Raw genomic sequence first — 115,343 nt, 5'->3', positions numbered from 1 at the left:
AGAAGCCACCGATACCGCCAGCCATGCCAACCATCCCGGTCATGACACCGATTTCCTTGCGAAAGCGCTGCGGCACCAACTGGAAGACCGCGCCGTTACCCATTCCCAGTGCCAGCATCGCACCCACGAAGGCGAGCAGCGCCATCCATGCAGCAGGTAGGCCGATACTGACGATGCCGAGAAAGATCGCTGCCAGCACATACATCACCGACAGGCTCTTGATGCCACCGATGCGGTCGGCGACGTTACCACCGATCGGTCGCACCAGCGAACCGGCGAAAACGCAGGCGGCAGTGAAGAAACCGGCAGTCTTGGCGTCGAGGCCGTACTGGATGTTGAAGTAGATCGTCAGCGACGAGGCGAGGCCGACGAAACCGCCGAAGGTCACCGAGTAAAAGAACATGAACCACCAGGCGTCGGTGTCCTTGAGCACTTTCAGGTATTCAGCCAGCGATTTGGGGGGCGGGCATTCCGGCGCGTCCTTGGCGGCGAACAGGTAGAAGACGAAGACCAGGAGCAGCGGGATCAGCGCCAGGCCGAAGACGTTGCTCCAGCCGAAGGCGATCGCCAGGCTCGGTGCGATCAGCGCTGCCAGCGCCGTACCCGAGTTGCCGGCTCCGGCAATCCCCAGCGCCGTTCCCTGATGTTCCGGCGGATACCAGCGCGAGGCGAGCGGCAAGGCGACCGCGAACGACGCGCCGGCAACGCCGAGGAAGCCGCCGAGGATCAGCGTCTGCTCGTAGCTGTGGATACCGAAGTACCAGGCGACGAACAGCGAGACGATGACGATCACCTGTCCGATGGCGCCAGCCAGTTTGGGTTTCAGGTGGTCAACCAGCACGCCCATGACGATGCGCAGGATGGCGCCGGCAAGCACCGGCGTGGCGACCATCATCCCTTTCTGTGCGTGCGTCAGGCCGAGATCCTTGGCGATCTGCACGCCCAGGGGCCCCAGCATCACCCAGACCATGAAAGCCAGGTCGAAGTAGAGAAATGCCGCGTACAGCGTCGGCCGGTGTCCGGCTTTCCAGAATGACTTGTCCATTGTCGTAGTCCTTTCGAATCAGATTTCAAGAAATACCGTGCCGCTTTCCACGCGGATCGGGTAGCTGCGCGAGCAGCCCTGGTCGGGAGCGACTGCCTCGCCGGAATCCAGACGCAGTTTCCAGCCGTGCAGGGGACAGGTCACCTGATTGCCGTGCACCAGCCCCTGCGACAGGGGCCCACCCTTGTGCGGGCACTGGTCTCGCAGCGCAAACACTTCTCCGCCCGAGGTGCGGAAAACGGCGATGTTGCCGCTGGTCGAGCGCACGACGCGGCTGCCCAGGCGCGGAATTTCTTCAAGCTTGCAGATCGATTTCCATTCAGCCATTTCTGTTCTCCAGTCCTTCATACCGAAAGCAATTCATACTCGTTGTGCTCTACGCCGGCGATGCGCTCGGCCCAGGGATCCTTGGTGTCCTGCAGTTCGGCCAGCAGGCGTCCATACAGCGCCTTGCGGCTCTCCTCGTCCTCGACGACCCGCTGCTTGGCATGGTCAAGACCGACACGTTCGAGGTAGTGGCAGGTTCGTTCGAGGTAGAAGCCCTCTTCGCGGTAGAGCTGCAGGAAAGCGCCGGCGTACTCCATCACCTCTTCGTCGTTCTTCACTTTGACGAAAAACTGCGCGACTTCGGTCTTGATGCCGCCATTGCCACCAACGTACAGTTCGTAACCCGAATCGACGCCGATCACGCCGACGTCCTTGATGCCGGCCTCGGCGCAGTTGCGCGGACATCCCGAAACGGCGAGCTTGACCTTGTGCGGCGAGTACATGTCGAACAGCATCTTCTCGAGCTTGACGCCCATGGCCATTGCCAGTTGCGTTCCGAAGCGGCAGTGTTCCATGCCGACGCAGGTCTTGACGGTGCGGATCGACTTGCCGTAGGCGTGACCCGAGGGCATGTCGAGATCCTTCCAGACACTGATCAGGTCTTCCTTTCTGATCCCGAGCAGGTCGATGCGCTGGCCGCCGGTGACCTTGATCGTCGGCACCTGATACTTGTCGGCGACATCGGCGATTCGGCGCAGCTCGGCTGCTGTGGTCAAACCACCCCACATGCGCGGTACCACCGAAAAGGTGCCGTCCTTCTGGATATTGGCGTGCGCGCGTTCGTTGACCAGGCGCGAGCGCGGATCGTCCTTTGCCTCTTTCGGCCAGGTCGAAATCAGGTAGTAGTTCAGCGCCGGGCGGCACTTGTCGCAGCCGTCTGGCGTCTGCCATTCGAGGAAGCGCATGACCGCGTCGGTACTCAGCAGGTGCTGCGCGCGAATCGCGTCGCGCACCTCCTGGTGCGAGTAATCGGTACAGCCGCAGACCGCCTTGCGGTTCGAAGCTGCCGGCGTGTAGGCACCACCGATCGTCGCCGAGAGGATCTGCTCGCAAAGGCCAGCGCAGGAGCCACAGGACGACGCTGCCTTGGTGTGCTTTTTGATGTCGTCGAGCGTGAACAGCCCTTTTTCCTTGATCGCCTTGACGATGCTACCCTTGCTGACACCGTTGCAGCCGCACACTTCCGCGCTGTCGGCCATGGAAGCTGCCTTGCTGTGGCCCTGATGGCCGACGTCGCCGACGTGTGACTGTCCGAACAGCAGATGATCGCGAATTTCGTGGATGTCCTGGCCGTCGCGCAGCAACTGGAAATACCAGGGACCATCGGCGGTATCGCCATAAAGGACGCCACCGACCAGCTTGTTGTCCTTGATCACCAGTTTCTTGTATACGCCTCCGGCCGCATCGTTGAGGACAATTTCCTCGCTATCGTGGCTGCCAAAAAAATCACCGGCCGAGAACAGGTCGATTCCGGTCACTTTAAGCTTGGTCGAGGTGACCGATCCGGTATAGCGGCTGATACCGTAGTTGCCGAGATGGTTGGCCGCGACCTTGCCCTGTTCGAAGAGCGGCGCGACCAGTCCGTACGCGGTGCCGCGGTGCGCGACGCATTCGCCGACGGCGTAGATTTTCGGGTCGTAGGTCTGCATGGTGTCGTTGACCACGATGCCCCGGTTGCAGTAGATGCCTGCCGATTCGGCCAGCGCCGTGTTCGGGCGGATGCCGACGGCCATCACTACCAGATCGGCAGGAATCTGCAGACCATCCTTGAGGCGGATCGCCGAGACCCGTCCACTCTCGCCGGCGATCAACATTTCGGTCTGTTTGCCAAGCAGGAACTTGAGGCCGCGGTCTTCGAGCGATTTTTGCAGCATCCGGCCGGCAGTCTGGTCGAGCTGGCGTTCGAGCAGCCAGTCGGCAAGATGTACCACGGTCACGTCCATCCCGCGCAGCTTCAGTCCGTTGGCGGCTTCGAGGCCGAGCAGGCCGCCACCGATCACCACCGCATGCCGGTAGCGGCGCGCGGCGTCGATCATCGCATCGGTGTCGGCGATGTCGCGGTAGGAGATGACGCCCGGCAGGTCATTGCCGGGGATCGGCAGGATGAACGGGTTGGAGCCGGTCGACAGCAGCAGCCGGTCATAGGGTGCTTCGGTACCGTCCTCGGCGATCACCCGGCGTTGCACGCGGTCGATCCTGCTGACTTTCTTGCCCAGGTGCAGCTTGATGCCGTGCTCCGCATACCAATGATGATCGTTGAGAATGATGTCCTGAATCGTCATCTCGCCGGCCAGTACCGGCGAGAGCAGGATGCGGTTGTAGTTGGGGTGCGGCTCGGCGCCGAAAACGGTGATCTCGTACTGATCGGGAGCGATCTTCAACAACTCTTCAAGCGTGCGCACGCCAGCCATGCCGTTGCCCACCATTACCAGTTTCTTCTTGCTCATTTTCACGACTCCCTTTGCTGTGTCTTGATGGGAGGATTAAAGCAATAATTGGGCCATATTCTGGATGCGCTGATTTTTCAGGATTTCTGCCACGCCTTGTGTCCTCACTGATGATGCGGCGCACAATCTCGGGGCGTTTTTGCTGCATTTTGGTGCGGTGATGCGGTCACCGGGGGGTTGGGACGGCAGATGGGATCGACTGGCATTCCGGTCGGGAGGGTGGCAGCTACTTCGTAGCATTCGTAGCATTCGCTGATCGCTTCGGATCTGATGAATCGATCGCTGCGGAAGGGCAACTTTTTCGCGTCTGCCAGGCAAATATCCGGTTAAAATGCCCTCGGGTTGAAGCAGATCCTATTGCCAGACATGCCGTTCAGCCTGCCGATGCAGATGGCGGCCATTGGGACAAACCGGGAGAGAATCGATGTATCGAGGGTATATCGCGGCAGTGTTGACATTGCTGGTGACGCTGTTGACCGGCTGCGCCACCAATCCGATGCGCCAATATGACTCGGAGCTCAAGGAAACGGTGAACCTGGTGAAGACCGGTGCGGTCAAACAGGCAATCGAGCAGGTCGAGAAAAATAATACCGCCGGCGCTCTGTCGCAGGACAAAGACATCCTCTATTACTTCGAGAAGGGCGAGCTCCTCAGTCTTGACAAGGACTATGCCGGAAGTCGCGACACCTGGCTGAAAGCCGACGCCATCATTCAGCAATGGGAAGACGAGTACCGTACCAATCCGCAGAAGCTGATCGGCGACATTGGTAGCTACCTGATCAATGACAAGACGCGGCGCTATGACGGTCAGGACTACGAGAAGGTCATGTTGTCGGCGCAACTCACCCTTGATCATATCCTCCTCGGCAGTGCCGATCTGGCGCGCATCGAGATGAAGAAGACCTACGAGCGCGAGCAGTTGATCAAGTCTTTCCGCGAGAAGGAATACGACAAGCTCAAGGAAGAGGGCGACAAGCTCAAGGTCGATAACGATCCGAAGCATCTCAAGGACTATCCTCTCGCCGAACTCGACACACCGGAAGTCCGCGATTTGAAGAACGGCTACCAGAATGCTTTCGCACACTACCTTGCCGGCTACTTCTTCGAGGTCACCGGCGAACCTTCGCTCGCCGAACCCGGCTACCGCAATGCCTTGCAGCTTTCGCCAAACAAGCTGCTCATCCAGGGCAGCCTGAAAAACGTCGGCCGGCGCAAGCCCGGGCCGCGCGAGTCGGACGTGCTCTTCGTCGTAGAATCGGGATTCGCGCCGTCGTGGAAGTCGATCACCATCCCGATCCCGGTGCCGCGCAAGAATGGCCTGGTGGTCACGGCACTCTCGTTTCCGGTACTCAAGGCCGAGAACCGCGGCTTCGTTCCTCCGGTTTTGACGGTCGCCGGCCGCCAGTTGCCGGTCGAGACGCTGAGCAACATCGACACCATGGCGCGTCGGCTGCTCAAGGATCAGATGCCGTCGATCATTCTGCGCACGGTGATCCGCGCTGCACTGAAAGCCGTCGCCGAGGAGCAGGCGAACCAAGCGTCGCCGATCCTCGGTATCGCGGTCGGCGTGGCTTCCGTGGCCACCGAGCAGGCCGACGATCGCAGCTGGCGCACGCTGCCCGAGCGCATTTCGGTGGCGCGCGCGATCCTGCCACATGGTCGGCAAACGGTCGAGTTCCAGACCGGCGCCGGCGCTTACCGCACCGAGGTCAACATCGGTAGCCGCTTCACCATCGTTCCCATCCGACTTACCGGCGGTGCCGTCTATGTTGGCCAGCCGAACGTCGCCATCGACGGCGCTCAGTCGACCAGTACCAAGTCCGATGCCCGTCCCCCGACACGTGGCGTTCGCGGCAAGCCGGCAAATGCGGCGGCAACCCAGTAATCCTGCAGGAGATTCTCATGACACGCATCTTCCTTATCGCGGTCAGCCTGATTTTTGCTCTCGCTGCCGCCGGCAACGCGCTGGCCGCGGCCGAACGGCGCGTCGCGCTGGTGATCGGCAACAACGACTATCAGAACGTCACCAAGCTGGAGAAGGCGGTCAACGATGCCAATGCCGTGGCCCGCGAACTCAAGAAGATCGGCTTCGAAGTGATGGCCTACAACAACGTGGGGCAGAAGAAGATGAACCTGGCGGTCAACGAGTTCGTGCAGAAGATCTCCGGCGGCGGGGTCGGCGTCTTCTTCTTCGCCGGACATGGCTTGCAGGTCAACAATCAGAACTTTCTGGTGCCGGTCGACATGGATTCTCCGCGCAGCGAAAACGACCTCGCCGACCAGGCGGTGAGCGTGCTGGCGATCCAGGACAAGATCGCCGATGCCAAGGCCAAGTTCACCCTGCTCGTTCTCGACGCCTGCCGCGACAATCCCCTGCCGAAGAAGTCCGGCACGCGCTCGATCGGCGCCACGCGTGGTCTGGCGCCACCACAGGCGCCCAACGGTCAGGTCGTTCTCTATTCGGCGGGCGCCAATCAGCAGGCGCTCGACAAGCTGGGCGACAACGACAACAACCCGAACGGCCTGTTTACCCGCGAGTTCCTGCCATCGATCACGCAGCCGGGAATCAGCGCCACCGACGCGATGCGCAGGGTGCGCAGCACGGTTACCCAGAAGGCGAAGTCGGTCGGCCACGACCAGCAGCCGGCACTCTACGAACAGACCGATGGCGACTTCTATTTCGTCGCCGGCCAGGCACCGGCCGGCGCCAGTACTGCAACGACGGTGGTGCAGACGGTCGACCCGAAGGCGGTCGAACTGGCGTTCTGGGACAGCATCAAGAACAGCAACACGCCGGATGATTTTAGCGATTACCTCAGCAAGTATCCGGACGGGCAATTTTCCGCACTGGCCAAGCGGCGCTTGACCGCCACCAGCCAGACAGTAACCCGCGGCGGCGACTCTGCTGCTGCGCCGGCGCCGGCACAACTGGCGCTCAGCAGCCAGCCGCGACCGGCGGCAGAAACAGCGCCGAGCATCGCCAGCAAGATCGAGGAATTGGGCAAGATGGCTTCCCTCAAGGTGAGTGACATGCGCGCCACCAAGCGCGACAACCTGCTGCGCATCCAGGTCGAGATCACCAATACCAGTTCCAGCAACCAGCAGCTGTACTATCGCTTCAAGTGGCTCGACCGCGATGGCTTTTCCGTCTGGGACGATGAGCCGTGGAAACCGCTACTGGTTTATGGACTGCAGAAGCAATTGATCAACGTCGTCGGACCGACCTTCAAGGCGACCGATTTCCGGCTAATCCTGCAAAGCCCGAACAACATCAGCAACTGAGTCGTGGCAGCCGGCAGCGGTGAGCGCTCGCCTGGCCCGAGGCGACTTTCACCTCAAACCGGCGGCGCCACCAGCCCATTTCGCAACACGACCGCTCGCCGGTCGCCAACATCGCCATCAGGAGGTAATGCAATGCAAGGTCAGTCCAATTACGAAATCCGCTTCACCCTGCTCGCCAGCACATTGGTACTGGCACTTGCCGGCTGTGCGACGACTTCGTCGCCGACGGTTGGTGGCGGCAATGTCAGCTACGGCGATTCCAAGGCCGTCGAAACGGTGACCACCGACCTCGGCTCGACCGACATCCAGATGATTTCGGAAAAAATGACGCAATCGCTGATTCAGCACCCGTTGATCCAGGATCTGATCCGCAAGCGCCAGTTGCTGATGGCCTCGCCAGTGAAGAACAAGACCAGCGAATATTTCGACACACGCCTGATCACCGACACCATCCTGACGCAGTTACAGAAAAGTGGGGTCCGCTACGCCATCGAGGGCGAGGATATGCAGAACCAGGTCGATGAACTGCGTCGGCAGAATCAGAGCGGTCTCTATGACAAAGGCAAGTCGGTCAAAATGGGGAGAATGCAGGGTGCCAAATATCGTATCGATGGCAGCATCTCGTCGATTGTGAAGAAGAACGTCGACATCAAGGACGTCTACTACAAGATGAACCTGCGTCTGGTTGAGATCGAGACCGGCATTGTCGAATGGTCTGACGAAAAGGACATCCGCAAATCGGCCAGACGTTAGTCGCCAGCCCTGTCAAGGCACCAGGAGATCTTGAGATGAACGCCATCAACCTTGTCCGTGCGGGCGTTTTCGCACTTCTCGCCGCCACCAGTCTCGCAGTCGCAGCGCCGCCGCCCAAGGTCGCAGTGACCGATCTCGCTTATGAGGAACGTGTCAGTGAGTATTTTCGCGTGGTTGCGGCCAACGAAAAATCGTCGCTGCGCGCTTCCGGTCGCGAAAGTGAGCGTGAATCCGACTATGGTTATGCGCGGCGCAGCAGCGGTTCGCTGAACGCCAAGTCGGAGAGCAGCTACTACGAGGCGGAAGGCACCTACAGCTACATCGAGCGCGGCGAGTTACGCAAGTTTACCGCCGACATCAAGGGCGAGATGCTGAAGTCGGGCCGTTTCCAGTTGGTACAGGGCAAACCCTTCACCGACAGTAAGCACGTCGAGAGGTTGTATGACGTCATCGCACGTGTCAGGCAGGGCATGTATCCTGGCGCCGACTATGTACTCTTCGGATCGATCAATAGTATGGAATTCCGCCAGGAAGCCAACCCGATCGACCACACCAACACCGTCTCGCATACGCTCAGCCTTGAACTGGTCGCTGAATTCAGTCTGATCAGCACGCGCGACTACAAGATCAAGGCTGCTTTCAGTGCGATGGGCACCGGCCAGGATGTCAAGCTGATGACCAGCCGTGGCGGCCGTGTCGTTCTCAACCGAGGAAAGGTCGTTTCTGAGGTCTCGAAAAGCCTTGGTGAAGATGTCGCCCGCCAGTTCGACGAGCAATTGGGAGGTATCCGCGGCGACGATTCGCGCGGTGACAGCAGCTATCGCACGCGTGAGGAACCCAATCGTGAGGAAGTGATCATTTTCCGCTGAGAGGCAAAATAGAACTGCTTGTTCCTGGTTGGCCAGCTTGAGCACATGCTGACAGCGATCATGAACGAAGATCCAGCCCCACAGCCGGAGCTTCCGTCCAGTCGCGTGGCGCCAGCATGTCGTAGAGTGCGGCCTCGGCGCTGCCGGCTTCCGGGTGCCAGTCGTAGCGCCATTTGACGAGCGGTGGGAGCGACATCAGGATCGATTCGGTGCGCCCGCCCGACTGCAGGCCGAAGAGCGTGCCGCGATCCCAGACCAGGTTGAACTCGACATACCGTCCGCGCCGGTATGCCTGGAAGTCACGTTCGCGTTCGCCATAGGGCAAGGTCTGCCGCCTTGCAATGATCGGCAGGTAGGCTTCCGTAAACGCGTCACCGACCGCCCGGGTGAGCGCGAAGCAGCGCTCGAAGCCACCCTCGTTGAGATCATCGAAGAAGACGCCACCGACTCCGCGTGGCTCGTTGCGGTGCTTGAGGAAAAAGTACTCGTCGCACCATTGCTTGTAGCGTGCGTGCGTGCCTTCCCCGAAAGGCCGCAGCGCCTGTTTGCAGGTCGTGTGGAAATGCCGGATGTCTTCCGCAAAAGGGTAGTAGGGCGTCAGGTCCATGCCGCCGCCAAACCACCAGGCGGGCTCGGAATCGGCACGGGTCGCGATCAGCGCGCGCACGTTCATGTGCGCGGTCGGGCAGTAGGGATTTTCCGGATGCAGTACCAGCGAAACGCCCATCGCGGCGAAAGCGCGCCCCGCCAGTTCGGGGCGTTTGGCAGTTGCCGAGGCCGGCAGCGCGGCGCCGCTGACCTGCGAGAAAGCGACGCCGCCGCGTTCAAAAATACGGCCACCCTCAAGAATGCAGGTGCAGCCACTGCCCGCGAGTGGCGAGTCAGCTTCCTTTTCCCAGGGGTCGGCGCGGAAGCTCGCGCCAGTACTGCCCTCGAGCGTTTCGAGCGCCGTGACGATATGCGTCTGCAGGTCGGTAAAGTACGCCTTGAGGCGGGCCGGGTCGATCATCCCTGGCCTGCGACTGCCGGTGCCTGCCTGGTTTCGCTCACCGGCTGATGGCGCGGTGGCCGATGTCCCGGCGATACTGCATGCCGTCGAAGTGAATGCCGACAATCAGGTCATAGGCGCGTCTCTGTGCCTGTTTGACGTTGTCGGAAAGTGTCGTGACGCACAGCACACGACCACCGGCGGTGACGATTCGGCCATCGCTTTCGCTGCTGCCGGCATGGAAGACATGGCAGTCCTCGCTGTTCTGCGGTAGACCGCTGATCAGATCGCCGGTGCGTGGGGTGCCGGGGTAATTGGCTGCAGCCAGTACGACGCCCAGTGCAACGCGACGGTCCCAGCTCGCTTCAACCAGGTTGAGCCGGCCGGCCAGGGCATGGTCGAAGAGAGTCAGCAGGTCGGATTTCAAGCGCATCATGATCGGTTGTGTTTCCGGATCGCCAAGCCGGCAATTGAACTCGACGGTCTTGACCGATCCGTCCTTGCCAATCATCAGGCCGGCGTAGAGGAAGCCGGTGTAGGGGATGCCGTCAGCGGCCATTCCCCGGACTGTCGGCAGGATGATCTCGCGCATGGCGCGGGCGTGGACTTCAGGAGTGACCACGGGTGCCGGTGAGTAAGCGCCCATGCCACCGGTGTTGGGGCCGGTATCGCCGTCGCCGATGCGCTTGTGATCCTGACTCGATGCCAGCGGCAGGGCATTCTTGCCGTCGACCATGACGATGAAGCTGGCTTCTTCGCCTTCAAGAAATTCTTCGATCAGCACGCGTGCCGGGGCCGAGTCTTTCGCTGTGCTGTCACCGCTTGCGGGGAGCATGTGGTTGATCGCATCATGGGCATCGGCCAGGTTCATGGCTACCACCACCCCTTTGCCGGCGGCCAGTCCATCGGCCTTGATGACAATCGGTGCGCCCTGCTGGTCGACGTAGGCATGTGCCGCGCTGCTGTCGGAGAAGGTCGCGAAGCGGGCGGTGGGAATGTTGTGCCTGGCCATGAAGCGCTTGGCGAAGTCCTTCGAACTTTCGAGTTGGGCGGCTTCCCTGGTCGGACCGAAGATCTTCAGGCCACGGTCGCGAAAAAGGTTGACAATACCGGCGGCGAGCGGTGCTTCGGGGCCGACTACCGTGAGATGGACCTTGTGCTTTGCGGCGAAGTCGGCGAGCGCCTCGGGGTCGGTGATGTTGACATTCTCGAGTTCACGCTCGCGCGCAGTGCCGGCGTTGCCCGGTGCGACGAAGACCTTCTGCAGGCCCGGGGTCTTCGCCAGACGCCAGGCGAGTGCATGCTCACGACCGCCGGAGCCGATGACCAGTATCTTCATGACCATCCTTTCACCACCAGAACTGCTGTGTGTGCCCGTTGGTGCGCACCCGTCAAACTGCGCCGTACCCAGGCACTGATAAGCCTGTTCACAATCTTCTGCACCACATCTTCCCCCGCTGTCGCTCGCTCGAGAATCAGTGCCGGAAGTGCCGGGCACCGGTGAACACCATTGTCAGGCCATGCTCGTCGGCGGCAGCGATCACCTCCTCGTCACGCATCGAGCCACCTGGCTGGATGACTGCCTTGGCGCCTGCAGCCGCCAGAACGTCAAGCCCGTCGCGGAAGGGGAAGAAAGCATCGGAGGCGACACAGGAACCTGCCAGGTCGAGGCCGGCATTCTGCGCTTTGTTGGCGGCGATGCGAGCCGAATCGACGCGGCTCATCTGGCCGGCGCCAACACCGAGGGTCATGCCGCGTCCGCAGAATACGATGGCATTGGACTTGACGAACTTGGCAACGCGATAGGCGAAAAGAAGATCCTCGATCTGCGCATCGGTCGGTGCGAGTTTGCTCACTACCCTCAGGTCGGAGGCCTGGACGTTGAAGCGGTCGGGCGTCTGCAGCAGCAACCCGCCACCGACACGCTTCATTTCGAAAGTATGCTGGCCCCTGGCCAGCGGCAGTTCGAGGACGCGCAGATTCTGTTTGGTGGCCAGCAGCGCGCGGGCGGCGTCGCTGAAAGCCGGTGCCAGCAGGACTTCGACGAAATGTTTGCGAGCATTCATGGCGGCCACGACATCGGCGTCTACCGTGCCGTTGAAAGCGATGATGCCGCCAAAGGCGGAAGTCGAGTCGGTCTGGAAGGCTTTTTCGTAGGCAGACAGGAGGCTGAGATCGATCGCCACGCCGCAGGGATTGGCGTGTTTGATGATCACGCAGGCGGGAGTGTCGAAAGTCTTGACACATTCCCAGGCGGCGTCGGCATCGGCGATGTTGTTGTATGAGAGTTCTTTGCCCTGCAACTGCCGGTAGTTGGCGATCGAACCCGCCAATGGTGTGGGATCGCGGTAGAAGGCTGCCTGCTGGTGCGGATTCTCGCCGTAACGCAGCGTCTCGACGCGATCGAAAGCAAGTTGCAGAGAATCGGGAAACGGCCCGGCCTGGTTCGATGCGTCGAGCGAAGTCAGCCAGTTGGCGATCGCCGCGTCGTAGCGCGCAGTGTGCGCAAAGGCCTTTTTGGCCAGCGCGAAGCGTGTGCCGAGACTCAGTGCACCATCGCTGGCCGCCATCTCGGCGAGCAGAGTAGAGTAGTCCTCTGGATCGGTGACCACGGCCACGCCGGGGTAGTTCTTGGCGGACGAACGCAGCATGGCCGGACCGCCGATGTCGATGTTCTCGATTGCCTCGGCGAGGGTGACGCCGGCCTGGGCGATGGTTTCACGAAAGGGGTAGAGATTCACACACACCAGATCGATGGTCGGGATGCCGTGCCGTTCAAGCGTAGCCATGTGCTCGGGCAGATCGCGACGCGCCAGGATGCCAGCATGTACCTTCGGATGCAGGGTCTTGACGCGGCCGTCGAGCATTTCCGGGAAACCCGTGTAATCGCTCACCTCGGTGACTGGTAGGCCGGCGTCGCGGAGCATCCGAGCGGTGCCACCGGTCGATAACAGTTTGACATCGTGGGCGATCAGGCCCTGCGCGAATTCGAGGGCGCCATTCTTGTTGGAGAGGCTGATCAGGGCTTGGCGGATTTTCATGGTGGGCAGGTGGCAGCTCTTAGAAAAGGGTAAAAGGAATGTTCAGTCGATCAGCTTGTGGTCGAGCAGTTTCTTGCGCAGTGTGTTGCGATTGATCCCGAGGATCTCGGCCGCCAAGGTCTGGTTGCCGCCGGCCTGTTTGAGAACGACTTCAAGCATTGGGCGCTCGACGCTCTTGATCACCATCGCGTAAACTGCAGCCGGCTTCTCGCCTTCAAGCTGTTGAAAATAGTTTTCCAGCGCCTTGCCGACGCAAGTTGCGATATGGTCATCATCGTTGCGCTTCATGCTGCGAGATCCTCGAAGTTGGCATGCGGTGAAGGGGCAGAGCTGACGTAGCTCAGATGCTCGTGGTGTTCAGCGAGGGCGGAGAAAAAATCATGGACTGCCTGTCTTTGCAGTTCGATGGTCGGCAACTGGTTCATCCTGTGACGGAAAGCCGCCGAGCCGACCAGACCCCTGGTATACCAGGAAATATGCTTGCGTGCGATACCGACACCGGTGTCGACGCCGTAAAAGAGATATAGATCCTCAAGGTGTTCGAGCAGCACCTCGTGAATTTCACTGACCAGGGGTGGCGGCAGGTGCGTCCCGGTGTTCAGGAAATGCTCGATCTCGCGGAACAGCCATGGGCGCCCCTGCGCGGCGCGGCCGATCATCAGCGCGTCGGCATGGGTAGTATCAAGAACATGCTTTGCCTGTTCCGGAGAGCCGATGTCGCCGTTGGCGATGATGGGAATTGTCGCTACGGCTTTCGCTGCCCGGATCGTCTCATATTCGGCCTGGCCGCTGTAGCCGCAGGCGCGCGTGCGGCCGTGCATCGCCAGAGCTCTGATACCTGACTGCTCGGCGATCTCGAGGATACTCAGGGCGTTGCGACTGTTCTTGTCCCAGCCGGTACGGATCTTCAGCGTCACCGGTGTGCCCGGTACGGCATTGACGACGGCTTCAAGAATCTGCCGGACCAGCGGTTCGTCCCTGAGCAGGGCGGAACCGGCCATGACGTTGCAGATTTTCTTCGCCGGGCAGCCCATGTTGATGTCGATGATCTGGGCACCTCGTTCAACATTGTAGCGTGCCGCAGCGGCCATCATCGAGGGACTGGCGCCGGCGATCTGTACCGAGATCGGGGCAAGCTCGCCCGCATGGTTGGCACGGCGTTGGGTCTTCATGCTGCCATACAGCAGGGAGTTTGAAGTGACCATCTCGGACACGGCCAAACCCGCACCCATGCGCTTGCAGAGTTGCCTGAAGGGGCGATCGGTGACGCCCGCCATCGGCGCGACGAACAACTGATTGCGAAGCGAAAAACCGAGAAATTCCATGCTGGTGAGGTGCCGGAGGGCAAGGCAAGACCCGGATTCTACCGCGATTGCTGCCGCGAAAACAGACACTTCTTGCCTCCGGGTGAGGCGCGAAGGGGCATTTTCGCCTGTTCACCGGCCGGATCGCCGATCCTCGCTAGCGGTTTTCTTTATGCCAGTTGTCAACCGCCACCAGAAGAGAGCGTTATCCCAGCATGGATGGCAGGAAAATATACTTCGACAGGAGAATACAATGGGTAGCCTAAGCAGCGAGTCTTTTGACCAGTTTCTCGATTCACTCAAGCAGGCGGGTGTGGAAATCAGCAATGAAGGTGAGTTGCGCGAGCGCTTGGCCGAAGCTCAGCGTTGGCGCTTTGCTTTCGCTACGCTGGCAGCCAATGGCCGTCCTTTGGGGATTCGTTTTCAAGATAGTAGTAGTGGCGTGAACGAGGCGGATATTCACCGCGCCTTTGCGCGCTTCCAGTTTCCTGAAATTTGGCAGACCACCTTTGCTGCCAGCCTGCGGGCTGAGCACTGACCAGTCCCGAAAGTGGCTGTGCCGCCGGTTCGTTGCCTCAACAGACCGGTCTCTTCCAACAGTTTCGACCCCTCCGACGTTTGCACAACGTTGATGCTTGTTGAACGACGGTGGCGAGGTGAGTCATAATGTCGGTATGAACGACTCACCTCCCCAGGACCCGCGTCGGCGGCTCCGTGAACTTCTCGCCATCCCTGAGCGCGATCGCACCGACGAGCAATGGGATGAACTGATCGAGATCGAGATCACCCTTGCTCCGGGAAACCGCGAGTCCGAGCGTCCTTCGGACCGCCAACCGGAGAAGCGCCAAGGAACTCCCGGTCAGGTCCGTCGCCCGGACCAGCGCAAGACCGGGGCCCGGCCTGCCACCCAGAGGCCGGACCCGCGCCCGCCTGCTGCCAGAACCGAACCCGCAGCGGAGGCGCAGCCTGACCTACGATCGCCCGACGCGCGACCGCCAAAGCGACATGTTCGGCGGCCAAGGCGTCCACCCGAGACCCCAAGCGAAGGCTGACTCGGTTGCGTGCTCAGCACCGCCACCGAGTAAATGGCGCTGTGACCGCATGCCGACAGCCAGCGCTTGCCAAAAGTGGTGTCAAATCAGCCAGTGCTCCCGGTTCGTAGCCACAGGCACTTGCCTTTGCTGGCTTGTTCAATGGCTGCTAATAGCTGCTCGTGCACAGCAAGTTCTTCCTGGCTGGCGCGCCGGACCTGCTGTGCCCGACGCTGCCTGCCGGGGCTGAAGGTTCCGGCAGCGTCGATCCCGTTCGTTTTGTCGTCGCCAAGATCCATGATCAGGCTTTCCTGACCGCGGGTCATTGCCAGATAGACCTCGGCAAGAATCTCGGCATCGAGCAAGGCACCGTGCAGCGTGCGGTGCGAGTTGTCTACTCCGTAGCGGTCGCAAAGCGCGTTGAGGTTGTTCTTCTTTCCGGGGTGTAGATCCTTGGCCATGCGCAGGGTGTCGCACACACCGTGGCAGACCGTGTTCACCGGCGCCATGTCGAGCAGCGCCAGTTCGGCGTTCAGGAAACCGACGTCGAAAGCGGCGTTGTGAATGACGAGTTCAGCATCGCGCACAAAGTCGAGGAACTCCGCCGCAATATCGGCAAAGCGCGGTTTGTCGAGCAGAAACTCGCGACTGATCCCGTGCACCGAGAGGGCGCCAGAATCGATATCCCTCTCCGGATTCAGATAGCTGTGGAAGTGTCGGTTGGTCAGGCGCCGATTGCGCATCTCGACGCCGGCGATTTCGATGATGCGGTGTCCGAGCTTGTGCTCCAGGCCGGTCGTTTCAGTGTCCAGGAAAATCTGGCGCATGTTCGTCTTCCTTGAGGTCTATTGCGGCTTGCGGGTAATTGACAGCTCGTCCATGGCGCGATTGGCCAGAGCGTCGGCGCGTTCATTGCCGCTGTGCCCGGCATGCCCCTTGACCCAGGACCATTTGATCCGGTGCTGGCCAGTCAGCTCATCAAGACGCTGCCAGAGGTCGGCGTTCTTGACCGGCTTCTTGTCGGCAGTGCGCCAGCCATTGCGCTTCCAGTTGTGAATCCACTCGCTGATGCCTTTTTGCACATACTGCGAATCGGTATGCAGATTGACTGTCGCCGGTCTCTTCAGCGCTTCGAGGGCACGTATCGCGGCAGTCAGTTCCATCCTGTTGTTGGTGGTGGCCACTTCACCACCCCAGAGTTCCTTCTCCCGATCGCCAGCCCGCAGGAGAACGCCCCAGCCGCCGGGTCCAGGGTTGCCGCGACAGCCACCGTCGGCGTAGATGGTGACGACTTCTTCATCGCTCATGGGATTTCCTTTTTGCTGACTATGGACAATGCCTTACGAGGGGACCGCTGTTGCTTCCAGCTCGGCAGGATCAGACGCATGCCATGCACGCGCTTGATCGCACGCAGCAGATAGACGCCGCCGGCAAAAGCCCACCAGCGATCGCCGGCGGCTTCCATGAAGTGCCAACGCTTCAGCCAGTGCTCATGTGTGCATGGCGGTGAATAACAGCCAAAAGTACCCCGTTCGACCTCGAAGCCGAGCAGTTGCAGCCAGTCCTTGAGACGCCGTACCGACAGGTAGTGGCCGTTCCACGGAAAATGGCCGGGGCAGTTCGGCAGAGCACGGCGCAGACCCCAGATGGAAATCGGGTTGAAACCGGTAATCAGCACTTCGCCTTCCGGGATCAGGACGCGCTCAACTTCGCGCAGAATCTGGTGTGGGTCCGCACGGAACTCAAGGACATGCGGCATGACCACCAGATCGATGCTGTGTGCCGCGAAGGGAAGTTGCCGAAAATCGCAGAAGACATCGACCTGGCCCGAATCGTCTGCCACCTGTCGGAGGGGGATACGGTTCTGGGCAAGCAGATCGCACTGTGGGAGACCCAGCTGGACGGCATTGTAGCCAAAAAGGTCGGCGACGACCGCGTCGATCCTGGCTTGCTCCCAAGCCATGACGTAGCGCCCTTGCGGGCTTTCCAGCCAGGTGTCGAAGCCAGGGATTGACATTTTCCGCAGTTCTTCCAAAATCGACCAATGTTCAAAGTTACCCGGATTCCAGCCTTCAAGGATAACTACATCTGGTTGTTGCGCAAGGGCGCGACAGCAACTGTGGTTGATCCTGGCGATGCGCGCCCCGTTCTCGACGTGCTCGAGCGAGAGGGTTTGTCGTTGAGCGCCATTCTCATCACCCATCACCACGCCGATCATCAGGGCGGGGTTGCCGGATTGCTGGCACAGCATTCCGCCGAGGTCTTTGGTCCAGCAGCGGAGTCGATTGCCGGTATCAGCAAACCCTTGCGTGGTGGCGACACGGTGAGCATTGCGCCTTGCGACATCGAATTTCAGGTGATCGCAGTGCCCGGACACACGCTTGGACACATTGCGTATTATGGCTCAGGCTGCCTGTTCTGTGGCGACACCTTGTTCGCCGGTGGCTGTGGCCGTCTGTTCGAGGGGACCGCCGCACAGATGGCTGATTCGCTGGCTCGTCTGGCCGCGCTGCCGGATGACACAGCGGTGTATTGCGCCCATGAGTACACGCAGGCGAATCTGCGCTTTGCGCTGGCGGTCGAGCCCGGGAATCGGCGGCTGCAAAGCCGTTTCGAGGAAGTTGCTGCGACTCTTGCCAGGGGGGGGGGCTACGCTGCCATCGACGATTGCCATCGAGAAGGCGAGCAATCCCTTTCTGCGTTGTGGCGAACCGGAAGTGGTGGCTTCAGCCCGCAGCAGAGTGCCTGCGGCGCGCGATGAAGTGGCGGTATTTGCTGCACTGCGCGAGTGGAAGAACCACTTCTGAACGTTCGTTCAGCCGCTTTCGTCGGGCGTAGTGAGTCGCCTGGCTGACTGCCACGCCCGGCTGACCGTGTTGAGCACCTTGCCGGCGTTGAACGGCTTGATGATGAAGCCACTGGCGCCGCCCTGAATCGCTTCCCGGACGTTGTCCACGCTGGGGCTGCCGGTGATCATCACGACGACGATCTCCGGGTGCGTGGCCCTGATCGTCTGCAGGGCCTCGAGGCCACCGATCTCGGGCATCAGGATATCCAGGCAGATGATATCGGGCCGCAGGCGCTCTACGAGTTCGAGTGCGGCGACACCATTCCTCGCTTCGCCAATGACCTCGTATCGCTTGCTGCGCAGAATGGTGCGCAGCAGCGTCCGCATCAGATCGTTGTCATCGACGATGAGGACTCGCTGAAGCGACGATGAGTTCATCCTGCGTGCCTGTGAAAACTTGTCGGAATCCGTGGCCGGAAGCGTCCAGCCGCAAGCCGGTGGCTACGCTGCGGCTCGGCGCTTGTCGCAAGGCGAGTGCGGGAAAAGCCTCGTCGTGCTAAATTGGTGTTTTCCCCAGCCTGCCTGCGGCCAGCTGTCATGACCGAAAAAAACCGTACCGCCACTGCCACCGCCTCCATGAGCCTCAGAAAATACGGGTTGCGCGTTATACTTTGCGTGCTGGTCATCGGTGCTTTGGGCTATTTTGCACTGCCTCCGCTCGTGCAATCGACGCTTGTCGAGAAACTCTCCGAGGCCTTGCACCGACCGGTAACCGTTGACAGCATCAGCATAAACCCCTATGCGCTGTCCTTGCAAGTTGTCGGACTTGCGATTCAGGAAAAAGGGGGAGGAGAGAAGGTTCTGGGATTTGACCGCCTGTATGTCAACGTCGAATCGACTTCGCTGTGGCGTGGTGGCCCGGTAATCAGTGAGCTGAAACTGGAGGGGCCGGCCTTGAAGGTCGTGCGTCTGCCTGACGGACGCTTCAACTTCTCTGATCTGATCGACGAGTGGATGGGCAAGCCGGAGTCCAATGATCCTGTCTCGCTTTTTTCACTCAACAACATCCAGATCACTGGCGGCAGGCTCGAATTCGACGATCAGGCCAACGGGGGAAAGCACCTCATTGACGAGATTAACATTGCGCTGCCGTTTATCTCGAGCTTGCCCCAGGCCACCGAGATCTATGTCGAGCCAGCTTTTTCGGCGTCGATCGATGGCTCGCCACTACTCGTCCAGGGCAGGAGCAAACCTTTCGCAAAATCGATCGACAGCGAGTTGGCGTTTGATTTTCGTGATGTGCAACTGGGCAGATATATTGCTTATGTGCCGATTCGCTTGCCGATTCAGGTCGTCTCCGGTGCCCTCGACAGTGACTTGAAGCTGGTTTTTTCGCCGACAGGACGACCAGCATTCGACCGTTGGTCTCGCAGGCAATGTCGCCATTCGGGATCTGAACGTCCAGGATTCTTCAGGTTCACCACTGCTGTCCCTGAAGCGCATCGACGTTCAGCTTGGGTCTCTGGATCCGATCAATCGAAACTTCGTGATCGATAGGGTAGCCGTCGATTCGCCCGAGATCCATGCGCGGGTCAGTCGGCAGGGCACGATCAACTGGATCGATTTCTTCAGCAGGGAACTCTCAGAACTCGCAGCCCACGAGGGGGCTGCGCCGGATGTGCAGCCTGCACCGCTCGCGTGGTCGCTGGGCGAAGCGAAGCTCACCGGCGGTGCGCTGCGCTGGCTCGACGAGTCGCATGGCAAGCCATTCCATGCGAGCGTCGAAGGAATCGATCTTGCCTTGCAGAAACTGGATTCCAAGGGTGGCGCTGCGGCCGAGTTCGCTGCCGCCTGGCGCCTGCAGGCTGCCCAGTGGATCAAGGTCGATGCTTTCTCGGTCAAGGGAGGTCGGCTGGATCTGGCCAAGCGTGAAGTGGTGATCGATGAGGTCGCGGCACGCGGCGCCAGCTTGCTGATTCGGCGCGCTGCCGACGGCAGCATCGAGTTTGTCGAGCCTCCTTCCTTGCGTGTGGTCAAGGCTTCGCAGAAGGATTCCTTGCGCCCATGGCAGGTGAGCGTCGCCAAGTACCGCGGTGAAGACCTCGGGCTGCGTTTCGAGGATGCGGCTGTCTCGCCGGTGGCGACGCACACCATTGAAGGCATGAGCATTGATGCCGAAAACCTGTCCACCGAACCCGGCAGGACCGCCAGGGTGTCGACGCGTTTGCGGCTCAATCGCAAGGGAGAGGTCGAGGCTGCTGGCAGCGTGAAGGTCTTCCCGCTCGATCTGGACCTCAAGGTGGCCGTCAAGACGCTGGAACTCTTGCCACTGCAACCCTACTTTACCGAGCGGCTGAACATCGATGTCACCCGCGGCCAGGTGACGCTGAACGGAGTCGTGCAGTTGCGCCAGGTCGGGACCGGCGCCGTCGACGCGGCCACGCTGGCTGGGGGAGTCTCCGGGCAGGTGACGGTAGGCGATTTCTACGCGGTGGACAAGATCAATTCCGCCGATTTCCTCAAGTGGAAGTCCCTCTACCTCGGCAAGATCGATGTGCGCCTGAATCCGGATTCGCTGTCGATTGGCGATGTGGCGCTCGCTGATTTTTTTGCGCGCGTGATCATCAGCCGTCAGGGCCAGCTGAACCTGTTGCAGATCGTTCGCCAGACCGACGCAGCACCATCTGCCGTGGCAGCCAAGTTGTCGGCGCAAGCGGAGGGGCTTGCCGGTGCAGGTACGGCGGTGGCGCCGCTGGTCGCCAGCGGCAAGCCATCGCTGCCGATCAAGATTGGCAAGATCACGCTGCAGAACGGCGATATCCGGTTCAGCGACAATTTCATCAAGCCGAACTACTCGGCCAATCTCAGGAAAATTGGTGGAAGCATCAGCGGGCTGTCCTCGGTGAATGACAGCGTCGCGAGCCTCGACCTGCGCGGAAGTTACGACAATATCGCGCCTATCAACGTATCGGGGCAGATCAACCCGCTGTCGGCCAAACCCTATCTTGATCTTCAGGCCGATATCAAGGGGATCGAGATGAGCTCACTGTCGCCGTACTCGGGCAAGTATGCCGGGTACGCGATTGAAAAAGGCAAGTTGTCGCTGTTCGTCAAGTACAAGATCCAGAATGACCAGCTGACTGCCGAGAATCGGGTCTTTCTCGATCAGCTGACCTTTGGCAACGCGGTAGATAGTCCGGATGCGACCAAGCTGCCGGTGACTCTCGCCCTTGCCCTGCTCAAGAACCGCAACGGAGAGATCGACATCAATCTGCCGATCGCCGGTTCTCTCAATGATCCCGAATTCAGTGTCGGTGGTCTGGTCGTCAAGGTGATCGTGAACCTGCTGGTCAAGGCGGTGACTTCGCCCTTTGCCTTACTGGGATCGATATTTGGCGGTGGTGAGGAGTTGTCGAACGTCGAATTCGCTTTCGGACAGGCATTGATCACGCCTCCGGCACAGCAGCGGCTGGAAAATCTGGCCAAGGCCCTGATCGACCGGCCCGCGCTCAGGCTCGAAATCGAAGGGCGTGCAGACCCGGAGAACGATCCCGAGGGATTGAAACGAGATCGCCTGGATCGCAAGCTGCGGGCGCTGAAGCGGGATGATTTGACCAGGAAGGGTGTCGAGAGTGGTTCGACGGATGCCATCGAGATCGCTGCCAACGAGTATCCCGTGCTGCTTGAGCGTGTCTATCGTGCCGAGAAGTTTCCCAAACCGCGTAATCTGGTGGGTCTGGTGAAGGGGCTTCCGGTCGAGGAAATGGAGAAACTGATTCTCGCCAATGCCGTCGTGGATGAGGAAGATTTGCGAGATCTTGCCGATCGCAGGGCAAAAACGGTACTGGACTGGCTGGCGGCCCATGAGGTTCCCGCAGAGCGCCTATTCCTGCTGCCGGTGAAGCTGGTGACGACGGATGGCAAATCGGAAGCAGCAAACAGGGAAAGCCGAGTTGCCCTGTCCTTGAAATAGAACTGCCTTGCGAATCTGGACAGTCCTAACGGTCATGACTTTTCCAGGCACCACCGATCATGAAGGTCATGACCGTTTCCCTCTCCCCCAACCCCTCCCCCGCGAGTGGGGAGGGGAGGTTCGTGAGTCGCTGACGCGACTTTCATGGTAATCGGAAAGAAGCTGCGGATGAGTGAGTATGTGGCAAATACTCCAAGTAAAGGGGCTACAGCAGAAGAGAAATGAGCAAAACCGAACTCGAAGCAGCGTTTTGTGCGACGACGTATCGGGTGACGACCCCCGAGGGCTTTTTTTCCTTGCGAATTGGCGTACCTGCCCCCGCTTTCGACGCTTTCCTGCTTGGCCTGGCCGCCGCTCAGCATCTGGCCTGCGATGACGAGCCTGGGAAGGCCTCCGAGATGTGCTGGGGGATAGTTACGGCATACAATCCGGCAGCGCTGTTCCCTGAAGAGAAGAACCGGCTTGCTCAGGAGCGATTGCTCGAAAGAATCCAGGCCTTGGGCTGGTGTTTTCTTGCCGCCAGCAACCTTGCCGACGACGGTATCTGGCCCGAGGAACCGAGTTATCTGGTATTGCAAGCGGACGAGCAACAAATGCGCATGCTGGCGAGCGAGTTCAGTCAACTCGCCGTGGTTTGTGGACGAACGGGCTCGGTACCGAAACTGCTCTGGCTTTGAGGCTTGCCGGGGATAGTGACTATGGTTGCCTGACCGGTGGCAGGCGCGCCTGGATACGCCTGGAATATTTTTTCTGTGAGGTGATGGAGCACTGTGAGCAAGCACGTTGGGCGTTTCGAGATCATTCGTGAACTGGGTCGAGGTGCCCAGAGCATTGTCTATCTCGCTCGTGATCCACATTTGCAAAGACAAGTGGCGATCAAGACGCTCCACTTTGCACGTTCTGATCCGCAGCAGAATCGCCAGTTGCTGGATGAGGCAAGGATGGTCAGCCAGTTACGCCACCCGAACATCGTTCCGATCTTCGAGGCTGCCGAGGAACGGGGTGATCTTTATCTCGTTTTCCAGTACGTCCCGGGCAAAAACCTGGCCGAGCACCTGGCGCAGAGCGGCGCGCCGAAGCCAGCCAGAGCGATTGCGATCATGCAGGCGATCCTCGATGCAATTGCGCATGCGCATGCGGCGGGAATCATCCATCGTGACCTCAAGCCGAGCAACATTCTGATTGACGACGATGAACTGCCGCGCGTGATGGATTTCGGCATCGCCGCTCGTACCGGGGCGCTGTCGGGCGACGGCGGACAACTGACTGGCACACCGGCCTACATGGCACCAGAGTACATTTTGCAGCGCACGAGCAGCGAACGGTCCGACATTTTTTCGGCGGGCATGGTTTTCTATGAGTTGCTGACCGGCAAGCGGGCGATTCCCGGGAACGACATTCTGCTGGTGATGAAACAGATCGCCAGCGAGGACATCCGGCTGCCGCAAGACAGCAGCGGCCTACTGGAAGAGCGATTGGCGCATCTTCTCTACCGGGCGCTGGCGCGCGATCCACAGAGTCGCTACGAATCAGCCAGGCAGATGCGCGAGGCGCTGGACGACTACCTGGCACCGGAGACCCTGCAGCCGTCGGCCGATCCGAGGCAGAGTACGATCGATTTCCTGTTGCGGCGCATGCGACACAAGAGCGATTTTCCGGCCCTCTCGGAGTCGGTCGGGGCGATCAACCGGATCACGGCCTCGGAGAATCAGAGTATTTCCGAAGTCTCGAACACCATCCTCAAGGATTTCTCGCTGACCAACAAGCTTCTGCGCATGGTCAATTCGGTGTATTACCAGCAGGCGGGTGGCGGCAACATCAGCACGGTTTCCCGCGCGGTGGTGGTCCTTGGTCTCGATGCGGTGCGCAGCATTGCCATCACGGTGTTGCTTCTCGATCACCTGCAAAACAAGGACAATGCCAATCAACTCAAGGATGAGTTCCTGCGTGCCAACCTGGCCGGGGTACTGGCCAGGGACCTTGCCGGCAAGAGCGCTGCGCGCCTGGACATCGAGCAGGCCTTTATCTGCTCGATGTTCCACAATCTGGGTCGTTTGCTGAGCCAGTATTACTTCCCGGAAGAAAGCGCCGAGATGAAGCGCATGCTGCTGCAGAAAAACTGTTCCGAGGAGGCGGCAGCACTGCAGGTGCTGGGGATCTCGCTCGAGGATCTCGGCATTGGCATTGCCCAGACCTGGGGATTTCCAAGATTGATCGTCAATAGCATGCGTCGGCTTCCGGCGGGCAGCATTCGCCGCTCGCTCAATCCCGAAGATCGCTTGCGGGTGTTCTCGGCGCTGTCGAACGAGCTATGCACGGTGATTTCGGAAACCGCAAGCGAACAGCAGGCGAGAGAACTGCGCAAGATCGCGGCGCGTTTCGGCGAGGCCGTCGCACTCGACGAACAGGAACTGCGTAGTGCCCTGGAAAAATCGCTGGAGCAGGTGACGCAGTTTGCCGCCACCATTCATCTGAATCTGCAGCAGACGCGTTTCGGCAGGCAGATCACGGCCTGGGGAGGTGCGCCGACCAGTCCGCCAACGCTCGAATTGATGCCAGGTACCGACGATGGCCTGGCAGGTACAGTTCTCTCGGATGTCATTGCAGAGGGGGTAGCCGCAGATCCTGTGGTCGATTGCGGCGAATTCGCTGCCGGGACTGAGACGGTGGCCAGCGAAGCCATCCTGCTGGCCGGAATTCAGGATTTGAGCAACGTGTTGGTCAACAGCTTCAAGCTCAATGATGTGCTGCGCATCACGCTCGAAACCATCTACCGTGCGAAGGGCTTCAAGCGCGTCATCCTGTGTATTCGTGAAGCGCGCAGCAATTCGATGCTCGGTCGTTTCGGCTTTGGTCCCGATGCACTGGATATCGCCAAGAGCTTCCGATTTTCACTCGTGTTTACCCCGGATATCTTTCATGCGGCACTTGCCAAAGGCGTTGATATTCTGATCAGCGACACCAATGATCCGAAAATTGCAGCGCGCATCCCGGGGTGGTTTCGCAAGGCGGTGGCTGCCGAAACCTTTGTCGTTTTTCCGCTCTGCGTCAACGGCAATGGGGTGGCCATGATCTATGCCGACCGCGCACATGCAGGCGAGATCGTAATTTCCGAGAAAGAACTGGCCTTGATGAGAACCTTGCGCAATATGGCTGTGCTAGCCATCAAGCAGTCGATCTGAGGTGATCGGCAGAGCGGTGCCCATCAGGCAGAGTCTGCCCGGGTCGACGTTTTTCCATGGCTTGACGGCCGCGCCGATCTACCAGAGTTTCCACCATGGTTCCTGACGATCCAGACCGCGGACGTAGTATTCGCTGTTTGGAAAGTTCTTGCGCATGACACGTTCGGCGTCGTCGCGCAGATCGGTGAGTCCGAGCGCGTCATAGGCCTTGACCATGATGAAAAGTGCTTCCTCGGTGGCCGGCGTATCGGGATAGTTCAACACCGCGTACTGGGCACGGTTCGCAGCTGCCAGATAGGCTCCTCGTTTCATGTAGTAGCGAGCGACGTGCAGTTCAAGCGAGGCCAGGGCATTGACCAGGTACTTCATGCGCAAGATCGCATCGGGCGTGTACTTGCTGTCCGGAAAGCGAGTGACCAGTTCGCGGAATGCGTCAAACGACTCGCGTGCGCTCTTCGGGTCGCGCTCGGTCATGTCCTGGTTGCCGATTGCGCCCATGATGCCGAGGTTTTCGTTGAAGTTGATCAGCCCACGCAGGTAATACACGTAATCAACATTCGGGTGATTCGGATGCAGCTTGATGAAGCGATCGCAGGCGGCAATCGCCGCCGCGGGCTCCAGATCTTTCCAGTAAGCGTAGGCGATGTCGATTTGCGCTTGTTGCGCGTAGCGACCGTAGGGATAGCGTGATTCGAGCTTTTCGAAGTACTTGATCGACTTGGCATAGGAGCCGTCATTGAGCGCATCCTTGGCTTCGGCATAGAGCTTGTTTGCCGACCAGCCAATGGTTTCATCCTTTTCTTCGGGAAAAAGCCCACAGCCCGAGAGCAGAGAAACGACAATGAGCGCTGCGATAACCGCTACACTACGCATGATGGAAAACCCGAAGAAAAGAAAGGCATCGGCCGATGCGAGCAAGCAGGACATCGGGTACGCCGATTATAGCTCAAACCCCGGCATTGCCCTGATCGTGCCTGGCGAGTGCAGCGGCCAACGCCTGGACCAGATTCTTGCGCGCCTGCTGGCGCAGCATTCGCGTAGCCGCTTGCAGGGCTGGATACGCGAGGGCAGGGTGGTGGTGAACCACGCGCCGATCGTCGAGCCTCGATACAAGCTGTGGGGTGGCGAAACCATCGAAGTTGCCGAAGCACCTGACGAACGTGCCGAATCGTCCACTCCGGAGGACATTCCCTTGCAGGTGGTCCACGAGGATGAGCAGATGATGGTCATCGACAAGCCGGCTGGCCTGGTTGTTCATCCGGGCAGTGGGAACTGGAGCGGCACCTTGCTGAATGCCTTGTTGCATTATGCTCCACAACTCGACAAGGTGCCGCGGGCCGGCATTGTGCATCGACTCGACAAGGATACCAGTGGTCTGATGGTCGTCGCCAAGACACTCGAGGCGCAGACCGATCTGATACGGCAGCTGCAGGCGCGAACCGTCAAACGCCATTATCAGGCCTTGGCGCGGGGCATCGTCGAGCGCTCGGGGAGCGTGGATGCACCAATCGGCCGGCATCCGACCCTGCGGACTCGCATGGCAGTGGTGCGGACGGGCAAACCGGCGCGCACGCACTACCGGGTGCTGGAATCGTTCGTCGGGTGTACGCTGATCGAGTGCGCGCTGGAAACCGGGCGGACGCACCAGATTCGCGTGCACATGATGTCGGTCGGGCATCCGCTGGTTGGTGATCCGGCATACGGCGGTGGCGCCAGTCGTGTGCCGCGAGGGCCCTTGTTTCCTCGCCAGGCGCTGCACGCGAGTCGTCTGGCTCTGACTCACCCGCAGACGGGTAGAGCGGTATTCTGGAAATCGAGCTTGCCCGAGGACATGGCAGCGCTGCTCGAAACACTGCGGCAGGAAGTGCTGTCAGTGCGCAGCAGCGAAGCAACATACGATCCAGACGATGAAGACGCCTGGGATGATGGAGATCAGGAGGGCGGCCCGGAAGTGATCTACATCGATGACGATGAGGTAGTCGATGAGCAATGAGGAGCCACTCATGCGTGGCCACCTTCGCGACTTGGCGCTTGAACCTTGAACCCATGACCGCCTGGATTATTCCTGACTGGCCGGCACCGGCGAGTGTACGCAGCCTCATCACGACTCGTCAGGGTGGGGTGAGCAGGGCACCGTACGCCAGCCTCAACCTCGGCGATCACGTGGGTGATGACCCTCTGGCGGTAGCGGCCAACCGTCAACGGCTTGGCCGGAGTCTGCCGGCGACACCCTGCTGGCTGCAGCAGGTGCACGGCACGACAGTGCTTGACGCCGGTGCAGGCAGCGCGCAAGTCCGGGTAGCCGACGGCGCATTTGCGCGCAATGTCGGTGTCGTCTGTGTGGTGATGACTGCGGATTGTCTGCCGGTGCTGCTCTGTGACCGCGCCGGGACCGTCGTTGCTGCCGCGCATGCCGGTTGGCGCGGCCTGCAGGCCGGCATTCTGGAAAGAACGGTGGCCGCCATGGCGGTGCCAGGCGTAGAGTTGCTCGCATATCTGGGGCCTGCCATCGGTCCTCAGGCCTTCGAGGTCGGCGGCGAGGTGAGGGCTGCGTTCGTCGATGCGCACGCGCAGGCGGCAGCCGCTTTCAAGCCACTGCCGCAGCCGGTTAACAGGTCTGGTGGCTGGCTGGCCGATATTTATCGGCTGGCCCGTCAGCGTCTTGCGAGCCTGGGTGTCGAAGGCGTCTACGGCGGAGAATACTGCACGGTCAGTCAAGAAAGCCGTTTTTTTTTCGTATCGGCGTGACGGCGTGACTGGACGCATGGCGTCGCTGATCTGGCTATCCGAATAAAATCAGTGCTCGGGTTTCTCGTGGTCTGTGCGATCGCTCGCGGGACTTGCTTCTCTGGACATCCGTGCCGCACGACGCCGCCGACCGGCGCCGCCGAAAAGCCACAGCAGCAGTGTCGTCGGTGCCAGACCATAGAAAACGAGCGTCAATATGCCGGCGACGACACTGGTCTCGGTCAGTGCCATCAACACGGTCACGTATAGCCAGGCGATTACGACGATATGCATGAGCACATTATAAGCTGCCGCTTGCTTGACTGTCGGTGACCAGAGCCGGTGCACGTGGATGCGCAGGGGACTGGCTGCGGCAGCATGGCAAGTACTTTGGCATTGACAGCGTCGATGCTGCAATGCAGAATCACTAGTTCGAGTGTTGTTTCAACCGTCCACAAGAAAGGAAAAAGCTATGACGCAACGTGTTGCTTTGGTTACAGGTGCTATGGGTGGGATCGGAACGGCCATTTGCCAGGAACTGGCCAAGGCCGGCCACAAGGTGGTTGCCGCCTACCATCCGGAGTTTGACAAGCCGGAAGAGTGGACAAAGGCCATGGCGGAAGCCGGTTTCAACGACTTCATCTGTGTTGCCGGCGACGTCTCCGATTACGACTCCTGCGTCGCCCTTACTGCGGAGGCGGAAGCCAAGGCGGGTCCGATCGACATCCTGGTCAATAACGCCGGCATTACCCGTGACAAGATGTTCGCGCGGATGGAGCTGGCGCAGTGGAATGCCGTGATCTCAACCAACCTGAATAGCCTCTTCAACATGACCAAGCAGGTCTCGTCGAAGATGGCCGAACGTGGTTGGGGCCGGATCATCAACATCTCTTCGCTCAACGGTCTCAAGGGCCAGGCTGGCCAGACCAACTACTCGGCTGCAAAAGCGGGCGTGATTGGTTTCACCAAGGCGCTTGCTGCCGAACTGGCGGCCAAGGGCGTGACGGTCAACGCCATCTGCCCTGGCTATGTAGCCACCCCGATGGTGATGGCGATCAAGCCGGAGATCCTGCAGGGCATCATCGATACGGTTCCGATGAAGCGTCTGGCCAAACCGGAAGAAATCGGTGGCGCATGTGCCTATCTCGCTTCGGACATCGCCGGCTTCATGACTGGTTCGACGATGAACATCTGTGGTGGTTTGTACTATCAATAAACAGTTTCCTGGATCAGGAAAGTCAGGACAGGCTCCAATAGGAGCCTGTTTTTTTTTGGTAGGCGTATAATTGTGCTGCACCGCATCAAAGGACGCGAAAGAGCGCCCGTCGAGTCATCTGCAAATGGAGGAAGGGTCGCCATGCCCGAACAGCTGCGACTGATCAAGAAATACCCGAACCGTCGTCTTTACGACACCAAGACCAGCGCGTACATCACCTTGAGCGACGTGAAGGATCTCGTGTTATTGAAAGAAAACTTCAATGTGCTCGATGCCAAGACCGGCGAGGACATCACGCGCAGCATCCTGCTGCAGATCATCCTCGAGGAGGAAGCGGCCGGCATCCCCTTGTTTACCACGGATCTCCTGGCTCAGATGATTCGCTTCTACGGTCACGCCATGCAGGGAATGCTCGGCAAGTATCTGGAAACGAACATCAAGTCCTTCGTCGATTTTCAGAAGAAGCTGCAGGACCAGTCACAACAGCTCTATGGTGAAAACAGCAGCCAGATGCAGAACGACATGTGGTCGCAGTTCATGAACTTCCAGGGCCCGGCGATGCAGACGATGATGGCCACCTACATGGAGCAGAGCAAGAAGATGCTGCACCAGATGCAGGACCAGTTGAAATCCCAGACCCGCACCCTGTTTACCAGCATCCCGCTGCCGGGATTTCCGGTGGATACGGTCAAGCAGACGAAGGACGCCGAGAAGTAGGTCCTGCAGCCGAGGTGATCGCGCCGTACCAGCGTGAGGTTTCTGGGCAGTTACGCCGGCCTTGCAGCCGGCGTATTCCATCCCGTTAATGTGAAAGTCGCGTCAGCGACTCACGAATCTCCCCTCCCCACTCGCGGGGGGCGCAGGCGGGGTTTCGCGGAGCACCGCTCCGCGCCGCCGCAGCCGGCCCGCGATGCCGCGCGGGCCGTGGAAGGGGTTGGGGGAGAGGAAAACGGTCATGACTTTCATCATCGGGTGTCTTGCAAAGTCATGACCGTTAGCGTAGCAGCGCTACATAGGTTGCCGCGATGATCGCCGTAGTGATCACGCCACTGATGTTGGCTCCCAGGGCGTGCGGCAGGATGATCGCTCCGGCGTTGGCATTGGAAGCAATCTTCTGGACGACCTTGGCAGTCGTCGGGACGCAACTGACCCCGGCAATGCCGATCATCGGATTGTATTTCCCGCCCGTCCAGAAATACAGGATGTAACCGCCGAGGAGGCCGCCGAGAGCGGAGATCGTCAAGGCCAGCATTCCCAGCAGCAACAGTTTCAGGACCGTCGGGTCAAGCAGGGTATTGGCTTCGCAAAGGATCCCCAGCGTCAGTCCGAGAAAGAACGTTGCCGCATAGAGAAATACATCGCCTAGCAGTTTGGTAAAGGGGTCGATGCCGCTTTCGCGAACCGCGACGCCGACGAACAGCGAAAAGAACAAGGGAGCAGCAACCGGAAACAGCAGGCACAGCAGCGTACAGGCGACCACCGCGAAGGTGAGTTTCTGTGCGCGGCTGATCTTCGGTCCGCGATCTGCAGCCATGTTGATGCCGCGGATGTGCTCCGGTACCAGCCACTTGATCAGGTATGGGTAAGCACCATAGGTCAGGCCGAGATAGAGATAGCCAACGACGGTGATCGGCACGAACAGATCCTTGGCCAACACCAGTGAGGTGAACAGCACCATCGGCCCGTCAGCACCGCCGATCGTAGCGACAGCTGCAGCCTGGCCCGGATTAAGGCCCAGCGAGACGGCGATCGGGAAGACGGCGATGGTTCCCAACTCGGCGAACAGCGCGATGAAGATGCTCTGGAAGGGCCGTGCCATCACGTAACCGACATCGAGCAGGACGCCGATGCCCATGAATACCAGACAGGCGATCAGACCGTTGCTGAAGGTCAGGGTGTAGATCGGTTGCAGCCAGTCGATCTGCATGATGTTCATCAGATCGATCGGATCGGAGATCAACGGATCGACGAACAGCGTCCCCATCTTGCCGCCTTCGAGGAACATGACGCCGGCATTGACCGAGGACATGCCCAGCCCCATCGGGATCATTAACAGGGGTTCGAGGACGTTCTTGGAACCCAGATAGATCAGAAAGAAGCCGAGCAGCATCAGGAAGATGCGCCCGAACATGATTTTCGGCTCCGAGGCCGCCAGCGTGGCAATGCCCTGGAACAGATCGAGAAGATGAATGCCTTCCATACGCTTCAGTCCTCGCGCCAGACGACCGGATTTCTTCGTCCGCGCATCGAATTGCAGACGGCAGGAGCACGCCCCTGCCTGTTAGCCGAGATCAAGCGATGGTCACCAGTGGCTGACCGCCCTCGACCGCATCACCTGGCGCGACCAGCACACGCGTCACCTGGCCCGCGCGGCTGGCCATGACAGGCGTCTTCATTTTCATCGCTTCGAGCACCAGCAGCCGATCGCCGGCGGCAACCGTCTGGCCGACCTTGACGTCAACCTCGACTACTACCCCGCCCATGCCGGCAAGCTCGTCGCCGGCGCCAGCCGCAGCAGTGCCTCTGGGTGCCGCCGGGGCTGCGCTGGGGGCACTAGCTGCTGCGGCCACCGGAAGGACAGCGGCGGCAGGGTTGGGCGAGTGCGTGGACTGGCCGGCAGTGAGTTCCAGCACGCTGACGTCGTACTCGCGTCCGTTTACAGTAACCTTGAATTGTCTGGGCATGTCTTGCTCCTTTTATCTGGGGCCTCGGCCCGTAAGCCCCGGCGTATGTGATGAATGTTGGGTGGCACGCGCACCGGCTGCCCAGCCGTGACTGGTTGGTGCAATGTGCAGAATGTGGTGTGGCCCGATGGCGGCAAAGATCGCCGCCGACAGCGCAGCGACATCCTCGTCGGGTACGCCGAGTCCGATCGGGCAGACGGTTCCGATCGGTATGTCGACGGGTTTGGTCTTTTCCATCCGGCCAGTCAAAGAAACCATTACCTTGATCAGCACGGCAACCAGCACCGAGATGACGATGGAAATGCCGTAGACCTGCAGCGCCTTGAAAATGGCGTCAGTCACCATGGGGTGTCTTCCTTCCGTTGCCGATTACATGGGGATGTTGCCGTGCTTCTTCGCCGGCCGGAGTTCTCGTTTGTCGAGGATTTTGCGCAGCGCCAGGGCGACCATCCAGCGCGTATCCTGTGGTTCGATCACGTCCGTGATGTAGAAATTGCCGGCCGAAACGTAGGGTGACGCGAATTCGTCCCGGTACTCCTGCGCCAGTTCTGCGGCCTTGGCCTGGCGATCCTCTGCCTCCGCCAGTTCCTTGCGATAGAGGATCTTGACGGCAGCTTCGGCGCCCATCACGGCGATCTCGGCCGTTGGCCAGGCGAAAACCATGTCTGCTCCCATTTCCTGGCTGCACATCGCGAGATACGAGCCACCGTAAGCCTTGCGCAGGATCACCGTGATTTTCGGTGCGGTGCACGATCCGTAAGCAGAGAGCATCTTCGCGCCATGGCGGATGATGCCGCTGCGTTCCTGCTCGACTCCCGGCAGGAAACCCGGAACATCCACCAGGGTCACCAGCGGGACGTTGAAGATGTTGCAGGTCCGCACAAAGCGGGCCACCTTGTCGGCTGCATTGAGATCGAGTGCGCCAGCCATCACCATTGGCTGGTTGGCGACGATGCCAACCACGACGCCGCTGATGCGGGCGAAGCCGACGACGACGTTGCGGGCAAAACCGGCATGCACCTCCATCAGTTCGCCATGGTCGACGACGCGGCGAATCACCGCGTACATGTCGAGCGGTTCGGACGGGCTGTCCGGGATGCAGTCGTTGATCGCCGGGTCTTCCATTTCGTCGATCGGCACTTCGAGATGGTGTGGCGGATCCTCGGTGTTGTTGGCCGGCAGGTAGGAAAGCAGTTGTTTGACCAGCGCGATGGCATGCTGATCGTCTTCCGCAATGAAGTGGGCATTGCCGCTGACCGTGGCATGCATCTCGGCGCCGCCGACTTCCGCCATCGTCGTCGCGCGGCCGGTGACTGCCTTGATTACCTCGGGGCCGGTGAGGAACATATGCGCGTTGTTGCGGGTCATGATCACGAAGTCCATCAATGCCGGCGAATAGGCTGCACCACCTGCACACGGACCGCAGATCACCGCGATCTGTGGCACCACCCCGGAAAGCAGCACATTGGCGTAGAACACGTCGCCATAGCCGGAAAGTGCATCGACACCCTCCTGAATGCGGGCACCGCCCGAATCCTTGAAGGCCACCACCGGCACGCCGATCTTGAGGGCGTGCCGCATGATGCGGGTGATCTTTCTGGCCTGCATCTTGCCCAGCGTGCCGGCAACGACGCTGAAATCCTGGCTGAAAGCAGCGACCTGCGTGTTTCCTACGTAACCGCTGCCAGCGATCACGCCGTCAGCGGGCAGGGTCCGCCCGGCCATGCCGAAGGAGGTTGCGCTGTGTTCGGCATGCAGACCGAGTTCCTGGAAAGTACCTTCGGCAAACAGGGTGTCGAGCCGCTCGCGAGCCGACAACAAACCCTTGGCGTGCAGCGCTTCCAACTTTTCTGGGCTGACGTTTTCAGTCAGTTTTGCGCGCCTCGCGCGCAGCTTATCGATCAACTCCGGTCGTATCGTCATCTGGATTCCTAACAGGTGGCTAAGTTGGATTAATTCTCATTCTCGCAGCAGCGAGCTGCTGGCGACCTTCCGGCAGCGTAGTATCCATACTTTTGCGGGTGTTGGCTAGTGCCAGAAAAAAAATGTTCGTGCTGGTCGAAGCGCGACCATACTCCAGATCACCGCAAAGGACGGTGTCTGATGACGTACAATAAGGGCAGCAGCCGGGATCTGTTTCCGCCGTTGGCCGGGCGCTTTGCAGAAGAGGTGCCGTCTGAAATAGAAAAGGCCCCGACTAATCGGGGCCTTTTTATTGGGTGCCTGGTGCCCAAGAGAGGAATCGAACCTCCACGGTGTTGCCACCACTAGGACCTGAACCTAGCGCGTCTACCAATTTCGCCACCTGGGCAATTCCAGCGAGAGCCGAATTCTATAGGAACATGAGGAAATGTCAATCATGAACATGTCGGCAATCCGACGCCGCGATCCGTACCTGGAACGTGAACTAAAACACTACGAGCAACCCTTGCCTTCGCGCGAATATATCCTGCAGATTCTCGAGGAGCAGGGCAAACCAGTGGGTTTCGACGAGCTTTGTGCGCTGCTCGACATCCAGACAACCGAGTTCGAGCCGTTTCAGCGCCGCTTGCGGGCGATGGAGCGCGAGGCGCAGTTGTTGCGCAACCGCAAGGCTTCGTACCTCCTGCCGGAACGTGCCAGTCTGATCGCCGGGCGCGTCGAGGGACATCCCGATGGGTATGGCTTCCTGGTGCCGGATGATGGTAGCGATGACCTGGCTCTCGAAGCCCGGCAAATGTCCAAGGTGCTGCATCGCGATCGCGCCCTGGTGCGTGTCGTCGGCACCGACCGCCGTGGACGCCGTGAGGGCGTCATCGTCGAGGTGCTGGAGCGGGCCAATAGCCGGGTCGTTGGTCGCGTCCTGCTGGAACATGGGATCACCGTCGTGGTACCCGAAAACAAACGTATCAACCAGGACATCCTGGTCGCGCCGAACGGGAATATCCATGCCCGTTCGGGCGAGGTGGTGACGGTCGAGATCATCGAGCAGCCCGGCCGGCATTCGAAGCCGATTGGGCGCATCGTCGAGGTACTCGGCAACTACACCGACCCGGGAATGGAAATCGAGATCGCGCTGCGCAAGCACGAACTGCCGTTCGAGTTCTCAAGCAGTGCGCTTGCAGAAGCTGCGGCGTTGCCGGATACCCTGGACCCGGCTGATTGGCAAGGTCGTACCGACTTGCGGGCGCTGCCGCTGGTAACCATCGACGGGGAAACGGCGAGGGATTTCGACGACGCGGTTTTCGCCGAGAAGCAGGGTTCTGGCTGGCGACTGGTGGTGGCGATTGCCGACGTCAGTCACTATGTGCAGCCGGCCACGGCGCTGGATCGTGAGGCTCGGGAACGCGGCAATTCGGTCTATTTCCCTCGCCGGGTCATTCCGATGTTGCCGGAGAAGCTCTCCAACGGCCTGTGTTCGCTGAATCCCGACGTCGAGCGCCTGGCGATGGTTTGCGACATGCGGATCGACCGCCATGGCGAGATCACCGATTACCAGTTCTATCCGGCGGTTTTCCGCTCGCAGGCGCGGCTGACCTATGATCAGGTATGGAACTGGCTGGCCGGCATGACGCAGCCGGAGAACGATTTCCATCGTGGCCTGCAGCCGCATCTGCAGACGCTCTACGCACTGTTCAAGGTGCTTGTCGAGGCACGTGGCAAACGCGGGGCGATTGACTTCGAAACCATCGAAACGATGATGCTGTTCAACGCGCAGGGCAAGATCGAAAACATTGTTCCGGTGCGTCGCAACGACGCGCACCGTGTGATCGAGGAGTGCATGCTCGCCGCCAATGTCTGTGCTTCGGACTTTCTTCAGGCCAGGCGGCAGCCGTGCCTGTACCGGATTCATGAAGGTCCGACGGCGGAGAAACTCGAGGCACTGCGCAACTTCCTCAAGGAATTCGGGATTGGCCTGGGCGGCGGTGACGATCCGACTGCCAGGGATTATGCTGAATTGCTGGAGAGCATCAAGGACCGCCCCGATGCCCAGTTGCTGCAGACGGTGATGCTGCGCTCACTGCGCCAGGCCATGTACAGCCCCGATAATGTCGGACATTTCGGCTTGTCGTACGAGCACTATACCCATTTCACTTCGCCGATCCGCCGCTACCCGGACCTGCTGATCCATCGTTCGATCAAGGCGGTGCTGGCGGGAACGCACTATCAGCCAGGCAAGTGGGACGACATTGGTCTGCACTGTTCGATGACCGAGCGGCGCGCCGACGAGGCGACACGCGATGTCGGCAACTGGCTGAAGTGCTACTACATGCGCGACCGTATCGGTGAGAGCTTTGCCGGAACGATTGCCGCAGTGGTACCCTTCGGGATTTTCGTCGCGCTCGATGAGGTCTATGTCGAGGGTCTGGTGCATGTTTCGGAACTCGGTGAGGAGTATTTTCAGTACGACAGCGTCAAACACCAGATGCTCGGCGAGCGAACCGGCCGCCGCTATCGTCTCGGTGACCGTTTGCAGGTGAAGCTCGTCAGGGCGGATCTGGAAACCGGGCGAATCGATTTCGTGCTCTCCGAGCCGTCGTGATCCGCAGCCGCGGCAGAAAGTGGCGATCGTGAGCGGAGATTTTCGGGAAGATCTGCAGGGGCAGGAACTGCCTGAGCTTGCGGCGAGGTTGTTAGGTGTGGTGTCGGCAATGGTCGAGGAGACCCGCCCGGGGCGAACCCTGGGGCGAGTGAGCCTGCACAGCCATCTCGAGCGGGATCTGGGACTGGATAGCCTGGCGCGGGTCGAACTCCTGCTGCGGGTGGGCAGCGAGTTTGGCAAGTCACTGCCTGAAGGGGCGCTTGCCGAGGCCGAAACGCCACAGGACCTGCTGCGATTCATTGCGCGTGCCGGCGTCGGAAGTGTGGTCGCAGCGGCCGTCGAACCCGCGACAGCCAGCACCCCGACCGGAGTTCCCGAACTGGCGAGGACGCTGGTCGAAGTCCTCGAGTGGCATGCCGAACGCCATCCGCAACGTCCACACGTGCTGCTCTACGGCGATGTCGGGGGCGAGCCGGGCGAGTTTCGTGCCGAAAGCCTGTCCTACGGCGAAATGCTCGAACAGGCGCGCCGCGTCGCCACCGGGCTGGTGTCGAGGGGCCTGTTGCCGCGGCAAGCGGTGGCATTGATGCTGCCCACTGGACGCGACTATCTGACGAGCTTCTTCGGCGTGATGCTTGCCGGTGGCATTCCGGTGCCGATCTATCCGCCGGCACGACTGGCGCAGATCGAGGATCACCTGCGGCGGCACGCACGCATCCTCGCCAATGCCGAAGCGGTATTCATCATCACCGTGCCGCAGGCGAAAGGGGTAGCCGCACTGCTGCGGGCCGAGGCGCCGACGCTGACCGAGGTGCTGACCCCCGCGGAACTGGACCATCAGCCGATCCCCCTGCTGTACCGCGCTGCTGCAGAGGATATCGCCTTTCTGCAATATACCTCCGGCAGCACGGGGGACCCCAAGGGCGTGATGCTCAGCCACGCCAATCTGCTCGCCAACCTGCGGGCCATGGGCGAGGCTATCGGGGCCAGCAGCGATGATGTCTTCGTTTCGTGGCTGCCGCTCTATCATGACATGGGATTGATCGGCGCCTGGTTTGGCTCGCTCTATTTCGGCATGCGCCTGGTACTGATGTCGCCGCTGGCTTTTCTGTCGCGGCCGGTGCGCTGGCTGCATGCCATCTCGCGGCATCGCGGCACGCTTTCTCCGGCCCCCAACTTCGCCTACGACCTGTGCGCGCGCAAGCTTGCCGACGCCGATCTTCAGGGGCTCGATCTGTCTTCCTGGCGCCTGGCGCTGAACGGCGCCGAACCGGTGAGCCCGGCGACGCTAACCGCCTTTGCCGAGCGTTTCGCTCCCTATGGCCTGCGCGGCGAGGCGATCACGCCGGTATATGGCCTCGCCGAATGCTCGGTCGGGCTGGCCTTCCCGCCGCTTGGACGCGGCCCGCGCATCGACGTGATCGAGCGGGAAGCCCTGGTCAAGCAAAAATGCGCTGTGCCGGTCGCCAACGGCGAGGGTGACCCACTGCGCGTGCCAGCCTGTGGCCGGGTTCTGCCGCGGCACGAGATCCGGGTGGTGGACGAACAGGGCTGTGAACTGCCGGATCGGCGCGTCGGCTGCCTGCAGTTTCGCGGGCCGTCGGCGACAGCGGGTTACTACCGCAATCCACTTGCGACGCAAGCGCTGTTTCGCGACGGCTGGCTGGACTCCGGGGATTTCGCCTATACCGTCGAAGGCGAAATCTATCTGACCGGCCGGGTCAAGGACTTGATCATTCGTGGCGGCCGCAACCTCTACCCTTACGAGCTCGAACAGGCGGTAGGCAACCTCCCCGGCGTGCGCAGGGGCTGTGTCGCGGTATTTGCCAGCAACGATCCGGTCAATGCCACGGAAAGGCTGATCGTTCTTGCCGAGACCCGCGAAGAAGACGCGGCGCTGCGCGAGGCGTTGCGGCAGCGCATCCACGCAGCGGCCGTCGAGGCCATCGGCATGCCTGCCGACGAGGTCGTGCTGGCGCCGCCGAATTCGGTGCTCAAGACTTCGAGTGGCAAGATCCGGCGCAACGCGTCGCGAGAAGCCTTCGAAAGTGGCTTGATCGGTGTCCGGGCTGCGCCGCTGAGGCAGCAGATGCTGCGGCTGGCTCTGGCGGCGCTGCGCGAGCGCCTGCGCGAATCGGCGGGGCGTTTCGCCAGGAAAATCTATGGCGTCTGGTGCTGGAGCGTCTTCCTGCTGCTCGCGGTGCCGGTGCTCGGGCTGGTCATCGTCTTGCGTACGCCGGCGATCGGACGCCGCGTCGTCCATCACGCCGCCCGCCTCTTCCTGCGGCTGGCCGGCATGCCGGTCGCGAGCACCACGGCGGCAGAGCCGACAGCGGGACCGCACCTGCTGCTGGTCAACCACTGCAGCTATCTGGATGCGCTGATCCTGTATGCCGTCTTGCCGCCGAGCGAAGCCTACCGCTTTGTCGCCAAACGCGAGTTTGTCGAGCAACCGGTGATCCACGCTTTCCTGCGCGCGCTCGGCACCTTGTTTGTCGAACGCTTCGAAGCGGCCAGGAGCCTCGAAGATGTCGACGCCATCGTCGCCGCCCTTGGGCGAGGGGAAAAGGTGGTGATTTTCCCGGAAGGTACCTTCTCGCGCGAAGCCGGGCTCAAGCCGTTTCGCATGGGTGCTTTCGTCGCCGCCGTGCGGGCCGGGGTACCGGTGCTGATCAGCGGTCTGCGCGGCACGCGCGCGGTTCTACGGGACCGGACCTGGATGCCGCGCCACGGTCAGTTGCGCTTTGAATTCGGGCCGCTGCTTTCGCCGGACGGCAGCGACTGGGCGGCAGCGGTCCGCCTGCGGGAGAGAACACGGCAAGAAATGCTGCGGCTCTGCGGCGAGCACGACCTGGAGCGTTGAGCAGCCGTACAGGCGCGACATCGCCTCTACGGCCCAGGCCAGCAGCGCATCGACCTGCTCCGGCAAGATGGCCACGAGAGGGCCTCGGCGGTGGCGCCGGAAAATCTCTGAAAGAATAAATGGCAGATGTGCAGCAGCGCTTGTCATGTCCCATGACAAATGCACAGGCAAAGACTGGAAATCGTCCCGCAAAGTTCATCGCTCGCATTGTCGATAAATTTTACAGTTCGAACGATTTTTCTCCCGAGTCCCGCCGCTCCCCCTCTAGTCGATCCGGCGCGATCCGGCAATAACAAATGAGTTTATTGCGATAGAAAATTTATATAAAGCAATGACATGATCGACGCTTGAACTGATTCATGCCAACCCTGCTTAATCCCGTAAGCTTATCGTAAAATTTTGATTTATATGATCATTGAATCGATGCCAAGAAAAATGATATATGAGTCCGAAAGTGTTGTGGCATGAAACGTGCTTTGGAAACCGTAAGCGCAGACCACGTCCCTGAACAGAGGCCGGTGTGTCCTGGCTTCTTCCTTGGTTGACCAACTTCATGGAGACTTCAATGATCAGATTCGGCAAGTCAATATTGGCAAGCACCCTCTTTGGCGCCCTGATGTACGTTAGCGTGCCAGCCTTCGCGGGCGTCGTCTTTGACAGCCAGGCGCTGGGCGAACCGCAATGCGCGACGGAAACTTGCTTTACGGAAGAGCGCGGCTCCGGTGACAACTATGCGGCGGTTCTTTCATTCTCGTCCAATGTCAGTATCACCCAGTTTGGCGTGTTTTCCGCCGTTGGCGGCGACCAGAACATCAAGTTCGTGATCTTCGACAGCGCGCTCGGCGGCACCGGCAACCTGCTGTTCAGTCAGACGAAGTTCTATTCGAACAACCCGACCCAGACCTTCCTGTATACCGACCCGTTCGCGTTCACTTTCCTGGCCGGCAAGACCTACGATGTCGGCATTCTGGGTGACGGAATAGGTTCGACGCTGACCGGTCGGTGGATTGTCAAGAACCTCACTGACGGCCCGATCACCGAGATTTCGCAGAATGCGAATATTTCGAATTTTAGCAGTCCAGTCACAGGCGGCTACGCGGGCGTGTCGCCCTATGTGCAGCTGGTGTATGAGAGTGGCAGTACCCTCGTTCCCGAACCTGCCTCACTGATACTGTTGGGCATAGGTCTGGCTGGCCTGGGAGCCGTACGCAGGCAGCAGAAAACCTGATTCGCCTCATTACGACTGAAGAATACATTACGCTCACCGTTGCAGGACGAGCATCAGCGTCAATGGATAGGCCGTGAACGAATCTGCATCCACGGTTCCATCGCGGTCTCCCACTGCTGCCACAGATTTGCCTTGCTCCCAGCCGGCGATAGAACACTGCTCATGATACAAACGCGTGTAACGGGCCCGAAACCCGTTTTCGCGCATGTCTCTGGGAAGAATTTGCCCAGGATTTCTTGTCGCAAATTTTACATTGACAGCACCGAGCAATCGCTCTTATCGTATGTTCTGGATAAATCAATGCAAATTTTTCATGGCATGAAATTTGCCCTTCGCATTTCACGAGACCTGCCAGGCTGCAGTATCGCGACATCACGACTTGTCACCCCACCACAAGTGGACACCGATATGCTTAATCATTCTATGAGGAGAAACGGTCATGAAGCGTGCAATGCTCACCAGTATCGTCGTTCTTTCCTGGATTTCGGGGGAAGCAATGGCAGTCTGCTCACCACCTTACCAGAACGAAACATGGCTCAAGTCTAACCTGCCCGGTAAAACGGTCTGCTCGCCAGCTGGCTGCAGCGGTTCCTCGTGCAAATGGCAGGAGCACCATGAAGGTAGTACTGGTACTACCACTGGCCGCCTCCTGGAGTGGGGACCGGCTGGTCCGGGGGAACCGGTCGGCACCTGGACCATTTCACCAGCCAGTCCCAGTCGCGGAATTCTTCCGAAGGTCATTCACAGCTATGGCAGCAACTCTTACCCTTATGACGTCAAGGACAATGGCGGGACCTACTCGTTTTGCGGACCCAATGGCGAGTTCCCTTTTTCAATACGCCCGGGGATAGGTGCTTGCCCGTGACCCGAGCCGGCGCGTGGCGTCCGGAATGTTCAGTCAGTACTGGCCAGGCGGGATTTTTCGTGGCTAAGGCGCCATCACCAAGCTTGTGACCGAGGCCAGCGCTACGGTGAACCCAGCTCGTGTGCGGGTATGCAATTCCCTCGGTTGCCGGGCGCAATCCTCTCCTCCAAGACGAAGTTGATCGTCGGGGCGTAGGTCGTGATGGCTGGCGTCCTCGCCGGCCCCTCTGAACCAGCGGGGATCCGAACCTCTCGTTATTTCTTGAGCGGCCAACTCCTGCAGCCCACGATCAATCAATTTCATGACGGCTCCTTGCGTCCTCGTCATGATCACCCCCGTGCACCTCTTGCGAGCAATCCTTTTGCGCCAGCCGGGCATGGCGAGACCAGAGCCCAGGCACCGGGACTATTGCTGCCTAACGGTAGCGCTTCGAGGCGGTGCTGCTTCAGGACCGGGATTCAATGTTGCGTTACTTCCACAGTATCCTATACTGGTTCACAGCCGGCTGGAATGGGGAGGGCTTGCTTTTCCAGCATGGCGATCCGAAACGCACGATGAGCAACAACGCATCAGTAAGTGTCGGAATTTTTTTACACCAAAAACAACAGGGGCCATGGTGATCCATGTAACTCATTGACTTTTAAAATTTTTAGTTTATGGCACACAACGTGCTTGGATCTCACGTACCTCACGCAGATCACCCAAATTCAGCCCAGTCCGGGCCGCGGCTTGGTTTGTCTATCACGTTATCTCACACTTATAGGGGTCATCATATGAAACGTGTACTACTTTCTGCCCTGTTGGCGGCTACCGCACTCCAGGCATCTGCTGGCATCGTCAATGGAAGTTTCGAGTCTGGACTTACCAGCTGGACTACCTTCGGTTCCACCGGGGTTTTCGACAATCCGCCGACTTCCGGGACGACAACAGACGGATTCAAATCGGCCCGCGTTACTGCCCTGTTTGGAGGGGCAAACAACGCCGCAGGTCTCGAAGCCTTTGTTGGTGTTTCGGATGCAGCTCTCCGGGCAATCAAGTCTCCCGCGGGTTACACACCAGCCTTCATCAATGGAGGTGCAATCCAGCAGACCTTTACTGTTGGTGCCGGAGGAGATACCCTGCAATTCGATTGGCGTTTCGCCACAAATGAGACCACTCTCGCAAATGACTTCTCGTTTTTCGTCCTGGACGGAATTGCGCTTGCGCTCGGTGATACCGGCGGCACTGGCACTGTATTCGGGTCTGGAGTTGCAGGTTATACGAGAGCAACGGACTGGATTACCCGGACCGTTCCTCTTGGCGCGGGCTCCCATACCCTGAGCTTCGCCGCTCTCCAAGGCGCGAATACCAACAGGGAATCTTCGCTGTTGGTCGACAAAGTCAGACTCCAGTCGGACGCAGCGGCGCCGATACCCGAACCCGTCAGCCTTGGCCTGGTGGGCCTGGGCTTGCTTGCCTTTGGCTGCAACCGCCGCCGCAAGGCCTGATGGCGGTTTTCCTCCAGTCGGGCAGCGAGAGGAGGCATTCACCGAGGATGCCGTGCCCATTGAGCGTTCCGGAGTTCCAGCCGGAATGCGTCCTGCAAGGGAGGAGGAAAACGGCCATGTTTTCAGGTTCGGGGGGGCCTGGAAAAGTCATGACCGTTAGCGGAAAAAAGGCGACAGCAGTCGCCTTTGGTGGCTCATCGGTCCCGCCTACAAGCCTGCTTCCGCGCGCAGCGTCGCGGCTTTGTCGATGGCCTCCCAGGTGAACTCGGGTTCTTCGCGGCCAAAGTGACCGTAGGCAGCGGTTTTCCGGTAGATCGGGCGCAATAGATTGAGGGACTGGATGATTCCTTTTGGGCGCAGGTCGAAGTGCTTGCCGATCAGTTCGACGATGATTTCGTCGCTGACCTTGCCGGTGCCGAAGGTATTGACCATCAAGGACACCGGCCGGGCAACGCCGATCGCGTAGGCGACCTGTACTTCGCAGCGCTCGGCGAGACCGGCTGCGACGATGTTCTTGGCCACGTAACGCGCGGCATAGGCCGCCGAGCGATCGACCTTCGACGGATCCTTGCCCGAGAAGGCGCCGCCGCCATGCCGGGCAGCACCGCCATAGGTATCGACGATGATCTTGCGGCCGGTCAGACCACAGTCGCCGTGCGGGCCGCCCACCACGAAGCGGCCGGTCGGGTTGACCAGATAGCGGGTTTTGCTGGTCAGGAGTTCCGGCGGCAGGACCGGTTTGATGACTTCCTCGATCACGGCTTCCGAGATCTGGGCGTGCGAGACATCGGGATCATGTTGCGTGGAAACGACGATGGTGTCGATCGACAGCGGTCGGCCGTCCACATATCGAACCGTGAGCTGGCTCTTGGCGTCCGGGCGCAGCCACGGCAGGCGGCCGTCGCGACGTACCTCGGCCTGGCGCTGCATGAGGCGGTGCGCGTAATGGATCGGTAGCGGCATCAATGACACGGTTTCGTTGCAGGCGTAGCCAAACATCAGCCCCTGGTCGCCGGCGCCCTGGTCGAGATCGATTCCCTGGCCCTCGTTGACCCCTTGTGCGATATCCGGCGATTGGCGGTTGATTGCTGTCAGAATGGCGCAGCTTTTGTAGTCGAAGCCGATTTCGGAGTTGTCGTAGCCGATGCGGCGAACCGCGTCCTGGGCGATTTCGCGATAATTGATGTGGGCTTTGGTGGTGATTTCTCCCGAGATGACGACCAGGCCGGTCGACACGAGGGTTTCGCAGGCGACCCGGGCCGGAGGATCGTCGGCCAGAATGGCGTCGAGGATGGCATCGGAAATCTGATCGGCAACTTTATCCGGATGGCCTTCGGAAACCGATTCCGAAGTAAAAAGGTACTCTTTGCTCACGCTAGGTCTGCTCCAAATGAAAAACCCCGAGACGGCTCTGCGTGGCCGGCTCCGGGGTACGAGCAGACGACGCTTTAGCAGTATTTGGTGGCCGCTTCCGCAGCTTCCTCCGCCCTGCAAGTTGTCCTGATTAACTCGGCGGATGGATAATTATAGTTTTACTTGTTTCGGCGGGTCAAAGCTTTCTGACCGCCTGCTGCCAACTTCCTCACATTCGGACGCACGCGTGATCCTCCTGTTCCGTCTTCTCAGCCGCCTGCCGCTGGCCTGGCTGCATGCGCTCGGCGCTTTCCTCGGCTGGCTGACCTGGCTGTTGTCGCCGACCTACCGCCGGCACATGCGCGAGAACATGCTGCTCGCACTCGGTGCAGACGAGACCCGGCGGCTGCGCCCAAGGGCCATCGGCGAAGCCGGCAAGGGCGCTCTCGAACTGGCGCGAATCTGGCTGCGACCGCTCGCCGAGACGGCCGCTCGCGTCGTCGAGGTATCGGGCTGGGAACTGGTCGAGGCCGCTTCCCGGCGCGGCAAAGGGATCCTCTATCTGACGCCGCATCTCGGCTGTTTCGAGATCACCGCGCAATACCTGTCCACGCATGCGCCGATCACGGTCCTGTACCGGCCACCCCGGCAGGCCTGGTTGCAGGCCATGATCGAAGCTGGTCGCGCGCGTGCCCAGTTGCACCTGGCGGCTGCCGACCTGTCCGGGGTGCGCAGTCTGCTGAAGGCGCTCAAACGCGGCGAAGCGGTCGGCATACTGCCCGACCAGGCGCCGAAAGCGGGCGAAGGTCGCTGGCTCGATTTCTTCGGGAAATCTGCCTATACAATGACGCTGGCCGCGCGATTGGTCGAGAGCGGTGCCAGCGTGATCATGGTCTGGGCCGAACGTCTGCCCGGGGGGGCCGGTTACCATTTCCACCTGCAGGAACCGACGCAGCCGATCCGCGGCACCATCGAGGAGCGTGCGCAACAGATCAACCACGAGATCGAACATCTGATTCGCCAGTGCCCAGGGCAGTATCTCTGGGCTTACAACCGCTACAAGCGGCGCCGCGGCAGTGCCGCACCGCCGGAGGCGGCACCGGCCGGCGCGGGCGAAGAAGCGCCGCAGCGCGCGGCGGGCCACAGCGGCGCGGGCAGGGATTGATGCAGATTGCCTTCTGCCTGTACAAATACTTTCCATTCGGCGGCCTGCAGCGGGATTTTCTGCGCATTGCGCTCACCTGCCAGGCGCGCGGCAACCTCGTTCGGGTGTACACCCTGGAATGGCGCGGAGACGTTCCTGCCGGTTTCGAGGTGGTCCTGGTGCCGGTCCGGGCATTGACCAATCCGCGCCGCTATGCGAAGTTCAGCCGCTGGGTCGGGATCGATCTGGCGAAACATCCGGCCGACCGCGTCGTCGGCTTCAACAAGATGCCGGGCCTCGACGTCTATTTTGCTGCCGACCCCTGTTATGAAGACCAGGCCAGGACGCGCTCGCTGCGCAATCCCCTGTACCGGATTTCGGCGCGTTACCGCCATTTCTCGGCGTACGAGCGTGCGGTTTTTGCAGCACCTGGGCGAACCGAGATTCTGTTGATTTCGCCACTGCAGAAGCCGCTCTTCCAGCAGTACTACGGTACCCCCGATGCGCGCTTCCACCTGTTGCCACCAGGCATCTCGAGAGACCGGCGGGCACCGGCCGAGGCCCCGGCAATCCGGGCCGAATTCCGCCACGAGTTTGCTCTGCAGGCGAGCGATCTGCTGTTGCTGCAGATCGGTTCCGGTTTCAAGACCAAGGGGCTGGATCGCAGCCTGAGAGCGCTTGCCGCCTTGCCGGCCGCGCTTCGCGGCCGTTGCCGGCTGATCGCCATTGGCGACGATGATGCCCGGCTCTTCTGCAGCCAGGCGCGCGCGCTCGGACTTGCCGAGCGCGTCAGCATCCTGCGCGGGCGCAGCGACATCCTGCGTTTTCTGCTCGGCGCCGACCTGCTGATTCACCCTGCCTACCACGAGAACACTGGCACGGTGTTGCTCGAAGCGCTGGTTGCCGGCCTGCCGGTGTTGACCACCGCCGTCTGTGGTTACGCGCATTACCTGGTCGAGGCCGACGCTGGTCTGGTCGTTCCCGAACCTTTCGAACAGGCGTGCCTCGATCAATCACTGACGCGGATGCTCCGTGACGAAGCAGCGCGCCGGCGCTGGCAGCAGAATGGCCTGGCCTTTGCCGAGCATGCCGACATCTACAGCAATGCCGAAAGGGCGGCCGAGGTGATCCTGAAAGACCGGCAATGAACACGGACGAGTGCTTTCTCGACGAACCCTTTCGCACGCTCTGGGAGGGGCAGGATCCTTTCGTCGCCGTCGAGGCGCTCGAAGGCCAGGTCTTTCGCGAACTGGAGGCGCGCCGCACCTTGCGCAGCGAAGTCGCGGGACGTACTTATTTCGTCAAGATCCATCGCGGCATCGGTTGGGCAGAGATTTTCAAGAATCTCCTCTCGCTGCGTTTGCCGGTGCTCGGTGCACAGAACGAATGGCGGGCGATCCGGCGGCTGCAGGAACTCGGCATCGACAGCATGCGCGCCGTGGCCTTCGGCCGCTGCGGCTGCAATCCGGCACGGCAACGCTCGTTCATCGTCACCGAGGAACTGGCACCGACGGTCAGTCTCGAGGATTACTGTCTCGACTGGGTGAAGCATTCCCCCGCCGTTCGCCTGAAGCGTGCGCTGATCGGCCGTGTGGCCGACGCGGCGAGGCGGATGCACCAGGGTGGCGTCAACCATCGTGACTTCTATCTCTGTCATTTCCTGCTCCATCTCGACCCGCCGCCGACGCCAGAGCACTTCCGATTGTCGCTGATCGACCTGCATCGTGCCCAGATCCGGGCCAGGACGCCACGCCGCTGGCGCGACAAGGATCTCGCCGCCCTCTATTTTTCGGTACTCGACATCGGTCTCACCAAGCGTGACCTGTTGCGCTTTCTGGCGGCGTATTTTGCCCGGCCGCTACGCCTGCTGTTGCGTGAGGAAGCGCCGCTACTTGCTTCTCTGGCGAACGAAAGGCAACGCCTGCAGACACGTTTTGCACGCAAGTCCGCGGCGGGAGAAATGACATGACCGACTGCTGCCGGAAATCCGGGTAGGCGCCGCCGGCCTGCCGAACTTGTCCATTACCCACTGGCCTCATCGAGTGACATGACCCTGGACGCACTGACCCTGGCCAGTACCCTGCAGACCGCCGGACGCCATCCGGCGCTGCCCTTCCGGGTGGCACTCGCCGATGGGCGTCCGCTCGACATGCACCGCCTGTTGCGCGTGCTGCCCGGCAAGCGCCTGGTCGGCGAGGCCGAACTGGAGGGTCGCCGGGTGCTGGCCAAACTGTTTGTCGGGCGCCGCAGCGAAAAGCACTGGCGGCAGGAACGCGCAGGCCTGGAAGCCCTCGTTCTCGCCGGCGTGCCAACGCCCACACTGCTGGTCGCGACACCGATGGCCGGCGGTGGCCACGCGCTGTTGACGGACTTTCTGGAGCCGGCCGAGAGCCTGGCCGAATGCTGGGCACGCGTCGCCGGGCGCGCCGCCGGTGACACCGAAGCGCTGTCGCTTCTGGAACCGGCGCTGACCCTGGTCGGGCGCCTGCACGCCGCCGGGTTGGTGCAGGATGACCTGCATCTCGGAAATTTTCTGCTCCACGACGGCCGCCTGTGGGTCATCGATGGCGATGCGGTGCGCGTCGTCAGTCGGCCACAGCGGCTGCCGATGGCGGATGCCTGTGCCAATCTGGCCGTGCTGCTGGCGCAGTTGCCTGGTGAATGGGAAGGGCAGTTGGCGGCGCTGCTGCCGGCATATCAGGCTGGGGCAGGGGAGGTGTCGCCCGATCTGGCGGACTTGCACGAACAGATCGCGCGCGTCAGGGCCTGGCGTTTGCGCGACTTTCTGGCCAAGACCGTGCGCGATTGCACGCTATTCGCCGTCGAGCAGAGCGTCACCCGCTTCTGCGCGGTGCTTCGCCAGGATGCCGAAGCGCTGGCGCCGCTGCTGGCTGCGCCGGACCGCGCGATCAGCGCTGGCCGCCCCTTGAAGGACGGCGGCACCTGCACGGTCGCCAGCGTGCTCATCGATGAGCGCATGCTGCTGATCAAGCGCTACAATCTCAAGGGTCTGAGGCACGCGCTCGGCCGCTTGTGGCGCCCGAGCCGGGCCTGGCATTCCTGGCGGGAAGGGCATCGGCTGCAGTTTCTCGGAATTCCGACGCCGGCGCCGCTGGCGCTGCTCGAGGAACGCTGCGGGCCACTGCGCCGGCGCGCCTGGCTGGTCTGCGAATATTGCCCGGGGCCGAATCTGCTGGCGCATTTATCTCCCGAGCATGCACCGCCCGCTGCCGAGGCGCGGGCCATTCTGCATCTGTTCGAGTCGATGCACCGGCAGCGCATCAGCCACGGTGACCTCAAGGCGACGAATCTGCTGTGGGATGCGGGGCGCGTCCTGCTCATCGATCTGGACGGTGTCATTCAGCATCGCTTGCCGGTGGCGCATGCGCGTGCCTGGCAGCGTGATCGTGCCCGCCTGCTGCGCAACTGGCCGGCCGCTTCGGTTCTCCGGCGCTGGCTTGACGATCACCTGCCGGCGGCCTGAGGCTGCGCCGCAGTTCAAGCAGTCGCGGCGTCGCAGGCGGGCCCGGCGGGTAAGCGCGGGTAGATCAGAAGAACTGCTTGGCGAAGTTGGCGATGGCCAGCGCGATCAGGATGCCCATCATCCACGAAAGCTTGTCGAACTTGGCGTCGATCTTGGTTTCCAGCAATTCCAGCTTGACGTCGAAATGCTCGCGGGTGACCAGATGGGACTGCGCGTCCGCGACGACGCGCACCACGGCTTCGGCCTGCTTTTCATCAAAGCCTGCCGCCCGCAGTTTGGCAACGAATTCCTGGGTGTCGAACGTCACGGTGCTCATGGTCATCTCCTTTCCGGCAGTGTAGACGAAACAAAGCCCGCTTGGGACGGGCTCATTTTCGGCCTGCTGCAGCGCTTCGGCCAAGGCTTTCACGGCCTCCTTGGAAACGATCATCCTGTTGCGCCCGGCGAGTACCGCATGAATCTGGCGGGCTACTTTCATCGCCATGCTGGCTGGCGTCATCATCGCAGGGTTCCAGGTTTTCTGAATGGAACTGCTTGGCGTGCAGGCGCGCGTAGTGGCCATTGGCGGCCAGCAACTCCGGGTGGGTGCCGTGTTCGACAATGCGCCCCTGTTCCATGACCAGGATCAGGTCGGCCTTTTCGACGGTCGACAGACGATGCGCGATGACCAGCGTCGTTCGCCCGGCCATCACCCGGTCGAGTGCATCCTGGATGTGCCGTTCCGATTCGGTGTCGAGCGCCGAAGTCGCCTCGTCGAGAATCAGGATCGGCGCATCCTTGAGCAACGCCCGGGCAATTGCCAGGCGTTGGCGTTGTCCGCCCGACAGCATCACGCCGTTTTCACCGATCAGCGTGTCGTAGCCGTCCGGCAGGCGGTCGATGAACTCGCTGGCAAAGGCCGCCTCGGCGGCCCTTTCGATCGCCGCCCGCGGCGCAGTCGACAGGTCCCCATAGGCGATGTTGCTGGCGATGCTGTCATTGAACAGCACCACCTGCTGCGTCACCAGCGCAATGTGCCGGCGCAGATTGCGCAAGGTATAGTCCTCGACGTCGACGCCGTCGATCAGGATCTGGCCGGAGTCGTGGTGATAGAAGCGGGGGATCAGGTTGGCCAGCGTCGACTTGCCGCTTCCCGAGCGCCCGACCAGCGCCACCATCTGCCCGGGCTCGACCGAGAAGCTGACCCTGTCGAGCACGCACTGCGTACTCCCGGCATAGACAAAAGAGAGGTCCCTGACCTGCAGATGACCGCTGACACGATCCCTTTCGACATGGCCATGATCCGGTTCAGGGACTTCATCGAGTTGGGCGAAGATGCTCTCGGCGCCCGCCAGTCCTTTCTGAATCGTTGCGCTGACTTCGGAAATCTGGCGAATCGGCTTCGGTAACATGCCGGCTGCGGTAATGTAAGCGACCAGGTCGCCGGCCGATGAATCACCGCGCAGCAACAGCACCAGCATCAGCAGCGCAGCCATCGTGCTGAAGGTGACAAACTGCAGCGCCGGTGTGTAGCTGGCAACGGTCTTGACCATGCGCAACTGCTTGGCGGTGTTATCCGCGCTCGCTGCCCGAAAGCGAGCCGATTCGTAATCCTCGCCGCCGAAACTGCGCACTACCCGGTAGCCCTGGATGGTTTCCGACGCGATATGCGTCAGGTCACCCATTGCGGCCTGTATTTTCCGGCTCTGTTTGCGAAACTTCCGGCTGGCGCGACTGACCATCAGAGCGATGACCGGCAGGATGGCGACCAGCACCAGGGTCAGTTTCCAGTTCATCCACAGCAGATAGCCGAACAGAAAGAAGACCGTCATCCCTTCTCGTATGACCACCTTGATTGCTTCGGTCGCCGCGCCGGTGACCATCGTCACGTCGTAGGTGATACGCGAGATCAGATGCCCGGAGTTGTGCTGGTCGAAATAGGTGTTCGGAAGGCGCAACAGGCTGTCGAAAAGGGCGCGCCGCAAATCGTCGATCAGACCCAGCGAAACCCTCGCCAGGTAGTAGGAGCCGAGGAAGGAGCCTATCCCTTGCCAGGTGACGACCATCACCAGCAGCAGGGGCATGCCATAGATCAGGTCGATCTCGCCGAACTGCGGAACTGCCAGTTGCGTCGCGCCGCTACCTGCATTCAGTCCGTCGACGAAATACTTCAGAATCGCAGCCATCATCGGGGACGATGAGGCGAACATCAGGTAACCCAGCAGGCTGATCAGGAACAGGCCGACGAAAGGGCGCAGATAGCCAAGCAGCCGGAAATAGATACGCAAGGAGGAAACAGGCGGGGTATTCGCGGGTGGCATTCTTGGGCCGTGCCGGAAATTCTGACGCCGGAGTGTAACACGTTGCCCGGATCTTCCTTGCGGGCACGACCGGGGCAGACGGCAATGGGATAGGCGGGACTGCCTGCGGCTCTGGCAGCATCATGATCCCCCTCCTCCGGAAGGTCCGCGCCTTCCGGGGTTTTCTTCAATCGAGAGTGGCAGGCGCTCCCTCGTAGATTGCAGCGAACTGTGCCGCGGATACGCCAGGCGAATCCGTACAACTGCCGAGCCTCGCCCTGAACTCGCCGGCTACTCCGAAGGCGGCCAGCAGCGCCCGGCCTTCCTCATCCTCGGGCTGGATCAGCAGTGCGCAATCCCCGCCTTCCACAACCATCAACACTTTCATTTCGACCTCCATGTTCGCCCGACTCTCGCATCGGACAGGCGGGCCAGATTCGCAGCGGCTGAGCAGTCGACCTGGCGCCCACTGCCGACACCAAGGCTGAAAGGTCAGAAGATGCAGGCCTTGACCTCTGAAATAAGTGTCGCGGATCTGGTGCTGCAGGTGAAAGGAAGTAGTGCACAGTTGCTACGGGATTCGCCATGCGAGTCACATCGGCGACACATGCACCCTGCTCCGAGCCTGCTCGAAGGACACCCTCTCTGATGATCGGGGTGCCGGGAAAGGCCTTGAGCGTCAGTCTTCCGGCTTGCTGCTTTGGTCGGCGGGCGGCTCAGGTTCCAGTTCGGCTGGCGCATTTTCCTGGTAGAACAGTTCTTCGGCCGGACCCTTGCCGCTCGCCTGCGAAGCGACCGAGACGATGCCCTCGGGAGCCGGTAGGAATGCCTCCGGAACATCCTTGAGCGCCCTGGCCATATAGCTGATCCAGGCAGGCAGGGCAGCGGTGCCGCCGGTTTCGCCAGCGCCCATGTTGCGCGGCTGATCGAAGCCGATCCACGAGCAGCCAACGAGCGTTTGCTGGTAGCCGCAGAACCAGGCATCGACGTGCTCATTGGTGGTTCCCGTCTTGCCTGCGAGATCCCGGCGCTTCAGCGTCGCCGCAGCACGCGCCGCCGTTCCATAAATGGTGACGTCGCGCAGCATGCTGTCCATCAGGTAGGCGTTACGCGGGTCGATCGCGCGCAGGCTTTCCTCGCCGGCAGTGATCGGTTCCGCGCGCGCAAGCACCTGCCTCTTGTTGTCCTGGATCTCGCGCACGACGTAGGGTCGAATGCGGTAGCCGCCGTTGGCAAAAACGGCGTAGGCGGTGACCATTTCCCAGGGCGTCACCGAGCCTGCACCCAGGGCCATGGTCAGGTAGGGCGGGTGTTTGTTCGCCGCGAAGCCGAAACGGGTAATGTAATCCTGGACAAAGTGTACGCCGCTCGCCTGCAGGAGACGGATCGAGACCATGTTCTTCGATTTGGCCAGCGCTGTGCGCATGCGCATCGGGCCTTCGTACTTGCCGTCGTAGTTCTTGGGTTCCCAGGCCTGGCTGCCGGTTACGGCGGAGGGAAAACTGATCGGTTCGTCATTGATCACGGAAGCGGGCGTGAAGCCTTTTTCCAGTGCGGCAGAATAGATGAAGGGCTTGAAGCTCGATCCGGGCTGCCGCCATGCCTGCGTGACATGATTGAATTTGTTGCGGTTGAAGTCGAAGCCGCCAACCAGCGCGCGGATCGCGCCGTCGCGCGGATCGGCAGCCAGGAATGCGGCTTCCACTTCCGGCATTTGCACGATACGCCAGTTGTTCTTCTCGTCCGCCTGGACGCGAATCACCGCACCACGACGCAGGCGTTTGTTGGGCGGTGCCTTCTCGTCAAGCATGCGGGCAGCAAACTTCAGGCCGTCGCCGCTGATGGTGACGACTTCGCCGCCACGGCGGTAGGCACGAATCTTCCTGGTGTCGGCCTGCAGCACGATGGCTGGGTGCAGGTCGTCCGGATCGTGGAAATCCAGCAGCAATTCATCCAGCGCTTCGTCCTGTTCCGACTTGATCTCAGCGATGTCGACGTAGGCCTCGGCACCGCGGTAACCATGCCTGCGGTCGTAGTCCATCACCCCGCGGCGGACGCTGAGGTAAGCCGCTTCCTGATCCTCCTTGAGGATCGTCGTGTAGACGCGCAGGCCGCGCGTATAGACATCATCGGGAAAACGCTCGGCGGCAATCTGGCGTGCCATTTCGGTGACAAACTCGGCGTGCATCGGTGTCTCGCTGACGTCGCGCCGGATCACCAATGCCTGATCAAGCGCAGCCTGGTACTGCTGATCGTTGATGAAGCCAAGCTCGTTCATCCGGTGCAGGACATACTGCTGGCGGATGCGGGCGCGCTTTGGATTGACCACCGGGTTGTAAGCGGAGGGCGCTTTCGGCAGTCCGGCAAGCATGGCCACTTCGGCGACGGTCAGGTCGGCAAGCGGTTTGCCAAAATAGATCTGGGCGGCAGCGGCGAAACCGTAGGCGCGTTGCCCGAGAAATATCTGGTTGATGTACAGCTCGAAGATCTGGTCCTTGCTGAGATTGCTCTCGATCTTGAACGACAGCAGCGCTTCGTAAAGCTTGCGGGTATAGGTTTTTTCCGAGGAAAGGAAGAAATTCTTGGCGACCTGCTGGGTGATCGTCGATGCGCCCTGGCGCTTGCCACCGCTCAACAGGTTGGCGTACAGCGCACGCAGGACACCCAGCGTATCGACCCCGCCGTGCTGATAAAAGCGCTCGTCCTCTGCTGCCAGGATGGCCTGCTTCATGATCGCCGGAACATCCTGGATGCTGACGACCGCCCGGCGCTCTTCACCAAACTCGCCGAGCAGATAGTCATCCGCGGTATACACCCGCAGTGGGATTTTCGGCCGATAGTCGGTCAGAATCTCCAGCGACGGCAGGTTCGGGTAGGCCAGGCTCAGGACAATGACCAGCATCGCGGTGGCCATTGCAACAATTCCGAGAACCACAAGAATCGGATAGATCAACCAGCGTAGGGCAGTAGGCAACAGGGCGTCCGGCAAAAAGGGCAATTGCCCGCCATTATATTTGAGGAAGGAGGTGAAAGGGCTCAGTCCGGCCAAATCGAGGAGCAGTGGGTCTTGCCGGAAAATCCGGCTTCTGGTGTTTTCGGCATCCACTTCTTCTTGCCGGTGCTCGCGACCGGCAGCGCTTGCTGATCCTTATCCGCGAATCTTGCGCTTCAAGGCGCCGAACAGGCCGCCCTTACGTTCTGCTTCCGGCGCTGCCCCGACTGCCGTGGCAGGGGCGGTAGCCGGGGCAGCCACCGCGGCGCACTGCGCGGCCTGTCGTTCCTCGCATTGGGCGGCGAGCTGGGCCAGGGTCTGGAACATGATTTCGCGCGGATTGAGGACGACGCCGTAGCCGGCCTTGAGGCGAGCGATGACGTCCATCAGGAGCAGTGAATCGCCACCCAGGTCGAAGAAGTTGTCCTGCGCGGCAATCTGGCTGACGCCGAGGACGCTTTCCCAGACGCGGGCAATTGCCGTCTGCATGGCGGTGGCGTAAATGACGCTCGGAGCGGCTTCGGCCGCTGCGGCAGCGACGTCGCGCGGCTTGCGTTTGACCCATTGCGCGATGCGCGTCGAGAGATCGCTGGTGGATACCAGCACCTGTGCGCCGAGGTCGGCGGCGAGGATGCGGCGAAAGGCGTCCACGCCTTCTTCGGTGGTCATTGCCAGTGCATTGACGACCGCGCCCATGCCGTGCCTGCCCGAGCTCGCGGCGGAGAGCCAGGCATCCCAGCCGATGGATAGCCAGGCGGGTCCAGACTGTCGCGATGCGCGCACAGCGTAGGCGTCGAGATAAGCGTTGGCGGCGGCGTAGGCGGCATAACCGAGGCCGCCGAGCACCGCCGAGATCGACGAGAGCAGTACGTAGAAGTCTGGCGGGTCGTCGCGCAGCAAGCGGTGCAGCACCAGCAGGCCGTCCACCTTGGGACGGAAGTGTTCGGCGCAGTGCTTTGGCCGGGTGTCCTGCACGGCCAGGAAGGCTTGCTCGGCGACGATGCCGGCGCCGTGAATGACGCCGTCGATATGTCCGAAGTGGCTCCTGGCCTGCGCCAGCGCGCGCGTCATGGCGGCAGCGTCGGCGACGTCGGCGCTGATGACGAGCACTTCGGCACCGAGCCCTTCGAGGGCGCGCACGCGCGCGATGCGCTGGCTGCACGGGTGCCCGGTTCCGTGCGTGCTGATCCAGGTATCCCACTCGGCGGCCGCTGGCAGGGCACTGCGGCCGGTCAGGATCAGGCGCGCCTGCACGCTGCGTGCGAGATCTTCGGCGAGCGCGTAGCCGATCGCGCCGAGCCCGCCGCTGATCAGGTAGACGCCCTGCGGGCGCAGGCGGGCCGGCGGGCCGGCGACGGGCTTCAGATGCCGTGGCTGGTAGTGCTGCACCCAGCGCACGCCGTCGCGGTAGGCGACGATGGCATCCGGCGCGTCGCTGCCGATTTCGCGCAGGATTTGACGGCCGAGTGCCTGCTCGGCAGCGGAACCGACGGCCGGTGGTTGCAGGTCATAGCAGCGGCTGTCGACATTGGCGTATTCCTGGGCGATGACGATGCAGGCGGCAAGTACGCCGGCACGTTCGGCAATGGGCTGTTCACCCGCTGTCAGAGCCTGGATGCCGGTTCCGAGGACGCCGATTCTGAGCGCTTCGGTATAGTCGCGGTCGCCCAGTGCCTGCGCAAGATAGAGCAGGCTGTTGAAGCCGAGATCCTGGGCGCGGGTAAAGCTGTCCCGGTCGGGGTCGCCGGCAGCCGGTGCCAGGTTCCAGGCATGCAGGACGCTCTTCGGCAGTTGGTCGGCGCTGGCCAGCGCTGCCAGCAGGCTATCGTAGTCGGCGCGCCGTGCCGGGTCGAGGGTGTAGCGTCGCTCACCACTCCAGCCAGCCTGGATACCGGGGAGAACCCGGATCACCGCCTGTCCGTCCGCTTGCAGCCGCCCAGCGAGATGTTCGCCGAAGCCCTCGCCGGTGGTGAACAGTAGCCACGGCCCTTTGGCCGGCGTGTTGCCGGCGGGGAGGGGACACTGTTTCCAGGCGGGCAGGTAGAACCAGTCGGCGAGAGGGCGCTTGCCTGGTGTTGCCCGTGTCGGCGGGCGCTCGTCCGCCGCCTGCGCCACTAGTCGACCGGGCTCGATCCAGTGGCGCTGGCGTTCGAAGGGGTAGCCCGGCAAGGGCTCGCGGCGACGCGTTTGATTGGCATGGAAGCCGGCCCAATCGACGTTGACCCCGGCCAGCCAGAGCTTACCGAGGGTGGCGAGCAGCATCGCCTGGTCGGGTTCCTGCTGTTGCGGGTGGCGCATCGACCATAGCGCACCCTCGCTGCCGGAGCTTGCCGCGCATTGCTGGACGAGCGTCCCGAGGGTGCGGCCAGGGCCGACTTCCAGAAACAGCGGGTCGCCGTCGCCGGCGGCACAGCCGATGCCATCGGCAAAGCGCACGGCATGCCGCAGGTGCCTGGCGTAATACGCCGGGTCGCAGGCCTGCGTGGCGCTGAGCCAGGTGCCGCTGAGGTTGGAGACCACCGGCAGGCGCGGCGCCTGCAGCGGGATCGTTGCGACCACGGCGGTGAAGCGCTCGAGGATCGGCTCCATCATCGCCGAATGGAAAGCGTGCGAGGTGTGCAGCAGGTGGCTTGGCTGGCCGCTGGCATCGAGCTGTTGCTGGCAGGCGGCGATTGCCTCGGTTGCTCCGGAAAGGACGCAGCGCTCGGGCGCGTTGACCCCGGCCAGCGCCAGACCGCGGGCTTCGAGATCGACGAGGGCGCTTTCCGGCAGGTCGACGGCGAGCATGCTGCCAGCCGGCATCTCCTGCATCAGGCGGCCGCGCGCGGCCACCAGCCTGAGGGCGTCGGCGAGGCTCATCACTTCGGCCAGGCAGAGCGCGGCGTACTCGCCGATGCTGTGGCCGATCATCGCCGCCGGGCGGATGCCCCAACTGATCCACAGGCGCGCCAGTGCGTATTCGATGACAAACAGCGCCGGCTGGACGATCCAGGTCTGCTGCAGCGCTGCTGCGCTGGCCTCGCGAGCAGGCCAGATCAGGCAGCGCAGATCCTGGCCAAGGTGGGGGATCAGGATTTCGGCGCAGCGGTCGACCTCCGCGCGGAACAGCGGCTCGGCGTCGTACAACTCGCGCCCCATTCCCAGATACTGGCGCGCCTGGCCGGGGAACATGAAAACCACGGGCCGGTTCTGCCGTTCGCAGACCGCTTCGGCACCGCGCTGGCAGTCGCCCGCGAGCAGCGCCTGTACGAGCCCGTCGTGGTCGCGGCAGACCAGCATGCGCCGGTGCGCGAAGCGTTCGCGGCCGGTCTGCAGGGTGAACGCGATGTCGGCGAGGGGCTGCGCCGGATCGGCGCGCAGATGATCGGCAAGACGTTCGGTCATGCGCTCGAGGGCGCCGGGCGTGCGTGCCGACAGGAGGATCAACTGCCAGGCGCGCGACGCGCTGGCGGCGGCACGCTTTGGGGCCTCCTCGAGCAGCACGTGTGCATTGGTTCCGCCGAGACCGAAGGAGCTGACACCCGCGCGGCAGACCGGCTGTGTCCACTCGGCAAGCGTGCTGTTCACGTAGAACGGGCTGTTGGCAAAGTCGATTTCCGGGTTCGGCCGGCGGTAGTGCAGCGACGCGGGAATGCGCCGATGCTCGAGCATCAGCGCGGTCTTGATCAGCCCGGCGACGCCCGAGGCGACGTCCATGTGGCCGATGTTGGTCTTCACCGAGCCAATCGCGCAGTCACCCTGGCGCGTGCTGCTTTCGCGAAAGGCCTGGGTGAGGGCCTGTATCTCGATCGGGTCGCCCATTGGCGTGCCGGTGCCGTGCGTTTCGATGTAGCCGATGGTGTCGGCCGTCAGTCCGGCCATGGCCAGAGCCTCGACGACCACGGCCGCCTGGCCGCTGACGCTGGGAGCGGTGTAGCCGACCTTGGCGTTGCCGTCGTTGTTCACCGCCGAGCCCTTGATCACGGCGTGGATGTGGTCGCCGTCGGCGAGGGCGTCGGCGAGGCGCTTGAGCGCGACGACGCCGGCACCGCTGCCGAGCACCGTGCCGCGGGCATCGGTGTCGAAAGCCCGGCAGTGCCCGTCGGCGGAATTGACGCCGCCTTCCTGGTAGAGGTAGCCGATCCGGTGCGGAACGGCAATCGAGATGCCACCGGCCAGCGCCAGATTGCACTCGCCGTTGAGCAGGCTCTGACAGGCGACATGCACCGCCACCAGCGAGGTCGAGCAAGCGGACTGGATGTTGATGCTCGGGCCGGTGAGGTTGAGCTTGTAGGAGACACGGGTGGTCAGGTAGTCCTTGTCGTTGCCGATCTGAATCTGGAAGTCGAACAACGACGGTGCCACGTCCGGGCGGGTGGCGAGGTGGTAGATCAGGTAGCCGTTCATCGCCGAGCCGGCGAAAACGCCGATGGCACGACCATGCGAGGCGGGGGTGTAGCCGGCGCGTTCGAGGGCTTCCCAGGCGCATTCGAGGAAGATCCGCTGCTGCGGTTCGATCAGGCTGGCCTCGCGCGGGCTGTAACCGAAAAAGGCAGCGTCGAAGCAGTCGATGTCGTCGATCACCGCACCGGCGCGAACGTAGGCCGGGTCGGCGAGGAGGGCGGGGTCGACGCCTGCGGCGAGCAGCTCGGCTTCGGAGAAGAAGCTGATCGATTCGACCCCCTGTTCCAGGTTGCGCCAGAAAACGGAAACGTCATTGGCGTCGGGGAAGCGGCAGCTCATGCCGACGATTGCAATGTCGTTGGGGTGGGGGATGGCAGCGGGCTGGTTCATGTCGGCACTCGGTTCTGACTGGCTGCGGGGATGTGAAGGTCCGGTTTGCGTCCCTCTTCAAGGGAGCGGCGCGACTGCCGTGGCTCAGGAGGGCGATCGTCTGCCGGCGGGCGGGCAGCGATTCTGCATTTCCCGGCGCTGCATGGCGCGTTCCCGACCGGCCGGGATGGCCGGCGGGCTGGCTGATGACAGGCCACTTGCCGCGTTGAGGGAGCGCGCCAGGCTCTGTATGGTCGGGTACTGGTACATCTGCAGCACCGGGATGGCGCGATGCAGGTGCTCGCACAAGCGGCGATTGACCTCGAGCATGCGCAGCGAGGTGCCGCCCAGTTCGAAGAAGTTGTCGGTGCTGCCGACTCGCTCGACCAGCAGCACCGCCTGCCAGATGGCAGCGATGGCTTGCTCGGTGGCGTCGTCCGGGGACAGATAGGACGCGGCCGGCGCTTGCGGACAGTTGTCAGGTGCGGGCAGCGACAGGCGGTCGACTTTGCCGCTGGGTGTCAGCGGCAGGGCGGCCAGCGCCGTGTAGCTGCTGGGCACCATGTACTCGGGCAGGCGTTCGCGCAGCCAGGGCTGCAGCGTGCCGGCTGCCAGGGTGCTGGCTGCGCGGGCAACATAGTAGGCGGCGAGGGCGAGTTCGCCGCGGGCGTCGGGACGGGCGACGATCACCGCTTCCAGGATGTCCGGGTGACTGCAAAGGACGCTGCCAACGTCGTCGGGTTCGATACGGAAGCCGCGGATCTTGACCTGATGGTCGCTGCGGCCCAGGTAATCGATGAACCCGTTGGCGCGGTAGCGGGCCAGATCGCCGGTGCGGTAGATGCGGGCGCCGGCTTCCTTGCGGAATGGGTTAGGAATGAATTTCTCGGCGCTCAATTCGGGGCTGCCGAGGTAGCCGCGGGCGAGTCCGGCGCCGCCCACGTAGAGTTCGCCGATGACGCCGACCGGCACCGGTTGGCGGTGGGCGTCGAGGATATAGGCCTGAACGTTGGCCAGCGGGCGTCCGATCGGTACCAGGGTATCGCTGTCGGCAAGCTGGCCAGCGTCGAAGAAGCAGGCATCGAAGGCTTCCGAGAGGCCGTAGAGGTTGAGCAGCAGACGTCCCGGCAGTGCCCGTGCGAAGCGCCGGGCGAGTTCGATACCAAGAGGTTCGCCGCCGATGCACCATTCGCGCAACAGCGGCAGGCGGGCGGCGAGCTGGTTGGGGGCATTACTCACTTCGTGCGCGTCGAGCAGCATGCGCAGCAGCGACGGGACCAGCATCATCCGGGTGACGCGGTATTCGGCGAGCAGGGCGACCATGGCCTGTGGATCGAGGAGCACCGGTTGCGGGATGAGCAGGCTCGGCACGCCCTGCAGCAAGGGGCCGAGCAGTTCCCACAGCGAATCGACGAAGTTGAGGGCGGTCTTGCAGGCGGAGACATCGCCGGCAACGAAGGGATATTCCCGCCACATCCAGGCCAGGCGGTTGAGGAGCTGGCGCTGCTCGACCAGGACGCCCTTCGGTCGCCCGGTCGAACCCGAGGTGAACACCACGTAGCACAGGCTGGCGGCGCCAGCCGGGCTGAGCGGGCGAGTGGATGCCTGGCGGGCGATTGCCGGCCAGTCGCGGTCGAGACAGAGCACCTCGGCGTGCTGGGGGGGCAGTGCCGCCAGCCAGCGCGTCTTGGTGAGAAGCAGTGCGACGGCGCTGTCTGCGAGCATGGCGGAGACGCGATGACGAGGGTAGCCGGGGTCGATCGGCACGTAGCAGCCACCCGCCTTGAGAATCGCCAGGACGGCGACGAACAACTCGGGGGAGCGTTCCATCGAGACGCCGACCAGGGTTTCATGTCCGACGCCGATCTGGCGCAGGTGGTGCGCAAGCTGGCTGGAACGTTGGTCGAGTTCCCGGTAGCTCAGACCCGTGCCGACGCCGAGAATGGCCGGCGCGTCGGGACTGCGGTCCGCCTGTATCTCGAAAAGGCGCGATAGCGACGAATCGGCCGGGTAGTCGCCGTCGGTGGCGTTCCACTCGTCGACAAGCTGCCGCCATTCGCTGTCGCCAAGCAGGCGCAGCGTGGCCGCTGGTTTGCGGGTGTCGGCGGCGAGATCGTCGAGCAGGTTCAGATAGTGGCCGGCAAGTCGCTGCAGGGTGGTTTCGTCGAACAGCGCCGGATCATAGATCAGGCGGGCGACGAGATGGTCGCCATCCTCGTCGACACGCAGGCTCAGGTCATGGTCGGCGCTGCCGAGATCGACGGCGAAGGGGTGCAGCGTGACGGCGCCGGCCGGCAGCGTCACGGGGGGGCGCCGTGTGGTAGTCGAAGAGCACCTGGCAGACCGGTGCGTAGCCGAGGTTGCGGCTGGGCTGCAGGGCTTCGATGAGGCGCTCGAAGGGCAGTCCGGCATGTGCGCGGGCATCCGCGAGGGCTTCGCCGCAGCGCTGCAGCAGGGTGTCGGTGTCGGCGTCGGCCGAGATCTGCAGGCGTAGCGCGAGGATGTTGTCGAGCGGGCCGACCAGCCGGGAAAAGGGCGCTTGCGCCCGGTAGCTGCTGCGCAGGCCGATCACCAGGTCGTTCTGGCCACTGTGGCGCTGCAGCAGGGCGGCAAAAGCCGCCAGGAATACCCCTGGCAGGTCCAGCGCGTGCCTTGCCGCGAGTGCGCGCAAACGGTCTACGAGCGGCGCTGGCAGCGGCAGCGGCAGGCTGGCGCCCTGGTAGCTCCGGATCGCTGGACGGGCGTGGTCGGTCGGCAGTTCCAGCAGCGCCGTCGCACCGGCGAGCCGTTCTGTCCAGTGGGCGAGGAGGGTGGCCTGCTGCGGGTGTTGCCAGGCAACGAAATCGGCGAAGGTCGGTGCCGCCGGGCCGTCTGGCAGGCGGCCGTCGAGGTTGTTCGCGATCTCTCCGAGCAGCAGGTCGAGGGCTTCCTCGTCACAGATGTAGCGGTGGGCGCACAGCAGCAGCAGGTGCTCGGTATCGGCGAGGCGCAGCAGCTGTGCCCGCAGCAGTGGCGGCTGGCCGAGATCCTGCGGTGTGCCGGCGTTGACGGCGATCCAGCGTTGGCGCGCGCGTGCTTGGGCAGTGCTGCCGGGCGTTTCCGAGAGGCTGTCGACGGTCAGTGCAGGGCTGGTGACGGAGAGCGTTTGCGGCGGGGCTCCGAAGCTGCTCCGGAGCACCTCATGACGAGCGCAGACCCGGTCAATGGCGTTCTGCAGGGCGTCCGTGCAGAGAGGCCCGACGATGCGCGCGCCGCTGGCGACGCGGAGGAGGGCGTGGCCAGGATAGGCTTGCTCCAGGAACCAGATTCGTTCCTGGGCCTGCGTCCGGCGAGGAATCGGGCACCCATGATGACATATGGGTAGCAACTGCGCAACCTGTTCCAAACAGGCGGCATCGTTTACTTGGCAAGACATGATCTCTCCCTGACCCTGTGGATTGCTTTGTTCTTATGGGCTTGCCGCCCGCCGCTGCGGTTCCGGCTGACCCCTGCGCTCGACCTCTTGCTGGCATTTTCTCCGGTACCATGGGGTCGAATCTGTTCATACAGTCTAGTACATTTAGTACACTGCCGTGGGCACTTCAAATATATTCCTGACAACCCTGGCTACTGATCAAGGCGCTCGCCTGCGACGTGGAAGCAACGAATCTGTCCGCGGCTGATGACTGCCCGGATGCCCGCGGCGATGGCGTGGTCGGCGTCGGGGCAGGTGGAAAAGAGCGTCCAGGGCGAACCCGCTCCGGTCACCCTGGCGAATCCGGAGTCGGTATTGGGAAGGCTGATCGTGACCTGCTCGGGCGGGCGGGCGAGGCCTGTGCCGAGGGTTTTGAGGACGGCTTCCTTGGCGGTCCAGATGCGGAAGAAATCCCGGTCCTGGTCGCTTGCTGACCTGCCGGCCAGCCAGTTCAATTCGTCGGCGCTGCAACAGTGGGTGGCGAGCGCGTACCGGTTGGGCAAGGGGCGGATGCGCTCAAGATCTACGCCGATCGGTAGCCGGCGGGTCAGCCCGATGAGAACGCGATCCCGGCAGTGGGAAAGGTTGAACTGCAGTCCGCCGGCCGTACTCAGTGCTGGTTTGCCGTAGTCGTTGGTGGTGAAGTCGAGGCCTTGCGGGTCGCGTGCGAGGTAATACCCGAGCAGGTGTCGCAGCAGGCCGCGAGATTGTATCTGGCGCAATCGGTCTGCGGCGAACACCCGGCGGGCGGCGCTGGCACGCTCGGCGGCAGCGGGGAGCTTTTCGATCGTTTGCCGCAGCGCCTCGTGCTCAATCGGGAGGGGCAGCAGCCAGAGGTGGAGGTCGTCGCCGGACAGCAGTGGGGCAGGCGCCTTGTCGAGCAGTTCGGCAATGTTTGCCAGCGTGATCGGCGCGCGCGTTTCAGGCGGCGAAGTGGGCATCGGCCCAACGGCGCAGGGCGGCGATCAGTTCGTCGCGGTGATGGCGCGCGGTGAAGGTGTGATCGGCTCCCGGCATGCGGATCTCGGCGAAGTTCGGGTAGCTGGCAATCCTCGTCATTTCCTTGCTCAGCATCAGTTGCATGTAGTCGAGGGCAGGGTCGCCTTCGGAGTACACCATCAGCAGGGCGGTGCCACGATCGAGGATGCAGTGGAAGGCAGCGCGCAGTTCCGGTGCATTTTCCGGGACCTGCTCGCTGCCGATGAAGCGCCGCAGGAATTGCCGGCCGACGACACGCAGCAGTTCGATGGGATTGCTCTGCCCGCTCAGCAGCTTGCGCCAGCTAGCCGAGTTGAAGAGGGCACTCTTCCAGAGGTAGCGCGCCGATTCGCTGGCGCGCAGGGTACTGTTGATGCCAGCATCAATCGCATCACCAGAGTCGTCGGTGACGCCATGCAGGCCGCGCCCGTTGATCAGCACGGCGCCAAGCACCGCCGGGTTGTCGCGGCAGGTGAGAAATGAGATGTCGGCCCCCGAGCATATCCCGCACAGGATGAAGCCGCTGCAGTCGCTCTCGGCACCGAGCGCGGCCATCGCTGCCGAGGTTTCACTGATGGCACTCTTCTCGAAGCTCAGCGCGTCACTGCGTGGGCTGCTGTCGCCGATTCCCGAGAGGTCGAAGCGCAGCACCGGGTAGCCGACGGCAGCGAGTTGCCGGGCAATATTCACGTACAGTCGATTGGGACCGGCACGATGAACGACCCCGGAATTCACCAGCACGATGCCGGGACGTTTGCTGGACGCGGCGCTGGAGGTATGGATGCCGATCAGGTTATCGCTGTCCCCGAAACGGAGAACGCGCTCGATCATCGCCGACCTCCCTGTACCGATTCGACCATTGCCTGCAGAACACGCGCCGGCGGCATCAGTACGTCGTTCATTTCTGCTCCCTCGGCCCATAGTTCGGGCCACAGCACGTGTTTCCGATCGACGCTTGCACCAAGCGCAGCGAGCCGGTTACCCAAGTCATCCGGGTCGGCCTGCGGGCTGCTGCTCATCAGCAGCACCTGCGGGGCAGGGGCCCGCGGCAGGGTGGCGAGGTCGATGGCGCGCAGGCCGCTTTCCAGGCGGGGAGAGAGGAGGAAACCGAAAATCTCGCGCATCCCGTCTGCATCCGAGGTGGTCTGATCGCGCCCGACCGTCTGGCGGAAGCGCTGCTGGTGGGCTTCGAGCAGCTGATCCACGTAGCGATTGCCGTTCACCACCGGGTCCCACAGGATCAGGCCGTCGACGTCCTGGTGCTGTTCGGCATGCAGGGCAGCCAGGCTGGCGCCGACGCGCAGGCCGGCAAGCCAGACCGGCGCGCCGGGATTATGATTGCGGAAGGTGTTCACCGCTGTGGCGACGTCATCGAGCCATTGCTCCACACTGCCTTCGCTGTCCTCGCCGGCAGAATCGCCCGTTGCGAAGTAGTCGAAGCGCAGCACCGGGAAACCGGCGCGCGCCAGACGGCTGGCGAATTGTCGAAAGACGCGGTGGGTGGAGACGTATTCGCGCCCTGACGGAGGGCAGAGGACGAAACCGAAGGGGCGCGCTCTTGCTCGCCGTGGTGCGTCAAAACAGTAGAAGAGCTGCCTGTCCGCAGCCCCCATGTATCCCGTGATGGTTGGATCACGCATGGTCGAGCTTCCCCCTCTCGGGCCTGGCTTCCTGGCCGGGCCGAGGATCTCTCTGCACCTACTCAAGGGGCTCGCGCTCTCGCCTGTAAGAAGGGCGAGCGACCCAGGATCCTGACACCCCGAGAACGGTATTGTGACGACCGCGTCACCTGTTGTAAACATCAGAGATGGGGGGAGCACAGCCCTGAAGCGAGCATGCCTTTGCCCTGGAATGCCATGCTCGGCTACCACCTCCGCATACGCATGGCAGATGTCGTCAATACGCTGGCTTCAGGGCTGTCAGTCTGGCCAAAGCGTTGAATTTCCTCTCGTTTGGCAGGATAATTCGTTTCTCCCTCCCAACTACCGATGACTGTCATGAATACCTCCCTGCGTCTGCTGCGCCAAGGCCTGCTGGCCGTGGCGGGTCTTGCCCTGGCAATCACTGCGTGGGCACAGTCCACGATGGTCCGACTGCATACCACGCAGGGCGCGATCGATATCCAGCTCTACGATACCGCTGCGCCGAAGACGGTGGCCAACTTCCTCCGCTATGTGCGCAGCGGGGCCTATGTGGACAATTTCATCCACCGCAGCATGCCCGGTTTCGTCGTGCAGTTGGGCGGATATGCGTGGCCCGGCAGCGGCTACGCCGGCCACATCACCACCCTTCCTCCGGTGGTCAACGAGTTCAGCGTCGCACGTTCGAATGTGCGCGGCACGGTGGCGATGGCCAAGCTCGGCGGCGACCCCAACAGTGCCACCAGCGAGTTCTTCTTCAACCTGGGCAACAACGCATCCAACCTGGACACCCAGAATGGCGGCTTCACGGTGTTTGGCCGGGTGACCACGCCGGGCATGGCCGTGGTGGACAGGATTGCGGCACTGAGCACGGTCAATGCCGGTGGCGCTTTTACCAATCTGCCGGTGGTCAACTTCAGCGGCAGCACCATCCTGCGCGAGCATGTGGTTCGCCTGACCGAGGTGACTGAATTCCCGCCGCTCTCCGCTCAGAGCGATTCCGACCGCGTCTTCAACTATCTGGAGGCAGCGTATCCGCAGTACCTCTCGCCTGCGCACGGCCAGGCCGGCGTGGCGTCGGGCTATACCTTCCGCTACTACGCCGGTTCCAATGCCTACGTGGCTACCGCCAACGCCAAGGTCTGGTACCTGCTGCCGTCGATCTCTCCCGACATTGGTCTGCTGGGGGACACGGCTTCCTGGCTGAACGTCGCGGCGCAGGCCGGATACTGATGACCACCACCGGCCACTGCTAGACCAGACAGAAGGCCATCGGCCTGCCGGATCAGTTCGCCGCAGCGCGGATCATCGGCCGCCATTTATAGCCCACGTGCCCACGCCGGCCGCAGTGCTGCTGCTTCCGGGTTGGCGATGGTGTCGCGTACCTGCCGCAGCAGGCGCGCCTTGTCGGCGCCAAGCGTTCCCTTGAGGATCAGCCAGTTCGACGCGTGGTCGCTGCGAAACACGGTCCGTTCGAGTTCCAGCCCTGCGAGAAAATGCTCCATTTCGACAAACAGTTCACGCTGGCTGAGCGCTCGCCAGCCGGGAAAATTTCCGCGCAAGCGTTCCTCGCCGAGCGGAAAACTGACGACCAGCGTTGCCAGATACTCGGGCTGGGTGGCGTTGAGCAGGCGCGCCGAGTGGTCGGCGTGCCGCAGCGAGAGATCCGGGCCAGCGAGACCGTTGAGGATCATCACCGAGCGTTTGATGCCGGCGGCTCCGAGCTTGTTCAGCGCATCGAGAGTCGAGGCATGGGTTTCGCCCTTGTTGACCCGTTCCAGCACCTCGTCGTCGCCTGATTCGGCGCCGACGTAGGCGATCGACAGGCCGGCTGCGGCGAGTTCGCGCAGTTCCTCGACCGACTTCTTCCGCAGGTTGCGCGGCAGGCAGTAGCTCGACACCCGGCGAACGGCCGGCAGATGTTCGCGGATGGCGTAGAGGATCTTGAGCAGGCGGCGCGTCGGCAGCACCAGTGCATCGCCGTCGGCGAGGAAGACGCGCCGGATTGCGTCGGCGAAGCGTTCGCCGGTACGCTCGATGCTCTCCAGCACCTCGGTTTCGTCGCGTGCTCGAAAATGCTTCTGCGGCGCGGTGTACATCTCGCAAAAAGTACAGTGATTCCACGAGCAGCCGTCGGTCACCGGCAGGATCAGCGATTCTGCTTCACTCGGCGGCCGGTAGACGGGTTCGACGTAACGGATGGGGAGCACGGACAGCATGGCATGTAACTGATCTGGATGTGGGCTGATTCACGGATATTGAATAGTAATGCGAAAATCGCGTCAGCGACTCATTCTTCCTCGCTCTCACGCACCAGCGCATAATCGGTATCGCGCACACCGCGCAGCAGCAGGGAGGTGTCGTCAGTGGAAGTGCCGAGAGCCTCCAGGGCCTCCGCTGCCAGACGCAGGCTGGCCTCCAGAAGTTCAGGATAGGCCTTGTTGACGCCGGCTCGCAGCAGGGCCTCGCAGCTGGCCAGGTCGCGGGCGCGCGAGACGATGGTCACCTCCGGCGCGTGCGAGCGGATCATCGCGGCTGCGCGAACGGCAGTGTGCTGGTCGTCGATGGTCAGGACCACCAGATCGACCCCTTGCATTGGCGAAGTGGCGAGCAATTCCGGGTCTCCGATGTCACCATAGAACACCGGATGACCTTCGCTGCGCCATTTGGCGACCAGTACCGCGTCGGTGTCGAAAGCGATGCAGGAGATACCGCTATTGGCCAGGATGGTGCCCACCGTGTGGCCGACGCGACCATAGCCGCCGATCACCACCCGGGCAGCGAATTCCTTTCCTTGCGCGGTATGGCGGAAGCGGTCGTGAATGTCTGCCGGCGCATCCTCTACGCGTAGCGCCAGCCAGTTCCCGAGCTTTACCAGCAGCGGCGTGAGGAGCATGGTGACGGAAATGATCGCCACGGCCATCACGAAGATCAAATCGTCGATCACCCCCAAGGCCTTGGCGGAACCGAACAGCACAAAGCCGAACTCGCCCCCCCTGCGCGAGCAGAAAAGCGACCCGCAACGCGGTGCTGCGGCCGGAGCCGAAGCACAGACACAACACGAAGAGCACAATCGCCTTGATGGTGATGATCGCGAGAACATGCAGGGCAAACTCGAATGGATGCTGCGTCAGCGCACCGACGTCCACCGACATGCCGACGGCAACGAAGAACAGGCTCATCAGCAGACCCTTGTGAGGTTCCATGCCGGCCTCGATCTGAATGCTGTAGCGCGAGGTCGAGAGCATCATCCCGATCAGGAATGCCCCCAAAGCCATCGACATGCCCGCATGTTCCATGGCCATCGCGGCGATGAACACCGAGGCCATGGCCGTCAGCAGGAAAGCCTCGCGGTTGTTGGTGCGGGCCAGATGATCGAGAACACGGGGGAGCAGGTAGCGCCCACCGATGATCACCATCGCCACCATCGCCACTGCCAGACCAATCTGTCTCCACAAGGGGATTTCCGTGGCCAGGGCGCCAGTGTCGGCGAGGATCGGGACCAATGCCAGCAGCGGTACCACCGCGATATCCTGCATCAGCAGCACGGCGAATGCGGTCTGGCCGTGCCGGCTGGCGATGTCGCCCTGATCCCTGAGCATCTGCACCACAAACGCGGTCGAGGACAGCGCGAAGCTACTACCGATCAGGAGGGCGGTCGACCAGTCCGGTTGAAAGAGTTTGAAATAGGCGGCGATGGCCAGCGCCGAGACGACGATCTGCAGCGAACCGAGCCCGAACAGCGTGCGCCGCAGATCCCACAAGCGGCGCGGTTTCATCTCCAGGCCGATCAGGAACATCAGCAGCACGACGCCGAGTTCGGTGAAATGCCGCACACCCTCGACCTCGTTGGTGACGAAAGGTCCTGGCGTATGCGGACCGACGATGACGCCGGTGACCAGCAAGCCGAGGATCGAGCCGAGGCCGAAATGCCGGAACACCGCAACGGCGAAGGCCGCGACAACCAGCAACAACACGGCAGAGTCAACGAATGATTTGGGGTCCATGCAGAGTGGTGATCGCTTCCTTTAATGCCTAAGTCGCGTCAGCGACTCACGAATCCCCCCCTCCCCACTTGCGGGGGGAGGGGTCGGGGGGAGAGGGAAACGGTCATGACTTTCATGATCGGGGGTGCCTGGAAAAGTCATGACCGTTAGTCGAAGTAGCTGCGCGCCGTCTCGAAGCGCTGCGCGAAGTAGCGCGTGCCGAGCTGATCGATGCGCACACGACCCCTGCTCGACGGCGCGTGGATAAAACGATCATCGCCGATGTACACCCCGACATGCGAGAAAGCGGCGTTGCGGGTGTTGAAGAAGACCAGGTCGCCGGGGCGCAGGCCCGCACGTTCGACCGGACGACCACTGCGGGCGATGTCGGCGGCGCTGCCGCTGACCCGAAGCCCCGCCGCGCGTCCGTAGATGTACGACACCATGCCGCTGCAGTCGAGGCCCGCTTCCGGGTTTTTGCCGCCGAAACGGTAGCCGGTGTCGAGCAGGCTGAGCGCAAAGATCACCACGTCGTTGCCTTTGGGGCTGCTCGCCAGGGGGCGTGCTGGGGGTTGTTGCGGCGGCGCCTGCGGCGCAGGCGGCTTGCTGGCGCAGGCCGCCAGCAGCAGAGAGAAGAGACTGGCGATGAGCAGGTGGACACGCATGCTGCACAGTATAAACTGCAGCTCTCAAGATTATTACCGGGAAAAGCCATGCACCTGACCGATCCGCGCCTGCTGCGCTCGAACTGCTATGTCGATGGTCGCTGGGAAGCCGCCGATGACGGCCGCACTTTTGCAGTCAGGGACCCGGCGAGTGGCGAAACGCTGGGTGAAGTGCCCTGGATGGCAGCCACCGAGACGGCGCGCGCGATCGCCGCTGCTGCCGCGGCGCTGCCGGCCTGGCAAGTGAAGACTGCGAAGGAGCGGGCGACCGTCCTGCGCCGCTGGTATGAACTGATCGTCGCCAACGCCGAGGATCTCGCGCAACTGATGACCGCCGAATGCGGCAAGCCGATTGCCGAGGCGCGCGGCGAAGTCGCTTACGGTGCCGCCTTCGTCGAATGGTTTGCCGAGGAGGGCAAACGCGCCTACGGCGAATCGATTCCGAGCCCGGCCAGTGACCGGCGCTTGCTGACCATTCGCCAGCCGGTCGGCGTCTGTGCGGCGATCACGCCCTGGAACTTTCCGCTGGCGATGATCACCCGCAAGGTCGCGCCGGCACTCGCCGCCGGTTGCACGGTGGTGGTCAAACCCGCCGAGCAGACGCCGCTGACGGCACTGGCGCTGGCGCGTCTGGCGCACGACGCGGCACTGCCGGCAGGGGTGTTCAACGTGCTGACCGGCGACCCGGCGGCGATCGGCAGCGCGCTGACGGCCAGCCCGGTGGTGCGCAAGCTTTCGTTCACCGGTTCGACCGAGGTTGGTCGCCTGTTGATGGCGCAGTGCGCGCCGACGATCAAGAAACTCTCGCTCGAACTCGGTGGCAATGCGCCGTTCATCGTTTTCGACGACGCCGATGTCGCCGCTGCGGTGGACGGGGCAATCGTCGCCAAGTATCGCAACACTGGCCAGACCTGCGTCTGCGCCAACCGGCTGCTGGTCCAGGACGGCATCTACGACCGCTTCGTCGAAGGGCTGGTCAGGCGCGTACAGTCGCTCAAGGTCGGTCCGGGCAGCGACGAAAGTAGCTCGCAGGGGCCGCTGATCGACGCTGCGGCGCTGGCCAAGGTCGAGGCACATATCGCCGATGCCGTCGCCGGCGGTGCGCGCGTGCTCACCGGCGGCAGCCGGCACGCGCTCGGCGGCACTTTCTTCACCCCGACGGTGCTGGCCGACGTGACGCCGGCAATGCGTGTTGCCCGCGAAGAGACTTTCGGTCCGCTGGCGCCGGTGTTCCGCTTCTCCAGCGAGGCGCAGGCGATCCATCTGGCCAATGATACCGAGTTTGGTCTCGCCGCCTACTTTTATACCCGCGACGTCGCGCGCTGCCTGCGCGTTGGCGAAGCGCTCGAATACGGCATGATCGGGATCAATACCGGCCTGATCTCGAACGAGGTGGCACCCTTCGGCGGCGTCAAGCAGTCCGGCGTCGGCCGCGAGGGATCGAAGCACGGGATCGACGAATACCTCGAGATCAAATACCTCTGCTTCAGCACGGTCTGACAGAGAACGCCGAGACGTTGACCGAGAAAGCCAACAGCGGGCGCACACCCGTCGACAAGGGCTTTCTCCGGTAAAATCGTCGTCGAATGGTAATCATCAGTGATCGAAAAGCACTCGCCTAGCCAGTCCCTACGAACTGGAGCAGCCCCATCATGTCAGCGGCAGTCGCACGCGCCACTCTGCTGATCGTCGACGATCAGCCGGAAAATCTCGCCGTACTCGGGGGATTGCTGGAAAGCCGTTACGAAGTTCTGGTCGCGCCCTCGGGCGAGCGCGCGCTTGCGGTCGCGGCGCGGCAGCCGACGCCGGACCTGATCCTGCTCGACATCATGATGCCGGAGATGGACGGCTACGCCGTGCTGCATGCACTGCGCGAGAACCCGGTGACGCGCGACATTCCGGTGCTATTCCTGACTGCGCGCGGTGATCCGGGTGACGAGGAGTACGGTCTGTCGATCGGAGCGGTGGATTACCTCGTCAAGCCGATTCAGCCAGCGGTCGTTCTTGCGCGCGTCCGTAATCAGCTCGATGTCAAGCGCGCGCGTGACCTCCTGCGTGACCACAACGCCTGGCTGGAAGCCGAAGTCAGCCGCCGCGTCGCCGATAACCGCCGCCTCGAGGACGCCAGCCGCGAGGCGCAGGCGCGCCTCAACCATCTGCGCGAGCTGATCCTGAGCACCGCCGACGAGGGCATCTACGGTACCGATGCCGACGGTGTCATCAATTTCGTGAACCCTGCCGCTGCCGAGATGCTCGGCTATCGCCGCGACGAACTGATCGCTTACCCGGCGCACGCCATCTTTCATCACGCGCGCGCCGACGGCAGTCCCTATCCGGAAGCCGAGTGCCCTCTGGTGACTTCGCTGGCCGGCGGGCTGACCCTGCGTGACCAGGAGGAGACTTTCTGGTGCAAGGACGGCAGCGCGCTGCCGGTCGCGTATTCGAGCGTGCCGATTTTCGAGGCCGACCGCCTGCTCGGCGCCGTCGTCAGCCTGCGCGACATCAGCGAGCGCAAGCGCTATCTGGCGCAGCTCGAACGCCAGTCCAACTTTGACGACCTGACCGGCCTTCCCAATCGCAACCTGCTCAACGACCGTCTGGCGCATGCCATCGCGCAGCCGCGGCACGCGCCGGACGGCGCGCTGGCGGTACTGGCGATCGAGCCCGACCGCTTCCAGAATGTCAACGAAACACTCGGCCGCGAGGCCGGTGACCGCGTCATTGCCGAACTGGCGGAGCGCCTCGTGGCGCACGTGCAACCGGCTGATACCCTCGCCCGACTCGAAGGCGACGAGTTCGTGCTGGTCGCCGACATGGGGCGTGCCGAACTCGCCAGTGACCTCGCGCAGGCCATCATCGCGGCGATGACGCGACCGATGCTGGTCGACGGGCGTGAGCTGACGCTCGGGGTGAGCATCGGCATTGCCTTTTTTCCAAAGGACGGTGGCCACGCTGAGGAACTGCTTCGCCACGCCGTTTCGGCGATGCACAAGGCGCGCGCCGAAGGCGGCGGCCGCAGCCACCTCTACTCCACCGATATGGATTCGCGGGCTCTCGAACGCCTGGAGCTGGAAGGCGAACTGCGTCGCGCCATCGGCAACGGCGAGCTGCTGTTGCATTACCAGCCGCAGCTCAGTCTGCGCACCGGTCGCATCGTTGGCGCCGAGGCCCTGGTGCGTTGGCGGCACCCGACGCGCGGCCTGGTGCCGCCCGCAGCGTTCATCCCGCTGGCCGAGGATACCGGTTTGATCATGCCGCTCGGCGAATGGGTGCTGCGGCAGGCCTGCGCGCAGAACCAGGCCTGGCAGGACGCTGGTCTGGCGCGTATCCGTGTCGCCGTCAATCTCTCGGCGCGACAGTTCGAGGGTCAGGACATGCTCGCCTTGGTTACCGCAGTGCTCCAGGAAAGCGGCCTGAACCCTGCCTGCCTGGAACTCGAACTGACCGAGAGCGCGGTGATGAAGGACGCCGAGGCGTTCATCCGCACGACGCAGCAATTCAAGGCGCTGTCGGTGTTGCTGTCGATCGATGACTTCGGCACCGGCTTTTCCTCGCTGAGTTACCTTCGCCGTTTCGCGATGAACCACCTGAAAATCGACCAGTCCTTTATCCACGACATCAACCGCGACCCCGACAACGCGGTGATCGCCCAGGCGGTGATTTCGCTGGCACACAATCTGCGCATGTCGGTCATCGCCGAGGGCGTCGAAAGCGAAGCGCAGCTGGCTTTCCTGCGTGCTCGCGGCTGCGACGAAATGCAGGGCCATCTGTTCAGCCGGCCGTTGCCGGCCGCCGAGTTCGCAGCCTTGCTGGGCAGCGGCCGCGCGCTCGAGTTGCCGGCCGACCCGGCAGTACCGACGCGCACCCTGCTACTGGTCGACGACGAAGCCGACACCCTCTCGTCGCTGCAGCGCCTGTTCCGACGCGAAGGCTATCGCGTGCTGACTGCCGGCAGCGGCACCGAGGCTCTCGACCTGCTCGCCACGCATACGGTCCAGGTCATCATCTCGGATGCGTGCATGCCGGTGATGGATGGTAGCGAGCTGCTCGGCAAGGTGCGCGTCCTCTACCCCAATACCGTGCGCATGATGCTCTCCGGCTACACCGACCTGCAGGCGGTGACGCGCGCGGTCAATAGCGGCGAGCTGTACCAGTTCATCATCAAGCCCTGGGACGATGTCAAACTGGTCGAGGCGGTGCGCGCCGGATTTCGCTACCATGAATCCCGCCGTGCGGCCACCCATGGCGTTGCCCAGCAATTTGTGCCCGACGGCATCCAGGCAGTACCGTGATGACACCCATGCGGTCGGATGGCCGCGCGGCAATGTTGCGCGTGGTGCTCATCTATGCCTTCGTCGCCACCCTCTGGATCCTTTTTTCCGACACCTTGATCGGGCATCTGGGGGTACAGCCGGAGACGCTGGTGATGCTCGGCATGCTCAAGGGCCTGGCTTTCGTCGGGCTGACTTCGATGCTGCTGTACGCCCTACTGCGGCGCCTGCCGGAAGGCGCAGCAGCGACCCCGGCCGGCGGCGGCAGTCGACGGCTGCTGCTGTCGGTGGCGGCACTGGCGCTTCTGATCCTGATCGTCGGCGCCGCGGCGATGCGCCAGGTGGCCGAGCGGCAAGAGACCCGACCGGCCGATCTCTTCTGGATCACGCTGAGCATCGCCGCCGCACTGTTCGCGGTTGTCTTCCTGGGCATCATGCTCCATCAACAGCAGCGCCTGCGCCTCGCCGAGTCGCTTCGGCAGGCACAGGCTGAGGCGCTGCGCAGACAACAACTCGTCGACCAGCAGCGCGCAGAGCACCTGGCACTCGCCAGCCACTACCAGACGATGATCGGCGAGGCGCGCGACATCATTCTCCTGCTCGACGAGAATGGTCAGATCGTCGAAGCCAACGCGGCGGCTGTTGCCGCCTACGGCTGCAGCGCCGACGAGTTGCGCGGCATGCATATCCGTGACCTGCGCGGCGAGGAAACCCGCAGCACCCTCGGGGAGCAGTGGCAGGCTTCGGCCAGGCCCGACGGGGTCCTCTTCGAAACCGTGCACCGACGCCGCGACGGAACCTGCTTTCCGGTCGAAGTCAGTTCCCGCGCTTTCTCGGTCGAAGGCAAGCTCTACCACCAGAGCTTCGTCCGTGACATCAGCGAGCGCAGAAAAGCGGACGAGGCGCTGCGGCGAAGCATCGCGCCTTGCGCACCTTGAGCGAATGCAATCAGGCGTTGGTCCGTGCCAGCGACGAGGCGACCCTGCTCTCCGACATCTGTCGACTGCTCGTCGACTTCGGCTGCTACCGCCTGGCCTGGGTCGCTTATACCGATGGCAGCGATGAGCCCTTTAGCGTTCGTCCGGTCGCGCAAGCCGGTTACGAAGACGGCTACCTGGAGACCGTCCGCATCCGCAGTGATGACGTCGAGCGTGGGCGCGGCCCGACCGGCACGGCGATTCGCGAGCGGCGACCAGTGCTGGCCCAGAACCTGCAAAGCGATCCCGCCTTCAAACCGTGGCGCGAGGCGGCGCACCGGCAGGGCCATGCGGCTTCGATCGCACTGCCGCTGCTCGCTGGCGACGCGGCCTGCCTTGGCGCGCTCAATCTCTACGCTGGCGAGGCGGAGGCCTTCGACGCCGACGAGACCCAGTTGCTCGTCGAACTGGCCGACGACCTCGCTTACGGCATCCGGGCGCTGCGCGACCGGGCCGCAAGGAATGCCGCCGAAGCGACGTTGCGCGCCACTGCACAGCAGCTCGAGCACCTGCTCGAAGCCAGCCCGACCATTCTCTACGCTCTGCGTTTCATCGACGGCGTGCCACGTGCGCAGCAGGTCAGCGCCAATGTCGAACGAATCAGCGGCTACACGGTTGCCGAAGCGCTGCAGGATGGCTGGTGGGAAGCCGGCCTGCATCCCGACGATCGTGCAGCGGCGCTGCGCTTCTCTGCGTCCTGTGGCGGCATCACGGTGCACGAATATCGTTTCGCACACAAGCAGGGTCACTACCTCTGGATCCGCGACGAACTGCGTCTGATCCGCGACGCTGCCGGCCAGGCGGTCGAGATGGTCGGCGCGTGGACCGACATCAGCACCGCTCGACAGGCGATGCTGGCGCTACAGGAGAGCGAAAGGCGCTACCGCGAGATATTTGTGGCGAATCCGCAGCCGATGTGGGTTTATGACCGCGAGACACTGGCCTTCCTCGACGTCAACGCTGCCGCGATCCGCCGCTACGGCTATCGCCGCGAGGAATTCCTGGCCATGACCATCAAGGACATCCGGCCAGCGGAGGAGATTCCCCGCCTGCTGACCCGTGTCGCGCAGGTCGAGGTCAACGTCGATGCCGGCGTCTGGCGGCATCGACGCCGAGATGGCAGCGAGCTGTTGGTCGAGATCACCTCGCACGCGCTGGATTTTGGTGGCCGGCGTGCGCATGTGGTGCTCGCCCACGATATTACCCAGCGCGTGCAGGCCGAGGCCGAACTGCGCAAGCTCTCGCTGGCGGTCGAGCAAAGCCCGGAGAGCATCATCATCACCGACATCGACGCGCGCATCGAATACGTGAATGAGGCCGCCGTCCGCAGCAGCGGCTATTTGCGTGTCGAGTTGATCGGTGAGAACCCGCGCATCCTGCAGTCGGGCAAGACGCCGTCGCGCACGTATAGGGCGCTGTGGGCAGCGCTGAGCGCAGGCCAGGTGTGGCGGGGCGAGTTGCACAACCGCCGCAAGGATGGCGTCGAGTACGTCGAATTTGCGATCGTCACGCCGATCCGCCAAGCCAACGGGCGCATTACCCACTATGTTGCGGTCAAGGAAGACATCACCGAGAAGAAGCGGATCGGCGCCGAACTCGACCGCTACCGACATCACCTGGAGGAGATGGTGCAGGAGCGAACGGTGCAGTTGGCCGAGGCGAGCGCGCGCGCCGAAGCCGCCAACCGCGCGAAGAGCGACTTTCTGGCCAACATGAGTCACGAGATCCGTACGCCGATGAACGCCATCATCGGCCTGACGCATCTCCTGCAGAGCAGCGCGCCGACGCCGCAACAGAGCGAGCGCCTGGACAAAATCAATGCCGCTACCCGGCATCTTTTGGCGATCATCAACGATATCCTCGACCTGTCGAAAATCGAGGCCGGCAAGCTGGCTCTGGAGCAGGACGATTTTCCTCTCGCGGCAATCCTGGACAGCGTCCTTTCGCTGATCGCCGAGCCAGCGCGCACCAAGGGCCTGACGGTCGAGATTGTCGAGCCTCAGGAGCCGCTGTGGCTGCGCGGCGACGCGACCCGCTTGCGCCAGGCGCTGCTCAATTACGCCAGCAATGCGGTCAAGTTCACGGAATGCGGCCGCGTCATCCTGCGCACGCGCCTGCTCGAAGAGGCGGGCGACACCCTGCAGCTACTTTTCGAGGTCGAGGATACCGGCATCGGCATCGCCGCCGAAAAACTGCCGCAGATCTTCGAAGCCTTCGAACAGGCGGATACTTCGACGACGCGCAAGTACGGTGGCACCGGCCTCGGCCTGGCGATCACGCGCCGTTTGGCACGTCTGATGGGTGGCGATGCCGGCGCCGACAGTGTGCCCGGCCAGGGCAGTCGCTTCTGGTTCACCGCCTGCCTGCAGCGTGGTCGCGGGGTCATGGCGGCGCCCCTGGTCGAGCCTGCGGTGGACGCCGAAGACACCTTGCGCCGGTGTCATGCCGGTGCGCGCCTGTTGCTTGCCGAGGATAACGCGATCAACCGCGAGGTGGCGCTCGAACTGCTGCACGGCGTCGGGCTCGCCGTCGACAGTGTTGCCGATGGCCGTGCGGCGCTGCGCATGGCAACGGCAAGGGACTACGCGCTGATCCTGATGGATGTGCAGATGCCCATGATGGACGGTCTGGAGGCCAGCCGCGCGATCCGCGCGCTGCCGGGCCGGGCCGCGCTGCCGATCGTGGCAATGACCGCCAATATCTTCGAGGACGATCGGCGTGCCTGCGTGGCAGCCGGGATGAACGACTTTGTGGCCAAGCCGGTGGAACCCGAACAACTGTTTGCGACGCTGCTGCGCTGGCTGACTCCCGCCCAGCCTGGCCGCCGCACGGCCAGCACGCCGGCTCCGTCTGGGGAGCGGCTGGCAACGCGGCCAGAAAAGTCAGAGACGCTGGCGCGCCTGACGAGCATCGCCGGCCTCGACGCTGTCGCCGGGGTGCAACTGCTGAACGGCAATGTTGCCAGCTATTGCCGTTTGTTGCGCCTCTACGTGGACAGTTACGGCGAAACGATTGTGTCGATGCCGCAACAACTGCGGAGCGGTGAGCACGACGAGGTGCAGCGCCGCGCGCACGCGATCAAGGGGGTTTCGGCCAATCTGCGCGTCGCCGGCGTCCAGCAGGCGTGCATCGCCCTGGAAGCAGCGCTGCGCGCCGGCGATGCCGCAGCAGACGATCTCGAAGGGCTGGTGATGACGCTTGCCGAGCGTTACACGGCGGTGTGCGCGGCCATCCGCAAGGCGCTAGACGCTGCGCCGGACGCCGCCGGCGCCGGCACGGTGATCCTTGCGCCGGATTGGGACGGTGTGCGCAGTGTCCTGGCCGAGCTCGAAGCGCTTCTCGCCAGCGACAATCTGCGCGCCAATCAGTTGGTCGATGAGAACGCGGCACTGTTGCACACTGCCCTTGGCCATTTTGCTGGCGAGATCGAAGGGCATCTGCGTCAGTTTCGCTATCCAGATGCACTTGATGTCCTGCAGCGTGCCCGGCGTGCGTATCCGCAAGCTCAAACCTTGGCGGCCGCGCCTGCGGTTCTTGCATCGACCGGCCTGACCCGGTAGCAGGCGGCATAGAGCGCCGGCAGGAACCATAGGGTCAGCAGCGTGGCGACGATCAGCCCGCCCATGATGGCGACTGCCATCGGTCCCCAGAAGACGCTGCGGGTCAGCGGAATCATCGCCAGGATGGCTGCTGCGGCAGTCAGCATGATCGGTCGGAAGCGCCGCACCGCCGAGCCGATGATTGCTTCCCAGGCCGGCTTGCCGGCTTTTTCGTCCTGTTCGATCTGGTCGACGAGAATCACCGAGTTGCGCATGATCATCCCTGAAAGCGCGATGACGCCGAGGTTGGCGACGAAGCCGAAAGGTACCTGGAAGATCAGCAGCGCCAGCGCGACGCCGATCAGCCCGAGCGGTGCCGTGAGCAGTACCAGCAACATGCGGCCGACATTCTGCAACTGGATCATCAGCAAGGTGATGACACCAACCAGCATCAACGGCATCACCGCCTTGATCGAATTCTCGCCCTTGGCCGACTCCTCGCTGGCCCCTCCGGCCTCGATACGAAAACCGGGCGGCAACTGGGCGCGCAGCGCGTCGAGCAGGGGATCGATCTGGGCGGTGACGGCGGGCGCCTGCATGCCGTCGAGGAGGTCGGCACGTACGCTGACCGTCGGCAGACGGTTGCGGCGCGCGATCACGGTATCTTCGAGAGCAAAGCTGATCTTAGCCAGTTGCGCCAGCGGCACGTAACGACCGCTGCTGGTATGGATGTTGATGTCGGCCAGCGCCGAGATGCGGGAGCGTTCGTCGCCAGCGGCGCGCGCGACCACGTCGACCAACTGGTCGCCTGCACGCATCTGCGTCACGGTGACGCCGGTCAACATCGAATTGAGGAAAGCCGAGAGTTCCTGCGAACTGACGCCGAGTGCGCGTGCGCGATCCTGATCGATGTCGATACGGATCATCTTGCCCATCTCGTTCCAGTCGAAGTTCACTTCCTTGAGGTGTGGATTGGCGCGCATCACGCTGGCCACTGCCGCGGCGAGCTGCTGCAACTCACCGAGGTCTTCGCCGGAAACCCGAAAGACGACCGGAAAACCCACCGGCGGACCGTTTTCGAGGCGCAGCACGCGCGTGCGCAGGCTGCTCCATTCGCCGCCGGCATCGGCAAAGCGTTCTTCGAGGCGTCGCTTGAGATCCTCGCGCGCCGCGAGGTCGTGGGTGGTGATGACCAATTGCGCGAAATTGTCGTTGAACAGTTGCTGGTCGAGTGGCAGGTAGAAGCGCGGGCTGCCATTTCCGAGATAACTCGCGAAGTACTTGATCGAGCGCTTCATCTCCGGCTCGGCAAGGATCGCTTCGACCTTCCGGCTCGCCGTTTCGGTTGCTTTCAGGGAAGCGCCGTTCGGCAGCCACAGGTCGACCAGCAACTCGGGACGACTCGATGCTGGAAAGAACTGTTTCTGCACACCCAGTCCCAGTCCTGCCAGTGCTGCCGCGAAAGCGATCAGCGTGGCGGCGATCACCAGCCAGCGATGCCGCAAAGACCATTCGATGGTCGCGCGCACACGACGATAGAACGGCGTCTGGTACGTCTCTTCCTCGTGTTGTTGCGCCTGGTGGTGCAGTTTTTCGGCGTCCAGCAGCAGGTAGCCCAGGTAGGGGGTGAACAGCACCGCCACAACCCAGGAAACCAGCAGCGCGATGCTCACCACCGCGAAGATCGAAAAGGTGTATTCACCGGCACCGGACCTGGCGAGACCAACCGGCATGAAGCCGACGGCGGTAATCAGGGTGCCGGTGAGCATCGGAAAAGCGGTCGAGGTATAGGCGAAGGTGGCCGCGCGGAAGCGATCCCAGCCCTGTTCCATTTTCACGACCATCATTTCGACGGCAATGATCGCGTCGTCGACCAGCAGGCCAAGCGAGATGACCAGCGCGCCGAGCGAAATCCGCTGCAGGTCGATCCCGAATATGGCCATCAACAGGAAGGTGACCGCCAGCACCAGCGGGATCGACAGGGCGACGACGGCGCCGGTGCGCAGGCCGAGGCTGAGGAAGGAAACCGCCAGGACGATCAGGACGGCTTCGGCCAGCGAGGACATGAAGAGGTTCATCGACTGGCGGACGATCTGCGGTTGGTCGGCGACGACGTGCATGTCGATTCCCAGCGGCAACTGCTTCTGCAGGCGCTCGGTTTCGGCACGCAAACGGTCGCCGAGCTGGATCACGTCGCCCCCCTTGTTCATGGCGATGGCGATGCCGACCGCTTCCTGCCCCTGAACGCGCATGCGTGGTGTCGGGGGATCGGCAAAACCACGTTCAACCGTCGCGATGTCGCCGAGGCGGAACAGGCGCCCGTCGGCCTGGATGCCGATCTCGCGAATGCTCTCCTGCGACTTGAAATCGCCCGAGACGCGAATGCGCACCCGGTCGGACGGCGTTTCGTAGAACCCGGCGGGAGTCATCGTGTTCTGCTTCTGTAGTGCGTCGAAGATCGCCAACGGATTGAGACCGAGCGTCGCCAGCTTGGCGTGCGAAACCTCGATGTAGATTTTTTTCTTCCTGGACGCCGATCAACTCGATTTTCTTGACGTCGGGTACCTGCCGCAATTCGCGGGCGATGCGGTCGGCTTCACGACGCAGCGTGGCAAGGTCGAAGCCATCGCCGGTCAGAGCGTAGATGCTGATGAAGGTATCGCCGAATTCGTCGTTGATGAAGGGGCCGAGAACGCCTTGCGGTAGCGTATGCCGCATGTCACCGATCTTCTTGCGGACCTGGTACCAGGTTTCCGGAACCTCCTTCTTCGGGGTGTAGTCCTTGAGCAGAACGGTGATCAAGGACTCGCCGGAGCGCGTCTGCGAGCGCAGTACGTCGACCCAGGGGACTTCCTGCAGGCGCTTTTCGATCCGTTCGGTGACCTGCAGTTGCACTTCGTTCGCAGTAGCGCCCGGCCACAGTGTACGCACCACCATCGCCTTGAAGGTGAAGTCCGGATCCTCGGCGCGGCCGAGCTTGAAATACGCAAGCACACCACCGAGCATCAGCACGACGATCAGATAGGCAACCAGCGAGCGGTGGCGAAGCGCCCATTCGGACAGATTGGGAGAAGTCATCGCCCGGAGGTGCCTTGCCGATCCTTTTCCGGCAGGGTTTCGTCAAACCGGGGCGCCTGTTCGATGACCTGGACGTGCTCGCCGCTGCTCAGCTTATGGACGCCGGCGACGACGATTCTTTCGCCGGTCTGCACGCCGCTGTCGAGTACGGCGGTGTCTTCCCGATAGCTGGCAAGCACTACCGGTCGCAAGGCGACGGTCTGGTCCGCGCTGACCACCCATAGCGCTGGGTGGCCAGCGTGCTGAAAAATGGCCGTCAGCGGCACCGTCAGGCGAGCCCTCTCTTGTGGGCGATGGAAATGCACCTTGGCGGTCATCCCGAGTAGAACCCGGGCATCCGGATGGTGGATAGACACGCGTGCCGCGTAAGTGCGGGTGACCGGGTCGGCAACCGCCGACACTTCGCGCAGCGTTCCCGGATAGCTGGCCTCGTGGTCGGCCCACAGGCTCACCGCAGCGGACCGAAGCGCGCGCAACTCCGGCATGCGTGCCTCGGGGATCGAGATGGCGACTTCCAGGGTGTCGGCACGCGCCAGTCGCATCACGGTCTGCCCAGCCGCGACGACCTGGCCGACTTCAGCCGTGACGAGTCCGATGACCCCCGCCTGTTCGGCTTTGAGAATCGTATAGGCGGTCTGGTTGCGGGCCAGTTCAGCCTGTACCTGCGCGGCCTTGAAGCTGGTCTCCTTGGCATCGAGGGCCGCCTGGCTGACGAAGTTCCTGGCATGCAGATTCCTGAAACGATCGAGATCGGCAGCAGCAAGGTCCAGTTGCGCCGAAGCCGCCGCTGCCGACAGCGTGCTGTCCGCCGGATCGAGCCTGGCCAGTACCTCACCGGCCTTGACCATGCTGCCGGCATCGACCAGGCGGGCAGTGATCTTGCCGGGAATGCGGAAGGCGAGCGGGATTTCGTAACGTGAGCGAACCTCTCCCGAGTAGGCGAGAACCTCGTCCCCCGCGCTTTTGCCAAGAACCTGTGTCAACACCGGCCGGGCGGGTTCGGGCACTGCCGGCTGCTTGCCGCAGGCGGTGGGCAGGGCGAACAGCGCGAGCAGCAGAATGTTTCGGGGAAAGGCAGTGTTCAGCCGCATACCGTGCCTCCAGTCAGGTGCGCACCGGGGTCAAGGGTCTGCACCGCGCAAAACATGCAACACAGCAGCCTGGGAGCAATGATCGGGCCAGTAATGTATCTGTTGCGGCCAGTGGAGTCAATTGGCGAGGATTGTCCGCCAGTGGCCTGCCGGAGAACGCTGGCAGTGTCGGTGGCGCTCCCATTCGCAGAGCCGATTGATTGTAAAAACAATCAGATAAACAGGCCGGGTGAGGGTTTGTGGGGTTCACGCAAAGCACCACCAGGGTGGCGCTGAAAGCCTCCAGAAATTTCTTTACATGCCGTAACCTTGTTGTTAGCATCAAAAGGAGAGTCTCCATAGGTACGCTAACTGCAAATTATTGAAGGGTTTTTTAGGCGAGGGGTGGCAATTTGCAGCTTGATTTTTCGATTTTTTAATCCCAAGGCGCGCTCGCTGGTCGGTCTGGATATCAGTTCGTCTTCGGTCAAAATGGTGGAGCTGGCCAGTGATGGCAAGGGCGGCTACCGTGTCGAGCGTTACGCGATTGAAGTCTTGCCAAGGGATGTCGTTTCGGATGGCAACATCGTCAACCTGGAAGCTGCTGCGGAATCCGTCCGGCGAGCCTGGAAGAAACTTGCGACCTCGACGCGGCAGGTGGCCATTGCCCTCCCGGCGTCACATGTCATTACCAAGAAAATCATCGTCCTGGCAGGGCAGCGCGAGGAGGAACTCGAATTGCTGGTAGAGTCCGAGGCCAACCAGTACATCCCATTCCCGCTCGATGAAGTCAACCTGGATTTTCAGGTGGTCGGGCCAGCGCCGTCTTCTCCTGACGAGATCGAGGTTCTGATTGCTGCGTCGCGCAAGGAAAAGGTGGAAGATCGTGTTGCCGTTGCCGAATCGGCCGGCCTCAAGCCGAAGGTACTGGATGTGGAGTCCTACGCCATGCTTGCTGCTTTTGAACTGATCGAAGCGCAGCTTCCCGAAGGCGGCAAGGGGAAGATCGTTGCCTTGGTGGACATTGGCGCCAATGTGATGAACCTGACCGTTCTGCGCAACGGTCAGCAACTCTATGCTCGCGAACAGGCATTCGGCGGCAATCAACTGACACAGGATATCGCGCGCCTTTTTTGGGATGAGTTTCGAGGAGGCGGAGGCCGAGAAACGCCGTAATAATCTGCCGGAGAAATACGAAACCGAACTATTGCGGCCATTTCTTGAGTCGCTGGCTCTGGAACTGTCGCGCGCACTGCAGTTCTTCTTCACTTCGACGCAATTCAACGAGGTCAACCACATTGTCCTCGCAGGTGGTTGTGCAGTGATCCCGGGCGTCGACGAAGTGGTTGCTTCCCGGACACAGATCAACACGATCATTGCCAACCCGTTTGCCAACATGCTGCTCGCCGAGCGGGTTCGCGGCAAGAGTCTGCTGGCCGATGCTTCGTCGTTGATGGTTGCCTGTGGTCTTGCGCTGCGGAGATTCGACGCATGATACGGATCAATCTTCTGCCGCATCGGGAAGAGAAACGCAGGGCGCGGCGGCAACAGTTTTACGCCTTGCTGGGCCTGGTGACGCTGCTTGCGGGGCTGATTGTGGTTCTGGTCTACTCGGTGATTGCCGGTTACCTTTCGGCGCAGGACGCCAGGAATGATTTTCTCAAGAAGGAGATCGCCGTCCTCGACAAGGAGATCGATCAGATCAAGCGGCTCAAGGAGCAGAGCGATGCCTTGATGGAACGCAAACGGATCATCGAATCGTTACAGCGCGATCGGGCAGAGGCGGTGCGTTTGCTGAGCGAACTGGTCAAACAGATGCCGGAGGGGGTATACCTGCGCTCGCTGAAGCAGGAAGGGCAAAGGATCAGTCTCGGCGGTTATGCCCAGTCCAGTGCCCGGGTATCGACGCTGATGCGCAATATCGAAGCATCGCCGTGGCTTGAAAAACCGCAGTTGCTGGAAATCAAGGCGGTGCTGGTAGACAAGCGGCGCCTCAATGAATTCACCATGAATGCCTCGCTCAAGAGGACAGCCGCCGTGGCAGGAGGGCAGAAGTGAAAACGAGGGCTCTTCAGAGCATCGATTACAGGGCAATCTTCAGGGATTTCCAGGATCTGAATCCCAGGGACGTGGGGACCTGGCCACTGGTACCGCGTCTGACCCTTTTGTCAGGCTTGTTTTTGGTGATCGTTTTGGGCGGTTGGTGGTTCTTCTGGGACGAACAGTTGGTATCCCTGGAGAGCAAGCAGCAAACCGAATTGAAGCTCAGGGATGAGTTCATTGCCAAGAAGAAGCTGGCAGTAAACCTCGACCTGTACGTGCAGCGCCTGAACGAGATTGACCGTTCCTTCGGTGCACTCCTGAAACAGTTGCCCAACAAGTCTGAAGTCGAAGCTCTGCTGGTCGAAATCAACCAGGCGGGTATGGGAAGAGGCCTGCAGTTCGAGTTGTTCAAGCCCGGATCAGAGCAAGTCAAGGACTTTTATGCGGAACTGCCAATCAACGTGCGCCTGACCGGCTCTTATCATGACTTGGGTGCTTTCGCCGGGGATATCGGCAAGCTGTCCAGGATCGTCACCTTGAACAATATCGCCATTACCCAGAACAAGGATGGAACCCTGGTAATGGATGCCATTACCAAGACCTTCCGCTATCTCGACGAAGAAGAGTTGGCTGCGAAGAGGAAGGCTGCCCAAGCTGCGAAGGCTGGAAAGAAATGAGGAGACTCGCTGCCCTGCTTGGCACGATCTTTCTGGTCGCCTGTACCGCTGGCGATCACGAGGATTTGCGTGAGTGGATGAAAACCGCGGCTCAGGATACCAAGGCCAAGATCCCCCCCCTTGCCGGTGGTCGAGCCCTACGAGGCTGTGCCTTATGATGTGGGCGGTCTGCTTGACCCTTTCAAGCCGGCCAAGGTGGGTCCCGAGGAGAGGAAAGGTGGCGGAGGCTTCCGGCCTGACCTCGATCGACCGAAGGAACCATTGGAGCTTTATCCCCTGGAATCGCTGAAATACGTCGGCGTGATGACCAGAAACAAGGTGTCGTATGCCATTATCCAGGTTGACGGTACGTTGTACCAAATCAAGATCGGAAATTACATGGGGCAGAATTTCGGCGTGGTGGTCAACGTTTCCGAGTCGGATGTCACTCTACGAGAACTCATCCAGGACTCCGCGGGTGACTGGGTGGAGAGGACGAGCACCTTGCTGTTGCAGGAGAAGGGAGCAAAGTAAATGAAGCACATCAAACCATACCTGCTCGGCTTGCTTGCCGGTGCGCTGCTGGCTCTCGGAATGGCGAATGCACAGGATCAGCCGAATTCGATTGAGTCGATGAATGTCGTCCAGCAAGGCGCGGTGTTGAACGTCAAGCTCACCTTCAAGGAACCCTTGCGAGCACTGCCGGCAGCCTTCAGTATCGCCAGACCGGCGCGCATGGCCTTTGATTTTCCGAACACGACCAATGGCCTCGGCAAGTCGAGTCAGGCGTATAACGAGGGCGATCTGAAGAGTGCCAACATCGTCCAGGCGGAGGACCGCACGCGCCTCGTCCTCAACCTGCAGAAAGCAATGACCTACGAGGCAACACTGGATGGCAACAGCCTGCTGCTTGCCTTGGTGCCGAGCGCGACTCCTGCGGGCACGGCGCCGGTGGAGCATTTCGCGCAGGCATACCCCTCTGCCACTTCCAACAGCATTCGCGACATCGCCTTCCGGCGCGGCAAGGATGGCGAGGGACGGATCACGGTGGACCTCACCGACGTCAATGCGGGAATCGACATCAAGCAGCAAGGGTCGACACTGGTGGTCGATTTTGCCAAGGTGACGGTCCCGGAGGTGCTGCGCAAACGTCTGGACGTGACCGATTTCGCGACCCCGGTGTTGACCGTGAATACCGTTCAGCAGGGCGCCAATACGCGCATGACCATCACTCCGCGTGGCCTGTGGGAACACAATGCGTATCAGAGTGACAATCAGTTCGTCATTGAAGTCAAACCGGTCATCGAGAATCCGAACAAGCTGGTGCAAGGGTCGCGTGGCGGTTATCAGGGCGAGAAGCTGTCGCTGAATTTCCAGAATGTCGATGTACGCCGTCTGCTGCAGGTGATCGGCGAGTTCACCGGCATGAACATGGTCGTCAGCGATTCCGTTGGCGGCTCGATCACCCTGATCCTGAAGGACGTGCCCTGGGATCAGGCGCTGGACATCATCATGCAGCAGAAGGGTCTGGACATGCGCAAGAATGGGAATGTCATTCTGATTGCGCCACGCGAGGAAATCGCGACCAAGGAGAAGCTCGATTTCGAGTCGCGAGCGCAGATCGGCGACCTCGAGCCCTTGCAGACCGAGAGTTTCCAGATGAACTACATCAAGGCTGAAGCAGTGCAGAAGCTGCTGGTTGACCCCAAACAGACCTTGCTCTCGAAGCGCGGCAGCGCGCTTCTCGATGAACGCTCGAACATGATGTTCGTCAAGGACACGCCGAGCCGCCTCGATGATGTGCGGGCAATGATCGCCAAGGTGGACACTCCTGCCCGGCAGGTGATGATCGAAGCGCGAATCGTGGAAGCTGGTGATTCGTTTGCCAAGAATCTGGGCATTCGTCTGTCCTTTGGCGCCACAAACAAGACCTCTGTGGTAGATTCGGTCACCGGCCAGGTGACCACGACTGTGGAGCCGTTGAAAGACAAAGGGTACATCGTCAACTCGGACCCCAGAAGTGCGACATACGGTCTCGTGAATCTGCCGGCTACGCCAAGAACAGGGACACCAGGACTGCTCAACCTGAGTTTGTTCGACAACACACTGACGCAGTATCTCAACCTGGAAATATCGGCTCTGGAAGCAGATGGCCGTGGCAAGGTGATCTCGAGCCCACGTGTCATGACAGCGAACCAGGTGGAGGCGATCATCGAGCAGGGCGTAGAGATTCCCTATCAGCAGGCGACGAGTTCCGGTGCCACCAGCGTATCGTTTAGAAAAGCGAATCTCTCATTGAAGGTGAAGCCACAGATCACTCCGGATGGCAAGATCACCATGACCCTGGATGTCAACAAGGACACCCCGAACACCCGCTTGTCGACAGGAGCCGGGGTGGCTATCGATACCAAGCACGTCAAGACCGAAGTGCTGGTCGATAACGGTGGCACGGTGGTGATTGGTGGCATCTACACGCAGGAAAAGCGCACCAATACCCAGCGCATCCCATTTCTCGGCGACCTCCCCTATGTTGGATGGCTGTTCAAGAATCGGGAATGGATTGACGACAAGACCGAACTGCTGGTCTTCATCACGCCGAGGATCGTTGCCGAGAACCTGTCGCTGCGCTGATCGCTGCCTGGCTTACTGCAGCGGCCAGCTGGTGCTGCGCCGTTGCCGTGTCTGCGCATGCGATAGAATAGGCTCGTGAACAACGACCAATGCAACGTCTACCTGGTAGGCCTGATGGGGGCAGGAAAAACGACCATCGGCAAGGCTCTGGCCAGGCGCCTGGCCTATCATTTCGTGGATACCGACCACGAAGTGGAAGCGCGTACCGGTGTCGGTCTGCCGACGATCTTCGAAATTGAAGGGGAGGACGGCTTTCGCAAACGCGAGGCACAGGTCATCGCCGAACTGGCCGCTTTGAAAGGTCGTGTCGTGGCGACGGGAGGCGGTGCCGTGTTGCGGCCCGAGAATCGGCAGAACCTGCAAACGAGTGGTCTGGTGATCTATCTCGATGTGCCGCTGCCAACGCTCCACGAACGGACGCGGCACGACAAGAAGCGGCCGCTGTTACAGGTGAGTGACCCCCGCCAGAAGCTCCGGGAACTGCATGCACAGCGCGATCCGCTGTACCGCGAAGTCGCCGACCTGATCGTCAGTGGCAGCCGAATCACGGTGCAGTCCGTTCTGAATTTGCTGATCAAGAAGGTGGGAGAGTCATGGAAACGCTGACGGTTGCACTCGGGGATCGTTCCTACCCGATTCATGTGGGGCGAGGGCTCATCGAGAGCGCCGAGTTACTGGTGCTGCGGCAGCCGAAAGCGGCGATCGTCAGCAATACGACCGTGGCACCCCTGTACCTGCAGCGCCTGGCAGATCCTCTACGCCGGGCCGGGGTTGAAGTCGTCGAGATGGTGCTGCCCGATGGCGAACGGTTCAAGGACTGGCGAACCCTCAATTCGATTTTCGACGGCTTGCTGGAGCGACGCTGTGAACGGTCAACGACCTTGATCGCCCTCGGTGGAGGGGTCGTTGGCGACATCACGGGTTTCGCGGCGGCCTGTTTTCAGCGCGGCATGCCCTTCATCCAGGTGCCGACGACTCTGCTTGCTCAGGTCGATTCGTCTGTGGGTGGCAAGACCGCGATCAATCACCCCCTCGGCAAGAACATGATCGGGGCTTTCCATCAACCACAGCTCGTGCTGGCCGATACCGATACCCTGAATACGCTGCCGGACCGTGAACTGCGGGCTGGCCTGGCAGAAGTCATCAAATACGGTTTGATCCGGGACTTGCCCTTTCTCGAATGGCTTGAGGCCAACCTGGAGTCCCTCCTGTCCCGAGAACCGACGGTGCTGGCTGAAGCGATTTGCCGTTCATGCCGGAACAAGGCCGAAGTGGTGGTCGCTGACGAACGGGAAACGGGCGAGCGAGCCCTGCTCAACCTCGGCCATACCTTCGGGCATGCGATCGAAACCGGCGTCGGCTATGGCGAATGGCTGCACGGTGAGGCCATTGCGGTGGGCTCGATGATGGCGGCCGAACTGTCTTCGCAGCTCGGCTGGATCGATCGGGATGAACTTCTGCGTGTCGAGCAGCTTTTTCGGCGTGCGGGCTTGCCGGTGTACGGGCCGGCCTTGAAGGTCGAGCGCTATCTGGAACTGATGCAGCACGACAAGAAGGTGCAGGATGGCAAGCTCCGCCTCGTTCTCCTGCAGCAGCTCGGGAAGGCGGTACTCAGCGACGCAGCACCGCCAGCCGAAATCCGCAGAGCCATCGGCGCACGCTCCGCGCATGCCTGAGCTTGCCCCGTACGCGGTCACCACGTTCAATTCACGCGGTCGCCGGTATTCCGACAGCGAGCCCGCCCATCGCAGCGAGTTCCAGCGTGACCGCGACCGGATCATCCATTCCACCGCCTTCCGGCGCCTCGAATACAAGACCCAGGTTTTCGTCAATCACGAAGGCGATCTCTTTCGTACCCGCTTGACGCACAGCCTCGAAGTTGCGCAGATTGCGCGCGGAATTGCGCGTTCGCTACAGCTCAACGAGGATCTTGCCGAAGCCATTTCGCTCGCTCACGACCTTGGCCATACGCCTTTTGGCCACGCCGGTCAGGACGCGCTCAACGATTGCATGCGTGAGCATGGCGGTTTCGAACACAATCTGCAGAGTCTGCGGACGGTTGACCTGCTGGAAGAGCGCTACGCTGCTTTTGATGGCCTCAACCTCTGTTTCGAGACCCGCGAAGGCATCGTCAAGCATTGTTCCCTGGACAACGCTCGCCAGCTTGGCAAGCTCGGTGAGCGTTTTTTTCCGGCGCACACAGCCGTCACTCGAAGCGCAGATCTGCAACCTGGCCGATGAAATCGCGTATAACAATCATGACGTGGACGACGGATTGCGCGCCGGGCTGATCACGCTCGAACAACTTCAGGAGGTCAGCCTGTTTTCCCGGCACGTTGCCGATGTCCGGAAAGAGTATCCCGGAGTGGGCGGGCGCCGGCTGATCCACGAAACCATCCGGCGCATGATCAATGTCCTGGTTTGCGACCTGATCGAGACCACCGAAAAACACATTGCACGGCAGAGACCTCGGGATCTTGCCGAGGTGCACCTGGCGCCGCCACTGGTGGCGTTCTCCGACGATTTACACGCAGCGCAGCGTCACCTGAAGCGCTTCCTGCGAACCCAGCTCTATCAGCACTATCAGGTCCTGCGGATGGCCAGCAGGGCGAAACGTATCATCAGCGATCTGTTTGCCGCTTTCACCAGCGATCCGCGCTTGCTGCCCCCGCAATATCAGGTGCTTGCTGACGGTGACCAGGCCCGCAGGGTGGCCGACTATATCGCCGGAATGACCGACCGCTATGCCATCAAGGAACATCGAAGGCTGTTTGCAATTGGCGAGAGCTGACGCGACTTCCCATTACGGTGACGGCCAATCCTTGATGTACGCCTTGAGCAGCTTGTTTTCGAGGTTGCGCTCTTCGAGCACGGCCTTGGCAACATCGTGAAAAGAGACGATCCCGACGATGGTGTCTCCTTCCATGACTGGTACATAGCGCGTGTGCGAATCCACCATGATTCGACGCAATTCGTCCACGTCCATGTCCGGATCAGCAGTTCGGGGGTTGCGGTCCATCGCCTCGATGACCAGGATCTCGGCAATCGGCGGGGTTGGCCCGACCCGACGCTCGGTCTGGCGTTTGGCGAGGATTGCCATCACTTCGCGGAAAGTCAGCATCCCTGCCAGCTTGCCTCCCTCCATGACGATCACCGAGCCGATGTCATTGTCGGCCATCATGATGACCGCTTCCGATAGTGGCGAATCGGGATGTACGGCAAACAGTGCGGAATCTTTGACCTGCAGAACTTCTTTGACCTCCATGTCACCCCCTAGAGATAGGATAGCTGGCGGATGCGCCTTGCACTTATCGGTGAGATTCTACCAGATGTCGATCCACATCCGAAAAATTCGCCCTGCGAAAAGCGCAACGCCCGCGCATGCGGGCGTTGCAGAACGAACGAGGAAGGTCTCTCGATCAGCTCTTCAGGGCAAGCAGCACCTCATCGAGCATCTTCTTGGCATCGCCAAAGAGCATCCGGTTGTTTTCCTTGTAGAAGAGAGGGTTGTCCACCCCGGCGTAGCCGGAGGCCATGCTGCGTTTCATCACGATCGAGGTTTTTGCCTTCCAGACTTCCAGGACTGGCATGCCGGCGATCGGGCTGTTCGGATCATCCTGGGCGGCCGGATTGACGATGTCGTTGGCGCCGATGATCATCGCGACGTCGGTCTTCGGAAAATCGTCATTGAGTTCATCCATTTCCTGGACGATATCGTAGGGCACCTTCGCTTCGGCCAGGAGAACGTTCATGTGGCCGGGCATGCGGCCTGCCACGGGGTGGATGCCGAAGCGAACGTTGACGCCTTTCTCGCGGAGTAGCTTGGTGATCTCGTAGACCGTGTGCTGTGCCTGTGCCACGGCCATGCCATAGCCGGGAACGATGATCACGTTCTTGGCTTCACGCAGCAGTTCGGCAGTTTCCGGAGCGATGATCGGTACCACTTCGCCTGCCGGTTGGGCACCGCCAGCGGCCGCAGGCGTTCCTCCGGTAGTGCCGAAGCCACCTGCGATGACGCTGATGAAGTGGCGATTCATCGCCGCACACATGATGTACGACAGGATTGCACCGCTCGATCCGACCAGCGCGCCGGTGACGATCAACAGGTCGTTCGAAAGCATGAAGCCGGTGGCTGCTGCGGCCCAGCCAGAATAGCTGTTGAGCATCGAAACCACCACCGGCATGTCGGCGCCGCCGATCGCCATCACCATGTGGATGCCGAAGAGCAGCGCGATGACCGTCATCACGATCAGCGGTGTCATGCCGTCGCTGACCGAATGAGCGTGCAGGAACTCGCGTCCAAAGTAGATGACGACCAGCAGTCCGGCGAGATTGATCCAGTGGCGAGCCGGCAGCAGCAGCGGATTGCCCGAAATCTTGCCGGAGAGCTTTCCGAAGGCGATGACCGAGCCCGAGAAGGTCACTGCACCAATCAGGATGCCAAGGTAGATTTCCACCTCGTGAATGGATTTCTCTGCGCCGCTCATATGCGCCGAAGCGCCAGGATCGATGTAGTTCGCAAAACCGACCAGCATTGCCGCGAGGCCGACCATGCTGTGCATCAGTGCGACCAGTTCGGGCATCTGGGTCATCTGTACGGTGCGGGCTGCATAGATGCCGACGCTCGCGCCAACCACCATCGCAGCGATGATCCACGCATAACCGCTACTGCCGACGTGCGGGCCGAAGACCGTCGCCAGAACGGCGATGGACATGCCGATGATCCCGTACAGGTTGCCGCGTCGAGAGGTTTCGGGATTGCTGAGTCCGCCGAGGCAGAGGATGAAGAGGATGGTTGCTCCGAGGTAGGAGACGGTTGCCAAGCTTTCAGACATGTTCATCAACTCCTATTTGCGGAACATAGCCAGCATGCGCTGGGTTACGGCGAAACCACCGAACATGTTGATCGTCGCCAGTACGATGGCACCGACTGCCAGCCAGCGAATCCAGTCGTCCGGACGACTGAGCCCGATGTCGAGTGGCGGCGCGATCTGCACCAGGGCACCGATGGCGATGATGCTGCTGATCGCGTTGGTGACGCTCATCAACGGCGTGTGCAAGGCCGGTGTGACATTCCAGACCACCATATAGCCGACGAAACAGGCCAGCACGAAAACCGTGAAGTGACCGAGGAAGGCCGCAGGCGCGCCCGCCCCGATGAACCAGAAGATTACTGCGGCGGCGGCAAAGAGCATGGCCACGGCGGTGCCGGAAGCCGGAGCGCTGCCCTTGCCATGACCATGCGATTTTTTCGCGGCAACCACCGGCTGGGCCGCCGCCGCTGGCGCAACTGGCGCTGCCGATGGCTTTGGTGCCGGGGGCGGCCAAGTGACATTGCCTTCCTTGATTACAGTCAGGCCGCGGATGGCTTCGTCTTCCATGTTGACGTCGATGATGCCGTCCTTGGTCTTGCACAGTTCCTCGGCGAGGCGGAACAGGTTGGTGCTGTACAGCGTCGAAGACTGCCGAGCCAGGCGGCTGACCAGGTCGGTGTAGCCGATGATGGTGACGTCGTGCTTCACCACCGCCCGGCCGGGCTCGGTCAGCTCGCAGTTGCCGCCCTGTTCGGCAGCCATGTCGACGATTACGCTGCCCGCTTTCATTGAGCGCACCATCTCGGCGGTGATCAGCCTGGGCGCCGGCTTGCCGGGAATCAGCGCGGTGGTGATGATGATGTCCACCTCCCGGGCTTGCTTGGCGTACATCTCGCGCTGGGCTTTCTGGAAGCCCTCGCTCATCACCTTCGCGTAACCGCCGCCGCCGGAACCTTCTTCCTCGTAATCAACCTTGACGAATTCACCGCCCAGCGACGCGACCTGATCGGCCACTTCGGCACGCGTGTCGTTGGCGCGAACGATCGCGCCGAGGTTGGCGGCAGTGCCAATCGCCGCCAGGCCGGCGACGCCAGCGCCAGCAATGAAGACCTTGGCCGGCGGAACCTTGCCAGCCGCCGTGATCTGGCCGTTGAAAAAGCGACCGAAGGCGTTGGCGGCCTCGATGACGGCGCGGTAGCCAGCAACGCCAGCCTGGGAGGTCAGCGCGTCCATCTTCTGGGCGCGCGAGAGCGTGCGCGGCAGCGAGTCGATGGCCAGCACGGTCGCCTTGCGCGCAGCGAGTTGCTGCAGAAGCTCGGGGTTCTGGGCCGGCCAGATGAAGCTGACCAGCGTGCTCCCCTCGCGCATCAGGCCGACTTCTGCTGCTGACGGCCCACGTACCTTGAAGATGATGTCCGACGACGACCAAAGGTTGGCCGCTCCTTCGGCGATCGCAGCGCCGGCAGCCTTGTACGCGTCGTCCGAGATGTTCGCGGCATCGCCGGCGCCGGATTCGACCTGCACGGCGAATCCCAGCTTGATCAGTTTTTCAACGACCTCGGGTACGGTCGCAACCCGTTTTTCTTCTGCAGCAGTCTCTCTGGGAACTCCGATTGTGAGCGGCATTCATTCCTCCATCATTTGTAGTGCCAGTGTTCAAAAAGCCGGTCCGCAGGGCGCGAAAACCAGCGTCCCCCAAAAATATCGAGTCCGGATGTTCAAAGCGGTGGGAGAGCCCCCATCCGGCAATCGCTGCCGGGCGATCTTCCCCCTGCTTGTGGCGCAGCCGACCCGGCGCGCCGGTCTGAGCTTAGCACAAGTCCGGTGCGGACTTTACCATGACCAGCACGTCGAATAACGCAGTGCATGTGTTGGCGCAAGCAATCACGGCGTACCGACAGATGCGCGGCCTTGTTTTCTGGCCGGATCATTCCGTCTTGCCGGCATCGAACGAGAAACCCGTGCGCAGTGCAGGTGGGGCGTTGTCGTGGCGATGGCCGGTTATCAGGTACGAATTTTGCTTTCGGATTGCCTTGCACTGCTGAGCTTCCAGGAAGCCGTGCAAGAGCATCGGGCGCCTCTTTTCGGTGCCAGAGCGACGATTTCGTGCACACTCTTGGTGCGACGCAACATCTTGAATGGCCGGAGTATTCAGGGTATAGTCGCCAGTCCCCGCGAGTGGCTCGGTCGATCGGCTTTGCGCCCGACACCGTGACGTTTCAGTCAGAGCTGCCCGGGTACTGTTTTTGTTTTGTGAGGATTCGAGTGTGATGAATGCGGCCATACCTGAAGGGCAGGGGCTTTACGACCCGGCCAACGAGCACGACGCCTGTGGAGTCGGTTTTGTAGCGCACATCCGGGGCAAGAAGAGTCACTCGATCATCGAGCAGGGCCTGTTGATCCTGAAGAATCTGGATCACCGCGGCGCAGTTGGCGCCGACCCGCTGATGGGTGATGGTGCCGGGATCCTGATCCAGATTCCGGATGGCTTTTTTCGCGAGGAGATGGCCAGGCAGGGCATTTCGCTGCCGCAGCCCGGTGACTATGGGGTGGGGATGGTGTTTCTGCCCAAGGAGTCCGCTTCGCGCCTGGCGTGTCAGGAAGAAATCGAGCGTGCCGTACGTTCGGAGCATCAGGTCGTTCTCGGTTGGCGCGATGTGCCGATTGACCACGCCTTGCCGATGTCGCCGACGGTGCGTGCCAGGGAACCGGTGATTCGCCAGATCTTCATCGGTCGCGGGCCGGACGTCATGGTCACCGATGCTCTCGAGCGCAAGCTCTACGTGATCCGCCGCAGCGCGGCCAACGCCATTCAGGCGCTCGGGCTGAAGCACAGCAAGGAGTTCTACCAGCCGTCGATGTCGGCGCGGACGATTGTCTACAAGGGTTTGCTGCTCGCTGATCAGGTCGGCGAGTACTACACCGACCTCAAGGATCCGCGTTGCATCTCGGCGATGGCGCTGGCCCACCAGCGTTTCTCGACAAATACCTTCCCGACCTGGCAACTCGCGCATCCGTTCCGGATGATCGCACATAACGGCGAAATCAACACCGTACGCGGCAACTACAATTGGATGCGCGCACGTGAGAAGGGCACCTCGTCGCCGCTGCTCGGCGCCGACCTGGAGAAGCTGTGGCCGCTGATCTATCCGGGTCAGTCCGATTCCGCTTCCTTCGACAACGCGCTGGAGTTGTTGGTGATGGGCGGTTACTCGCTCGCGCACGCAATGATGATGTTGATTCCCGAGGCCTGGGAGTCGCACACGCTGATGGACGAGAAGCGAAGCGCTTTCTACAAGTACCATGCGGCGATGATCGAGCCTGGGATGGTCCGGCAGCCGTGGCCTTCACCGATGGGCGTCAGATCGGCGCCACCCTCGACCGTAACGGCCTGCGTCCGGCGCGCTACCTGGTCACCGACGACGATCTGGTGGTGATGGCATCGGAGGCCGGCGTGCTGCCGATTGCCGAGGAGCGGATCGTCAAGAAGTGGCGCCTGCAACCGGGCAAGATGTTTCTCATCGACCTCGATCAGGGACGCATCATCGACGATGCGGAACTCAAGGATACCCTGGCGCGGACGAAGCCTTATCAGGATTGGCTGAGCCGCATCAACATCAAGCTCGACGACCTGCCCGTGCCGAAGAACGTCGCGATGAACAGGGCCTCGGCGCCGCTGCTCGACCTGCAGCAGGCCTTCGGTTATAGCCAGGAAGACCTCAAGTTCATTCTCGAACCGATGGCCACCTCGGGGGAGGAGGCCACCGGCTCGATGGGCAACGATTCACCGCTGGCCGTTCTGTCGAACCGCAGCAAGCCACTGTTCAACTATTTTCGGCAGCTCTTCGCGCAGGTCACCAATCCACCGATCGACCCGATCCGTGAGCAGCTGGTGATGTCGCTGGTGTCCTTCATCGGCCCCAAGCCGAACCTGCTCGGGATCAACGAAATCAACCCGCCGTATCGTCTCGAAGTCGCGCAGCCGGTTCTCGATTTCGACAACATGGCAAAATTGCGCCGTATTGCGACCTACACCGGCAACAAGTTCCACTCCGCCGAGCTCGACATCTGCTATCCGCTGGCCTGGGGTAACGAAGGTGTCGAGGCCCGGCTGGCGTCGCTGTGCGCCGAAGCCGAGGATCATGTACACAAGGGATCGAGCATCCTCATCGTCTCGGATCGCCGGATCGACGCGACGCATGTTGCAATCCCGGCGCTGCTGGCGACTTCGGCGGTGCATCACCATCTGGTGACCAAAGGGCTGCGTACCCGGGTCGGCCTGGTGGTCGAAACCGGTGCTGCGCGCGAGACGCATCATTTTGCCTTGCTTGCCGGGTACGGGGCGGAAGCGGTGCATCCCTATCTGGCACTGGAAACCCTGCAGCAGATCGCCGGCGGCGATGCCGAGAAAGGCGACAAGGCGATCAAGCACTTCATCAAGGGTGTCGGCAAGGGCCTGCTCAAGGTCATGTCCAAGATGGGCATCTCGACCTATATGTCCTATACCGGGGCACAGATCTTCGAAGCCATCGGTCTGCAGAAGAAGATGGTCGACAAGTATTTCACCGGCACGTCGACGCAGGTGGAAGGGATCGGTGTCTTCGAAGTCATGGAGGAGGCGATTCGCCTGCACAAGCAAGCCTTCGGTGACGACCCGGTGTTGGCGACCATGCTTGACGCCGGTGGCGAATACGCGTACCGCGTGCGCGGCGAAGAGCACATGTGGACCCCGGATGCGATCGCCAAGCTGCAACATGCCACGCGTACAGGCAGGTACGAGACCTACAGGGAATACGCACAACTGATCAATGACCAGACACGGCGCCACATGACGCTGCGTGGACTGTTCGAGTTGAAGCCAGCCGGTGCGCCGGTGCCGCTCGATGAAGTCGAGCCGGTCAAGGAAATCGTCAAGCGTTTTGCCACCGGCGCGATGTCGCTCGGGTCGATTTCGACCGAGGCCCACAGCACCCTGGCAATCGCCATGAACCGTCTCGGCGGCAAGTCGAACACCGGCGAGGGAGGCGAGGATCCGGCACGCTTCAAGGTGCTCAAAGGCAACGAAAAGGTTTCCGACGTGGTCGGCAGGTCGCGCATCGAACGCGACTATCAGTTGCAGCCTGGCGACAGCCTGCGCTCGGCGATCAAACAGGTTGCTTCCGGGCGTTTCGGGGTGACTGCCGAATATCTGGTCAACGCCGACCAGATCCAGATCAAGATGGCGCAGGGAGCCAAGCCGGGTGAAGGAGGGCAGCTGCCAGGTCACAAGGTGTCCGAATACATCGGCTACCTCCGCCACTCGGTGCCCGGTGTCGGACTCATTTCGCCGCCACCGCATCACGACATCTACTCGATCGAAGACTTGGCGCAACTCATTCACGATCTGAAGAACACCAACCCCAGGGCTTCGATCAGCGTCAAACTGGTCTCCGAAATCGGTGTCGGTACGGTCGCGGCTGGCGTCACCAAGGCCAAGGCCGACCATCTGGTGATCGCCGGCCATGACGGCGGCACGGGCGCCAGCCCGCAGTCGTCGATCAAGCACGCAGGTTCGCCATGGGAACTGGGTCTTGCCGAGACTCAGCAGACGCTGGTGCTCAACCGCTTGCGCGGGCGAGTGCGGGTGCAGGTGGACGGACAGATGAAAACCGGCCGCGATGTCCTGATCGGTGCACTGCTCGGCGCCGACGAATTTGGTTTCGCAACGGCGCCGCTCGTCGTCGAAGGCTGCATCATGATGCGCAAGTGTCACCTCAACACCTGTCCGGTGGGCGTGGCCACGCAGGATCCTGTACTGCGCCGCCGCTTTTCCGGACAGCCCGAACATGTCGTCAATTACTTCTTCTTCGTCGCCGAGGAAGTGCGTGAACTGATGGCACAACTCGGCATTCGCAGTTTCAACGAGTTGATCGGCCGCAGTGATCTGCTCGACATGCAAAAGGGGATCAGTCACTGGAAGGCGCAGGGACTAGACTACAGCCGCATCTTCCACCGCCCGGAAAACAAGGTCGGCACGCCGGTTTTTCACTGTGAACAACAGGATCACGGTCTCGCCAGGGCGATCGACAATCAGCTCATCGAACTTGCCAGACCGGCGCTCGATGGCGGCGAGAAGGTCAGCATCGACCTGCCGTTGCGCAACATCAACCGCACGGTCGGGGCGATGCTTTCCGGTCGGGTGGCGGAGATCTACGGGCACGCCGGACTACCCGACAGCACCATCGACATTCATTTCACCGGCACGGCAGGGCAGACCTTTGGCGCTTTTCTGGCGCGCGGAGTGACCCTGGACCTGATCGGCGAAGCCAACGACTATGTAGGCAAAGGTTTGTCGGGCGGTCGGATCATCGTCCGACCGAGTGCCGGCTTCCGCGGGGAAACGATGAACAACATCATAGTCGGCAATACCGTCCTTTATGGCGCAACCGAGGGCGAGGCTTTCTTCGCCGGCGTCGCCGGCGAGCGCTTTGCCGTTCGCAACTCGGGGGCTACCGCCGTCGTCGAGGGAGTCGGAGACCATGGCTGCGAGTACATGACCGGCGGTACCGTCGTCGTCCTCGGCATGACCGGCCGCAACTTTGCGGCGGGCATGTCCGGTGGCGTGGCTTACGTGCTTGACGAAGAAGGCAGCTTCGAGTCGCGCTGCAATATGGCGCAGGTATCGCTGGAGCCGGTCGAGGAGGAACTGGTGGCTCGCCAGGGCAGTGACGCCGGTGATGATCTCGAGGGTCACGGCAAAGTGGATGTGCGCCATCTCGGTGTGATCGACGAAGTGCTGCTCAAGGGACTGATCGACAAACACTATCGGTATACCGGCAGCCGGCAGGCGCTGCGCTTGCTCAATGACTGGGAGCGGTGTCGCAGACGCTTCGTGAAAATCATGCCACATGAGTACCGTCGGGTACTCAGCGAACTGGCGGCGGCGCAAAAGCAACTGGAGGCAGCGTAAGCATGGGTAAGCCGACTGGATTCATCGAGTATCAACGTCTCGCGGAGGTCAGCGAGCCCGCTGCATCGCGTCTGAAGCATTACCGCGAGTTCATCATGACCCTGACCGACGAGCAGGCGAAGCTGCAGGGCGCCCGCTGCATGGATTGCGGGATCCCGTTCTGCAACACCGGCTGCCCGGTCAATAACATCATTCCCGACTGGAATGATCTGGTTTACCGCGGCCACTGGGAGCAGGCGCTGACGGTGCTGCACTCGACCAACAATTTTCCGGATTTCACCGGCCGCATCTGTCCAGCACCGTGCGAAGCCGCGTGTACGCTCAATATCAATACCGACCCGGTCGGCATCAAGTCGATCGAACACGCGATTGTCGATAAAGGTTGGGAAAAAGGCTGGATCGTTCCGCAACCGCCAAAAGTCAAAACCGGCAGGAAAGTGGCCATCATCGGTTCCGGCCCGGCCGGCCTGGCCGCTGCCCAGCAGCTGGCGCGCGTCGGGCACGCAGTGGTCGTATTTGAAAAGAACGATCGTCTGGGTGGCTTGATGCGCTACGGAATTCCTGACTTCAAATTCGAAAAGTCGCATATCGATCGCCGCATCGAGCAGATGCAGGCCGAGGGTGTCGAGTTTCGTGTCGGCCAGGAGATTGGCGGAAGTGACGCCAACGCGGTGCCGGCAGCGCAGTTGCTGGCGGACTTTGACGCACTCATCGTCGCCGGTGGCGCCGAGTCGCCGCGCGACCTGAGCGTTCCCGGTCGCGAGCTTGACGGCGTGCATTTCGCGATGGAGTTCCTGCCGCAACAGAACCGGGTCAACGCTGGCGACCAAGTGCCCGCGCAGATTCTCGCAACCGGCAAGCGGGTGGTCGTGATCGGCGGTGGCGATACAGGTTCCGACTGTGTCGGTACCAGCAACCGGCACGGCGCGCTGTCGGTCACTCAGTTCGAGGTGATGCCACAACCACCGGAGCAGGAGAACAAGAGTCTGACCTGGCCGTATTGGCCGCTCAAGCTGCGGACCTCTTCTTCGCACGAAGAAGGTTGTGCGCGCGATTTTGCCGTCTCCACCAAGGAGTTCATCGGTGAGAACGGCAAGGTGAAAGCCCTCAAGCTGGTTCGCGTCGACTGGAGCGAAGGCCGCATGCAGGAAGTCTCCGGTAGCGAAACCGAGATCGCGGCCGACCTGGTATTGCTGGCCATGGGTTTTGTCTCGCCGGTCAGGCAAGGTCTGCTGGAGCAACTGGCGCTTGAACTCGACGCTCGCGGCAACGTCAAGGCGACGACCGATGGCGAAGGCTGTTACGCCACCAGTGTCGCAAAAGTGTTTGCCGCCGGCGATATGCGGCGCGGCCAGTCGCTCGTCGTCTGGGCGATTCGCGAAGGTCGGCAATGCGCGCGTGAAGTGGATGCTTTCCTGATGGGCCGTTCCGATCTGCCGCGCTAAACCCCATGAATCCTTTCTGTGACGAATACATTTTGCACATTCGCACCGCCATTGCTGCTTGCGCGGCAATGGCGGTTTTTTTTTCAGGTCAAGAACAACAGCCAAGCGTGACATTGTTGTGAGTTTTTTCACGGCCGGACCTGAAATAATACGTTGCAAGATGATTGGCGCCTGTAGCGACGCCGATCGCCTCCAGGCCAGGCCGCCGGTATGCTGTTGCCGGCAGAGGGCAGGCAACAGGAGAGACTCCAAACATAGCGTTCTACCGAGTTCGATCTCATGAATATCGTCATTCTCGCCGCCGGGCAAGGCAAGCGCATGCATTCGAATCTGCCCAAGGTGCTGCATCCACTGGCCGGCAAGGCGCTGCTCGCGCACGTGCTGGATACCGCCCGCAGCCTCGTGCCGCAGCGCCTCTGTGTCGTCTATGGACACGGCGGTGAGGCCGTGCGGACGACCATCGATGCCCCGGACCTGCTCTGGGTTCTGCAGGAGCCGCAACTCGGGACCGGCCATGCCGTCATGCAAGTCCTGCCGCATCTCGACGCCGCCGGGACCACGCTGGTGCTCTACGGCGACGTGCCCCTGCTTCAGGCGGGAACGCTGAAGCAGTTGGTGCATGCCGCACGTGACGCACTGGCCATTCTGACCGTCGAACTTGCCGATCCCGACGGTTATGGTCGAATCGTCCGCAATGCCGCCGGCGAGGTGGTGCGCATCGTCGAGCAGAACGACGCCTCGGCCGCGGAGCGAGCGATTCGTGAAGTGAATACCGGCATCGTCGCGCTGCCGACGGCGCATCTGTCCGACTGGCTCGGCCGGCTTTCGAACGACAACGCGCAGCAGGAGTACTACCTGACGGACATCGTCGGGATGGCGGTTGCTGCAGGCGTGCCGATCCGTACGACGCAAGCACAGAGCGAATCGGAAGTGCTGGGGGTCAATAGCAAGGGGCAACTTGCCCGGCTCGAGCGGGTCGCCCAACTGCGAACCGCCGAACGACTGATGGAGCAGGGCGTTCGCCTCGCTGACCCGGCACGCATCGACGTGCGTGGCGAACTGCTTTGTGGGCGCGATGTATTCATCGACGTGAACTGCGTTTTCGAGGGACGGGTGGTTCTCGAAGAAGCCGTCGAGGTCGGGCCTGCCTGTGTGCTGAAGAATGCCCGTATCGGCGCAGGTTCCCGTCTCGCCGCTTTCAGTCACATTGAAGACGCGATGGTCGGGCCGGATGGCGTGATCGGCCCCTTCGCCCGCTTGCGTCCGGGGACTGAACTCGCCGCCGGCGTCCATGTCGGCAACTTTGTCGAAATCAAGAACAGCAAGTTCGCCGCGCTTTCGAAAGCCAATCACCTGGCCTATGTCGGCGACGCGGTCGTCGGCAGTCGGGTCAACATTGGTGCCGGAACGATTACCTGCAACTATGATGGCGCCAACAAGTTCAAGACCATCATCGAGGACGATGCGTTTATCGGCTCCGATACGCAGTTGGTCGCACCGGTCACGGTGGGTCGTGGCGCCACACTGGGTGCCGGGACGACGCTAACCAAGGACGCTCCGCCAGACACGCTGACCATCGCGCGTGCCCGGCAGATTTCCATCCCCGGCTGGAAACGGCCACAGAAGAAGTGATCTGACCATGTGTGGCATCGTTGCTGCGGTCGCCGACCGCAATATCGTCCCTGTTCTTCTCGAAGGTCTGCGCAAGCTCGAATATCGTGGCTACGATTCGGCCGGTCTCGCCCTGATCGGCGCCAGCGGTCTGCACCGGCTGCGCTCGGTCGGCCGCGTCGCCGAACTGACCGCGCAGGTGGATGAGTCGCATGCTGCCGGCGATACCGGTATCGCGCACACGCGCTGGGCCACGCACGGCGTTCCCTGTGAGCGCAACGCCCACCCGCATATCTCCGCAGGTCTGGCGGTGGTGCACAACGGGATCATCGAAAACCACGAATCTTTGCGCGCTCGCCTCAAGGCGTTGGGTTACCAATTCACTTCGGATACCGATACCGAGGTCGTGGCGCACCTGATCGCTCATGAATTGAAGACCACCCCGGACTTCCTGAGTGCCGTCCGTCAGGCGATCGCGCAATTGCAGGGCGCCTACGCGATTGCCGTGCTGCGTGCATCCGACCCGAGCCGACTGGTGGTCGCGCGCGAAGGCGCGCCCTTGTTGCTGGGTTTGAGCGATGACGCCTGCTACGCAGCCTCGGATGCCTCGGCGCTGGTGCAAGTCACGCGCCGCATGGTCTATCTGGAAAACGGGGACTGTGCCGAGCTGATGCGCAGCAGTTACCGTATCACCCGGGTAGACGGTACACCCGTGCAACGTCCCGAGAGCGAATCGCAACTCTCCGCAGACGCGATCGAGCTGGGCAATTACCGACACTACATGCAGAAGGAGATCTTCGAGCAGCCGGTCGCACTGGCCAATACGCTTGAAATGCTCGGTGCGGCGCGCAGCATCCAGCCCCGGGTCTTCGGCGCCGAAAGCGAAGCGATCCTTGGCGAAGTCCGGCAGGTCTTGATCATCGCCTGCGGAACCAGCTATCACGCAGGGCTGGTTGCCCGTTACTGGCTCGAATCGATCGCCGGCATCCCGTGTTCGGTTGAAGTGGCCAGCGAGTATCGCTATCGCGACTCGGTGCCCGACCCGCGGACCCTGGTGGTGACCATCTCACAATCAGGCGAAACCGCGGACACCCTGGCTGCGCTGCAACATGCCAAGGCGCTGGGCATGCAGCACACGCTTTGTATCTGCAACGTCCCCGAGTCTTCGCTGGTACGCGAGAACCGCCTGCGTTTCATTACCCGCGCGGGTCCGGAAATTGGCGTTGCCTCGACCAAGGCATTTACCACGCAACTCGCCGCGCTCTACCTGTTGACGCTGGTGCTCGCCAAGGTTCGCCAGCGTCTTGACGCGCAGGAAGAGGCCGCGGAATTGCATGCGGTACGGCACCTGCCGATGGCGGTGGCCAAGATTCTCGAACTCGAGCCACAGATTCGTGAATGGGCCGAGTGCTTCTCGATGAAACAGCACGCCCTGTTCCTGGGGCGTGGCCGGCATTACCCGATTGCCATGGAGGGCGCGCTCAAGCTCAAGGAAATCTCCTATATACACGCCGAGGCCTACCCGGCGGGCGAACTCAAGCATGGCCCCCTGGCACTCGTCGATCGCGACATGCCGGTCATTGCCGTTGCTCCCAACGATGCCCTGCTGGAGAAACTCAAGTCCAATCTGCAGGAAGTGCGTGCGCGTGGTGGGGAACTGTATGTGTTTGCCGATGCCGATAGCCAGATGAAGGAGTCGAACGGAATTCATGTCTTACAGCTACCCGAGCACTACGGCGCACTCTCGGCCTTGCTGCACGTGGTGCCGCTGCAACTGCTCGCCTATCACGTCGCGCTGGTGCGCGGGACGGATGTCGACAAGCCGCGCAATCTGGCAAAGTCGGTCACCGTCGAGTAATTCGCGCGTGCAACCTTTGGCGGACCGAGGCTTCTCACAACTCGAATACCTTGGCGATGCGACGCCATTCGCCAGGCAGTTGCACGCCCTGCTTCCCTATTCACCTCTGTTTGAGGATCTCAGCCTCGCCGAGGTCTGCCTGATCAGCCCATTCATGCAGGTGTACCGGGCACAGACCGGCCAGGAAGTGCTTCGTGAGGGCGATGCGGGAGACTTCATGCTGTTCGTGATCGAGGGGCGCATCGAGGTCTTCAAGCAGGCTGGCAGCCATCCGCCGCGCCTGATTGCCGTCGTCACCAACGGCAAGACGCTCGGCGAGATGTCCTTGATCGACGGTAATCCGCGATCTGCGACCTGTATTGCTGAGGCCGGCACGGTGGTCGGTGTGCTGACGCGCGAGAGCCTTGCGCGCATCATTCTCGAACAGCCCATTCTGGGTGCGAAGATCCTGATGGCACTGGTGGTGATGCTCTCGCAAAGGCTGCGCACGACCAGCGCGCAGTTGCTCGCCAGCCTGGAGCAGGCGGGCAGGCAGGACGAAGGTCTGATGGAAAGGGACAGCGGCTTCGTCTGACATGCCCTGGGTCCACCCGGTACGCGCCCTGCAAGCGAGGGGAAACGGTCAGGGCTTTCATCATCCGGGATGTCTCACAAAGCCATGACCGTTAGGCAGGCCTAGAACGGGATGTCGTCATCCATCTCTTCAAAACTCGGGGTCTTCCGGGTTGGCGCCTGGCGTCCGGAACCGGCGGCAGGCGCCGATGGCATGCTGCCTCCGTATTCGCTGTCGCTGGCGGAAGGCGAACCCATGCCTTCGCGGCTGCCGAGCATTTTCATGTCGTTGCCGATGATCTCGGTGGTATAGCGTTCGTTACCTTCCTTGTCCTGCCACTTGTTGGTCCGGATACGTCCCTCCACATATACCTGACGGCCTTTCTTCAGATATTGACCGGCAGTTTCGGCGAGCTTGCCGAAAAAAACGATGCGGTGCCACTCAGTATTCTCCTTGTATTCGCCCGAGGTTTTGTCGCGGATACGATCGGTGGTTGCGACCCGGATGTTGCAGACGGCGTCGCCGCTGGGCAGATAGCGGGTTTCCGGATCAGCACCCAGATTGCCGACGAGAATCACTTTGTTGACCGAAGCCATGTTGCCTCCCAGAATGTGGTGTACGATGGACGAAAAAAGCGGAGCGGATCAGCGCGATTATAGGGGCTTATGCCGGTACCGGTGCCGGCCGGCTGCGCGTTGGCGGCATCGACATGGTCAGTCCGAGCAGCAGCCAGACCACGGACAGCAGCGCTCCAGCAAGCCAGACGGCACCGGTGCCGGCATACTTGGCCAGGACGCCGCCGATGACACCACCAAGAAACAGGCCCAGGGCCTGCGTGGTGTTGTACACCCCGAGTGCCGCGCCCTTGGCGTGCGGCGGGGCAATCCGCGAAATCAGCGAAGGCTGCGTGGCTTCGAGGACATTGAAGGCGACAAAGAACAGCGTCAGCCAGAAGGCCAGCCCGTACAGTCCGCCGGCAAACCGGCCGAAACCCACCTGTACCGCCAACAGCAGCACGATTGCAGCGTTGAAGATCAGCTTCATGCGGGCATATCGCTCAGCGAGAATGATCGCCGGCACCATGATCACGAACGACACCAAGAGCGCCGGCAGATACACCTTCCAGTGTTCGGAGACCGGCAGACCACCCGTACTGATCAGCTCTGCCGGCAGCAGCACCCACATCGCAGTGAGCATCATGTGCAGCGCGAAGACACCGAAGTTCAGACGTAGCAACTGGCGATTGGTCAGGACTTCGACAAAGCTCTGCCACACTGGTTGCCGCGGCACCATCGGTGCAGCGGGTACCACCCTGAGCACGACGACCACTGCCAGCAGCGCCAGAATCCCGGTCAGTGCAAAGATGCCGGGCATGCCGATCAGCACGTAGAGCAGCGGCGCGCCGACCATCGAGATGGCGAACACCAGACCGATCGAAGAGCCGATCATCGCCATCACCTTGGTGAGATGCTGCTCGCGGGTGAGATCGGCGGCGAGGGCAGTGACCGCAGCCGAAATCGCTCCGGCGCCCTGCAGCACACGCCCGGCGATGATCATATCGATGTCGTCGGCAGCAGCGGCCAGGAAACTGCCGAAGGCAAAAAGCAGTAGCCCGAAGACGATCACCGGTTTACGCCCGAGACGATCCGATGCGGCTCCGTAGGCGATTTGCAGACAGGCCTGGGTCAGCCCATAGGCACCGAGCGCGATACCGACCAGCGCCATGTCATTCCCCGAAGGCAGTTCCCTGGCATAAATCGAGAACACCGGCAGGATCAGGAACAGGCCGAGCATGCGCAGGGCGAAAACAGCCGCCAGGCTGATGCCGGCGTATTTCTCCTGGCGGCTCATACGGTCGGTATGGGAGGTGGACATGGAATTTGCTGCCGGACTGCGGAATTGCGTATATTAACAGGTTTGCCCCAGCCCTCAGGTCAGCAATCCATGGACGAGATGCGAGAGATCAGGATCCGCGGCGCGCGCACGCACAACCTGAAGGACATCAACCTCGATCTGCCACGCAACCGGCTGATCGTGATCACCGGTCTTTCAGGCTCAGGCAAGTCTTCGCTGGCTTTCGATACCCTGTACGCCGAAGGACAGCGCCGCTATGTCGAGTCTTTGTCGGCCTATGCGCGACAGTTTCTGCAACGCATGGAGAAACCCGATGTCGATCTGATCGAGGGACTCTCGCCGGCGATCTCGATCGAGCAGAAGGCGACCAGTCACAACCCGCGCTCGACGGTCGGCACAGTCACCGAAATCCACGATTACCTGCGTCTGCTCTTCGCCCGCGCCGGCACGCCATACTGCCCTGAACACCAGCAGCCGCTCGCAGCACAGACGGTGTCGCAAATGGTCGATCACGTGCTGGCGCTGCCTGCGGGAAGCCGGCTGATGATCCTCGCGCCGGTGGTCGCCGAGCGCAAAGGTGAGCAGCTTGAGCTGATTGCCGACTTGCGGGCGCAGGGTTTTGCCCGGCTGCGGGTTGACGGCCAGATTCACGAAATCGATGCCGTCCCCAGACTCGCCAAGACGCACAAACACAGCGTCGACGTGGTCGTTGACCGGCTCAGGATTCGCGAAGACATCCGCCAGCGTCTCGCCGAATCTTTCGAAACCGCACTGCGTCATGCCGATGGCCGTGCCATTGCCTACGAGATGGACAGCGAGCGCGAGCATTTCTTTTCCGCCAGGTTTGCCTGCCCGGTCTGCTCGTATTCGCTGTCGGAACTCGAACCGCGGATTTTCTCGTTCAACAGCCCGCTGGGCGCCTGCCCGAAATGCGATGGTCTCGGCGTCATCCAGTTCTTCGATCCAAAACGCATCGTGGCCCGACCGGAACTGTCTCTGGCCGCCGGCGCGATCCGCGGCTGGGACCGGCGAAATCCCTTCTACTTCCAGATGCTCTGCTCGCTCGCCGCACACTATGCTTTCGCGGTCGACACGCCGTTTCGCGAACTGCCGGAGAACGTCCGGCAGATCCTGCTCTACGGTTCCGGACGTGAGCAAGTACCGTTCAACTATGTCAACGAGCGTGCTCAGGTGACCCTGCGCGAGCACGCTTTCGAAGGAATCGTCGTCAATCTCGAGCGCCGCTACAAGGAAACCGACTCGCTTGCCGTTCGCGAGGAACTGGCGCGAATGATCAGCAACCAGACCTGCCCGGCTTGCCAGGGCAGCCGTCTGCGCGAAGAAGCACGCAACGTGCGCGTCGGCAGCAAGGACAATGCGCGCACCCTGCACGAAATCAGCCGCCAGCCACTGCGTGAAGCGCGTGACTATTTTTTGGCGCTGCAACTCCCCGGCAACAAGGCGCAGGTTGCCGAGAAGGTACTCAAGGAGATCGGCAACCGCCTGCAGTTCCTGATCAACGTTGGCCTCGACTACCTGTCGCTCGACCGCTCGGCAGAAACGCTCTCCGGCGGCGAGGCGCAGCGTATCCGTCTGGCATCGCAGATCGGTTCCGGGCTGACCGGCGTGATGTACGTGCTCGACGAACCCTCGATCGGCCTGCATCAACGCGACAACGAGCGGCTGTTGAAGACCCTCAAACAACTCAGAGACATCGGTAATACGGTGATCGTCGTCGAACACGACGAGGAAGCCATCCGCAGCGCCGATTACGTGGTCGACATCGGTCCTGGTGCCGGCGTGCATGGCGGCCATATCGTCGCTGAAGGAGCACCTCAGGCAATCATCGACAATCCGGCCTCACTGACCGGCGACTACCTGGCCGGGCGAAGGCGCATCGGCATGCACGGCAAGCGACGCCAGCCGGATGCCGCACGCCTGCTGCAGGTCGTCGGCGCGCGCGGTAACAACCTTGCGAACGTCAGCGTCGACATCCCGGTCGGCCTGTTTACCTGCATCACTGGCGTCTCTGGCTCAGGCAAATCGACGCTGATCAACGACACCCTGTACGCGGCCGCGGCCAGGCATCTCTACGGATCGTCGGCCGAGCCGGCGGAGCACGACCGGATCGTCGGCCTTGATCATTTCGACAAGGTGATCAACGTCGATCAGAGTCCGATCGGACGCACGCCGCGCTCCAACCCCGCGACCTACACCGGCCTGCTGACGCCGATCCGCGAGTTGTTCGCGGGCGTCCCGGAAGCCCGCGCACGTGGCTATGGCCCCGGTCGTTTCTCGTTCAACGTCAAGGGTGGTCGCTGCGAGGCCTGCCAGGGAGATGGCTTGATCAAGGTCGAGATGCACTTCCTGCCCGACATCTACGTCGCCTGCGACGTTTGTCACGGCAAGCGTTACAACCGCGAGACCCTGGAAGTCCAGTACAAGGGCAGAAACATCCACGAAATCCTGCAGATGACGGTCGAGGTCGCGCGCGAATTCTTCGATGCCGTGCCGGTGGTGGCTCGCAAGCTGCAGACCCTGGTGGATGTCGGTCTCAGCTATATCACCCTGGGTCAGGCGGCCACGACGCTCTCGGGTGGTGAGGCGCAGCGCGTCAAGCTGGCGCTCGAGCTGTCGAAGCGCGACACCGGCAGAACCCTGTACATTCTCGACGAACCGACCACCGGGCTGCATTTCCAGGACATCGAAATGCTGCTGACCGTGCTGCACCGCCTGGCTGACCACGGCAACACCGTGGTGGTCATCGAACATAATCTTGATGTCATCAAGACCGCCGACTGGCTGGTGGACCTCGGCCCGGAAGGTGGCGCCGGCGGCGGCCGCATCCTTGCGGTCGGAACCCCGGAACAGCTTGCCGTGGTGCCTGGCAGCCACAGCGGTCGCTTCCTGGGTCTGCTGCTGGCGCGCCATAGCCAGAGCAGCGTCGCCGAAAATTCTTCGAGCACTGACGAATCCGAGCGCTGAACAGGCAGCAGCTATGCCTGACGAACACCAGTCGGGGCTCGCTTCGGAAAAGCCATTCGCGTTTGCAGTTGGCTTGCTGCTGCTGGCAAGAGCAGAAACTTGTCTGCAGCGGTGGAATCCATGCCAGAATTGCAGCCTTCCATTCTTGATCGCTGCCCTTCCCTAGTCGGCTGTGAAGTGCCAGAATTCGGCCAGAGAAATGCCCTTAATCACCAGAGGAGATACCATGAACAAGTCTGAAATGATCGATGCCATCGCCACCCGTACCGACCTGTCAAAGGTTGCATCAGCGAAAGCGCTGGATGCCGTAATCGACACCATCGTTGAGTCGGTTGCCAAGGGCGAGGCGGTGACTCTGGTCGGTTTCGGATCCTTCAAGGCCAGCGAGCGCGCTGCCCGGGAAGGCAAGAATCCGAAGACCGGAGCTAAAATCCTGATCCCGCAAACCATCGTTCCGAAGTTCGCTGCCGGCGCAACTTTCAAGGCCAGGGTCGCAGGCAAGGACGAGTAACTTTTCCACTTCCTTTTCAGTGGGCTTGGCGAAGTAAGCAGCCCGTTCGAGCACAGTCAGCCCATCATCCCCACATTTTTCCCGCTATCGGAGTCTTCAATGCGTATTCGTGTCGCACTTGCTGCTGCAGCCTTGGTCCTTTTCCCGCTTGCGGTATCCGCACAGCAACCCCCCGTCGCCGAAGCCATGACCGCTGTCGCGCCCGGCAAGTTCGCCGGCCTGATCGAAGCCAGGGTTACCCTGCTCGTAGACTCAATCGACAAGGCATCGCGCAGCGTCGTTCTCAAGAACGCCAGGGGCGAACATTTGAAGGTCATTGCCGGGGACGACATCAAGAATTTTGACCAGATCAAGGTCGGTGACCACGTCATTACGACCTACACCCAGGAACTGATGATGACGCTCAAGAAGGGCGGTGGAGCGCTTCGCGAGCGGATCGACAGCTCACAACAGGGCTCGGCCGCCGCAGGCCAGAAACCGGCAGCCTACGAGGCGAAAGAGGTAGCCTTCGTCGCCGATGTGCAACAGGTTGATCGCAAGAAACAGACCGTGACGCTACGCGGCGCGAAGAAGACGCTTACTCTGAAGATCAAGGATCCGGAACAACTCAAACTGATCAGCAAGGGTGATCAGGTGGAGGGGGTTTTTGCCGAGGCCATCGCCATTGCGGTTGTTCCTGCACCCGCCAAGGCAAAAAAATAATCCCACTATTCGACGGTAGCGCGATCGGGTGCGTGCGATCCTCGGGATTGACGTGGCAAATCGTGCAGCATAGAATGCATGCGCATTCGGGGGCATAGCTCAGCTGGGAGAGCGTCTGGTTCGCAATCAGAAGGTCGGCGGTTCGATCCCGCCTGTCTCCACCAAGAAAACAATCAGTTAGGCCAGCCTCTCGGGGCTGGCCTTTCTGTTTTCGGCTCTGTGTAAGCACCATGTAGGCATTTTGGCGGTGCCTATTCGCGCCAAATTGGGCTCCGCCTATCGCACGGCGGTTTCAGCTTTCGCAAGCGTCACCCTCGTCTCGAACCGCCCCTTCTGCCGATAGGCCTCAAGATTGACGCCCTGCAGCTCAGGCACCCGCTTGTAATCGACGTTGCCCTGCTTCCAGTAGCGAGTCACGGAAACACCGAAACCGGCCTCGCTCGGATGGGTGCTCAGTTCGAGCAAACGATCCTTCGCTGAATCGAGTCGTGCAACCAGTGCATCGGCGTCACGCTTCAAGCTCACGTACGCCTCTGCCGCCAGCCGCCAGTCTTCGTCCTTGCGAATCACCTTGTCCCGCTCGGTCAGTTCCGGTGGCGTGTCCGTTTCCAGGCAGCGCATGAAGCCGTCCCAGGCCTGCTGTATCCGCTTCCAGCGGGCGGGGTCCGGCGCCACTTCGAACAGGAGGCCCTGCTGCTGCTCACCGTCAAAGACGTACAGATGCGCCATAGCCGCCTTCGATACCATCAACTGGTGTTCGATCTGCCAGTCGTAGTGAGCGGGTACCTGGCCATCGGCAATGGCCTTCCAGAGGGTGGAAGCGCTTCCCTTCACCGGGCACTTGATCTCCAGAATCAGATCGCCGTCGAAGGTCAGCCCGTCGAGACTCGCAGAGTACAAGCCGTCGACCAATACCAGCGGCTGCATGACATGGCCGGTGAGGGCCTCGTAGGCAGCGCGGGCCTGTGGCTCCAGCGCCGTACCGCGGGCCATGGCCGCATTGACCTCGGGCTGCCGGCGACCGGTGCGCAGTTCCCACAGTTGATAGGGCGTCTGCCACGGTGAAGCGCCCATCACCACCGCCGTTTCGGAAGCGTTGCGACACTTCGCCCGGTGCTCGTGCCATTCCGGGCTGCCCTGGACCAGTTTGACGATGGTGGTCATCACGCGGCCCTCCGCTTCTTCGTTTCAAGCGCCGCGATGACACGGGTCACCTCGCTCCTGGGAATGGTCTCCAGCGAGTCGAAGCCAAAGTACGCCAGCAACTGCGCGACCTGGGTACCCGTCTCGGCGATCAGCCGCTCGATGAACTTCTTCTGGGCAGCGGTCAGGAAATGCTCGGATCCCGGCTGCGGGGTTTCACGATCCTCCTTGGTTGGCAGATTCGTGACCTTGGCCGCTGTAGCGGTGCGCCTGGGCTTGACCACAGGTACCGGAACCTCGGGGCTTCCCTCGCCGGTCTTGCTGGCGTTGCCTGCATCCTCCAGGTCAGGCAGGTCCTCGCCAGCGTAGATGGAGAGTCCCAGCCCGTGCAGCGCGATAGCCTTGACCAGGCAGCGCTGGATCGAGGTGTTGATGTCGAATGGCGTCGGCGCCAGGATCGGCCGGTTCTTGTTGTCCAGGACCGGATGAATCTGACTCAGTGTCACGCCTTGCACCGTCACCGCGACCTCGACGAAGAAGCCGAGTTCGCTCGACAGGTAGGGCAGCCCGTCGAAGCGGCGCACCTCCCAACTGGCGTCGGGATCGGCGAGCCGCAGTTGTGCCACGGCGAAGGGCCAGCTCAGGTACGAGAACAGGCCTTTCTTCTCGACGTGCTTCGACACATCGATCTGGAACAGGCGACGGAAGGGATTGGTTGAATGGGACGTGTTTTCCATGATGAACTCCAAAAAGGAACGCGAGAAACGACAACGCCCGACCGGCACAGGGCCAGGTCGGGCGTTGTCAGGGAACCGCCGGAATGGCGGCGATCAGGGTTGCGACGTTGTCAGATTTATTGACCGCATCAATGTCGCCCAACAGTCTTGTGGTGATTGCGGGAAGCCATGCCGGTCACCGGCAGAGCCCGCCCAGCGCCCTGGGGTGCAGGGACAGATCGCGTATCGGTGAAGAGATTGCCCAATACGTCAGCAGCACCGACGGGAGATCAGCGCAGCCGGGAAATCCGGGAGGTTTCCACAGGCTTTTTCGACGATCTATCCACAGAATTTGTGGATGAGCCGGCTCTCCACAGCCTGTCCTCAGCTTTGTCCACAGAATTGCCCACAGCGTCTGTACGCTTCAGGCAGCGAGCGGCATGGCGTCGGCCGGGGTGATCAGCCCGGCGTGTTCAAGCAGATAGTCGGCTGCCTTCTGGGCTTGCGCGGAAGCGGTGAACACCGCGCGCTTGTCGCGCTTGAGGACTTCCAGCCAACTGGCGATGTAGTTCGCGTGCTGCACCTGAACTTCAAGCCGGCAGTGCGCGGCCAGGAAGGCCGCGCCCATCTCGGCGATCAGCTCTTCCATCGCGTACGCCGATTCGCCAAAGCGCTTGCCGAGCTTCCTGCCGAGGCGAGAGGCGTGGCCCGTCCAGTGGCAAAGCTCATGGAGTGCCGTGCTGTAGTAACTCGCCTGGTCCCTGAAGGAGGAACGGAGCGGCAGGTAGATGAGATCGTTGGGGGGCGAGTAGAAGGCCCGGAAGCCGCCATGACGAATCTCGGCGCTGGAACACTCGATGATCCGCTCGGCGATCTCGGAAGGTTCCCAGGCGGGTCCCGTGTCCGGCGCCGCCCGGTATTCATTGGGCAAGCCATCGACCTGGTCCAGATTGAAGACGTGGAAGACCTTGAGCAGCGGCAGGAGCCGCTTCTCGGAATCGTCGCCCTCGGCGAGTGCTTCGCTGTCGGCCTTCTCGACCTGCCGTAATTCGTAGTAGATGATGGCCGAGCTGCGCTCGCCCTTGCGGACATGGCCGCCAAGCTGCAGCGCTTGCCGGAAGGTCAGCCACTGGTGAGTGGTGTAGCCGCGGCAGAACGCTTCCAGGCCCAGGACGATGGTATTGATGCCGCGATAGGGGCGCTGCGAGAGCGCATTGCGCGGGAACGGATCGTCGCCGCCGGCTTCCAGTTCGGCGATGATCTTGTCGGTGATGCTTTGATAGATGTCGTTCATTGCGAGTCTCCAAAAAGGAACGCCCCAGCCGGGGATGACCCGGACTGGGGCGCGAAAGGGATGGAAGGAAGGGAAAGATCGCCTGCAGGCTATCTCAGCAGGCGCAGGCTGTAACGCAGGATCAGGCGGACCCCCTGGCGTCCGGCTTCACCGGTGGCGGCAGCGAGGAGGACCCAGCGCAGCGACTGGTTGCCGCGTTTCACACGTCGAGGCGGATGCGTCCCGGATAGTAGTTCTGGCCGTCCGCGTAGCCGATCAGGCGTTTCAGGCCCGAGGTCGCCAGGCTGGTCAGCAGACCCGCCACCGTCGCTGCCATCACACCGCTGAAGGTGCCCCAGTGAATCAGAAGGACCAGCAGCGTCACCGCCAGGTCGAGCAGCAGGTCGTGCTTGAGTGCCCGCAGCATGGTTCGCCGGGGGAGTTTCGCCAGCAGCAGTGCGCCCGCGAGAAAGATCGTGAAACCGGTGGTCAGCATGATCTTTCTCCTTCAGGCGTTTGGGCGGGAGGACTCCTCCCACGCGTCACGGACATCGGAGGCTGCTTGACCGACGATACCGGGCACCGTCTTGGCGGCGTTGATGGTCGCGCGCACGAAGCGGAAGGTCACGAGCGCGGCGCTCTTGATGAGGCGCGTTTCGCTCTCGGCAACGGTCGGCGTGAGGGGGACGGGTTGAACTTGGGTTTTCATGGTATTGCTCCTGTTGAAGGTACCAATGGAAAGCGGCACCGCTCCAGAGGAGACAATGCCGCTACGGGTGTGAGGATCAGGGCGGTTGTCCTGGACCTCGACTACGGGGAAGGCTGGCGGCTACGTTGAGCGCAGCGCCAGACCGACGCAACGGGGAACGACGTTTGTCCGGAGAACGGACGAAGAAAAAGGAGTCTCTTGATCTAGAGGCTAAAGAGACTCCTTTTTCGGGGAAGAGAAAGCGAATCCGAACCGGCGGGCGGGTTTGTGGGAAGGGGGGATGGGTAAGGGCCAATGCTCTCAACCTATCAGACATAGTCATACCCCGTTTTTGTAAGCATGTGATAAATGTGGTTTTTTGGTGAAATTTCTGGGAGATGACCTGTTTGGTTTTATCTGGACGAGGTTCTTGATGAGTTCGTCGAAGACGGAGGCGACATTGTCGAGAGCATTGATGCCCTGGAGGAGCCAGCGTCCGAGGGTGCGCTTGATGCGAGAGAAGGTGTCGCCGCGGTTGATGAAGTAGCGTGGCGCGGGTATTGGGATCGAGGGATTCACTGGCGGCATGGACGGCCAGGGCATTGAGGTTGTCGCAGGAGGTATTTT

Annotated in this window: 85 protein-coding genes, 2 tRNA genes and 5 pseudogenes (1 of these 92 running past the window's edge); 45 read left to right on the top strand and 47 right to left on the bottom strand. The window is 61.8% G+C overall.

The genetic code is table 11. From position 1 onward, the window contains the following. The 3 genes in view from E4Q08_RS05970 to nirB are tightly spaced (at most 18 nt apart) and all read right to left on the bottom strand, a layout consistent with a single transcriptional unit that may run on beyond the window. Positions 1 to 1,045, bottom strand: the 5' portion of a protein-coding gene (locus tag E4Q08_RS05970) for a nitrate/nitrite transporter (protein WP_169069698.1). The gene continues 167 nt to the left of window position 1, outside the view; only the first 1,045 of its 1,212 coding nucleotides appear in the window; its start codon is at positions 1,043 to 1,045; its stop codon lies beyond the left edge, outside the window. A gap of 18 nt (positions 1,046 to 1,063) precedes the next feature. Next, positions 1,064 to 1,372 (bottom strand): nitrite reductase small subunit NirD, encoded by a 309-nt coding sequence (gene nirD, locus E4Q08_RS05965; protein WP_169069697.1) that lies wholly within the window; start codon positions 1,370 to 1,372, stop codon positions 1,064 to 1,066. A gap of 17 nt (positions 1,373 to 1,389) precedes the next feature. Continuing rightward, positions 1,390 to 3,819, bottom strand: coding sequence for a nitrite reductase large subunit NirB (gene nirB / locus E4Q08_RS05960; RefSeq protein ID WP_169069696.1), 2,430 nt, complete (start codon positions 3,817 to 3,819; stop codon positions 1,390 to 1,392). A gap of 424 nt (positions 3,820 to 4,243) precedes the next feature. Here nirB and E4Q08_RS05955 point away from each other — a divergent pair, with 424 nt between their 5' ends. The 4 genes from E4Q08_RS05955 (at position 4,244) to E4Q08_RS05940 (ending at position 8,723) form a co-directional block, all read left to right on the top strand. Beyond that, positions 4,244 to 5,704: a COG3014 family protein gene (locus tag E4Q08_RS05955; RefSeq protein WP_169069695.1), complete on the top strand. Its 1,461-nt coding sequence runs from the start codon at positions 4,244 to 4,246 to the stop codon at positions 5,702 to 5,704. Between the two features lie 17 nt (positions 5,705 to 5,721). Continuing rightward, positions 5,722 to 7,101 (top strand): DUF1425 domain-containing protein, encoded by a 1,380-nt coding sequence (locus E4Q08_RS05950; RefSeq protein ID WP_169069694.1) that lies wholly within the window; start codon positions 5,722 to 5,724, stop codon positions 7,099 to 7,101. A gap of 132 nt (positions 7,102 to 7,233) precedes the next feature. Continuing rightward, entirely contained in the window at positions 7,234 to 7,854 is a 621-nt protein-coding gene (gene lpoB, locus E4Q08_RS05945; RefSeq protein ID WP_169069693.1) for a penicillin-binding protein activator LpoB, read from the top strand. A 35-nt stretch (positions 7,855 to 7,889) separates the two neighbouring features. After that, positions 7,890 to 8,723 carry a penicillin-binding protein activator LpoB gene (locus E4Q08_RS05940; RefSeq protein WP_169069692.1) on the top strand — a complete coding sequence of 278 codons (834 nt, stop codon included), beginning with the start codon at positions 7,890 to 7,892 and terminating at the stop codon, positions 8,721 to 8,723. Between the two features lie 58 nt (positions 8,724 to 8,781). On the opposite strand, the gene hemF is transcribed toward E4Q08_RS05940, so the two are convergent. From hemF to dusB, 5 genes are all read right to left on the bottom strand, one after another. Then, positions 8,782 to 9,732, bottom strand: coding sequence for an oxygen-dependent coproporphyrinogen oxidase (gene hemF, locus E4Q08_RS05935; RefSeq protein WP_211203327.1), 951 nt, complete (start codon positions 9,730 to 9,732; stop codon positions 8,782 to 8,784). A gap of 37 nt (positions 9,733 to 9,769) precedes the next feature. Continuing rightward, entirely contained in the window at positions 9,770 to 11,050 is a 1,281-nt protein-coding gene (purD, locus tag E4Q08_RS05930) for a phosphoribosylamine--glycine ligase (RefSeq protein WP_169069690.1), read from the bottom strand. Between the two features lie 136 nt (positions 11,051 to 11,186). After that, positions 11,187 to 12,752, bottom strand: a complete 1,566-nt coding sequence (purH, locus tag E4Q08_RS05925; RefSeq protein ID WP_169069689.1) for a bifunctional phosphoribosylaminoimidazolecarboxamide formyltransferase/IMP cyclohydrolase — start codon at positions 12,750 to 12,752, stop codon at positions 11,187 to 11,189. Between the two features lie 42 nt (positions 12,753 to 12,794). Continuing rightward, complete coding sequence (locus E4Q08_RS05920) at positions 12,795 to 13,040, bottom strand: helix-turn-helix domain-containing protein (RefSeq protein WP_034919415.1); 246 nt, start codon at positions 13,038 to 13,040, stop codon at positions 12,795 to 12,797. Further along, positions 13,037 to 14,077: a tRNA dihydrouridine synthase DusB gene (gene dusB / locus E4Q08_RS05915; RefSeq protein ID WP_169069688.1), complete on the bottom strand. Its 1,041-nt coding sequence runs from the start codon at positions 14,075 to 14,077 to the stop codon at positions 13,037 to 13,039. Before dusB ends, E4Q08_RS05920 begins: the two co-directional genes overlap by 4 nt. A gap of 232 nt (positions 14,078 to 14,309) precedes the next feature. Here dusB and E4Q08_RS05910 point away from each other — a divergent pair, with 232 nt between their 5' ends. After that, positions 14,310 to 14,594 (top strand): hypothetical protein, encoded by a 285-nt coding sequence (locus E4Q08_RS05910; RefSeq protein WP_034919406.1) that lies wholly within the window; start codon positions 14,310 to 14,312, stop codon positions 14,592 to 14,594. Between the two features lie 600 nt (positions 14,595 to 15,194). Here E4Q08_RS05910 and dnaQ read toward each other — a convergent pair. The 3 genes from dnaQ to E4Q08_RS05895 are packed head-to-tail and all read right to left on the bottom strand — an operon-like array spanning position 15,195 to position 17,104. Next, positions 15,195 to 15,914: a DNA polymerase III subunit epsilon gene (gene dnaQ / locus E4Q08_RS05905; protein WP_034919400.1), complete on the bottom strand. Its 720-nt coding sequence runs from the start codon at positions 15,912 to 15,914 to the stop codon at positions 15,195 to 15,197. A gap of 18 nt (positions 15,915 to 15,932) precedes the next feature. Beyond that, complete coding sequence (gene rnhA, locus E4Q08_RS05900) at positions 15,933 to 16,394, bottom strand: ribonuclease HI (RefSeq protein WP_034919396.1); 462 nt, start codon at positions 16,392 to 16,394, stop codon at positions 15,933 to 15,935. Further along, positions 16,391 to 17,104, bottom strand: a complete 714-nt coding sequence (locus tag E4Q08_RS05895) for a class I SAM-dependent methyltransferase (protein ID WP_169069687.1) — start codon at positions 17,102 to 17,104, stop codon at positions 16,391 to 16,393. The genes rnhA and E4Q08_RS05895 overlap by 4 nt, the downstream gene beginning before the upstream one ends. A 27-nt stretch (positions 17,105 to 17,131) precedes the next feature. On the opposite strand from E4Q08_RS05895, the pseudogene gloB reads away from it, so the two are divergent. After that, a pseudogene (gene gloB / locus E4Q08_RS05890) lies at positions 17,132 to 17,894 on the top strand (hydroxyacylglutathione hydrolase). Between the two features lie 8 nt (positions 17,895 to 17,902). Here the strand turns inward: gloB and E4Q08_RS05885 are convergent. Continuing rightward, positions 17,903 to 18,313, bottom strand: coding sequence for a response regulator transcription factor (locus tag E4Q08_RS05885; protein WP_169069686.1), 411 nt, complete (start codon positions 18,311 to 18,313; stop codon positions 17,903 to 17,905). 159 nt (positions 18,314 to 18,472) lie between these two features. Here E4Q08_RS05885 and E4Q08_RS05880 point away from each other — a divergent pair, with 159 nt between their 5' ends. The 4 genes from E4Q08_RS05880 to E4Q08_RS05865 all read left to right on the top strand — a co-directional run bounded on the left by E4Q08_RS05880 (position 18,473) and on the right by E4Q08_RS05865 (position 25,030). After that, the gene (locus E4Q08_RS05880) at positions 18,473 to 19,432 is read left to right on the top strand and encodes an AsmA family protein (RefSeq protein WP_169069685.1); all 960 of its coding nucleotides are present in this window, start codon (positions 18,473 to 18,475) and stop codon (positions 19,430 to 19,432) included. Further along, complete coding sequence (locus tag E4Q08_RS05875; protein WP_443984447.1) at positions 19,320 to 21,848, top strand: DUF748 domain-containing protein; 2,529 nt, start codon at positions 19,320 to 19,322, stop codon at positions 21,846 to 21,848. The genes E4Q08_RS05880 and E4Q08_RS05875 overlap by 113 nt, the downstream gene beginning before the upstream one ends. A 221-nt stretch (positions 21,849 to 22,069) precedes the next feature. Next, entirely contained in the window at positions 22,070 to 22,525 is a 456-nt protein-coding gene (locus E4Q08_RS05870) for a DUF3293 domain-containing protein (protein ID WP_034919379.1), read from the top strand. A 93-nt stretch (positions 22,526 to 22,618) separates the two neighbouring features. Then, positions 22,619 to 25,030 (top strand): serine/threonine protein kinase, encoded by a 2,412-nt coding sequence (locus tag E4Q08_RS05865; protein ID WP_034919374.1) that lies wholly within the window; start codon positions 22,619 to 22,621, stop codon positions 25,028 to 25,030. A gap of 78 nt (positions 25,031 to 25,108) precedes the next feature. On the opposite strand, the gene E4Q08_RS05860 is transcribed toward E4Q08_RS05865, so the two are convergent. Beyond that, a complete protein-coding gene (locus E4Q08_RS05860) occupies positions 25,109 to 25,903 on the bottom strand; it encodes an outer membrane protein assembly factor BamD (protein WP_169069683.1) in 795 nt (264 codons plus the stop codon). A 1-nt stretch (position 25,904) separates the two neighbouring features. On the opposite strand from E4Q08_RS05860, the gene rluD reads away from it, so the two are divergent. Both rluD and pgeF read left to right on the top strand, forming a co-directional pair. Further along, positions 25,905 to 27,023, top strand: a complete 1,119-nt coding sequence (gene rluD, locus E4Q08_RS05855; RefSeq protein ID WP_169069743.1) for a 23S rRNA pseudouridine(1911/1915/1917) synthase RluD — start codon at positions 25,905 to 25,907, stop codon at positions 27,021 to 27,023. A 53-nt stretch (positions 27,024 to 27,076) separates the two neighbouring features. Then, positions 27,077 to 27,824, top strand: a pseudogene (pgeF, locus tag E4Q08_RS05850) (peptidoglycan editing factor PgeF). A gap of 2 nt (positions 27,825 to 27,826) precedes the next feature. Here the strand turns inward: pgeF and E4Q08_RS05845 are convergent. After that, entirely contained in the window at positions 27,827 to 28,051 is a 225-nt protein-coding gene (locus E4Q08_RS05845; protein ID WP_169069682.1) for a hypothetical protein, read from the bottom strand. A gap of 178 nt (positions 28,052 to 28,229) precedes the next feature. On the opposite strand from E4Q08_RS05845, the gene phbB reads away from it, so the two are divergent. Together phbB and phaR are read left to right on the top strand one after the other, a co-directional pair. Next, positions 28,230 to 28,973, top strand: a complete 744-nt coding sequence (gene phbB / locus E4Q08_RS05840; protein WP_034919366.1) for an acetoacetyl-CoA reductase — start codon at positions 28,230 to 28,232, stop codon at positions 28,971 to 28,973. A gap of 141 nt (positions 28,974 to 29,114) precedes the next feature. Further along, on the top strand, positions 29,115 to 29,690 hold the full coding sequence (gene phaR / locus E4Q08_RS05835; protein WP_169069681.1) for a polyhydroxyalkanoate synthesis repressor PhaR: 576 nt from the start codon (positions 29,115 to 29,117) through the stop codon (positions 29,688 to 29,690). 277 nt (positions 29,691 to 29,967) lie between these two features. Here the strand turns inward: phaR and E4Q08_RS05830 are convergent, their stop codons facing one another. From E4Q08_RS05830 to E4Q08_RS05810, 5 genes are all read right to left on the bottom strand, one after another. Then, entirely contained in the window at positions 29,968 to 31,173 is a 1,206-nt protein-coding gene (locus tag E4Q08_RS05830; RefSeq protein ID WP_169069680.1) for a sodium ion-translocating decarboxylase subunit beta, read from the bottom strand. A 91-nt stretch (positions 31,174 to 31,264) separates the two neighbouring features. After that, complete coding sequence (locus tag E4Q08_RS05825) at positions 31,265 to 31,657, bottom strand: acyl-CoA carboxylase biotin carboxyl carrier protein subunit (RefSeq protein ID WP_034919360.1); 393 nt, start codon at positions 31,655 to 31,657, stop codon at positions 31,265 to 31,267. Between the two features lie 12 nt (positions 31,658 to 31,669). Next, positions 31,670 to 32,002 (bottom strand): hypothetical protein, encoded by a 333-nt coding sequence (locus E4Q08_RS05820; protein ID WP_034919357.1) that lies wholly within the window; start codon positions 32,000 to 32,002, stop codon positions 31,670 to 31,672. 24 nt (positions 32,003 to 32,026) lie between these two features. Then, entirely contained in the window at positions 32,027 to 33,580 is a 1,554-nt protein-coding gene (locus E4Q08_RS05815) for an acyl-CoA carboxylase subunit beta (RefSeq protein WP_169069679.1), read from the bottom strand. A gap of 301 nt (positions 33,581 to 33,881) precedes the next feature. Then, positions 33,882 to 33,968: transfer RNA gene (locus E4Q08_RS05810), tRNA-Leu, on the bottom strand. A 39-nt stretch (positions 33,969 to 34,007) separates the two neighbouring features. Here E4Q08_RS05810 and rnr point away from each other — a divergent pair. The 4 genes from rnr (at position 34,008) to E4Q08_RS05790 (ending at position 42,622) form a co-directional block, all read left to right on the top strand. Then, positions 34,008 to 36,179 carry a ribonuclease R gene (gene rnr / locus E4Q08_RS05805; protein WP_169069678.1) on the top strand — a complete coding sequence of 724 codons (2,172 nt, stop codon included), beginning with the start codon at positions 34,008 to 34,010 and terminating at the stop codon, positions 36,177 to 36,179. Positions 36,180 to 36,207: 28 nt separating this feature from the next. Next, complete coding sequence (locus E4Q08_RS05800; protein WP_288129957.1) at positions 36,208 to 39,042, top strand: AMP-binding protein; 2,835 nt, start codon at positions 36,208 to 36,210, stop codon at positions 39,040 to 39,042. A 565-nt stretch (positions 39,043 to 39,607) separates the two neighbouring features. Further along, entirely contained in the window at positions 39,608 to 40,270 is a 663-nt protein-coding gene (locus E4Q08_RS05795; RefSeq protein WP_034918707.1) for a PEP-CTERM sorting domain-containing protein, read from the top strand. 1,638 nt (positions 40,271 to 41,908) lie between these two features. Then, positions 41,909 to 42,622, top strand: a complete 714-nt coding sequence (locus E4Q08_RS05790; protein ID WP_169069677.1) for a PEP-CTERM sorting domain-containing protein — start codon at positions 41,909 to 41,911, stop codon at positions 42,620 to 42,622. Between the two features lie 207 nt (positions 42,623 to 42,829). Here the strand turns inward: E4Q08_RS05790 and metK are convergent, their stop codons facing one another. Next, on the bottom strand, positions 42,830 to 43,996 hold the full coding sequence (gene metK / locus E4Q08_RS05785) for a methionine adenosyltransferase (protein WP_169069676.1): 1,167 nt from the start codon (positions 43,994 to 43,996) through the stop codon (positions 42,830 to 42,832). Between the two features lie 226 nt (positions 43,997 to 44,222). Between metK and E4Q08_RS05780 the strand changes: the two genes are divergently transcribed. The 4 genes from E4Q08_RS05780 to E4Q08_RS05765 all read left to right on the top strand — a co-directional run bounded on the left by E4Q08_RS05780 (position 44,223) and on the right by E4Q08_RS05765 (position 48,603). Beyond that, entirely contained in the window at positions 44,223 to 45,140 is a 918-nt protein-coding gene (locus tag E4Q08_RS05780) for a lysophospholipid acyltransferase family protein (protein ID WP_308240070.1), read from the top strand. After that, complete coding sequence (locus tag E4Q08_RS05775) at positions 45,140 to 46,267, top strand: glycosyltransferase family 4 protein (protein WP_169069674.1); 1,128 nt, start codon at positions 45,140 to 45,142, stop codon at positions 46,265 to 46,267. The genes E4Q08_RS05780 and E4Q08_RS05775 overlap by 1 nt, the downstream gene beginning before the upstream one ends. Next, the gene (gene rfaP / locus E4Q08_RS05770; RefSeq protein WP_034919063.1) at positions 46,264 to 47,088 is read left to right on the top strand and encodes a lipopolysaccharide core heptose(I) kinase RfaP; all 825 of its coding nucleotides are present in this window, start codon (positions 46,264 to 46,266) and stop codon (positions 47,086 to 47,088) included. The genes E4Q08_RS05775 and rfaP overlap by 4 nt, the downstream gene beginning before the upstream one ends. Before the next feature lie 78 nt (positions 47,089 to 47,166). Beyond that, positions 47,167 to 48,603 (top strand): lipopolysaccharide kinase InaA family protein, encoded by a 1,437-nt coding sequence (locus tag E4Q08_RS05765; protein WP_169069673.1) that lies wholly within the window; start codon positions 47,167 to 47,169, stop codon positions 48,601 to 48,603. Between the two features lie 64 nt (positions 48,604 to 48,667). Here the strand turns inward: E4Q08_RS05765 and E4Q08_RS05760 are convergent, their stop codons facing one another. From E4Q08_RS05760 to E4Q08_RS05715, 10 genes are all read right to left on the bottom strand, one after another. Beyond that, positions 48,668 to 49,012, bottom strand: coding sequence for a CCDC90 family protein (locus E4Q08_RS05760; RefSeq protein WP_248594724.1), 345 nt, complete (start codon positions 49,010 to 49,012; stop codon positions 48,668 to 48,670). Beyond that, positions 48,972 to 50,903 (bottom strand): lipid A export permease/ATP-binding protein MsbA, encoded by a 1,932-nt coding sequence (gene msbA / locus E4Q08_RS05755; RefSeq protein WP_169069672.1) that lies wholly within the window; start codon positions 50,901 to 50,903, stop codon positions 48,972 to 48,974. Before msbA ends, E4Q08_RS05760 begins: the two co-directional genes overlap by 41 nt. A gap of 166 nt (positions 50,904 to 51,069) precedes the next feature. Next, entirely contained in the window at positions 51,070 to 51,270 is a 201-nt protein-coding gene (locus E4Q08_RS05750) for a hypothetical protein (RefSeq protein ID WP_034919060.1), read from the bottom strand. 291 nt (positions 51,271 to 51,561) lie between these two features. After that, complete coding sequence (locus E4Q08_RS05745; protein WP_034919068.1) at positions 51,562 to 53,856, bottom strand: penicillin-binding protein 1A; 2,295 nt, start codon at positions 53,854 to 53,856, stop codon at positions 51,562 to 51,564. 174 nt (positions 53,857 to 54,030) lie between these two features. Beyond that, positions 54,031 to 58,647 carry a type I polyketide synthase gene (locus E4Q08_RS05740; protein WP_169069671.1) on the bottom strand — a complete coding sequence of 1,539 codons (4,617 nt, stop codon included), beginning with the start codon at positions 58,645 to 58,647 and terminating at the stop codon, positions 54,031 to 54,033. Between the two features lie 84 nt (positions 58,648 to 58,731). After that, the gene (locus E4Q08_RS05735; RefSeq protein ID WP_169069670.1) at positions 58,732 to 60,930 is read right to left on the bottom strand and encodes a non-ribosomal peptide synthetase; all 2,199 of its coding nucleotides are present in this window, start codon (positions 60,928 to 60,930) and stop codon (positions 58,732 to 58,734) included. Continuing rightward, a complete protein-coding gene (locus E4Q08_RS05730) occupies positions 60,863 to 62,041 on the bottom strand; it encodes a condensation domain-containing protein (RefSeq protein ID WP_169069669.1) in 1,179 nt (392 codons plus the stop codon). The genes E4Q08_RS05735 and E4Q08_RS05730 overlap by 68 nt, the downstream gene beginning before the upstream one ends. A 191-nt stretch (positions 62,042 to 62,232) precedes the next feature. Next, on the bottom strand, positions 62,233 to 63,021 hold the full coding sequence (locus tag E4Q08_RS05725; protein WP_169069668.1) for a 4'-phosphopantetheinyl transferase family protein: 789 nt from the start codon (positions 63,019 to 63,021) through the stop codon (positions 62,233 to 62,235). After that, entirely contained in the window at positions 63,002 to 63,889 is an 888-nt protein-coding gene (locus E4Q08_RS05720) for an alpha/beta fold hydrolase (RefSeq protein WP_169069667.1), read from the bottom strand. Before E4Q08_RS05720 ends, E4Q08_RS05725 begins: the two co-directional genes overlap by 20 nt. Then, entirely contained in the window at positions 63,886 to 64,698 is an 813-nt protein-coding gene (locus tag E4Q08_RS05715) for an alpha/beta fold hydrolase (protein WP_169069666.1), read from the bottom strand. The genes E4Q08_RS05720 and E4Q08_RS05715 overlap by 4 nt, the downstream gene beginning before the upstream one ends. A 357-nt stretch (positions 64,699 to 65,055) precedes the next feature. Between E4Q08_RS05715 and E4Q08_RS05710 the strand changes: the two genes are divergently transcribed. Further along, entirely contained in the window at positions 65,056 to 65,931 is an 876-nt protein-coding gene (locus tag E4Q08_RS05710; RefSeq protein ID WP_169069665.1) for a peptidylprolyl isomerase, read from the top strand. An 86-nt stretch (positions 65,932 to 66,017) separates the two neighbouring features. Here the strand turns inward: E4Q08_RS05710 and E4Q08_RS05705 are convergent, their stop codons facing one another. From E4Q08_RS05705 to E4Q08_RS05695, 4 genes are all read right to left on the bottom strand, one after another. After that, positions 66,018 to 66,917 (bottom strand): radical SAM protein, encoded by a 900-nt coding sequence (locus E4Q08_RS05705; protein WP_034917288.1) that lies wholly within the window; start codon positions 66,915 to 66,917, stop codon positions 66,018 to 66,020. 71 nt (positions 66,918 to 66,988) lie between these two features. Further along, entirely contained in the window at positions 66,989 to 67,468 is a 480-nt protein-coding gene (locus E4Q08_RS25650) for an NAD-binding protein (RefSeq protein ID WP_308240069.1), read from the bottom strand. Further along, positions 67,413 to 68,705, bottom strand: a complete 1,293-nt coding sequence (locus E4Q08_RS05700) for a cation:proton antiporter domain-containing protein (protein ID WP_308240068.1) — start codon at positions 68,703 to 68,705, stop codon at positions 67,413 to 67,415. Before E4Q08_RS05700 ends, E4Q08_RS25650 begins: the two co-directional genes overlap by 56 nt. 146 nt (positions 68,706 to 68,851) lie before the next feature. Beyond that, on the bottom strand, positions 68,852 to 69,349 hold the full coding sequence (locus E4Q08_RS05695; RefSeq protein WP_169069664.1) for a C40 family peptidase: 498 nt from the start codon (positions 69,347 to 69,349) through the stop codon (positions 68,852 to 68,854). Positions 69,350 to 69,397: 48 nt separating this feature from the next. On the opposite strand from E4Q08_RS05695, the gene E4Q08_RS05690 reads away from it, so the two are divergent. The 4 genes from E4Q08_RS05690 to E4Q08_RS05675 all read left to right on the top strand — a co-directional run bounded on the left by E4Q08_RS05690 (position 69,398) and on the right by E4Q08_RS05675 (position 78,157). Further along, the gene (locus E4Q08_RS05690) at positions 69,398 to 70,849 is read left to right on the top strand and encodes an NAD-dependent succinate-semialdehyde dehydrogenase (RefSeq protein ID WP_034909801.1); all 1,452 of its coding nucleotides are present in this window, start codon (positions 69,398 to 69,400) and stop codon (positions 70,847 to 70,849) included. A gap of 152 nt (positions 70,850 to 71,001) precedes the next feature. After that, positions 71,002 to 73,641 (top strand): EAL domain-containing protein, encoded by a 2,640-nt coding sequence (locus tag E4Q08_RS05685; protein ID WP_169069663.1) that lies wholly within the window; start codon positions 71,002 to 71,004, stop codon positions 73,639 to 73,641. Beyond that, positions 73,641 to 74,558 (top strand): PAS domain-containing protein, encoded by a 918-nt coding sequence (locus E4Q08_RS05680; protein WP_169069662.1) that lies wholly within the window; start codon positions 73,641 to 73,643, stop codon positions 74,556 to 74,558. The genes E4Q08_RS05685 and E4Q08_RS05680 overlap by 1 nt, the downstream gene beginning before the upstream one ends. After that, on the top strand, positions 74,546 to 78,157 hold the full coding sequence (locus E4Q08_RS05675; protein WP_169069661.1) for a PAS domain S-box protein: 3,612 nt from the start codon (positions 74,546 to 74,548) through the stop codon (positions 78,155 to 78,157). The genes E4Q08_RS05680 and E4Q08_RS05675 overlap by 13 nt, the downstream gene beginning before the upstream one ends. Here the strand turns inward: E4Q08_RS05675 and E4Q08_RS05670 are convergent. Then, a pseudogene (locus E4Q08_RS05670) lies at positions 78,103 to 81,214 on the bottom strand (efflux RND transporter permease subunit). The gene E4Q08_RS05675 and the pseudogene E4Q08_RS05670 overlap by 55 nt on opposite strands. Further along, entirely contained in the window at positions 81,211 to 82,305 is a 1,095-nt protein-coding gene (locus E4Q08_RS05665) for an efflux RND transporter periplasmic adaptor subunit (RefSeq protein WP_169069660.1), read from the bottom strand. The pseudogene E4Q08_RS05670 and the gene E4Q08_RS05665 overlap by 4 nt, the downstream one beginning before the upstream one ends. Before the next feature lie 399 nt (positions 82,306 to 82,704). Here E4Q08_RS05665 and E4Q08_RS05660 point away from each other — a divergent pair. The 8 genes and pseudogenes from E4Q08_RS05660 to E4Q08_RS05625 all read left to right on the top strand — a co-directional run bounded on the left by E4Q08_RS05660 (position 82,705) and on the right by E4Q08_RS05625 (position 90,405). Then, a pseudogene (locus E4Q08_RS05660) lies at positions 82,705 to 83,779 on the top strand (pilus assembly protein PilM). Further along, complete coding sequence (locus E4Q08_RS05655) at positions 83,776 to 84,342, top strand: PilN domain-containing protein (RefSeq protein ID WP_034911904.1); 567 nt, start codon at positions 83,776 to 83,778, stop codon at positions 84,340 to 84,342. Before E4Q08_RS05660 ends, E4Q08_RS05655 begins: the two are co-directional and overlap by 4 nt. After that, complete coding sequence (locus E4Q08_RS05650; protein ID WP_169069659.1) at positions 84,339 to 85,004, top strand: type IV pilus inner membrane component PilO; 666 nt, start codon at positions 84,339 to 84,341, stop codon at positions 85,002 to 85,004. Before E4Q08_RS05655 ends, E4Q08_RS05650 begins: the two co-directional genes overlap by 4 nt. A 126-nt stretch (positions 85,005 to 85,130) precedes the next feature. Continuing rightward, entirely contained in the window at positions 85,131 to 85,517 is a 387-nt protein-coding gene (locus E4Q08_RS05645; protein ID WP_308240071.1) for a pilus assembly protein PilP, read from the top strand. Continuing rightward, positions 85,518 to 87,614 (top strand): type IV pilus secretin PilQ, encoded by a 2,097-nt coding sequence (locus E4Q08_RS05640; RefSeq protein ID WP_169069658.1) that lies wholly within the window; start codon positions 85,518 to 85,520, stop codon positions 87,612 to 87,614. A gap of 75 nt (positions 87,615 to 87,689) precedes the next feature. Beyond that, positions 87,690 to 88,220, top strand: a complete 531-nt coding sequence (locus E4Q08_RS05635) for a shikimate kinase (RefSeq protein ID WP_034916050.1) — start codon at positions 87,690 to 87,692, stop codon at positions 88,218 to 88,220. Next, a complete protein-coding gene (gene aroB / locus E4Q08_RS05630; RefSeq protein ID WP_169069657.1) occupies positions 88,208 to 89,290 on the top strand; it encodes a 3-dehydroquinate synthase in 1,083 nt (360 codons plus the stop codon). The genes E4Q08_RS05635 and aroB overlap by 13 nt, the downstream gene beginning before the upstream one ends. Beyond that, positions 89,283 to 90,405 (top strand): annotated as a pseudogene (locus tag E4Q08_RS05625) (deoxyguanosinetriphosphate triphosphohydrolase). The gene aroB and the pseudogene E4Q08_RS05625 overlap by 8 nt, the downstream one beginning before the upstream one ends. Positions 90,406 to 90,417: 12 nt before the next feature. Here the strand turns inward: E4Q08_RS05625 and E4Q08_RS05620 are convergent. The 3 genes from E4Q08_RS05620 to E4Q08_RS05610 form a co-directional block, all read right to left on the bottom strand. Next, positions 90,418 to 90,879 (bottom strand): CBS domain-containing protein, encoded by a 462-nt coding sequence (locus tag E4Q08_RS05620; RefSeq protein ID WP_169069656.1) that lies wholly within the window; start codon positions 90,877 to 90,879, stop codon positions 90,418 to 90,420. Positions 90,880 to 91,033: 154 nt separating this feature from the next. Then, entirely contained in the window at positions 91,034 to 92,449 is a 1,416-nt protein-coding gene (gene pntB, locus E4Q08_RS05615; protein ID WP_169069655.1) for a Re/Si-specific NAD(P)(+) transhydrogenase subunit beta, read from the bottom strand. A gap of 12 nt (positions 92,450 to 92,461) precedes the next feature. Continuing rightward, on the bottom strand, positions 92,462 to 94,054 hold the full coding sequence (locus tag E4Q08_RS05610) for a Re/Si-specific NAD(P)(+) transhydrogenase subunit alpha (protein ID WP_169069654.1): 1,593 nt from the start codon (positions 94,052 to 94,054) through the stop codon (positions 92,462 to 92,464). Between the two features lie 644 nt (positions 94,055 to 94,698). Here E4Q08_RS05610 and E4Q08_RS26470 point away from each other — a divergent pair. The 6 genes from E4Q08_RS26470 to E4Q08_RS05585 all read left to right on the top strand — a co-directional run bounded on the left by E4Q08_RS26470 (position 94,699) and on the right by E4Q08_RS05585 (position 104,865). After that, entirely contained in the window at positions 94,699 to 95,865 is a 1,167-nt protein-coding gene (locus E4Q08_RS26470; protein WP_505438012.1) for a hypothetical protein, read from the top strand. Continuing rightward, positions 95,769 to 99,377: a glutamate synthase-related protein gene (locus tag E4Q08_RS05605; RefSeq protein ID WP_505438011.1), complete on the top strand. Its 3,609-nt coding sequence runs from the start codon at positions 95,769 to 95,771 to the stop codon at positions 99,375 to 99,377. Before E4Q08_RS26470 ends, E4Q08_RS05605 begins: the two co-directional genes overlap by 97 nt. A gap of 2 nt (positions 99,378 to 99,379) precedes the next feature. After that, positions 99,380 to 100,822, top strand: coding sequence for a glutamate synthase subunit beta (locus E4Q08_RS05600; protein WP_034917326.1), 1,443 nt, complete (start codon positions 99,380 to 99,382; stop codon positions 100,820 to 100,822). A 279-nt stretch (positions 100,823 to 101,101) separates the two neighbouring features. After that, positions 101,102 to 102,454, top strand: a complete 1,353-nt coding sequence (gene glmU / locus E4Q08_RS05595; RefSeq protein ID WP_034917322.1) for a bifunctional UDP-N-acetylglucosamine diphosphorylase/glucosamine-1-phosphate N-acetyltransferase GlmU — start codon at positions 101,102 to 101,104, stop codon at positions 102,452 to 102,454. A gap of 7 nt (positions 102,455 to 102,461) precedes the next feature. After that, a complete protein-coding gene (glmS, locus tag E4Q08_RS05590) occupies positions 102,462 to 104,291 on the top strand; it encodes a glutamine--fructose-6-phosphate transaminase (isomerizing) (RefSeq protein WP_169069653.1) in 1,830 nt (609 codons plus the stop codon). 7 nt (positions 104,292 to 104,298) lie between these two features. After that, positions 104,299 to 104,865, top strand: coding sequence for a cyclic nucleotide-binding domain-containing protein (locus tag E4Q08_RS05585; protein ID WP_169069652.1), 567 nt, complete (start codon positions 104,299 to 104,301; stop codon positions 104,863 to 104,865). 101 nt (positions 104,866 to 104,966) lie between these two features. Here the strand turns inward: E4Q08_RS05585 and ssb are convergent, their stop codons facing one another. Further along, positions 104,967 to 105,440 (bottom strand): single-stranded DNA-binding protein, encoded by a 474-nt coding sequence (gene ssb, locus E4Q08_RS05580; RefSeq protein WP_034917317.1) that lies wholly within the window; start codon positions 105,438 to 105,440, stop codon positions 104,967 to 104,969. Positions 105,441 to 105,507: 67 nt separating this feature from the next. Continuing rightward, on the bottom strand, positions 105,508 to 106,719 hold the full coding sequence (locus tag E4Q08_RS05575) for an MFS transporter (RefSeq protein ID WP_248594722.1): 1,212 nt from the start codon (positions 106,717 to 106,719) through the stop codon (positions 105,508 to 105,510). Positions 106,720 to 106,797: 78 nt separating this feature from the next. On the opposite strand from E4Q08_RS05575, the gene uvrA reads away from it, so the two are divergent. The 4 genes from uvrA to E4Q08_RS05555 all read left to right on the top strand — a co-directional run bounded on the left by uvrA (position 106,798) and on the right by E4Q08_RS05555 (position 111,060). Further along, positions 106,798 to 109,683 (top strand): excinuclease ABC subunit UvrA, encoded by a 2,886-nt coding sequence (uvrA, locus tag E4Q08_RS05570; protein ID WP_169069738.1) that lies wholly within the window; start codon positions 106,798 to 106,800, stop codon positions 109,681 to 109,683. A gap of 199 nt (positions 109,684 to 109,882) precedes the next feature. Continuing rightward, a complete protein-coding gene (locus tag E4Q08_RS05565; protein ID WP_169069651.1) occupies positions 109,883 to 110,194 on the top strand; it encodes an HU family DNA-binding protein in 312 nt (103 codons plus the stop codon). A gap of 99 nt (positions 110,195 to 110,293) precedes the next feature. Continuing rightward, complete coding sequence (locus E4Q08_RS05560; RefSeq protein WP_169069650.1) at positions 110,294 to 110,896, top strand: hypothetical protein; 603 nt, start codon at positions 110,294 to 110,296, stop codon at positions 110,894 to 110,896. A gap of 88 nt (positions 110,897 to 110,984) precedes the next feature. Next, positions 110,985 to 111,060, top strand: a tRNA-Ala gene (locus E4Q08_RS05555). 112 nt (positions 111,061 to 111,172) lie between these two features. Here E4Q08_RS05555 and E4Q08_RS05550 read toward each other — a convergent pair. The 6 genes from E4Q08_RS05550 to E4Q08_RS05525 form a co-directional block, all read right to left on the bottom strand. Continuing rightward, positions 111,173 to 112,060, bottom strand: coding sequence for a lambda-exonuclease family protein (locus tag E4Q08_RS05550; RefSeq protein WP_169069649.1), 888 nt, complete (start codon positions 112,058 to 112,060; stop codon positions 111,173 to 111,175). Continuing rightward, on the bottom strand, positions 112,060 to 112,776 hold the full coding sequence (locus E4Q08_RS05545; protein WP_169069648.1) for a Sak single strand annealing protein: 717 nt from the start codon (positions 112,774 to 112,776) through the stop codon (positions 112,060 to 112,062). The genes E4Q08_RS05550 and E4Q08_RS05545 overlap by 1 nt, the downstream gene beginning before the upstream one ends. Before the next feature lie 403 nt (positions 112,777 to 113,179). After that, positions 113,180 to 114,049 (bottom strand): ArdC family protein, encoded by an 870-nt coding sequence (locus tag E4Q08_RS05540; RefSeq protein ID WP_169069647.1) that lies wholly within the window; start codon positions 114,047 to 114,049, stop codon positions 113,180 to 113,182. 199 nt (positions 114,050 to 114,248) lie between these two features. Further along, the gene (locus tag E4Q08_RS05535) at positions 114,249 to 114,524 is read right to left on the bottom strand and encodes a hypothetical protein (protein ID WP_034909542.1); all 276 of its coding nucleotides are present in this window, start codon (positions 114,522 to 114,524) and stop codon (positions 114,249 to 114,251) included. A 12-nt stretch (positions 114,525 to 114,536) separates the two neighbouring features. Beyond that, entirely contained in the window at positions 114,537 to 114,737 is a 201-nt protein-coding gene (locus E4Q08_RS05530) for a hypothetical protein (RefSeq protein ID WP_169069646.1), read from the bottom strand. A gap of 318 nt (positions 114,738 to 115,055) precedes the next feature. Then, the coding region (locus E4Q08_RS05525) for a hypothetical protein (RefSeq protein WP_443984446.1) at positions 115,056 to 115,343 on the bottom strand (288 nt) is incomplete at its 5' end.

Source organism: Candidatus Accumulibacter contiguus (genome assembly GCF_012940005.1).
Taxonomy (GTDB): domain Bacteria; phylum Pseudomonadota; class Gammaproteobacteria; order Burkholderiales; family Rhodocyclaceae; genus Accumulibacter; species Accumulibacter contiguus.
Note: the sequence above shows the minus strand (reverse complement) of the source record. Positions and strands in the feature narration are given on the sequence as shown.

Excerpts from the sequence above, each read along its gene's own strand:
- nirD (WP_169069697.1), bottom strand. The coding sequence starts at position 1,372 with ATGGCTGAATGGAAATCGATCTGCAAGCTTGAAGAAATTCCGCGCCTG.
- nirB (WP_169069696.1), bottom strand. The coding sequence starts at position 3,819 with ATGAGCAAGAAGAAACTGGTAATGGTGGGCAACGGCATGGCTGGCGTG.
- E4Q08_RS05955 (WP_169069695.1), top strand. The coding sequence starts at position 4,244 with ATGTATCGAGGGTATATCGCGGCAGTGTTGACATTGCTGGTGACGCTG.
- E4Q08_RS05950 (WP_169069694.1), top strand. The coding sequence starts at position 5,722 with ATGACACGCATCTTCCTTATCGCGGTCAGCCTGATTTTTGCTCTCGCT.
- lpoB (WP_169069693.1), top strand. The coding sequence starts at position 7,234 with ATGCAAGGTCAGTCCAATTACGAAATCCGCTTCACCCTGCTCGCCAGC.
- E4Q08_RS05940 (WP_169069692.1), top strand. The coding sequence starts at position 7,890 with ATGAACGCCATCAACCTTGTCCGTGCGGGCGTTTTCGCACTTCTCGCC.
- hemF (WP_211203327.1), bottom strand. The coding sequence starts at position 9,732 with ATGATCGACCCGGCCCGCCTCAAGGCGTACTTTACCGACCTGCAGACG.
- purD (WP_169069690.1), bottom strand. The coding sequence starts at position 11,050 with ATGAAGATACTGGTCATCGGCTCCGGCGGTCGTGAGCATGCACTCGCC.
- purH (WP_169069689.1), bottom strand. The coding sequence starts at position 12,752 with ATGAAAATCCGCCAAGCCCTGATCAGCCTCTCCAACAAGAATGGCGCC.
- E4Q08_RS05920 (WP_034919415.1), bottom strand. The coding sequence starts at position 13,040 with ATGAAGCGCAACGATGATGACCATATCGCAACTTGCGTCGGCAAGGCG.
- dusB (WP_169069688.1), bottom strand. The coding sequence starts at position 14,077 with ATGGAATTTCTCGGTTTTTCGCTTCGCAATCAGTTGTTCGTCGCGCCG.
- E4Q08_RS05910 (WP_034919406.1), top strand. The coding sequence starts at position 14,310 with ATGGGTAGCCTAAGCAGCGAGTCTTTTGACCAGTTTCTCGATTCACTC.
- dnaQ (WP_034919400.1), bottom strand. The coding sequence starts at position 15,914 with ATGCGCCAGATTTTCCTGGACACTGAAACGACCGGCCTGGAGCACAAG.
- rnhA (WP_034919396.1), bottom strand. The coding sequence starts at position 16,394 with ATGAGCGATGAAGAAGTCGTCACCATCTACGCCGACGGTGGCTGTCGC.
- E4Q08_RS05895 (WP_169069687.1), bottom strand. The coding sequence starts at position 17,104 with ATGTCAATCCCTGGCTTCGACACCTGGCTGGAAAGCCCGCAAGGGCGC.
- E4Q08_RS05885 (WP_169069686.1), bottom strand. The coding sequence starts at position 18,313 with ATGAACTCATCGTCGCTTCAGCGAGTCCTCATCGTCGATGACAACGAT.
- E4Q08_RS05880 (WP_169069685.1), top strand. The coding sequence starts at position 18,473 with ATGACCGAAAAAAACCGTACCGCCACTGCCACCGCCTCCATGAGCCTC.
- E4Q08_RS05870 (WP_034919379.1), top strand. The coding sequence starts at position 22,070 with ATGAGCAAAACCGAACTCGAAGCAGCGTTTTGTGCGACGACGTATCGG.
- E4Q08_RS05860 (WP_169069683.1), bottom strand. The coding sequence starts at position 25,903 with ATGCGTAGTGTAGCGGTTATCGCAGCGCTCATTGTCGTTTCTCTGCTC.
- rluD (WP_169069743.1), top strand. The coding sequence starts at position 25,905 with ATGGAAAACCCGAAGAAAAGAAAGGCATCGGCCGATGCGAGCAAGCAG.
- E4Q08_RS05845 (WP_169069682.1), bottom strand. The coding sequence starts at position 28,051 with ATGCATATCGTCGTAATCGCCTGGCTATACGTGACCGTGTTGATGGCA.
- phbB (WP_034919366.1), top strand. The coding sequence starts at position 28,230 with ATGACGCAACGTGTTGCTTTGGTTACAGGTGCTATGGGTGGGATCGGA.
- phaR (WP_169069681.1), top strand. The coding sequence starts at position 29,115 with ATGCCCGAACAGCTGCGACTGATCAAGAAATACCCGAACCGTCGTCTT.
- E4Q08_RS05830 (WP_169069680.1), bottom strand. The coding sequence starts at position 31,173 with ATGGAAGGCATTCATCTTCTCGATCTGTTCCAGGGCATTGCCACGCTG.
- E4Q08_RS05825 (WP_034919360.1), bottom strand. The coding sequence starts at position 31,657 with ATGCCCAGACAATTCAAGGTTACTGTAAACGGACGCGAGTACGACGTC.
- E4Q08_RS05820 (WP_034919357.1), bottom strand. The coding sequence starts at position 32,002 with ATGGTGACTGACGCCATTTTCAAGGCGCTGCAGGTCTACGGCATTTCC.
- E4Q08_RS05815 (WP_169069679.1), bottom strand. The coding sequence starts at position 33,580 with ATGACGATACGACCGGAGTTGATCGATAAGCTGCGCGCGAGGCGCGCA.
- rnr (WP_169069678.1), top strand. The coding sequence starts at position 34,008 with ATGTCAATCATGAACATGTCGGCAATCCGACGCCGCGATCCGTACCTG.
- E4Q08_RS05795 (WP_034918707.1), top strand. The coding sequence starts at position 39,608 with ATGATCAGATTCGGCAAGTCAATATTGGCAAGCACCCTCTTTGGCGCC.
- E4Q08_RS05790 (WP_169069677.1), top strand. The coding sequence starts at position 41,909 with ATGAAACGTGTACTACTTTCTGCCCTGTTGGCGGCTACCGCACTCCAG.
- E4Q08_RS05775 (WP_169069674.1), top strand. The coding sequence starts at position 45,140 with ATGCAGATTGCCTTCTGCCTGTACAAATACTTTCCATTCGGCGGCCTG.
- rfaP (WP_034919063.1), top strand. The coding sequence starts at position 46,264 with ATGAACACGGACGAGTGCTTTCTCGACGAACCCTTTCGCACGCTCTGG.
- E4Q08_RS05765 (WP_169069673.1), top strand. The coding sequence starts at position 47,167 with ATGACCCTGGACGCACTGACCCTGGCCAGTACCCTGCAGACCGCCGGA.
- msbA (WP_169069672.1), bottom strand. The coding sequence starts at position 50,903 with ATGCCACCCGCGAATACCCCGCCTGTTTCCTCCTTGCGTATCTATTTC.
- E4Q08_RS05750 (WP_034919060.1), bottom strand. The coding sequence starts at position 51,270 with ATGAAAGTGTTGATGGTTGTGGAAGGCGGGGATTGCGCACTGCTGATC.
- E4Q08_RS05740 (WP_169069671.1), bottom strand. The coding sequence starts at position 58,647 with ATGAACCAGCCCGCTGCCATCCCCCACCCCAACGACATTGCAATCGTC.
- E4Q08_RS05730 (WP_169069669.1), bottom strand. The coding sequence starts at position 62,041 with ATGTCTTGCCAAGTAAACGATGCCGCCTGTTTGGAACAGGTTGCGCAG.
- E4Q08_RS05725 (WP_169069668.1), bottom strand. The coding sequence starts at position 63,021 with ATGCCCACTTCGCCGCCTGAAACGCGCGCGCCGATCACGCTGGCAAAC.
- E4Q08_RS05720 (WP_169069667.1), bottom strand. The coding sequence starts at position 63,889 with ATGATCGAGCGCGTTCTCCGTTTCGGGGACAGCGATAACCTGATCGGC.
- E4Q08_RS05715 (WP_169069666.1), bottom strand. The coding sequence starts at position 64,698 with ATGCGTGATCCAACCATCACGGGATACATGGGGGCTGCGGACAGGCAG.
- E4Q08_RS05710 (WP_169069665.1), top strand. The coding sequence starts at position 65,056 with ATGAATACCTCCCTGCGTCTGCTGCGCCAAGGCCTGCTGGCCGTGGCG.
- E4Q08_RS05705 (WP_034917288.1), bottom strand. The coding sequence starts at position 66,917 with ATGCTGTCCGTGCTCCCCATCCGTTACGTCGAACCCGTCTACCGGCCG.
- E4Q08_RS05700 (WP_308240068.1), bottom strand. The coding sequence starts at position 68,705 with ATGGACCCCAAATCATTCGTTGACTCTGCCGTGTTGTTGCTGGTTGTC.
- E4Q08_RS05695 (WP_169069664.1), bottom strand. The coding sequence starts at position 69,349 with ATGCGTGTCCACCTGCTCATCGCCAGTCTCTTCTCTCTGCTGCTGGCG.
- E4Q08_RS05690 (WP_034909801.1), top strand. The coding sequence starts at position 69,398 with ATGCACCTGACCGATCCGCGCCTGCTGCGCTCGAACTGCTATGTCGAT.
- E4Q08_RS05685 (WP_169069663.1), top strand. The coding sequence starts at position 71,002 with ATGTCAGCGGCAGTCGCACGCGCCACTCTGCTGATCGTCGACGATCAG.
- E4Q08_RS05680 (WP_169069662.1), top strand. The coding sequence starts at position 73,641 with ATGACACCCATGCGGTCGGATGGCCGCGCGGCAATGTTGCGCGTGGTG.
- E4Q08_RS05665 (WP_169069660.1), bottom strand. The coding sequence starts at position 82,305 with ATGCGGCTGAACACTGCCTTTCCCCGAAACATTCTGCTGCTCGCGCTG.
- E4Q08_RS05655 (WP_034911904.1), top strand. The coding sequence starts at position 83,776 with ATGATACGGATCAATCTTCTGCCGCATCGGGAAGAGAAACGCAGGGCG.
- E4Q08_RS05640 (WP_169069658.1), top strand. The coding sequence starts at position 85,518 with ATGAAGCACATCAAACCATACCTGCTCGGCTTGCTTGCCGGTGCGCTG.
- aroB (WP_169069657.1), top strand. The coding sequence starts at position 88,208 with ATGGAAACGCTGACGGTTGCACTCGGGGATCGTTCCTACCCGATTCAT.
- E4Q08_RS05620 (WP_169069656.1), bottom strand. The coding sequence starts at position 90,879 with ATGGAGGTCAAAGAAGTTCTGCAGGTCAAAGATTCCGCACTGTTTGCC.
- pntB (WP_169069655.1), bottom strand. The coding sequence starts at position 92,449 with ATGTCTGAAAGCTTGGCAACCGTCTCCTACCTCGGAGCAACCATCCTC.
- E4Q08_RS05610 (WP_169069654.1), bottom strand. The coding sequence starts at position 94,054 with ATGCCGCTCACAATCGGAGTTCCCAGAGAGACTGCTGCAGAAGAAAAA.
- E4Q08_RS26470 (WP_505438012.1), top strand. The coding sequence starts at position 94,699 with ATGAATGCGGCCATACCTGAAGGGCAGGGGCTTTACGACCCGGCCAAC.
- E4Q08_RS05600 (WP_034917326.1), top strand. The coding sequence starts at position 99,380 with ATGGGTAAGCCGACTGGATTCATCGAGTATCAACGTCTCGCGGAGGTC.
- glmU (WP_034917322.1), top strand. The coding sequence starts at position 101,102 with ATGAATATCGTCATTCTCGCCGCCGGGCAAGGCAAGCGCATGCATTCG.
- glmS (WP_169069653.1), top strand. The coding sequence starts at position 102,462 with ATGTGTGGCATCGTTGCTGCGGTCGCCGACCGCAATATCGTCCCTGTT.
- ssb (WP_034917317.1), bottom strand. The coding sequence starts at position 105,440 with ATGGCTTCGGTCAACAAAGTGATTCTCGTCGGCAATCTGGGTGCTGAT.
- E4Q08_RS05575 (WP_248594722.1), bottom strand. The coding sequence starts at position 106,719 with ATGTCCACCTCCCATACCGACCGTATGAGCCGCCAGGAGAAATACGCC.
- uvrA (WP_169069738.1), top strand. The coding sequence starts at position 106,798 with ATGCGAGAGATCAGGATCCGCGGCGCGCGCACGCACAACCTGAAGGAC.
- E4Q08_RS05565 (WP_169069651.1), top strand. The coding sequence starts at position 109,883 with ATGCCCTTAATCACCAGAGGAGATACCATGAACAAGTCTGAAATGATC.
- E4Q08_RS05560 (WP_169069650.1), top strand. The coding sequence starts at position 110,294 with ATGCGTATTCGTGTCGCACTTGCTGCTGCAGCCTTGGTCCTTTTCCCG.
- E4Q08_RS05550 (WP_169069649.1), bottom strand. The coding sequence starts at position 112,060 with ATGACCACCATCGTCAAACTGGTCCAGGGCAGCCCGGAATGGCACGAG.
- E4Q08_RS05545 (WP_169069648.1), bottom strand. The coding sequence starts at position 112,776 with ATGGAAAACACGTCCCATTCAACCAATCCCTTCCGTCGCCTGTTCCAG.
- E4Q08_RS05540 (WP_169069647.1), bottom strand. The coding sequence starts at position 114,049 with ATGAACGACATCTATCAAAGCATCACCGACAAGATCATCGCCGAACTG.
- E4Q08_RS05535 (WP_034909542.1), bottom strand. The coding sequence starts at position 114,524 with ATGCTGACCACCGGTTTCACGATCTTTCTCGCGGGCGCACTGCTGCTG.
- E4Q08_RS05530 (WP_169069646.1), bottom strand. The coding sequence starts at position 114,737 with ATGAAAACCCAAGTTCAACCCGTCCCCCTCACGCCGACCGTTGCCGAG.